Annotated in this window: 105 protein-coding genes and 1 pseudogene (2 of these 106 running past the window's edge); 52 read left to right on the top strand and 54 right to left on the bottom strand. The window is 70.2% G+C overall.

The features are described from left to right. The 4 genes from QE377_RS09045 to QE377_RS09030 form a co-directional block, all read right to left on the bottom strand. A protein-coding gene (locus tag QE377_RS09045) for a molybdopterin-dependent oxidoreductase (protein WP_307322104.1) crosses the window boundary here: on the bottom strand, window positions 1–1,420 show its 5' portion. It extends 245 nt beyond the left edge of the window; the window shows 1,420 of its 1,665 coding nt (coding positions 1–1,420); its start codon is at window positions 1,418–1,420; the stop codon falls past the left edge of the window. A gap of 59 nt (window positions 1,421–1,479) precedes the next feature. Beyond that, a complete protein-coding gene (locus QE377_RS09040; RefSeq protein WP_307322100.1) occupies window positions 1,480–2,136 on the bottom strand; it encodes a fasciclin domain-containing protein in 657 nt (218 codons plus the stop codon). Between the two features lie 135 nt (window positions 2,137–2,271). Beyond that, on the bottom strand, window positions 2,272–3,102 hold the full coding sequence (locus QE377_RS09035) for a PhzF family phenazine biosynthesis protein (RefSeq protein ID WP_307322098.1): 831 nt from the start codon (window positions 3,100–3,102) through the stop codon (window positions 2,272–2,274). Between the two features lie 69 nt (window positions 3,103–3,171). Further along, window positions 3,172–4,872 carry an AMP-binding protein gene (locus tag QE377_RS09030; protein WP_307322096.1) on the bottom strand — a complete coding sequence of 567 codons (1,701 nt, stop codon included), beginning with the start codon at window positions 4,870–4,872 and terminating at the stop codon, window positions 3,172–3,174. A 111-nt stretch (window positions 4,873–4,983) separates the two neighbouring features. Here QE377_RS09030 and QE377_RS09025 point away from each other — a divergent pair, with 111 nt between their 5' ends. Continuing rightward, window positions 4,984–6,201 (top strand): polysaccharide deacetylase family protein, encoded by a 1,218-nt coding sequence (locus QE377_RS09025; RefSeq protein ID WP_307322095.1) that lies wholly within the window; start codon window positions 4,984–4,986, stop codon window positions 6,199–6,201. 18 nt (window positions 6,202–6,219) lie between these two features. Here QE377_RS09025 and QE377_RS09020 read toward each other — a convergent pair whose 3' ends face one another. Further along, a complete protein-coding gene (locus tag QE377_RS09020) occupies window positions 6,220–7,374 on the bottom strand; it encodes a glycosyltransferase family 2 protein (RefSeq protein ID WP_307325924.1) in 1,155 nt (384 codons plus the stop codon). A gap of 162 nt (window positions 7,375–7,536) precedes the next feature. On the opposite strand from QE377_RS09020, the gene QE377_RS09015 reads away from it, so the two are divergent. From QE377_RS09015 to QE377_RS09005, 3 genes are all read left to right on the top strand, one after another. Next, on the top strand, window positions 7,537–7,797 hold the full coding sequence (locus QE377_RS09015) for a glutaredoxin domain-containing protein (RefSeq protein WP_137418288.1): 261 nt from the start codon (window positions 7,537–7,539) through the stop codon (window positions 7,795–7,797). Between the two features lie 90 nt (window positions 7,798–7,887). Further along, window positions 7,888–10,281: an acyltransferase family protein gene (locus QE377_RS09010; protein WP_307322090.1), complete on the top strand. Its 2,394-nt coding sequence runs from the start codon at window positions 7,888–7,890 to the stop codon at window positions 10,279–10,281. A 138-nt stretch (window positions 10,282–10,419) separates the two neighbouring features. Beyond that, window positions 10,420–10,995 carry a DoxX family protein gene (locus QE377_RS09005; protein ID WP_234074297.1) on the top strand — a complete coding sequence of 192 codons (576 nt, stop codon included), beginning with the start codon at window positions 10,420–10,422 and terminating at the stop codon, window positions 10,993–10,995. Window positions 10,996–11,222: 227 nt separating this feature from the next. Here the strand turns inward: QE377_RS09005 and QE377_RS09000 are convergent, their stop codons facing one another. After that, on the bottom strand, window positions 11,223–11,846 hold the full coding sequence (locus QE377_RS09000; protein WP_307322086.1) for a response regulator transcription factor: 624 nt from the start codon (window positions 11,844–11,846) through the stop codon (window positions 11,223–11,225). Further along, a complete protein-coding gene (locus tag QE377_RS08995; RefSeq protein ID WP_307322083.1) occupies window positions 11,843–13,486 on the bottom strand; it encodes a GAF domain-containing sensor histidine kinase in 1,644 nt (547 codons plus the stop codon). The genes QE377_RS09000 and QE377_RS08995 overlap by 4 nt, the downstream gene beginning before the upstream one ends. A gap of 280 nt (window positions 13,487–13,766) precedes the next feature. On the opposite strand from QE377_RS08995, the gene QE377_RS08990 reads away from it, so the two are divergent. After that, entirely contained in the window at window positions 13,767–15,521 is a 1,755-nt protein-coding gene (locus QE377_RS08990) for an aldehyde dehydrogenase family protein (RefSeq protein ID WP_307322080.1), read from the top strand. 3 nt (window positions 15,522–15,524) lie between these two features. Here QE377_RS08990 and pip read toward each other — a convergent pair whose 3' ends face one another. Continuing rightward, a complete protein-coding gene (pip, locus tag QE377_RS08985; RefSeq protein WP_307322077.1) occupies window positions 15,525–16,496 on the bottom strand; it encodes a prolyl aminopeptidase in 972 nt (323 codons plus the stop codon). A gap of 95 nt (window positions 16,497–16,591) precedes the next feature. Between pip and QE377_RS08980 the strand changes: the two genes are divergently transcribed. The 3 genes from QE377_RS08980 to QE377_RS08970 are packed head-to-tail and all read left to right on the top strand — an operon-like array spanning window position 16,592 to window position 19,831. Further along, window positions 16,592–17,605, top strand: coding sequence for a malate dehydrogenase (locus QE377_RS08980; protein WP_307322075.1), 1,014 nt, complete (start codon window positions 16,592–16,594; stop codon window positions 17,603–17,605). Window position 17,606: 1 nt separating this feature from the next. Next, window positions 17,607–19,331 (top strand): sodium:proton antiporter, encoded by a 1,725-nt coding sequence (locus QE377_RS08975; protein WP_307322073.1) that lies wholly within the window; start codon window positions 17,607–17,609, stop codon window positions 19,329–19,331. A gap of 32 nt (window positions 19,332–19,363) precedes the next feature. Continuing rightward, complete coding sequence (locus QE377_RS08970) at window positions 19,364–19,831, top strand: recombinase family protein (protein ID WP_307322071.1); 468 nt, start codon at window positions 19,364–19,366, stop codon at window positions 19,829–19,831. A gap of 7 nt (window positions 19,832–19,838) precedes the next feature. Here QE377_RS08970 and QE377_RS08965 read toward each other — a convergent pair whose 3' ends face one another. Together QE377_RS08965 and QE377_RS08960 are read right to left on the bottom strand one after the other, a co-directional pair. After that, complete coding sequence (locus tag QE377_RS08965) at window positions 19,839–20,408, bottom strand: DNA-3-methyladenine glycosylase I (RefSeq protein ID WP_307322068.1); 570 nt, start codon at window positions 20,406–20,408, stop codon at window positions 19,839–19,841. Between the two features lie 32 nt (window positions 20,409–20,440). Beyond that, entirely contained in the window at window positions 20,441–22,549 is a 2,109-nt protein-coding gene (locus tag QE377_RS08960) for an acyl-CoA dehydrogenase (protein ID WP_307322066.1), read from the bottom strand. 153 nt (window positions 22,550–22,702) lie between these two features. Here QE377_RS08960 and QE377_RS08955 point away from each other — a divergent pair, with 153 nt between their 5' ends. Continuing rightward, window positions 22,703–24,001 carry a GNAT family N-acetyltransferase gene (locus QE377_RS08955; protein WP_307322064.1) on the top strand — a complete coding sequence of 433 codons (1,299 nt, stop codon included), beginning with the start codon at window positions 22,703–22,705 and terminating at the stop codon, window positions 23,999–24,001. Window positions 24,002–24,144: 143 nt separating this feature from the next. On the opposite strand, the gene recQ is transcribed toward QE377_RS08955, so the two are convergent. The 4 genes from recQ to QE377_RS08935 form a co-directional block, all read right to left on the bottom strand. Continuing rightward, window positions 24,145–26,166, bottom strand: a complete 2,022-nt coding sequence (recQ, locus tag QE377_RS08950; protein ID WP_307325922.1) for a DNA helicase RecQ — start codon at window positions 26,164–26,166, stop codon at window positions 24,145–24,147. 452 nt (window positions 26,167–26,618) lie between these two features. Beyond that, window positions 26,619–27,164 (bottom strand): DUF1697 domain-containing protein, encoded by a 546-nt coding sequence (locus QE377_RS08945; protein WP_307325919.1) that lies wholly within the window; start codon window positions 27,162–27,164, stop codon window positions 26,619–26,621. Between the two features lie 31 nt (window positions 27,165–27,195). Then, on the bottom strand, window positions 27,196–28,359 hold the full coding sequence (locus tag QE377_RS08940) for a glycoside hydrolase family 3 N-terminal domain-containing protein (RefSeq protein ID WP_307322062.1): 1,164 nt from the start codon (window positions 28,357–28,359) through the stop codon (window positions 27,196–27,198). A 49-nt stretch (window positions 28,360–28,408) separates the two neighbouring features. Continuing rightward, window positions 28,409–31,024, bottom strand: coding sequence for an RNA helicase (locus QE377_RS08935; RefSeq protein ID WP_307322059.1), 2,616 nt, complete (start codon window positions 31,022–31,024; stop codon window positions 28,409–28,411). 134 nt (window positions 31,025–31,158) lie between these two features. On the opposite strand from QE377_RS08935, the gene QE377_RS08930 reads away from it, so the two are divergent. The 8 genes from QE377_RS08930 (at window position 31,159) to QE377_RS08895 (ending at window position 37,675) form a co-directional block, all read left to right on the top strand. Next, a complete protein-coding gene (locus QE377_RS08930) occupies window positions 31,159–31,452 on the top strand; it encodes a GNAT family N-acetyltransferase (protein WP_137418303.1) in 294 nt (97 codons plus the stop codon). After that, window positions 31,449–32,423: a pirin family protein gene (locus QE377_RS08925; protein ID WP_307322055.1), complete on the top strand. Its 975-nt coding sequence runs from the start codon at window positions 31,449–31,451 to the stop codon at window positions 32,421–32,423. Before QE377_RS08930 ends, QE377_RS08925 begins: the two co-directional genes overlap by 4 nt. Before the next feature lie 62 nt (window positions 32,424–32,485). After that, a complete protein-coding gene (locus QE377_RS08920; RefSeq protein WP_307322053.1) occupies window positions 32,486–33,034 on the top strand; it encodes an ECF transporter S component in 549 nt (182 codons plus the stop codon). 4 nt (window positions 33,035–33,038) lie between these two features. Further along, window positions 33,039–33,620, top strand: a complete 582-nt coding sequence (locus tag QE377_RS08915) for a TetR/AcrR family transcriptional regulator (protein WP_307322050.1) — start codon at window positions 33,039–33,041, stop codon at window positions 33,618–33,620. Between the two features lie 47 nt (window positions 33,621–33,667). Continuing rightward, entirely contained in the window at window positions 33,668–35,425 is a 1,758-nt protein-coding gene (locus QE377_RS08910; protein WP_373459524.1) for an ABC transporter ATP-binding protein, read from the top strand. Beyond that, window positions 35,422–36,237, top strand: a complete 816-nt coding sequence (locus tag QE377_RS08905; protein ID WP_307322047.1) for an energy-coupling factor transporter transmembrane component T — start codon at window positions 35,422–35,424, stop codon at window positions 36,235–36,237. Before QE377_RS08910 ends, QE377_RS08905 begins: the two co-directional genes overlap by 4 nt. A gap of 23 nt (window positions 36,238–36,260) precedes the next feature. Then, complete coding sequence (locus tag QE377_RS08900; RefSeq protein ID WP_307322044.1) at window positions 36,261–37,115, top strand: siderophore-interacting protein; 855 nt, start codon at window positions 36,261–36,263, stop codon at window positions 37,113–37,115. Beyond that, window positions 37,112–37,675 (top strand): ECF transporter S component, encoded by a 564-nt coding sequence (locus tag QE377_RS08895; RefSeq protein WP_307322042.1) that lies wholly within the window; start codon window positions 37,112–37,114, stop codon window positions 37,673–37,675. Before QE377_RS08900 ends, QE377_RS08895 begins: the two co-directional genes overlap by 4 nt. A 104-nt stretch (window positions 37,676–37,779) precedes the next feature. On the opposite strand, the gene QE377_RS08890 is transcribed toward QE377_RS08895, so the two are convergent. The 3 genes from QE377_RS08890 to QE377_RS08880 all read right to left on the bottom strand — a co-directional run bounded on the left by QE377_RS08890 (window position 37,780) and on the right by QE377_RS08880 (window position 41,279). Next, the gene (locus QE377_RS08890; RefSeq protein ID WP_307322039.1) at window positions 37,780–38,943 is read right to left on the bottom strand and encodes an acyl-CoA dehydrogenase family protein; all 1,164 of its coding nucleotides are present in this window, start codon (window positions 38,941–38,943) and stop codon (window positions 37,780–37,782) included. 161 nt (window positions 38,944–39,104) lie between these two features. Continuing rightward, window positions 39,105–40,277 (bottom strand): hypothetical protein, encoded by a 1,173-nt coding sequence (locus QE377_RS08885; protein WP_307322036.1) that lies wholly within the window; start codon window positions 40,275–40,277, stop codon window positions 39,105–39,107. 36 nt (window positions 40,278–40,313) lie between these two features. Then, the gene (locus QE377_RS08880; protein ID WP_307322034.1) at window positions 40,314–41,279 is read right to left on the bottom strand and encodes a M15 family metallopeptidase; all 966 of its coding nucleotides are present in this window, start codon (window positions 41,277–41,279) and stop codon (window positions 40,314–40,316) included. Window positions 41,280–41,387: 108 nt separating this feature from the next. On the opposite strand from QE377_RS08880, the gene QE377_RS08875 reads away from it, so the two are divergent. Further along, window positions 41,388–42,455, top strand: a complete 1,068-nt coding sequence (locus QE377_RS08875) for an Rv2578c family radical SAM protein (protein ID WP_307322031.1) — start codon at window positions 41,388–41,390, stop codon at window positions 42,453–42,455. Window positions 42,456–42,513: 58 nt separating this feature from the next. Here the strand turns inward: QE377_RS08875 and QE377_RS08870 are convergent, their stop codons facing one another. Beyond that, a complete protein-coding gene (locus QE377_RS08870) occupies window positions 42,514–44,697 on the bottom strand; it encodes a DEAD/DEAH box helicase (protein WP_307322028.1) in 2,184 nt (727 codons plus the stop codon). A gap of 234 nt (window positions 44,698–44,931) precedes the next feature. On the opposite strand from QE377_RS08870, the gene QE377_RS08865 reads away from it, so the two are divergent. Both QE377_RS08865 and QE377_RS08860 read left to right on the top strand, forming a co-directional pair. Then, window positions 44,932–45,840 carry an aldose 1-epimerase family protein gene (locus tag QE377_RS08865; protein WP_307322026.1) on the top strand — a complete coding sequence of 303 codons (909 nt, stop codon included), beginning with the start codon at window positions 44,932–44,934 and terminating at the stop codon, window positions 45,838–45,840. Window positions 45,841–46,125: 285 nt separating this feature from the next. Then, a pseudogene (locus QE377_RS08860) lies at window positions 46,126–46,773 on the top strand (DUF998 domain-containing protein); the annotation flags it as partial. Window positions 46,774–46,933: 160 nt separating this feature from the next. On the opposite strand, the gene QE377_RS08855 reads toward QE377_RS08860, so the two are convergent. From QE377_RS08855 to QE377_RS08835, 5 genes are all read right to left on the bottom strand, one after another. Then, complete coding sequence (locus tag QE377_RS08855; protein ID WP_307322023.1) at window positions 46,934–50,098, bottom strand: efflux RND transporter permease subunit; 3,165 nt, start codon at window positions 50,096–50,098, stop codon at window positions 46,934–46,936. A gap of 115 nt (window positions 50,099–50,213) precedes the next feature. After that, complete coding sequence (locus QE377_RS08850) at window positions 50,214–50,585, bottom strand: CrcB family protein (RefSeq protein WP_307322020.1); 372 nt, start codon at window positions 50,583–50,585, stop codon at window positions 50,214–50,216. Then, on the bottom strand, window positions 50,582–50,956 hold the full coding sequence (locus tag QE377_RS08845) for a CrcB family protein (protein WP_307322017.1): 375 nt from the start codon (window positions 50,954–50,956) through the stop codon (window positions 50,582–50,584). Before QE377_RS08845 ends, QE377_RS08850 begins: the two co-directional genes overlap by 4 nt. A 76-nt stretch (window positions 50,957–51,032) precedes the next feature. Further along, window positions 51,033–51,995 (bottom strand): DNA topoisomerase IB, encoded by a 963-nt coding sequence (locus QE377_RS08840; RefSeq protein ID WP_307322014.1) that lies wholly within the window; start codon window positions 51,993–51,995, stop codon window positions 51,033–51,035. Window position 51,996: 1 nt separating this feature from the next. Continuing rightward, entirely contained in the window at window positions 51,997–52,266 is a 270-nt protein-coding gene (locus tag QE377_RS08835; RefSeq protein ID WP_137418321.1) for a Rho termination factor N-terminal domain-containing protein, read from the bottom strand. A 229-nt stretch (window positions 52,267–52,495) separates the two neighbouring features. Between QE377_RS08835 and QE377_RS08830 the strand changes: the two genes are divergently transcribed. The 4 genes from QE377_RS08830 (at window position 52,496) to QE377_RS08815 (ending at window position 55,281) form a co-directional block, all read left to right on the top strand. After that, window positions 52,496–52,660 (top strand): DUF2207 domain-containing protein, encoded by a 165-nt coding sequence (locus QE377_RS08830; protein ID WP_137418322.1) that lies wholly within the window; start codon window positions 52,496–52,498, stop codon window positions 52,658–52,660. Between the two features lie 76 nt (window positions 52,661–52,736). After that, complete coding sequence (locus tag QE377_RS08825) at window positions 52,737–53,600, top strand: bifunctional 2-polyprenyl-6-hydroxyphenol methylase/3-demethylubiquinol 3-O-methyltransferase UbiG (RefSeq protein WP_307322010.1); 864 nt, start codon at window positions 52,737–52,739, stop codon at window positions 53,598–53,600. 242 nt (window positions 53,601–53,842) lie between these two features. Further along, on the top strand, window positions 53,843–54,676 hold the full coding sequence (locus QE377_RS08820) for a DUF4097 family beta strand repeat-containing protein (protein ID WP_307322008.1): 834 nt from the start codon (window positions 53,843–53,845) through the stop codon (window positions 54,674–54,676). Next, window positions 54,676–55,281, top strand: coding sequence for a PadR family transcriptional regulator (locus tag QE377_RS08815; RefSeq protein ID WP_307322006.1), 606 nt, complete (start codon window positions 54,676–54,678; stop codon window positions 55,279–55,281). Before QE377_RS08820 ends, QE377_RS08815 begins: the two co-directional genes overlap by 1 nt. A gap of 3 nt (window positions 55,282–55,284) precedes the next feature. On the opposite strand, the gene QE377_RS08810 is transcribed toward QE377_RS08815, so the two are convergent. After that, window positions 55,285–55,779 carry a universal stress protein gene (locus QE377_RS08810; RefSeq protein WP_307322003.1) on the bottom strand — a complete coding sequence of 165 codons (495 nt, stop codon included), beginning with the start codon at window positions 55,777–55,779 and terminating at the stop codon, window positions 55,285–55,287. A gap of 145 nt (window positions 55,780–55,924) precedes the next feature. Between QE377_RS08810 and QE377_RS08805 the strand changes: the two genes are divergently transcribed. Beyond that, window positions 55,925–56,119, top strand: coding sequence for a DUF3073 domain-containing protein (locus QE377_RS08805; protein WP_137418327.1), 195 nt, complete (start codon window positions 55,925–55,927; stop codon window positions 56,117–56,119). 96 nt (window positions 56,120–56,215) lie between these two features. Here QE377_RS08805 and purF read toward each other — a convergent pair whose 3' ends face one another. Next, window positions 56,216–57,676: an amidophosphoribosyltransferase gene (gene purF / locus QE377_RS08800; protein WP_307321996.1), complete on the bottom strand. Its 1,461-nt coding sequence runs from the start codon at window positions 57,674–57,676 to the stop codon at window positions 56,216–56,218. A 6-nt stretch (window positions 57,677–57,682) separates the two neighbouring features. Beyond that, window positions 57,683–58,801 (bottom strand): phosphoribosylformylglycinamidine cyclo-ligase, encoded by a 1,119-nt coding sequence (purM, locus tag QE377_RS08795; RefSeq protein ID WP_307321993.1) that lies wholly within the window; start codon window positions 58,799–58,801, stop codon window positions 57,683–57,685. A gap of 214 nt (window positions 58,802–59,015) precedes the next feature. Between purM and QE377_RS08790 the strand changes: the two genes are divergently transcribed. Next, the gene (locus QE377_RS08790; protein ID WP_307321990.1) at window positions 59,016–59,606 is read left to right on the top strand and encodes a zinc-binding alcohol dehydrogenase; all 591 of its coding nucleotides are present in this window, start codon (window positions 59,016–59,018) and stop codon (window positions 59,604–59,606) included. A 2-nt stretch (window positions 59,607–59,608) separates the two neighbouring features. On the opposite strand, the gene QE377_RS08785 is transcribed toward QE377_RS08790, so the two are convergent. Then, window positions 59,609–59,959, bottom strand: a complete 351-nt coding sequence (locus QE377_RS08785) for a potassium transporter Trk (protein WP_307321988.1) — start codon at window positions 59,957–59,959, stop codon at window positions 59,609–59,611. A 72-nt stretch (window positions 59,960–60,031) separates the two neighbouring features. On the opposite strand from QE377_RS08785, the gene QE377_RS08780 reads away from it, so the two are divergent. Next, on the top strand, window positions 60,032–60,574 hold the full coding sequence (locus QE377_RS08780; RefSeq protein ID WP_307321985.1) for a GNAT family N-acetyltransferase: 543 nt from the start codon (window positions 60,032–60,034) through the stop codon (window positions 60,572–60,574). A 93-nt stretch (window positions 60,575–60,667) separates the two neighbouring features. On the opposite strand, the gene QE377_RS08775 is transcribed toward QE377_RS08780, so the two are convergent. The 6 genes from QE377_RS08775 to QE377_RS08750 all read right to left on the bottom strand — a co-directional run bounded on the left by QE377_RS08775 (window position 60,668) and on the right by QE377_RS08750 (window position 68,745). Beyond that, window positions 60,668–64,411, bottom strand: a complete 3,744-nt coding sequence (locus QE377_RS08775) for an HtaA domain-containing protein (RefSeq protein WP_307321983.1) — start codon at window positions 64,409–64,411, stop codon at window positions 60,668–60,670. Window positions 64,412–64,541: 130 nt separating this feature from the next. After that, the gene (locus tag QE377_RS08770; RefSeq protein ID WP_307321980.1) at window positions 64,542–65,315 is read right to left on the bottom strand and encodes a heme ABC transporter ATP-binding protein; all 774 of its coding nucleotides are present in this window, start codon (window positions 65,313–65,315) and stop codon (window positions 64,542–64,544) included. Then, the gene (locus tag QE377_RS08765) at window positions 65,312–66,373 is read right to left on the bottom strand and encodes an iron ABC transporter permease (protein WP_307321977.1); all 1,062 of its coding nucleotides are present in this window, start codon (window positions 66,371–66,373) and stop codon (window positions 65,312–65,314) included. The genes QE377_RS08770 and QE377_RS08765 overlap by 4 nt, the downstream gene beginning before the upstream one ends. Then, window positions 66,370–67,461 carry a hemin ABC transporter substrate-binding protein gene (locus QE377_RS08760; RefSeq protein WP_307321974.1) on the bottom strand — a complete coding sequence of 364 codons (1,092 nt, stop codon included), beginning with the start codon at window positions 67,459–67,461 and terminating at the stop codon, window positions 66,370–66,372. Before QE377_RS08760 ends, QE377_RS08765 begins: the two co-directional genes overlap by 4 nt. Continuing rightward, entirely contained in the window at window positions 67,458–68,291 is an 834-nt protein-coding gene (locus QE377_RS08755) for an HtaA domain-containing protein (RefSeq protein WP_307321971.1), read from the bottom strand. Before QE377_RS08755 ends, QE377_RS08760 begins: the two co-directional genes overlap by 4 nt. Before the next feature lie 100 nt (window positions 68,292–68,391). Further along, a complete protein-coding gene (locus tag QE377_RS08750) occupies window positions 68,392–68,745 on the bottom strand; it encodes a sterol carrier family protein (protein ID WP_307321968.1) in 354 nt (117 codons plus the stop codon). Between the two features lie 50 nt (window positions 68,746–68,795). On the opposite strand from QE377_RS08750, the gene purD reads away from it, so the two are divergent. Continuing rightward, the gene (gene purD, locus QE377_RS08745) at window positions 68,796–70,082 is read left to right on the top strand and encodes a phosphoribosylamine--glycine ligase (RefSeq protein ID WP_307321966.1); all 1,287 of its coding nucleotides are present in this window, start codon (window positions 68,796–68,798) and stop codon (window positions 70,080–70,082) included. 21 nt (window positions 70,083–70,103) lie between these two features. On the opposite strand, the gene QE377_RS08740 is transcribed toward purD, so the two are convergent. Together QE377_RS08740 and QE377_RS08735 are read right to left on the bottom strand one after the other, a co-directional pair. Beyond that, a complete protein-coding gene (locus QE377_RS08740) occupies window positions 70,104–70,475 on the bottom strand; it encodes a hypothetical protein (protein WP_307321963.1) in 372 nt (123 codons plus the stop codon). Window positions 70,476–70,550: 75 nt separating this feature from the next. Next, window positions 70,551–70,826 (bottom strand): helix-turn-helix transcriptional regulator, encoded by a 276-nt coding sequence (locus QE377_RS08735; protein WP_307321960.1) that lies wholly within the window; start codon window positions 70,824–70,826, stop codon window positions 70,551–70,553. A gap of 144 nt (window positions 70,827–70,970) precedes the next feature. Between QE377_RS08735 and QE377_RS08730 the strand changes: the two genes are divergently transcribed. After that, on the top strand, window positions 70,971–71,099 hold the full coding sequence (locus QE377_RS08730) for a hypothetical protein (RefSeq protein ID WP_307321957.1): 129 nt from the start codon (window positions 70,971–70,973) through the stop codon (window positions 71,097–71,099). A 6-nt stretch (window positions 71,100–71,105) separates the two neighbouring features. Here the strand turns inward: QE377_RS08730 and QE377_RS08725 are convergent, their stop codons facing one another. The 3 genes from QE377_RS08725 to QE377_RS08715 all read right to left on the bottom strand — a co-directional run bounded on the left by QE377_RS08725 (window position 71,106) and on the right by QE377_RS08715 (window position 73,851). Next, complete coding sequence (locus tag QE377_RS08725; protein WP_307321953.1) at window positions 71,106–71,597, bottom strand: hypothetical protein; 492 nt, start codon at window positions 71,595–71,597, stop codon at window positions 71,106–71,108. A gap of 164 nt (window positions 71,598–71,761) precedes the next feature. After that, a complete protein-coding gene (locus QE377_RS08720) occupies window positions 71,762–73,237 on the bottom strand; it encodes an MDR family MFS transporter (RefSeq protein WP_307321950.1) in 1,476 nt (491 codons plus the stop codon). Then, window positions 73,234–73,851, bottom strand: coding sequence for a PadR family transcriptional regulator (locus QE377_RS08715; protein ID WP_307321948.1), 618 nt, complete (start codon window positions 73,849–73,851; stop codon window positions 73,234–73,236). The genes QE377_RS08720 and QE377_RS08715 overlap by 4 nt, the downstream gene beginning before the upstream one ends. A gap of 59 nt (window positions 73,852–73,910) precedes the next feature. Between QE377_RS08715 and QE377_RS08710 the strand changes: the two genes are divergently transcribed. The 3 genes from QE377_RS08710 to QE377_RS08700 all read left to right on the top strand — a co-directional run bounded on the left by QE377_RS08710 (window position 73,911) and on the right by QE377_RS08700 (window position 76,722). Then, on the top strand, window positions 73,911–74,258 hold the full coding sequence (locus QE377_RS08710) for a hypothetical protein (RefSeq protein ID WP_307321946.1): 348 nt from the start codon (window positions 73,911–73,913) through the stop codon (window positions 74,256–74,258). A 44-nt stretch (window positions 74,259–74,302) separates the two neighbouring features. Next, window positions 74,303–75,235, top strand: coding sequence for a phosphoribosylaminoimidazolesuccinocarboxamide synthase (locus tag QE377_RS08705; protein ID WP_307321944.1), 933 nt, complete (start codon window positions 74,303–74,305; stop codon window positions 75,233–75,235). 167 nt (window positions 75,236–75,402) lie between these two features. Next, window positions 75,403–76,722 (top strand): uracil-xanthine permease family protein, encoded by a 1,320-nt coding sequence (locus QE377_RS08700; RefSeq protein WP_307321941.1) that lies wholly within the window; start codon window positions 75,403–75,405, stop codon window positions 76,720–76,722. Between the two features lie 71 nt (window positions 76,723–76,793). On the opposite strand, the gene QE377_RS08695 is transcribed toward QE377_RS08700, so the two are convergent. The 5 genes from QE377_RS08695 to QE377_RS08675 form a co-directional block, all read right to left on the bottom strand. Then, window positions 76,794–77,807 (bottom strand): LacI family DNA-binding transcriptional regulator, encoded by a 1,014-nt coding sequence (locus QE377_RS08695; protein WP_307321938.1) that lies wholly within the window; start codon window positions 77,805–77,807, stop codon window positions 76,794–76,796. 6 nt (window positions 77,808–77,813) lie between these two features. Beyond that, window positions 77,814–79,286, bottom strand: coding sequence for a glycoside hydrolase family 1 protein (locus tag QE377_RS08690; RefSeq protein WP_307321935.1), 1,473 nt, complete (start codon window positions 79,284–79,286; stop codon window positions 77,814–77,816). Window positions 79,287–79,312: 26 nt separating this feature from the next. Further along, window positions 79,313–80,224 carry a carbohydrate ABC transporter permease gene (locus tag QE377_RS08685; RefSeq protein ID WP_307321932.1) on the bottom strand — a complete coding sequence of 304 codons (912 nt, stop codon included), beginning with the start codon at window positions 80,222–80,224 and terminating at the stop codon, window positions 79,313–79,315. Then, window positions 80,221–81,276: a carbohydrate ABC transporter permease gene (locus QE377_RS08680; protein WP_307321929.1), complete on the bottom strand. Its 1,056-nt coding sequence runs from the start codon at window positions 81,274–81,276 to the stop codon at window positions 80,221–80,223. Before QE377_RS08680 ends, QE377_RS08685 begins: the two co-directional genes overlap by 4 nt. A 72-nt stretch (window positions 81,277–81,348) precedes the next feature. Further along, window positions 81,349–82,620, bottom strand: coding sequence for an ABC transporter substrate-binding protein (locus tag QE377_RS08675; protein ID WP_307321926.1), 1,272 nt, complete (start codon window positions 82,618–82,620; stop codon window positions 81,349–81,351). Window positions 82,621–82,845: 225 nt separating this feature from the next. On the opposite strand from QE377_RS08675, the gene purS reads away from it, so the two are divergent. From purS to QE377_RS08645, 6 genes are all read left to right on the top strand, one after another. Next, window positions 82,846–83,094 (top strand): phosphoribosylformylglycinamidine synthase subunit PurS, encoded by a 249-nt coding sequence (gene purS, locus QE377_RS08670; RefSeq protein WP_307321923.1) that lies wholly within the window; start codon window positions 82,846–82,848, stop codon window positions 83,092–83,094. Beyond that, on the top strand, window positions 83,091–83,798 hold the full coding sequence (gene purQ / locus QE377_RS08665; RefSeq protein WP_307321920.1) for a phosphoribosylformylglycinamidine synthase subunit PurQ: 708 nt from the start codon (window positions 83,091–83,093) through the stop codon (window positions 83,796–83,798). The genes purS and purQ overlap by 4 nt, the downstream gene beginning before the upstream one ends. Before the next feature lie 225 nt (window positions 83,799–84,023). After that, window positions 84,024–84,977 carry an ABC transporter ATP-binding protein gene (locus QE377_RS08660; protein ID WP_307321917.1) on the top strand — a complete coding sequence of 318 codons (954 nt, stop codon included), beginning with the start codon at window positions 84,024–84,026 and terminating at the stop codon, window positions 84,975–84,977. Continuing rightward, window positions 84,974–85,735, top strand: coding sequence for an ABC transporter permease (locus tag QE377_RS08655; RefSeq protein WP_307321914.1), 762 nt, complete (start codon window positions 84,974–84,976; stop codon window positions 85,733–85,735). Before QE377_RS08660 ends, QE377_RS08655 begins: the two co-directional genes overlap by 4 nt. Before the next feature lie 9 nt (window positions 85,736–85,744). Continuing rightward, window positions 85,745–86,836 carry a sensor histidine kinase gene (locus QE377_RS08650; RefSeq protein WP_307321910.1) on the top strand — a complete coding sequence of 364 codons (1,092 nt, stop codon included), beginning with the start codon at window positions 85,745–85,747 and terminating at the stop codon, window positions 86,834–86,836. Next, window positions 86,833–87,447, top strand: coding sequence for a response regulator (locus QE377_RS08645; protein ID WP_373459523.1), 615 nt, complete (start codon window positions 86,833–86,835; stop codon window positions 87,445–87,447). Before QE377_RS08650 ends, QE377_RS08645 begins: the two co-directional genes overlap by 4 nt. Before the next feature lie 197 nt (window positions 87,448–87,644). Here QE377_RS08645 and QE377_RS08640 read toward each other — a convergent pair whose 3' ends face one another. Then, a complete protein-coding gene (locus tag QE377_RS08640; protein WP_307321906.1) occupies window positions 87,645–88,292 on the bottom strand; it encodes a metal ABC transporter ATP-binding protein in 648 nt (215 codons plus the stop codon). A gap of 55 nt (window positions 88,293–88,347) precedes the next feature. Between QE377_RS08640 and aztB the strand changes: the two genes are divergently transcribed. The 5 genes from aztB to QE377_RS08615 all read left to right on the top strand — a co-directional run bounded on the left by aztB (window position 88,348) and on the right by QE377_RS08615 (window position 94,131). Further along, window positions 88,348–89,193 (top strand): zinc ABC transporter permease AztB, encoded by an 846-nt coding sequence (gene aztB, locus QE377_RS08635; RefSeq protein WP_307321903.1) that lies wholly within the window; start codon window positions 88,348–88,350, stop codon window positions 89,191–89,193. 10 nt (window positions 89,194–89,203) lie between these two features. After that, window positions 89,204–90,400 (top strand): ABC transporter, encoded by a 1,197-nt coding sequence (locus tag QE377_RS08630; protein WP_307321900.1) that lies wholly within the window; start codon window positions 89,204–89,206, stop codon window positions 90,398–90,400. Further along, window positions 90,397–91,311, top strand: coding sequence for a zinc ABC transporter substrate-binding protein AztC (gene aztC / locus QE377_RS08625; RefSeq protein WP_307321897.1), 915 nt, complete (start codon window positions 90,397–90,399; stop codon window positions 91,309–91,311). Before QE377_RS08630 ends, aztC begins: the two co-directional genes overlap by 4 nt. 67 nt (window positions 91,312–91,378) lie before the next feature. Next, the gene (gene aztD / locus QE377_RS08620) at window positions 91,379–92,557 is read left to right on the top strand and encodes a zinc metallochaperone AztD (protein ID WP_307321895.1); all 1,179 of its coding nucleotides are present in this window, start codon (window positions 91,379–91,381) and stop codon (window positions 92,555–92,557) included. Between the two features lie 263 nt (window positions 92,558–92,820). Further along, a complete protein-coding gene (locus QE377_RS08615) occupies window positions 92,821–94,131 on the top strand; it encodes a threonine/serine exporter ThrE family protein (protein WP_307321892.1) in 1,311 nt (436 codons plus the stop codon). Window positions 94,132–94,140: 9 nt separating this feature from the next. Here QE377_RS08615 and QE377_RS08610 read toward each other — a convergent pair whose 3' ends face one another. Next, window positions 94,141–94,821 carry a CPBP family intramembrane glutamic endopeptidase gene (locus tag QE377_RS08610; protein WP_307321890.1) on the bottom strand — a complete coding sequence of 227 codons (681 nt, stop codon included), beginning with the start codon at window positions 94,819–94,821 and terminating at the stop codon, window positions 94,141–94,143. 217 nt (window positions 94,822–95,038) lie between these two features. Here QE377_RS08610 and QE377_RS08605 point away from each other — a divergent pair, with 217 nt between their 5' ends. Continuing rightward, window positions 95,039–95,956 carry an NAD(P)-dependent oxidoreductase gene (locus QE377_RS08605; RefSeq protein WP_307321887.1) on the top strand — a complete coding sequence of 306 codons (918 nt, stop codon included), beginning with the start codon at window positions 95,039–95,041 and terminating at the stop codon, window positions 95,954–95,956. 7 nt (window positions 95,957–95,963) lie between these two features. Here QE377_RS08605 and QE377_RS08600 read toward each other — a convergent pair whose 3' ends face one another. From QE377_RS08600 to QE377_RS08590, 3 genes are read right to left on the bottom strand one after another with little or no spacing between them, the layout of a single operon-like run. Beyond that, window positions 95,964–96,734, bottom strand: a complete 771-nt coding sequence (locus QE377_RS08600; RefSeq protein ID WP_307321884.1) for a hypothetical protein — start codon at window positions 96,732–96,734, stop codon at window positions 95,964–95,966. 37 nt (window positions 96,735–96,771) lie between these two features. Further along, complete coding sequence (locus tag QE377_RS08595) at window positions 96,772–97,629, bottom strand: hypothetical protein (protein ID WP_307321881.1); 858 nt, start codon at window positions 97,627–97,629, stop codon at window positions 96,772–96,774. Window positions 97,630–97,664: 35 nt separating this feature from the next. Continuing rightward, window positions 97,665–98,225, bottom strand: a complete 561-nt coding sequence (locus QE377_RS08590; protein WP_307321878.1) for a nucleotidyltransferase family protein — start codon at window positions 98,223–98,225, stop codon at window positions 97,665–97,667. A gap of 50 nt (window positions 98,226–98,275) precedes the next feature. Here QE377_RS08590 and QE377_RS08585 point away from each other — a divergent pair, with 50 nt between their 5' ends. Both QE377_RS08585 and QE377_RS08580 read left to right on the top strand, forming a co-directional pair. Further along, window positions 98,276–99,355, top strand: a complete 1,080-nt coding sequence (locus tag QE377_RS08585) for an XdhC family protein (protein WP_307321875.1) — start codon at window positions 98,276–98,278, stop codon at window positions 99,353–99,355. Window positions 99,356–99,480: 125 nt separating this feature from the next. After that, window positions 99,481–100,248: a nucleoside phosphorylase gene (locus QE377_RS08580; RefSeq protein ID WP_307321872.1), complete on the top strand. Its 768-nt coding sequence runs from the start codon at window positions 99,481–99,483 to the stop codon at window positions 100,246–100,248. A gap of 17 nt (window positions 100,249–100,265) precedes the next feature. Here the strand turns inward: QE377_RS08580 and QE377_RS08575 are convergent, their stop codons facing one another. From QE377_RS08575 to QE377_RS08565, 3 genes are read right to left on the bottom strand one after another with little or no spacing between them, the layout of a single operon-like run. Continuing rightward, a complete protein-coding gene (locus tag QE377_RS08575) occupies window positions 100,266–100,967 on the bottom strand; it encodes a MoaF N-terminal domain-containing protein (protein WP_307321869.1) in 702 nt (233 codons plus the stop codon). 20 nt (window positions 100,968–100,987) lie between these two features. Next, the gene (locus tag QE377_RS08570) at window positions 100,988–101,839 is read right to left on the bottom strand and encodes a MoaF N-terminal domain-containing protein (RefSeq protein ID WP_307321866.1); all 852 of its coding nucleotides are present in this window, start codon (window positions 101,837–101,839) and stop codon (window positions 100,988–100,990) included. 41 nt (window positions 101,840–101,880) lie between these two features. Further along, window positions 101,881–102,942, bottom strand: a complete 1,062-nt coding sequence (locus tag QE377_RS08565) for a phosphotransferase enzyme family protein (protein WP_307321862.1) — start codon at window positions 102,940–102,942, stop codon at window positions 101,881–101,883. 143 nt (window positions 102,943–103,085) lie between these two features. Between QE377_RS08565 and QE377_RS08560 the strand changes: the two genes are divergently transcribed. Both QE377_RS08560 and QE377_RS08555 read left to right on the top strand, forming a co-directional pair. After that, on the top strand, window positions 103,086–104,453 hold the full coding sequence (locus QE377_RS08560; protein ID WP_307321859.1) for an aspartate aminotransferase family protein: 1,368 nt from the start codon (window positions 103,086–103,088) through the stop codon (window positions 104,451–104,453). Window positions 104,454–104,461: 8 nt separating this feature from the next. Next, window positions 104,462–105,220 carry a GntR family transcriptional regulator gene (locus QE377_RS08555; protein ID WP_307321856.1) on the top strand — a complete coding sequence of 253 codons (759 nt, stop codon included), beginning with the start codon at window positions 104,462–104,464 and terminating at the stop codon, window positions 105,218–105,220. 51 nt (window positions 105,221–105,271) lie between these two features. On the opposite strand, the gene QE377_RS08550 is transcribed toward QE377_RS08555, so the two are convergent. The 3 genes from QE377_RS08550 to QE377_RS08540 all read right to left on the bottom strand — a co-directional run bounded on the left by QE377_RS08550 (window position 105,272) and on the right by QE377_RS08540 (window position 108,290). Next, entirely contained in the window at window positions 105,272–106,492 is a 1,221-nt protein-coding gene (locus QE377_RS08550) for an MFS transporter (RefSeq protein ID WP_307321854.1), read from the bottom strand. 349 nt (window positions 106,493–106,841) lie between these two features. Next, window positions 106,842–107,819 carry a zinc-binding dehydrogenase gene (locus QE377_RS08545; RefSeq protein ID WP_307321851.1) on the bottom strand — a complete coding sequence of 326 codons (978 nt, stop codon included), beginning with the start codon at window positions 107,817–107,819 and terminating at the stop codon, window positions 106,842–106,844. A gap of 78 nt (window positions 107,820–107,897) precedes the next feature. After that, entirely contained in the window at window positions 107,898–108,290 is a 393-nt protein-coding gene (locus tag QE377_RS08540) for a DUF1304 domain-containing protein (RefSeq protein WP_307321848.1), read from the bottom strand. A 44-nt stretch (window positions 108,291–108,334) separates the two neighbouring features. On the opposite strand from QE377_RS08540, the gene QE377_RS08535 reads away from it, so the two are divergent. From QE377_RS08535 to QE377_RS08520, 4 genes are all read left to right on the top strand, one after another. Further along, window positions 108,335–108,955 carry a TetR/AcrR family transcriptional regulator gene (locus QE377_RS08535; RefSeq protein ID WP_307321845.1) on the top strand — a complete coding sequence of 207 codons (621 nt, stop codon included), beginning with the start codon at window positions 108,335–108,337 and terminating at the stop codon, window positions 108,953–108,955. Window positions 108,956–109,306: 351 nt separating this feature from the next. Next, window positions 109,307–110,143 (top strand): FAD binding domain-containing protein, encoded by an 837-nt coding sequence (locus tag QE377_RS08530; RefSeq protein ID WP_307321843.1) that lies wholly within the window; start codon window positions 109,307–109,309, stop codon window positions 110,141–110,143. After that, window positions 110,140–112,842, top strand: coding sequence for a molybdopterin cofactor-binding domain-containing protein (locus tag QE377_RS08525; RefSeq protein ID WP_307321841.1), 2,703 nt, complete (start codon window positions 110,140–110,142; stop codon window positions 112,840–112,842). Before QE377_RS08530 ends, QE377_RS08525 begins: the two co-directional genes overlap by 4 nt. A gap of 154 nt (window positions 112,843–112,996) precedes the next feature. Beyond that, on the top strand, window positions 112,997–113,351 hold the 5' portion of the coding sequence (locus QE377_RS08520; RefSeq protein ID WP_307321838.1) for a helix-turn-helix domain-containing protein. The gene runs 260 nt beyond the window's last position; 355 of the gene's 615 nt are visible here — the first part of the coding sequence; it begins with the start codon at window positions 112,997–112,999; its stop codon lies off the right edge, out of view.

The following is a 113,351-nucleotide window of genomic DNA, read 5'->3' as shown; positions in this document are numbered from 1 at the left end:
CCTGCGCCCACGCCATGCCGGCGATCGGCACCTTGCCCGCCGCCACCGGCTTGCCGATCTTCGGGGTGTCGACGCGCGACGAGAACTTGATGGGGGCGCGCTCGCTGTAGCCGCGAGGCGTCCAGTAGGCGGTGTCGGCGGCGAAGGTCGTGACCTTCAGCTCCTCGACCCACTTCGTCGCCGACACGTAGCCGTAGAGGCCGGGAACCACCATCCGCACGGGGAAGCCGTGCTCGAGCGGCAGCGGCTCGCCGTTCATCGCGACCGCGAAGATGGCGTCGACGCCGGGGTCCGTCAGCGATTCGAGGGGCGTGGATGCGGTGAAGCCGTCGACGCTGCGCGAAAGCACCATGTCGGCGCCGGACTGCACACCGGCCGCGGCCAGCACGGTGCGCACCGGCACGCCCAGCCACCGTGCATTGCCGACGAGGTCGCCGCCGACCTCGTTCGAGACGCACGTGAGGGTGATCACGTACTCGTCGAGTCCGAGGGCGATCAGGTCGTCGAAGCTCAGCTCGACGCGCTTGTCGACCATCCCGTCGATGACGAGGCGCCACGTGTTCGGGTCGACGGTGGGAACCGTCAGAGCGGTGTCGACGCGATAGAAGTCCGCGTTGGGAGTGAAGAGCGGGGAGATCCCGTCGACGTCGAGCTCCGCGCCCTGCGGAATGGGAACCGTGGTCTTGGGAGAGGGCAACCGGAGCGCATCACGGATCTGCCGGATGGATGCGGTCGTCGCGTTGAGCGCCCGGGCACCCAGGCCCACCACGACGGCGGATGCCGCGACGATGCCGGTGAGGATGAAGAACCCGCGGCGGTCCAGCTGCACCTCGGACGGCGCGGACTTCGGGCGCCGTTCGGGGGAGGCAGGACGCGGTGCCGAGTCGCCGAAGGCCGCATCAGGGGCCTCGTGAACAGAGCTCGCGGCGGCGGACGAGTTCGTGGCCGCGGGCGCCGCAGCGGCGGCCAGCTTCCAGCGGCGCAGACGGCGGGTCAACAGCAGGAGCATCGCGATGCCGACGACGCCACCCGCGATCGAGGCGACTCCCGCGAGAGCCCCCGCATCCGCACGCGTGATGACGGCAGCGGTCGCGAGGGCGGCAGCGATCGCGAAGAGCACGACCCCCCAGAGCGGCCGGACGGTCTCGACGATGCCGATGACGGCGGCGGCGATCACGACGGCCACACCGAGTGAGGCGAGCAGCACCGGCTTGTCAGCAATCCCGAACGTCGAGATGGCGAATTCCTTGAGAGGTCGCGGCACGATGTCGATGACGAACGACCCGACCGCGATCAGGGGGCTGGTCCCCCGGGAGACGAGGGCGGCGACCGCCTCGCTCACCGCGAGGAAGGCCGCCGCCGCGACGACACCGGCGAGCGAAGCCCAACCCCACGTCGTGCGCATCCGCAGTCGCGTCATGGTCGGTCTCCGCTCGCCGGTCCGGCAGATCACGCCGGAGTGTCGTCAGTGTTCAGGGGTCACATCGGGGGCATCAGCACCGAGTCGATGAGGTACACGGTCGCGTTCTTGGTCTTCACGCCACCGCAGATGACCTTGGCGTCGTTGACCATGATGTTGTCACCGCTGCCGCTCACCGTCACGTCCTGGCCCTCGACAGTGGTGTGCGTGCCGTCGATGTCGCTCGGCGCGATCTGGCCGGGGACCACGTGGTAGGTGAGGATCTTGGTCAGCGTCGCACTGTCGGTCTTCAGCGAGTCGATCGTCGCGGCGTCGATCTTGGCGAAGGCATCGTCGACGGGCGCGAACACCGTGAACTCGCTGCCGTTGAGCGTGTCGACGAGGTTCACGTCGGGGTTCAGCTGGCCGCTGACCGCCGACACGAGGGTCGTCAGCAGCGGGTTGTTGGATGCGGCCGTCGCGACCGGGTCGAGCGACATGCCCTCGACCGAGCCCGCGCCGCTCGGAACCATCGCGGCGTAGTCGGCGCAGCCGGCGCCGACGAGGTCGGATGCGGCATCCATGGTCTTGCTGGGCATCGGAGCTGCCGTCGAGGTCTCGGGCGCCATGGTGCCCTCGGACGTGCCGGCAGATCCGCCCGCACAGCCGGCGAGTGCGAACCCGGCGACGGCGAGAAGGGTGAGGCCGCCGAACAGGTGCTTCTTGTTGGTGCGCATGATGTCCTCCGAATCAGAGAGTCGCTGTGTGCCGACTCGTTCAGAACACGCCCCGGTGCCGGGAGCGAGGCAGCCGCGCTCTTGCGGCGTACATCTTCTGTTCGGCGTGCTCCGTGAAACGGATGGGAAGAATTTCTAGCGGATGCGCACGGCCCTCCCGGAGACCACGATTCCGCCGGTCTCGGCCACGTCCACATCGAGAACGCTCGGCCGCCCGACGTGTTCGCCTTGACGGATCCGGATGCGCCGCGGCGCGAGTCCCCGGCTGCGCAGGTACCCGCCCGTCGCCGCGGCGGCGGCGCCCGTGGCGGGGTCCTCGGTGACCGTGCCGACGGGGAAGATGTTGCGCGCGTGCCAGAGCGAGTCGCTCTCGGGCCAGAGCACGATGATCGTGGCCGGCCATCCGTTCGCGTCGAGCAGGCGACGCGCGGCGGCGGGGTCGAAGGCGAACGCGTCGAACGCCGAGCGCTCGGCGAGCACGAGCAGCGGATGCCAGTTCCCGCCGTACGCGAGAGCGGGCGGATATGACGGGTGCAGCGCATCCCGCTCGATACCCAGCAGCGCGATGAGCTCTTCCCGCGTCTGGTGTGTCAGCTCCGCGGCATCCGGTTCGACGCTCGTGAACGACACGATGCGTCCCTGGTCATCGGATCGCGTCTCGATCTCGATCCCGCCCACAGCGGTCTCGAAGACGAATCGGCCGTCGCCCTCGCGCTCCGCCAAGGCCGCGGCCGTGGCGACCGTCGCGTGACCGCAGAAGGGCACCTCGGCGATCGGAGAGAAGTAGCGGATGCGGCGGGTGCCGTCCTCATCCGTCGTCGCGAACGCGGACTCGGCGTAGCCGAGGTCGGCAGCGGTGCGCTGCATCCGCTCGTCGCTCCACCCCTCGGCGGAGCGCACGACTCCGGCCGGGTTGCCGCCCGTGGGGTCGTCGGAGAAGGCGGTCCAGTGCTCGATCTCGCTCACGGTGCCACGCTACCCACGCCCGGGCGCACCGGCTCCGGTCCACCCGGCGTTGCGTGGACCGGTCGGAGCTCACCCCTTGAGGTCGGGGAAGTCGCTCTCGCGGAACTCGGAGCCGATGCGCTCGGACCCGGCCGCCTCCTCGCGCTCGCGCAGTTCGACGCGACGGATCTTGCCGGAGATCGTCTTGGGCAGCTCGAAGAACTCGACGCGGCGCACCCGCATGTAGGGCGGCATGTGCTCACGCGCGTGGGCGAGGATGCTGCGCGCGGTCGCCGCATCCGGCTCCACGCCCCCGGCGAGCGCGACGTAGGCCTTGACGACGTTCAGCCGCACCGCATCCGGAGCACCGACGACGCCCGCCTCGGCCACGGCGGCGTGCTCGAGCAGGATCGACTCCACCTCGAACGGCGACACCTTGAAGTCGCTGGCCTTGAACACGTCGTCCGTGCGCCCCACGAAGGTCAGGAAGCCGTCGGCGTCGCGGACGGCGACATCGCTCGTGTGGTAGTACCCGTCGTGCTCGACCTTGGCGGTGCGCTCGGGTTCGCCGATGTATCCGGGCGTGAGGTTCAGCGGCCGCACGGGCGCCGTGGGCAGGCAGATCTCGCCCTCGTCGGCCACCTCGCCCGTGACCGGATCGAGCAGCACGATCTCGACGCCGGGGAGCGCGCGCCCCATGGATCCGGGCTTGAGCGCGACCCCCGGCGTGTTGCCGATGACGGCCGTCAGCTCGGTCTGGCCGTAGCCGTCGCGGATCTGGATGCCCCACCAACGCTCGATCGTCGCGATCACCTCGGGGTTGAGCGGTTCGCCGGCCGACAGCAGCTCGCGAAGCGCCCGCGGCTTGTGCTCGAGGTCGGCCTGGATGAGCATGCGCCACACGGTCGGCGGTGCGCAGAACGTGTTGACGCCCGCGCGGTCGAGCTCGCCGGCGAGCGCCACCGCGTCGAAGCGACGGTAGTTGTAGACGAACACGGTCGCCTCGGCGATCCACGGCGAGAAGAACAGACTCCAGGCGTGCTTGCCCCAGCCGGGAGCGCTGATCGTCATGTGCACGTCGCCGGGACGCACGCCGATCCAGTACATCGTGCTGAGGTGACCCACCGGGTAGGAAACGTGGGTGTGCTCGACCATCTTGGGGCGGGAGGTCGTCCCGGAGGTGAAGTAGACGATCGCCGTGTCGGTGGAGTCCACGACGACGCCGGGCCGCTCGTCGGATGCGGCATCCGCATCCGTGAACGAAGCCCAGCCCGCTCGGTCTCCGCCCACGACGATCCGCACGAGGTCGGCATCGAGCGCGTCGAACTTCTCCGCATCCGCCGCATCCGCGATCACGACCCGGACACCCGCGCGCTCGATGCGCTCGGCAAGATCGTCGGGGCCGAGCACGACCGAGGTCGGCAGGATGACGGCGCCCAGCTTCATGATGGCGAGCATCGCCTCCCAGAGCTCGACCCGGTTGTCGAGCATCAGCATCACCGCGTCGCCGCGGCGCACCCCCTGATCGCGCAGCCAGTTCGCGACGCGGTCGGAGCGCACCCGCATCTCGTCGTACGTGCGCGACGCCTCGGTGCCGTCTTCTTCGAGCACCCGCAGGGCGAGACGGTCGTTGCCGAGAGCGATCTCGTCGAACCAGTCGACGGCCCAGTTGAAGTGGTCTCCGACATCGGGCCAGACGAACCCCGCCCGAGCGGCCTCGATGTCGTGGGAGTGGGCGAGCAGGAAGTCCCTGGCCTCGCGGAACGCGCGGCCGGCGGCGGATTGGAGCATCGTGTCTTCGTTCTCGACGGGGAGAGGATGCGGCGCGCGCGAGGGGGCTCTGGCACCGTCCGGTCAGTCTAGGACGGCGTATGTGCGGGCCGCGGCATCCGTTCCCAGACGATGCTCGATAACATCGGTGCGGTCGTCGCCGCCAGGGGGAGCCGACCGCACGGCACCGGGGGATTCATGGAGACGACCAGACGACAGCAACGCGGACGTCGCTCGGTGCTGCGCCGCCGCAGAGCACTCGTCGCGGCCATCGGCGTCCTCGCCGTGGTCCTGGTCGCCGTCGGTGTCGTGGCCGTCGTGCGCGGAACGACCTCGACACCGTCACCGGCGGCCCAGTCGGCAGATCCACCGACGCCGACGCCCACCCCCACCCCCACCCCGCTCACCGCGAGCCGGCAACTGCTCGCCGACAGCGATGACCCTGCCGCGTGCGCCGTGAGCTTCGCCGGCGACGCCATCACCGAACCGCCGCAGCTTCAGTCGCAGGGCGCTCTCTACGATTCCCTGCCGATCCCGCGCCGGGACGGCGCGGTCTTCGCGGGCTGGTACGCCGGTCCCGCCGACGCACAGGCCTTCACGATCGCGGCGCGCGTGAACGGCGCCGACGTCGTGACCTGCACCGACGACGAGATCACGCTGTACGGCGCGTGGAAGAGCCCCGACGAGGTCGCGAGCGAGGACGTCGGCGTCCCGATCCTCATGTATCACCAGTTCACCACCCGGCCCGAGGGCGAAGACGGCTGGCTGAAGGGCAACTACGCGTACATCAACGACTTCGACGCGCACATGGCCTACATCGCCGAGAAGCAGTTCTACCTGCCCACCTGGGACGAGCTGAGCGCCTTCATCGACGGTCAGCTCTACCTGCCCCACCAGTCCGTGATCGTCACCGACGACGACGCGGACCAGACCTGGCTGGATCTGGCCGTTCCCGTGGTCGAGAAGTACGGCGTGCTGACGACCTCGTTCGTGATCACCGGAGCGCGGCAGGCGCCGTCACCGGGCCTCCACGTGCTGCAGCGCTCGCACACCCACGACATGCACACGGCGGGCGACAACGGCAAGGGCCGGATGGTCAACTACTCGGTCGACCAGATCGTCGCCGACATGAACGCCTCAGCCGCGATCCTCGGCGTGAAGCAAGTCATGGCCTACCCCTACGGCCACTACAACGACACGGCCAAAGAGGGCCTGCGCCAGGCCGGCTACGAGATGGCCCGCACCATCGAACCCGGCTACGTGCACGCCGGCACCGACAAACTGGCTCTGCCCACCGTGAGGATCAACTACGGGATGGGCCTGCAGGACCTCATCAACCTGATCGGCTGATCCGGCGGATCCGCCGGCTCAGATCTCCCCGGGCGAGATCGCCTGACGGTCGATCTCCTCGACGAAGTGGCGGGCGCGCGAGGGCGCCGGGCGGGGCGACGTGGCACGGCGGGGTGCGTAGACCACCAGCGAGTGGAACAGGAAGCGCACCACGAAGGCGGCCACGAGGGTCATCGCGGTGGCGATGACCACCGAGATGTGCCACGTCGAGATCATCAGCGTCGTGATCGGGATGCGGATCAGCAGCTCGACGTTGTTGAACGAGAACGACTTCGCGAACCTGCTGCCGATCCCGGACGCCTGCTCTCGCATGTCCTGGAACACGAACCGCTCCTGCAGCAGGAAGTTCGCGATGATCGTCGTCTCCGCGGCGATGATCATCGCGGCGAGGTCGGTGACACCGGCGTGCGAGAGCAGCCACACGATGGCGACGTTGGCCACCGCGCCCAGCGCACCGATGAGCGCGAAGGCGGACATCTTGCCGAAGCGGAGCATGGCGAGCTGCGCGAGGAACGAGATGCCCTGCGAGAACGACGCCTTCGAGGCGCCCGCGAAGCGGTCCGCGAACGCGAACGGGATCTCGGCGACGCGCAGGGAACGACGAGCGAGGATCTCGAGCAGGATCTTGAAGCCGCGCGGGCGCAGCTGGTCGAGATCGATGGCACGACGGTCCACCAGGAAGAACCCGGTCATGGGGTCGGTGACCTCGCGCAGCCGGATCGGGAACATCGCCTTCGTCACGGCGGTGGATCCGCGCGAGACGATCACGCGCGACCGATCGGCGAGACCACCCGCCGTGCCGTCTGCGGTGTAGCGCGACGCCACCACCACATCGACGTCGCCGTGCAGGTAGCGCCCGACCAGACGGGCGATGTCCTCCGGCGGGTGCTGAAGGTCGCCGTCCATGACGATGCAGACGTCGCTGGGGGCGGCATCCAGACCTGCGACGACGGCTCCGCTCAGACCACCCACGGGGTCGTCGCGGTGGATGAGGCGAACGGGGATGCTGGCGGTGGCCGCCACGCGTCGGATGACGTCGGGCGTCTCGTCCGTACTGTCGTCGACGAAGAGGATGTCGACGCTGAAGCCCTTCGCGGTTGCGGCGACCCGACGCACGAGCTCTGCCACATTGGGCGCCTCGTTGAACGTGGGGACGATGACCGTGACCTGCATGTGCACCGCCTGATGGAAGCTGTGAACGCCCGAGTGCGGGCGACATTCCTCATCCTGGCACGCTCCGGTTGTCAATTCCCTGGGGTTGAGCTTGCACATAGGAATCCGCTAGCCAACTCGTAACCACCCGATCACGGGCTGTTTACCCGTACCCTGGAATCCATGAGCGAAACGGGATCCGGCATCACGATGTTCGGCGCCGAGTGGTGCCGCGACTGCCGACGCACGAAGGCTCAGCTCGATGAGCTGGGCGTCGAGTACACCTACGTCGACCTCGAGGCCGACCCCGCCGCGGCGGAAGTCGCCCGCGAGATCTCCGGCCGCACCAACATCCCCGTCGTGGTGTATCCCGACGCGACCCATCACGTCGAACCGTCGAACGCGGACGTCGACGCGAAGCTTCGCGAGCTGTCGATCATCTGAGCGGGGCCCCGCATCCGGACGGGGTGCCGGCGGGACGGAGCGTGGGACCGCTCCCCGTACACTGATTCGGGCTTCCGCCGGAATCATCACGTGAACCGCACTCCTCCCCCCGCATCCCGCCGAGACATCCAGGGCCTTCGCGCCCTCGCTGTGCTCGCTGTCGTCGGCGCCCACGCGACGGGATGGCCCCGCGGCGGGTTCGTGGGCGTCGACGTGTTCTTCGTCATCTCGGGCTTCCTGATCACCGGTCTGCTCCTGCGCGACGTCGAGACGACGGGGCGGGTGAGCCTGGCCCGCTTCTACGGACGACGAGCGCGACGCCTACTGCCGGCGGCCGTCGTCGTCCTCGCCCTCACGGTCGGCGCGGGCTTCCTCGTCTTCAACGCCGTCGTCGCAGAGCGCACGCTTCACGACGCGGTGTGGTCCGCGCTCTTCGCAGCGAACTGGCACTTCGCCGCGGACGGCACCGACTACTTCCACGCGACGGATGCGGCATCCGCGCTGCAGCACTTCTGGTCGCTCTCCGTCGAGGAGCAGTTCTACCTCGTGTGGCCGGGCATCGTGGTGCTGAGCCTCCTCCTCGTACCCGCCGCCGCGCGGAGCGGGCGTGGCGGACGCCTCACCGCGGCGGGGATCGCGGCGGCGATCGTGCTCGCTTCGGCGCTGTGGGCCGCATCCCAGACGACGTCCGAGGCGATCGTCGCCTACTTCTCGACGCTCACCCGTGCGTGGGAGCTGGGCGCCGGGGCGGTGCTGGCCGCCGCGGCACCGTTGCTCGCCCGCATCCCGCGGGTGGTCGGCGGAGCCATGGGATGGCTCGGCCTCGCCGGCATCGTCACCGCTTTCGCGGTGATCGATCCGGGCGCAGGCGGCTTCCCCTGGCCCTGGGCCGTTCTTCCCGTCGCCGCCACGGCCCTCGTGCTGGCGGGTGGTGTCGGCGGCGACCCGCGCCATCGTCATCTGTTCCCGCTGACGAACCGCGTGAGCGTCTTCGTCGGCGATATGTCGTACTCGCTGTATCTGTGGCACTTCCCCGTCATCGTGCTCGGCTCGGTCGTCCTCGCCGGACGCGATGGCGCGCTCTGGCTCACTCTGGGGGCGATCGCCGTCCTGTCGCTGGCGACCTATCTCATCGTCGAGCAGCCCTTGCGGTACGCGCCGCTGCTGCCGCGCGCCTCGGATGCGGCCGAGACCGGCTCGTCCGAGCCCATGACAACCCGGCCCGCCGCGGGGGTGCCAGCCGCCGCGGCTCGGCCGCTAGTCGTGTCACCCCCCGCGTCGCAGCCGCGTGTCGTCGCCACGCATCCCGCGGGGTGGACACCCGGCACCCGGTACTACCCGGGCTCGCCCCGGCCGCGACCTCTCGCCGCCGACCGCGTCATCGAGCCCGTGCTCGCCGACCCTGATCCGGAGCCGGCGGTCGCACCGATCCTCGCGCCGGAGGCCTCGCCCCTCGAGCGCGATCACGAAGAGCGAGCCGCATGGAAGGCGTGGCGGGCCCGCTTCGGAACGCAGATCGCCCTTGCGTCCTCCGGGCTCGGCATCGCGGCCCTGGCCGCCGTGCTGGTGGCGCAGAGCATCTTCGGCGCGCCGGTGATCGGGCCGCTCACCCCGCCCGCCGAAGCGCAGCCGGGCGGGGGCGACGATCCCATCGCCGCCGTGCAGAGCGAGCTCGCGGCCGCCGCATCCGCCACGCAATGGCCGACTCTGTCGCCGGCGCTGGACACCGTGATCACCCGCGGCTCGGCCGACAATCCGGCGCGGGACTGCTTCGCCCCCGACACGAGCCCGGATGCCGGCCGGTGCAGCTGGGGCTCGGAACAGGCCGGCACCCGCATCTACCTCGTCGGCGACTCGACCGCCATGGCCTACGCCCCCGCCTTCAAGAAGATGGCAGAGGACAGCGGCGGCGCCATCCGCGTCACGACGATCGGGCTCTACGGCTGCCGGTTCACCGAAGTGGCGGTGCAGAACGACGGCGCCGGCGTCATGGCGGCCTGTGAACAGCGCAAAGCCGACGTGCGCGCCATGATCCTCGCCGATTCCCCGAGCATCGTCGTGATGAGCGACGCCTACACGCTGGGGCATACGCCGGACGGGCAGGACCTCAGCGCCGAGACGCTCATCGCCTCGCAGCAGGCGGAGGCGGCCGGGTACGGCGCACCCGGACGGATCGTCCATCTCGCGCCTCCCCCGGAGGGCGCCGACCTCGCCCGCTGCTACTCGCCGCTGACCTCGCCCTACGACTGCGCGAGCGCGGTGTCGCCGACGTGGCAGCAGATGGAGTCGCTGGCCGAGCGGGCGGCCGCCGCATCCGGTGATCACGCGATCAGCTCGCTGCCGTTCAGCTGCTGGGAGGGCGTGTGCCCCGCGTTCGCCGGGTCGCTGCCGGTCAAGTACGACCAGACGCACCTCAGCGTGCCGTTCGCCGAACGCATCGCGCCGATCCTGCGGGCAGAGCTGGCGGCCGCCGGACTCCTCTGAGCGGCGGCCGTGGTGGTGGGACCTAGGTCCCTACCCGCCCCCGTGCGAGCGGAGGAGGGTGGAACCAACAAACACACACAGCCCCCAGGTTCCGGCCCCACACCGCCGCTCCGAGGGATCGAAAGGAGCACACCTCTCATGGCCACCATCACCGCAAATGTCCGGACGCAGGTCGCTGCCAAGCCGATCACGGCAGAGGCGAGCGTCGTCACCAGCCTCGCGGCTCGACGCACCGTCGCCATCGCACGTTTCGCGACCGGATTCATCTTCCTGTGGGCCTTCCTCGACAAGACCTTCGGCTTGGGCTTCTCCACCCCGGTCGAGCGGGCCTGGATCAACGGCGGCACACCCGCACAGGGCTTCCTCAACAGCGAGGCCGTGAGCGGCCCCTTCAAGGGGATCTTCCAGGCGATCGCGACGCCGCTGACCGACGTCCTGTTCATGGCCGGCATGCTCGGCGTGGGACTGGCCGTCATGCTCGGCATCGGGATGCGGGTCGCCGCCGTCGCCGGCAGCGCGATCATGCTCTTCATGTGGATGGCGGAGTTCCCGATGATCTGGGGCACCGGATCCACCAACCCGGTCGTCGACTACCACATCATCTACGCCCTCATGCTCATCGTTTTCGTCGCACTTGCGGCCGGCGAAACGTGGGGCCTCGGCGCCCAGTGGCGCAAGCTGCCCATCGTGCAGAAGAACCACTGGCTCATCTAGCCGACCTGCTGGCCGCGTGACGGTGCGGCGCTTCCTCGCCCGGGGAGCGCCGCATCGTCATGTCCGCGTGCCCGACCCCCGCGCCCCTCGCCCGCGGTCCGCTCCCGGACCTCGGGCCGTTGCGTGGTTGAAGGCCCCGCGACGTCGCGTGTCCGACCCGAGACCGCAACATGCGTCCCTCGAACGGGGACGCCAGAGGCGCCGAGGGGACGGGGAGGGCAGGGGTGTCAGGAGCGGCGCTGCTCGGCGCGGTAGACCGCGGCCTGGGTGCGCCGCTCCATGCCGAGCTTGCGAAGCAGCCCGGACACGTAATTCTTCACCGTCTTCTCGACCAGGTTGAGCTTCTCGCCGATCTGGCGATTGGTCAGCCCATCGGCGATCAGGTCCAGGATCTGCCGCTCGCGCAGGGTGAGGTCGACCTCGGGGGCGGCAACCGCATCCGCACGCGAGCGGACCAGCTCTGCGGCGCGGGTGCCGGTGAGGGTCTTGCCCGCGGCGACCTGGCGGATGCTGTCGAGCAGCCCGTTCGCACGGATGTCCTTGAGCACATAGCCCGCAGCACCCGCGAGCACCGCCGCCTCGCTCGCGCGGTCGTCGTCGAACGCGGTGAGGATGAGGCACGCGATCTCCGGATGCGCGGAGCGCACGTCGCGGCAGACGTCGATGCCGTCGCCGTCGGGCAGGCGCATGTCGAGCACGGCGACGTCCGGGCGCACCGCATCCACGCGCGGCAGCGTCTGCGCCGCCGTCGACGCCTCACCGACGACCTCCATGTCGGGGGCGGCGTCGATGAGGTCGACGACCCCGCGGCGAACGAGTTCGTGGTCATCGAGAACGAAGACGCGGATCATGTGTCGGCCTCCTGCCGTGAAGTCTCGTCATCGGATGCGGCCGCCGGAGCCGCCAGCGGCACGCTCCACGCGGCGAGGGTGCCACCGCCGGGACGGGGCGCGAGTGTGAAGGTGCCGCCGCGGGCCTCGGCGCGCGCCTGCAGGTTGCTGAGGCCGCTGCGCCGTTCGCGGGCGGGATCGAGCCCGCGCCCGTCGTCGCCGACCTCGATGACGATGCGCCCGCCGCGCACCTCCACCCGGACCTCGGCGTGCGAGGCGCGGGCGTGCCGGACCACGTTCGAGAGCGCCTCACGCACGACCGCGGCGGCCTCGGGGGCGAGGTCGGCGGGGACATCGTGATCCACCGGACCACGGAACACGAGCCGCGGCGTATCCGCGAGGAGGGCCCGATATTCTCCGACGACGTCGACGATGCGATCGCGCAGCGTCACGCCGCCCACGTCGTCGTGCTGCAGCGCGAAGATCGCGGTACGGATCTCGGCGATCGCCTCGTCGAGGGCGTCGATCTGCGCCGACAGACGCTCCTCCACGCGCGCGTCGTCGACGCCGGCCGACACGACCTGGAGCTGCATCCCCGCGGCGAACAGGCGCTGGATGACGTTGTCGTGCAGATCGCGGGCGATGCGGCCGCGGTCCTCCAGCAGCGCGAGCCGGTGGCGGTCGGCGCGGGCGCGGCTGAGCTCCCCGGCGAGATCCGCGACGGAAGCCAGCGCGGTCGTGCGCCGGATGTCGTCGTCACTGAAGGGCCGTTCGCGCAGGTGCCGGGCCAGCAGCACCCCCACATCCGCACCGTCCTGTCCGCCGAGGCTCACCACGAACGCGTCGCCGAACCGCACGGTCTCGCCCTCGAACGTGGGCAGCGCCACCTCAGGCAGGACGGTGGCCCCCGTCGACAGCAGGGCGCGGGCGACCCGATCGTGGCCGGGCAGCTCCACGCTCTCCAGCTGGCGCGCCATCGCGTCGCCGCGCACGATCTGCAGCCGGACGGTGCCGCGCTCCGTGGAGGTGATGATCGCCACGAGCGCCGCGCCGGTCAGCGTCGGAAGGTGCTCGGCGAGCAGTCGGTAGGGCCGCTCGTCGTCGACCTCGAGGAAGGCCGCGCGCACCTCGGCGGTCGCCGCAGCCCAGCGCTCTCGCATCCTCGCCGCCTCGTACAGGCGCGCCTTCTCGATGGCGATGCCCGCCGTCACGGCGAGCGAACGCAGGAGCTCCGTGTCTTCCTCGGTGAAGTGGCCGTCGGGATGCTCGGCCAGGTAGAGGTTGCCGAACATCTCCTCGCGGACACGGATCGGGACCCCGACGAAGCTGTCCATGTGGGGGTGGTGCGCGGGAAATCCCGTGAATCGCGGATCCGCGGCGACGTGATCGACGCGCACGCTCTCGGACACGATCGCGCCCAGCAGGCCGCGACCCCGCGGCGAATGCCCCATCCGCGCCGCCGTCTTCTCGTCGATGCCGACGTGCACGAAGTCGACGATCGCGCCGTCGGCGCCGAGAACGCCGATCGCGCCGTATCGTGCACCGACGAGGTCGACGGCCGACTCGACGATCTCGCGCAACACGGAGTGCAGATGGATGTGGCCGACGATCGCCTGATTGAGCGAGAGCAGACTGCGCAGTCGCGCCTCGATGTCGGCCACGGTCCCCTCCCCTGGTGTCGGGCCCAGTCTAGGTGCGCCCCCGGTCGCGCCTTCCGGCCGCCGCCGTGACTACTGCCCCGCCCCGGCTCGTCCCCCGCCCACCCCGCCGTTCGCCTCTCCCCCGTCCCCCGCCCCGCCCACCCCCGCTCGCCTGTCACAGATCGAGCCGGACGGCTCGATCTGTGACAGGCGAACAAAGCGGGCGAGCTCGACGACCGGCGCGTTGTGCCCCAGGCCCGGTCCCCCGCGTCCGGAACGCCGGGCGCGGCACACTAACCTGGTGGCCCACCCGAAGGAGAGCGCCGTGCCCGCGTCCGAGCCGTCTGCAACGCCCGTGTCCGCGCCCGAGCTCGATCCCCGGCTGCGCGCCGCGATCGACGACGACCTCGTCGCGCTCCGCCAGGGCGCCGCCCTCTGGTCGCGCTCGAGCATCGACGAGCGCATCGGCGCACTCTCGGCCACGAGGGATGCGGTCGGCACCGCCGCCGCGGACTGGGCCCGCGTCGCCGCGCGCGCGAAGGGGCTCGCCCCCGATCACCCGCTCCGCGGCGAGGAGTGGCTGTCGGGCCCCTACGCCGTGCTCGGCGCCCTCGACGGCTACCTCGCGACGCTTCGCCGGATCGCCGCCGGCGGCAGTCCGCTCGACGGGGTGCGCCTCGACCGTGCCCCGGGCGACCGCATCCGCGCGCACGTCTTCCCCCGCGAGCGAATCGACAAGCTCCTGCTGTCCGGATTCACGGGCGAGATCTGGCTGCGCCCCGGCACCGACGCTTCCACGGCGATCCGCCGGGCGGGTCTCGCGCAGGTCACGCCTGGTTCCGCGGGTGTGGGTCTCGTGCTCGGTGCAGGGAACATCTCCGCGATCCCGGTGCTGGACGTGCTCTACGAGCTGCTCGCGTTCGACCGCGTGAGTCTGCTGAAAGTGAATCCCACCCAGGACGAACTCGTGCCGGTCTTCGAGCGCGCACTCGCGCCTCTCATCGGCCGGGGACTCGTGCGGATCGTGCGCGGCGGCGGCGATGTGGGCGCTTACCTCACGGCGCACGAGGGCATCGAGCACGTGCACATCACGGGATCCGCCGCGACCTTCGATGCGATCGTCTGGGGCGACCGCGACCGCGCGACGGACGAGCCACGCCTGCGGACCCCGATCACGGCGGAGCTGGGTGGCGTGTCTCCGATCATCGTGGTGCCGGGCGAGTGGAGCGACGCGGACCTCCGTTTCCAGGCTGCCCACGTCGCGACGATGCGCCTGCACAACAGCGGTCACAACTGCATCGCGGGCCAGGTCGTGCTGCTGAGCGCGGACTGGCCGCAGCGGGAGCAGTTCCTACGGGCGCTGCACGAGGCGTACCGCGACGCCCCGGCCCGTCCGGTCTGGTACCCCCGCGCCGACGAGCGGCTGCACGCGCTCGCTGCGAGCTACCCGCACGCCGAGTGGTCGGCCGGGCACAGCCGCGCGCTCGTGCAGGTGGCGCAGGGTGAGGATGCCGCCGAGCTGGAGACGACCGAGTACTTCGCCCCCGTGCTGGGCGTCGTGGAGCTGCCCGGAACGGGTCAGGACTTCCTCGACGCCGCCGTCGCGCACGCGAACGAGTCGCTCGCGGGCACCCTGGGCGCCAACGTCATCGTCGATCCCGACGCGGAGGATGCGATGGGGGCGGGGTTCGAGCGGGCGATCGCCGAGCTGCGCTACGGCGGGATCGCGATCAACGCCTGGACCGGTGTCCTGTTCGCGACACCCGTGCTCAGCTGGGGAGCCTTCCCCGGCTCCGATGTGCGGGAGGTCGGGTCGGGGATCGGCGTTGTGCACAACACCGCGCTGCTGGCCGACGTCGAGCGGTCGGTACTGCGAGGGCCCTTCCGCCCGTTCCCGCGCTCGCTGGGTCCGGGGCGCTTCTCCGTGCTGCCCGCCCCGCCGTGGTTCGTCTCCGCACGCACGGCGGCGGCGGTGAGCGAGGGTCTGACCCGCTATCGGGTCGACCGCAACCCGCTCGGGCTCGCCCTCACCCTCGTCAAGGCGATGGGCGCCTGAGCCTCACGCGAATCGATCGGTGACCGCCCGCAGTGCCGCCGCGATGCCGGGCTCGGATGCGGAGTGCGAGGCGTCGTCCACGACGACCAGCTCCGACTCGGGCCACGCACGGTGCAGGTCCCACGCCGTCATGATCGGGGTGCAGACGTCGTAGCGGCCCTGCACGATGACCGCGGGGATGTGGCGGATGCGGTCAACCTCTTCGATCAGCTGCCCCTCACGCAGCCATCCGTGGTTCACGAAGTAGTGGTTCTCGATGCGCGCGAACGCGGTGGCGGCATCCGGATCCGTCATCGACGCCACGAGCTCCGGGTCGGGACGCAGCGTGAGCGTCGACGCCTCCCACCGGGTCCACGCGAGCGCGGCGGGTCGGTGCACGGCCGGGTCCTCGTCGAACAGGCGCCGGTGGTAGGCCTCGATCATGCGGCTGCGCTCGAGCACCGGGATCTCGGCGACGTAGCCCTCCCACAGGTCGGGGAAGATCGCCGAGGCACCGCCCTCGTAGAACCACTCCAGCTCGTGCCGGCGGAGCGTGAAGATCCCGCGCAGCACGAGCTCGGTGACGACCTCGGGATGCGCCTGGGCGTAGGAGAGCGCGAGTGTCGAGCCCCAGGAGCCGCCGAACACCTGCCAGCGCTCGATCCCGAGGTTGCGGCGCAGGAGCTCGAGGTCGGCGACGAGGTGCCAGGTCGTGTTGAAGCGCAGGTCCGCGGCGGGGTCGCTCGCGTGCGGGGTCGACCTGCCGCATCCGCGCTGGTCCAGCAGGACGATGCGGTAGCGCTCCGGATCGAAGAAACGTCGATGCCAGGGCGAGGTCCCGCCGCCGGGCCCGCCGTGCAGGAAGACGACCGGCTTGCCCTCCGGGTTCCCGGACTGCTCCCAGTAGATCCGCTGCCCGTCGCCGACCAGCAGCTCTCCGCTCTCGTAGGGCTCGATCGGCGGGTACAGGATGTCGTCGAGCTCGGAGACCGTCATATCCTCACGGTACCTTGCCACCCCACCCTGTCCACGGATGCGCTATGGGGCGCACCGGGATGTGCCCGTCGCGGGCCTGCTCGTATGCTCATCGCATGAGCACAGCTGCGCCCACCACGATCACCATCACCGGCGCCGGCGGGCAGATCGGCTACGCGCTGCTGTTCCGCATCGCGGCGGGCGACATGCTGGGCCCCGACCGGCCGGTCAGGCTGCGCCTGCTGGAGATCCGCCAGGGGCTGCGCGCCGCTGAGGGTGCCGCCCTGGAGCTGCAGGACGGCGCCTTCGAGCTGCTGCGCGACGTCGAGGTCACGGAAGATCCGGCCGTGGCCTTCGACGGCTGCAACATCGCCCTGCTCGTCGGCGCGCGCCCGCGCGGTCCCGGCATGGAGCGCGCCGACCTGCTCGCGGCGAATGCGGGGATCTTCGGTCCCCAGGGCGCCGCGATCGCGGCGCATGCCGCATCCGATATCCGCGCTGTCGTGGTCGGCAACCCCGCGAACACGAACGCGCTGATCGCATCGGCCGCAGCGCCCGATGTGCCGGCCGAACGCTTCGCCGCGCTCACGCGCCTCGACCACAACCGCGCCGTCGGACAGCTCGCCGAGGCCGTCGGCGCCGGCGTGTCCGCCGTGCGCGACGTGACCATCTGGGGCAACCACTCCGCCACCCAGGTTCCGGACGTGACCCACGCGACGATCGACGGCGCACCCGCCCTCGACGTCCTCGCCGCGCGGTTCGGCGACGAGGATGCGGCGGTCCGCTGGCTCGACGACGAGTTCACTCCACGGGTGGCGAAGCGCGGGGCGGAGATCATCGAGGTGCGCGGCTCCTCTTCCGTCGCCTCCGCCGCCAACGCGACGATCTCGCACATCCGCGACGATGTGGCAGGGACCCAGCAGGGCTGGACCTCCGCGGCCGTCGTCTCCCACGGCGAGTACGGCGTGCCGGAGGGGCTCTTCAGCTCCTTCCCGGTGCGCTCGGACGGCAGCGGTTACCGCATCGTCGAGGGGCTGGAGGTTCCCGCGCGCATCCGCCGCCGCCTGGACGCCTCGGTCGCCGAACTCGCCGACGAGCGCGAGGCCGTGCGAGCGCTGGGGGTGATCTGACGTGGAGCATCTGGCCGTCATCGTCGGCGGCATCATCGTCGTCGCCATCGTGACGGCCCTGGGCCGGCGTCTCAACATCGCCGGCCCTCTGGTTCTCGTCGCCATCGGCCTCGTGCTGGCCGCCCTGCCGTTCGTGCCCGACATCCCCGAGGTCGATCCGGAGTGGATCCTCGTGGGCGTGCTGCCGCCCCTGCTGTACTCCTCCGCCGTGCAGCTTCCCGCGATCGAGTTCCGGCGCGACTTCACCCCGATCGCGGGTCTGTCGGTCGTGCTCGTGGTGGGAAGCGCCGTACTGCTCGGGTTCTTCTTCACCTGGGTGATCCCCGGCCTCGACCTCGCCCTCGGCATCGCTCTGGGCGCGATCCTCTCGCCGACGGACGCGGTCGCCACCTCGATCGTGAAACGGATGGGCATCTCCACACGCGTCACGACGATGCTCGAGGGCGAGAGCCTGCTCAACGACGCGACGGCCCTGGTGCTGCTGCGCACCTCGACCGCCGCGATCGCCGCCGGCTTCTCGTTCGGCGAGACCATCCTGTCGTTCCTGTGGGCGGTGCTGATCGCCCTCGTGATCGGCGGCCTCGTCGGCTGGGTCAACCTGCGCGTGCGCGCGTGGGTCGGCCACTCGGCGGCGAACACCGCCATCAGCTTCGCCATCCCCTTCATCGCCTATCTGCCCACGGAGGAGCTCAACGGCTCCGGGCTCGTCGCGGCCGTGGTCGCGGGGATCGTGACCGGGCAGGGTGCGGCCAGGCGTTTCGCGCCCGAGCAACGGCTGTCGGAGGAGGCCAACTGGCGCACGATCGAGCTCGTCCTCGAGGGCGGCGTCTTCCTCGTCATGGGGCTGGAGCTCACCGACGTCGTCAACAAGAACCTGACCGAGCACGACGGCCTGTGGCACGGAACCTGGCTCGCCCTGTCGGCTCTGGGAATCATCGTCGCCGTCCGCGGTGTGTACGTCGCCTTCCTCATCTGGCAGCAGGGACGAAGAGCGCGGCGGTTCGCCGGCTTCGACATCGAACGCTTCGACAACAGACTGCAGGGGATGGCTGACGGCACGGTGCCGATCGAGAGAGCGAACCCGGAGCGGGCGATGCGCCGCATCCCGTCGATCCGCAAGCGACTCACGCGTCTCGGCGCCGACCTGGACTACTACCGCTCGTCCCCGCTCGGGTGGAAGCACGGCACGATCATCGTCTGGGCCGGGATGCGGGGTGTCGTGACTCTCGCCGCGGCGCAGACCCTGCCGCGCGGCACCGATCACCGCCCGCTGCTCATCTTCGTGGCCTTCATGGTGGCGATCATCAGCCTGCTCCTGCAGGGTTTCACCCTGCCCGCGCTGGTGCGCCTGCTCCGGATCCCCTCGGAGTCCGCGGGGCCGACGCGGGAGGAGCAGCGGCGCCTCGACGACGTGCTGCGCGAGGCCGCATCCGAGCGACTGCAGGACGACGATCTGCGCCGGCGCGACGGAACGGAGTTCAGCGAACGGATCCTCACCCGAGTGGGCGCACGGCTCGTGGACCCGCCCGACGATGAGATGACCGCGGCCGCGCGCGAGGTGCTGGAGCTGCGTCTCGAGATGATCGACGCCATGCGCGAGCGCCTGCTCGAGGCGGGGTCGTCGGGGTCGTTCAGCACCGCGGCACTGCGCCACGCGCTCGCAGAACTCGACGCCGACCAGATCAGCCTCGAGCTGCGCCTGTCCGACGAGACGGGCGCCGAGTGACACCGGCACTCGATCCGGGGGACAATGGACGCATGATCAGCGAGGGGACGGACGCCGACGCCGGTGCGGGAGCCGATCCTGCGACCGCGCCGCTGCACCTGCCCCACCCGGCGGCCGACTGCCCCAAGTGCTTCACGGAACTGCAGTCCGACCGCAACTGGTGGCGTGCCCGACCGACCGGCGCGCGCCTCGTGGGCCTCGTCGTGAACCGCGACGACATGCCCTCGGTCGTCGAGCAGCGCGCCGAGCTGACGCGTTTCGGGGTGCCCATCGACGGCTTCCGCCACCCGGCCCCCGACATCCTCGAGTCGTGGGAGGAGCGCCTGAGCCGCCTGTTCGGGCGCCTCACCCGCGGCGACGTCCTCGTTGTCGCGAGCGTGCATGCGCTGGGCCGCAACATCGACGAGGAGACCCGCACGGTCGCCGAGCTTCGCCGACGCGGCGTGATGGTGAAGGTGCTGGGCCACTCCGGCCGGCATCTTTTCGACACCGGCCGCTGACGTCGGCTCAGGCCGCGCGCCAGCAGCCGGCGACGTGGTCGTCGACGAGGCCCGCGGACTGCATCAGGGCGTACATCGTCGTGGGGCCGACGAAACGGAACCCCCGCCGGCGCAGCTCCTTGCTGAGCGCGGTCGACTCGGCCGTCGTCGCCGGTACCTCCGCAAAGGACGCCGGCGGCACATGACCCTCGGGCGAGAACGACCAGATCAGCGCGTCGAGCTCGCCCGGCGACATGGCCCGCACGAGACGCGCGTTGCCGATGACGGCCTCGATCTTGGCTCGATTGCGCACGATGGCCGTGTCTGCCATCAACCGCTCGATGTCGGCCTCGTCGAAAGCGGCGACCGCATCCGGTTCGAAATCCGCGAACACCTCACGGAAGCGCGGGCGCTTGCGCAGGATGGTGATCCAGCTGAGGCCGGCCTGGAACCCCTCGAGGCTCATCTTCTCGAACAGCGGCCGGTCACCCCGGAGCGGGCTGCCCCATTCCTCGTCGTGATAGCGCAGGTACTCGGGATCGGCACCGGCCCACGAGCAGCGAGCGCGGCCGTCTTCTCCCACGAGGATGTCGGTCATCCGCCCACGCTATCGGCGGTCGCCGACACCGCTCACCGCCTCTTCTGCAGCGACTTCTCCGAGATCGGCGCCTCGCCGGATGCGGCCAGCTCCGCGTAGTACGCGTGCGCCTCGTCCTGGCGCTGCTGCTCCGCCCTCGACGCGATGTGGGCTCGGATGTGCTCGGGCTCGAAGCCCCACGCGTCCACGAGGTCCTGGGCGTGCGGGCGGAGCCGGGCCGACAGCCGCCCGATGTAGCGCGAAACGGAACCGGCCCGCTGGGCGGAGAGGCGCCCGTTGATGAGGTACCACGACAGGTGCTTCTCGATGAGGCTCATCCCGAAGAGGTCGCGCAGCCACGTGAGCACCCGGAGCGTGCCGTCGTCGCCGACGCGGTGCACGGCGTCGGTGAAGGCCTCCCACTGCAGCAGCTCGCCGTGCGCACGCGCGGCCTCGATGAGGTCGTACTGGCACTCGTTGAACAGCGCGGCGGCCTCCGCGGCGGGCAGCTTCGTCGCCGGACGCAGGCGCGCGGCGACGTCGGCGACCATCTGCTGCACCCGTCCCGCCAGCAGCTCGAACTGCTGGTCCTCGCGCAGACCGAGCTCCACCGAGCGAGCGGTCGAGCCGAGATCGGCGAGGGACTGCCCCAGCTGTCGAAGGCCCGCCCCGTGGAACACCTTGCCCGCCGTGCTCCCGACGGCGAAGCGCGCGAGGGCGGCCGCATCCTTGCCTTTGAACTGAGAGGCGTAGTCCGACAGCAGACGCTTGCCGACGAGCTGGAGCAGCACGTTGTTGTCGCCCTCGAAGGTGACGTAGACGTCGAGGTCGCTGCGCAGCCCGACGAGCCGGTTCTCGGCGAGGAAGCCCGCGCCGCCGCTCGCCTCGCGGCACTCCTGCAGGATGTCGAGCGCGTTCCAGGTCGACAGCGGCTTCAGCGCCGCGGCCAGCGTCTCGAGGTCCTCGCGCTCCTCGGAGGTGTCGGTGCGGCCGGAGAACACACCGTCGAACTTCTTCAGGAACTCGTCGTGCGCGAACGCCTGCGCGTAGACCGTGGCCAGGCGCGGCAGGAGGCGGCGCTGGTGCTTGCCGTAGTCGAGCAGAGTCACCTCGGGTGTCCCCGACCCGGAATCGAACTGCCGGCGCTGGTTGGCGTAGGTGACGGCGATCTTGAGCCCGAGTGCGGCAGCCGTGGTGGCGGCGCCGTCGAGCGAGACGCGGCCCTGCACCAGGGCGCCGAGCATCGTGAAGAAGCGACGGCCGGGGCTCGCGATCTCGCTCGAGTAGGTGCCGTCGGCGGCGACGTCGCCGTAACGGTTGAGGAGGTTCTCGCGGGGGACGCGCACCTGGTCGAAGTGCAGGCGCCCGTTGTCGATGCCGTTGAGACCGCCCTTCACGCCGTCGTCCTCGCCGCCGACGCCCGGCAGGAACTCGCCGGCCTCGTCGCGGATGGGAACGAAGAAGCAGTGGACGCCGTAGTTGACGCCCCCCGTGATCAGCTGCGCGAAGACGGTCGCCGCACGTCCGTGCACTGCGGCGTTGCCGAGGTAGTCCTTCCACGCGCCGCGGAACGGGGTGTGGATGACGAACTCCTCCGTGTCTGCGTCGTACGTCGCCGTCGTGCCGATCGCCGCCACATCCGATCCGTGTCCGGTCTCGGTCATCGCGAAGGCACCCGGCAGCTTCAGCGTGACGACGTCGGCGAGCCACTTGTCGTGGTGCTTCTTCGTGCCCAGCTGCTGGATGGCGGCGCCGAAGAGCCCCCACTGCACACCGGCCTTGATCTGCAGGCTGGGATCGGCGAGCACGAGCTCCTCGAACCCGGCGATGTTCGCGCCGTTGTCCCCGAGGCCGCCGTACTCGACGGGGTACGCGCGCGCCGACACGCCCTGCTCGACGATGAGACCCAGCTGGCCGAACACACGGTCACGGTGCTCGGCGACCGTCTGGCCGTCGATCCGCCAGAAGGCCGGATCCTTGATCATCTCGCGCGCCTCGCGGCGCGTCTTGCCCCACGTGCCGAGCAGCATCTCGGTCACGGCGGGCAGGTCGATGCGCGGCTCGGCGGCCTCTGCCGCGGAGTGCGCCACGGTGAGCGCACCCCCGGCGGGAGTGCGACGGTTGGTCGCAGGCTTGGCGGGACGGACGACGGCGTCGGTCATGGCATCACCCTTCGGTGGGACAGAGGAAGACGATCTCGACGGTAGGAGCACGACAACCGGAGCCCAACTCGGTTGCAGATGCTCTACAACCGGATGCGGCCACGTCGCCGCATCCGGTTGTGTGCTGGCGACATCGGCCGCGAGGGAGAGACGGTGTCGGCGGCCTCGGACACACTGGATGCGGGAGGTACGCCCATGACGCTGACCCTGAAGCCCTGGTCCCCCGCGGACCTTCCCGTGCTCGAGCGCGCGAACACACCGGAGATGACGCGGTTCATCGGCGGACCCGAGACCGAGGCGCAGGTCGCCGCCCGCCACGAGCGCTATCTACGCCTGAACGCGAGCGGCGAGGCCGAGATGTACCGCATCGACGTCGACGACGAGCCGGTCGGCGCGATCGGGTTCTGGCAGATCGATCACGACGGCGTCCCGGCGTACGAGACCGGCTGGAGCGTCGAGCCCGCCTGGCAGGGGCGCGGCATCGCATCGGCGGCCTTGCGGCAGCTCCTCACGCACGTGCGACGGCGCGGCGACCGCTCGCTGCTTGTGGCTTACCCGGGTGCCGACAACGCGGCATCCCAGGGGGTCTGCCGTGCGGTCGGCTTCACGCGCGGCGACACCTTCACCGAGCCCTGGCGAGGCGGATCGCTGACCGTGATGACGTGGACCCTCGACATGTCGCCGCTCGAGATCGGCGATCGCGTGCCGGATGTCGACGAGCGGTTCTCCGGCGCCCTCGATCGGGAGCGGTGGTGGCCGTACTACCTCCCGCACTGGGCGTCGCGTGCGACGACGAGCGCCAGGTGGCGCACCGGACCCGAGGGGCTCGAGTTGCGCATCGATGACGACACCGTGCCGTGGGCGCCCGACATCGACGGAGAGGTCCGGGTGTCGCACCTGCAGACGGGGCAGCGCTCGGGGCCCGAGGGGTCATCGGTCGGGCAGCATCGCTTCCGCGAGGGGCTCGTCGTACGCGAGGAGCAGCCGGATGCGGGACTGTGGCTCGTCCGGTACGGCGTAATCGAGGCGCGTATGACGGCGGTGCGCGACGCGCGGGCGATGGTGGCGTTCTGGCCCATCGGCGTCGAAGACACCCCGGAGCACTCGGGTGAGATCTGCGTGTGCGAGATCTTCGGGGGCGAGCTCGACGACGACGGCGGGTGGGTGGGAGTCGGCGTCAAGGCGCAGCACGACCCGGGACTGCGCGACGATTTCGAGAAGATTCGCGTCGAGGGCGATCTCACCCGGCCGCATGACTATGCGGTGGAGTGGTCGCCCGACCGCATCCGATTCTTCATCGACGGTCGATGGGTCAAGACCGTCAACCAGTCGATCGACTACCCCGTGCAGCTCATGCTCGACGTCTACGACCTCCCCCTCGCGCCACGGGAGGAGTCGACGTACCCGTTCCGGATGCGAGTGGAGCGGGTGCGCAGCTTCCCGCCGGCCTGAGGTCTCCCCCGACCGCGCACGGCATCGCACGACGCGCACGTTCTGCAGGAGATCTCCGCTGTTCAGGACGATTCCCGGCGGATCGTCCTGACGGGGGATTTCTCCTGCGCAAGGAACGCGGACCCGTCCGGCGAGCCGACAGGTCAGGAGGCGGCGATGACCTCGAGCACCGCCTCGCCGTACGCATCGCGCTTCTTGGCGCCGATGCCGGTGATGCCGTCGAGGTCGGTGAGAGAGCCCGGACGGTGCTCGGCCAGCGCACGCAAGGTCGCGTCGCCGAAGACGATGTAGGCGGGCACACCCTGCTCGCGTGCGGTCTGCGCGCGCCATTCCCGCAGGGACTCGAACAGTGCGCGATCCCCCTCGGCCACGGCGTCGGATGCGGCGGCCCGTCGCGCTCGGGGCGCGGCGGCGGGGCGCCCGATCACGTCGCGCCGGAGGCGTACGGGGGTCTCGCCGCGCAGGACGCCACCGGCCTCCTCCCCGAGCGCGAGGGTGCCGTACTCGCCGCGCGCGACGAGCACGCCGCGCGCCAGGAGCTGCCGGATGATGCTGCGCCAATCCTGGTCGCTGAGGTCGGCACCGATGCCGTAGGTCGCCAGCTCGTTGTGCCGCTGCTGGCGGATGCGGTCGGTGTCGGCGCCACGGAGGATGTCGATTATCTGCCCGGCCCCGAAGGACTGGTTCCGCTCGCGCTGCAGGCGCACGACTGTCGACAGGAGCTTCTGCGCCGGCACGAGGCCGTCGAAGATCTCGGGCGGCGTGAGACACGTGTCGCAGTTGCCGCAGGGATCGGCCTGCTCGCCGAAGTAGTTGAGCAGGTTCTGTCGGCGGCACTCGACGGTCTCGCAGAGCGCGAGCATCGCGTCGAGGTGCTGCCCCATCCGGATCTTGAACGCGCGGTCGCCGGGGCTCTGGTCGATGAGCCGACGCTGCTGCACGACATCGCCGAGCCCGTACGCCATCCAGACGACGGAGGGATCGCCGTCGCGGCCCGCGCGACCCGTCTCCTGGTAGTAGCCCTCCACGGACTTCGGCAGATCGATGTGCGCGACGAAGCGCACATCCGGCTTGTCGATGCCCATGCCGAAGGCGATCGTCGCGACCATCACGACGCCGTCGTCGCGCAGGAACCGCGACTGGTTCGCGGCACGCGTCTCAGCCGGAAGGCCCGCGTGGTACGGCAGCGCATCGATCCCCTGCGCACGCAGGTAGTCGGCCGTCTGCTCGACGCTCTTGCGGCTCAGCGCGTACACGATGCCGGCGGAGCCCTCCGGCTGCGATCGGATGAAGGCGACGAGCTGGCGCCGCGGATCGACCTTCGGCTCGATGCGGTACTGGATGTTGGGTCGGTCGAAGCTCGCGACGAAGTGACGGGCGTCGCCGAGCGCCAGCCGTTCCGTGATCTCGCGGTGGGTGGCGCGGGTCGCCGTGGCGGTCAACGCCATGCGCGGAACGCCGGGGAAGAGGGCGCCCAACTCGCCGAGGGCGAGGTAGTCGGGGCGGAAGTCGTGACCCCACTGCGACACACAGTGGGCCTCGTCAATGGCGATCACGCTCAGTCGGCCGCGCTTCAGCAGAGCGGTGGTCGCGGCCAGGTTCAGCCGTTCGGGTGCGACGTAGAGCAGGTCGATCTCGCCCGCGACGTATGCGCGTTCCACGCTCTGCCGCTCACCGGGCAGCTGGGTGGAGTTGAGGTAGGCGGCGCGCACGCCGTTGGCGAGCAGCGCCTCAACCTGATCGTGCATGAGGGCGATGAGCGGGCTGACGACGAGCCCCGTCCCCGGTCGCACGAGCGCGGGCACCTGGTAGGTGACGCTCTTTCCGCCGCCGGTCGGCATGAGGACGATCGCGTCGCCCCCGCCGACGACGTGATCGACGATGTCGGCCTGGTCGCCGCGGAAGGCGTCGTACCCGTACACCTCGTGCAGCACCGCACGCGGATCCTGCCCCGTGAAGTCGCGGCGCGGCGCGGCCGCGGGGGCGTCCTCCGGCGGCACCCAGCCGTCGTCGGGGGGCACCCACCCGCCCTCGCCGTAGGGATCGTACGGCGGTTCGTCCTCCGGCGGCGCCCAGTCGTCCGGTGGGGCCTCCCACGAGGACGGATGCGGCGAGCTCACCCTTCCAGCGTAACCAGCCCCGCCGACAGACTCGCCGTGCCGCATCCGCCCGCGCCGCATCCGCCCGCGCCGGCTCCCGTCGCCCGCCTGCTCCCGCACCCTGCCGGCTCCCGCGCCGCGCCTGCTCGCACCACACGCACCCCTGCGTGTCTCAACGGTTCACGCCCCGGGCCCCCGCAACGTGCACAAGTGAGACACGCAACCGCCGCGCCCCAAGCTCATCCCGCAGGCACCCTTGCGTGTCCCACACGTTCACGCCCAGAGGCCCTGAAACGCGCACAAGTGAGACACGCAACATTCCCGCACCACACGCACACCTGCGTGTCTCAACGGTTCACGCCCCGGGCACCCGCAACGTGCACAAGTGAGACACGCAACCGCCGCGCCGCAAGCTCATCCCGCAGGCACCCTTGCGTGTCCCACACGTTCACGCCCAGAGGCCCTGAAACGTGCACAAGTGAGACACGCAGCTCCCCGCACGCGGCGAGGAGCCGTGCTCAGCACCAGCGATCGGCGAGCGCTCCGACGACGTTGAGGTTGCGGTTCGTCGCGATGCCGAGCAGCTTCGCGGCGGAGAGCGGGTCGACCGTGCCGTCGCTGTATCCCGGGCCCAGCAGCGCGTGCGCGGCGCGTCCGGACACGACCATCTCGCCCTTGTCGCCGCTGGTCGCCTCGACGAGGGCCGCCTGCTCGGGGGTGAGTTCGTCCTTGAGCAGGTACACGTAGTGCCGCGCGAGGTTCGGCCGGGCACCGTTCAACGCCCGCGCGTCGTGGGCGATCCGCGCGAACTCCTCGGTCGTGAAGACGATCGTGGGCACGTCGAAGCCACGGTCGGCGTGGAACGCGCGCTCCAGCGCCTCCTCGATCCGGGCGCGCGAACGCATCCGCGTGGAGAACCTCACGTTGCCGGTGTTGAGGTGCGTGGTGACATCCTCGAAGCCGAGTTCGGACACCACCCGGCAGATGTCGCCCTTGGGGAAGACCCGCTTCGCTCCGAGGTTGATGGCGCGGAGAAACCCGAGATACGTCGGCACCCGGCCCATTGTGGCCCGCTGCGCACGATCCCGCATCCCGTCACTCGCCGGGGAACGTCTCCTTGAGCTCCAGGATGCGGGCGGCCGCCGCATCCACCTTCTCGGCGAAGGCGGGGTCGGTCTTGGCCCGCTGCAGCACGGCCTGGTACATCTCCGGGAACACCGACGTGTCGGCGGAGAGCAGCAGCAGGTCGACGCCGGCGTCGACGGCGAGCACCGCCCGGTCCGCGGGCGCCCATCGCGCCACCTGCGCTGTCGCCGAGATGTCGTCGGTCATCACGACACCGTCGAAACCGAGCTCGTCGCGCAACAATCCCGTCACGACGGGTTCGGAGAACGCGGCGGGCATCGAGGGGTCGATGCGCTGATAGACGGCGGTCGCCATCATCACCGCGGCCGGTCCCTCACCGAGAAGGGTGCGGTAGACGTTCACGTCGGGCGAATCGGTACCGACGACCGTGTCGACGACGTCGGCCGCGTAATCGGTGTTGCCGGTCACCCGGCCGAGCCCCGGGAAGTGCTTGATCGTCGGCAGGACGCCGGCTTCCCGCATCCCCTGGGCGAAGACGCCCGCCTTGTCGGCGACGGTCGCCTCGTCGTAGCCGTAGTGGCGGTTGTAGATGCCGATGGGCTGGTTCAGCCGTGCCGTGTCGGCACTCGTGACGATGTCGGCCACCGGCGCGAGATTCATGTCCACACCCGCTGCGCGCAGCTGGGCGCCCCACCGCTCGGCGTCCGCGCGCAGGGTCGCATCGTCGCGTTGCGCACTCGTGAGCGCCGTCGGCATCGGTTCGAACCCGTCGCCCGAGAGCACCTGGACGTCACCGCCCTCCTGGTCCGTCGCGACCCAGGTGCGGGGTCCGGTCGCCGGCTCGACCGCCGTGAACTGCGCGACGAGCGATGCCGTGGCCGCCGCCCCCGCGGACGAACGCCCGCGCAGGAAGATCCCTCCCACACCCGGGTCGGCCATCGCGGCGAGAGCCGTGGGGTCGGGGGCGTCGGCGGGGGTCCCGACCATGAACAGCTGCCCGACGCGCTGCTCCAGCGTGAGAGCGTCGACGGGGTCGGGTGTCGGTGTCGGCGTGGGCGTAGGCCTGGGCGTCGAGGGGGCGGCCGTCGGCGCGGCCTGCGTGGCGGAGCATCCCGCGAGCACCGCCACCGCGGCGAGAACGGCGAGCGCGCGAACCGTGATCGTCTTGCGCATCACCCCAGTGTGGCGCACCGCAGCTGGACGAGCACGGGGTCCTGGCCGGCTACAGGCGGACGACCTCCGTCACGCTGACGTGCGCGGCGCCCTCCTCGGCGGATGCGGCGAGGTCGACGACCGCGCGGATGCGCCAGTCGTGGTCACCTTCCGGATCATGGATGACCTGCTCGACGCGCCAGACCCCGCCGGCCGCATCCGACTCGTCGATCGTGCAGAGGGCGGGCGAGCGCGCGCCGGCGTCAGTGAGCACGGCATCGTGCTCGTCGTAGTAGGCGTCCAGGGCGTCGGGCCAGCCCGCATCCGGGTCCAACGCGACGAGGTCGTCGTCGCGTTGGAGCGCTGCGAGCTGCACGCGACGGAACATCTCGTTGCGCACGAGCACGATGAAGGCGCGACGGTTCGCCACGACGGAGGGAGGCGCGGGAGGAACGACGGGCTCGCCCGCCTCATCCGCGGGATTCACGAGCCGCTCCCACTCGTCGACGAGGCTCGAGTCCACCTGCCGCACGAGTTCGCCGAGCCAGGCGATCACGTCCAGCAGCTCCTCGGTGCGCGCTTCGGCCGGCACGGTCTGACGGATCGCACGGTATGCATCGCTCAGGTAGCGCAGCACGAGCCCTTCGCTGCGACCGAGCTGGTACCAGGAGACGAACTCCGCGAACGAGAACGCCTGCTCGAACATGTCGCGGACGACGGATTTGGGGCGCAGCTCGAAATCGCGCACCCAGGGCTGACTGGAGGCGAACACCTCGAACGCCTCGCCGAGCAGCGTGGCGAGAGGCTTCGGATAGGTGACCTCCTCGAGCGCCGCCATCCGCTCGTCGTAGTCGAGACCGTCGCGCTTCATGGCAGCGACCGCCTCGCCGCGGGCCTTGAACTCCTGCTGCGCGAGCACGGGACGCGGGTCGTCGAGGGTCGCCTCGATCACACTGACCACGTCCAGGGCGTAGTGACCCGATCCCGCGGTGCGCGCCGGTCGGAGATCCGGCCCGATGTCGGAGGTTTCGCCCTCGATCCCCCGACCTTCGTCGCTTTCTCCGACCGAAGCGAGCTCGGCGGCGGATGCGGGCTGGGCGGATGCGGGCGGCGCCGGATCGAGCAGCTCGATGGCCGCGAGCGCGAAGGGCGAGAGCGGCTGGTTGAGCGCGAAGTTCGGCTGCAGATCGACCGTCAGCCGGATGCGGCCCTCCGCCACCTCGACGACGTCGGCGGCGACGAGCGTGCGGAAGATCGCGAGCGCCCGGCGCGCGAGCTCGTAGCGGCGCGCACGGGGCTCGTGGTTGTCGAAGACGAGCGAGCGCACATGCGCGAAGACGTCGCCCCCACGGGCGATGACGTTGATGAGCATCGCGGCCGTCAGCTGCATCTGCGGCACGAGGGGTTCGGGTGCCGCCTGCACGAGCCGCTCGAACGACCCTTCGCCCCAGTTCACCGCCCCGGCCGGCGCCTTCTTGCGCACGATCTTCTTGCGCTTGGCGGCGTCGCCCGCCGCCTTGCGCAGCGCCTGCTCGTTCTCGATCTCCCAGTCGGGGGCCATGACGACGACCGTTCCCGCGGTGTCATAGCCCGCACGGCCGGCGCGCCCCGCGATCTGGTGGAACTCGCGCGCGGTGATCTGCCGCATCCGGATGCCGTCGAACTTGGTGAGCGCCGTCAGCAACACGGTGCGGATCGGCACGTTGATGCCCACGCCGAGGGTGTCGGTGCCGCAGATCACGCGCAGGAGGCCCCGCTGCGCGAGCGTTTCGACGAGACGCCGGTAACGCGGCAGCATGCCGGCGTGGTGCACGCCGATGCCGGCGCGCACCAGACGCGAGAGGGTCTTGCCGAACGCCGTCGTGAAGCGGAAGCCGCCGATGGCCTCCGCGATCTCGTCGCGCTGCGCGCGGGTGGCCACCTTCACGCTCGCGAGCGCCTGCGCACGCTCCATGGTCTGCGCCTGCGAGAAGTGCACGATGTACACCGGCGCCTCGTTCTCCTCCAGCAACTTCTCGACCTGCTCCTGGATCGGGATGCGGGCGTAGGAGAAGTGCAGCGGCACGGGGCGCTCCACGCCGGTCACCTCGACGGTCGGGCGCTGTGTGCGACGGGTGAGGTCGGCGGCGATCCCGGTCACGTCGCCGAGGGTCGCCGACATGAGCAGGAACTGCGCCCGCGGCAGGAGCAGGAGCGGCACCTGCCACGCCCAGCCCCGGTCGGGCTCGCCGTAGAAGTGGAACTCGTCCATCACGACCTGGTCGACCGACGCCTCCGCTCCGTGCCGCAGAGCGAGGTTGGCCAGGATCTCGGCCGTGCAGCACACGATCGGCGCATCCGGATTGACCGAGGAGTCGCCCGTGACCATCCCGACGTTCTCGGCCCCGAAGATGTCCACGAGGGCGAAGAACTTCTCGCTCACGAGTGCCTTGATGGGCGCGGTGTAGTAGCTCCGGCCGCCCCGCGCGATGCTCACGGCGTGCGCGGCGACGGCGACGAGCGACTTGCCCGTGCCGGTCGGCGTCGACAGGATCACGTTCTGACCGGAGACGAGCTCGATGACCGCCTCGTCCTGCGCGGGGTAAAGCTCGACGCCCCGCCCGGTGGTCCAGTCCAGGAATGCGTCGTACAGCGCATCCGCATCGTCCCCGGCGGCGCGGGCGAGCTCGGTGAGGGATGCGCTCATCCCTCGAGTCTGCCCGAAGCCGGCGGTGTCGGGCGGGTCGTGCTCGTCAACCGACGCACGCGTTCTCTGCGGATGACGCAGCCCGAGACGACCCGCGCGCGGCTAGCGTGGGAGCACGCGAGCAGAGGAGAGCCATGTCGGATGAGCTGAACGTGCGCGTCGAACGCGGCGAGGACAGGTACGAGGTGTTCCTCGATGACGTGCCTGCGGGCTTCACCGCCTTCTACACGGACGAGGAGGGTCGGACGGTGTTCCCCCACACCCAGGTGGATCCCGCGTTCAAGGGCCACGGCGTCGCCAGCATCCTGGTCGAGCGCGCTCTCGAGGACGAGGCGAAGCGCGGCGAGACGATCGTCCCGCTCTGCCCGTTCGTGGCGAAGTATCTACGCGAGCACGAGGTCCCCGGACTCAAGGTCGCCTGGCCGTGACCCGACTCGACGCCCACCCCGAGGAGAGCCTCGAGCAGTCGGTCGAGTGCGACGGCCCCCGCGCCGTCGTGCTCGACGCGCGCGAGGTGCCGCTGGGCGGGGTGCGCGCGATGCAGGTGCACCGCGCCCTCCCGCAGCGCGAGCTGCCGATGGTCGGAGCGTGGTGCTTCCTCGATCGCTTCGGTCCCCAGGAGGTGCGGATGCGGGTGGAGCCGCACCCGCACATCGGCCTGCAGACGGTCACGTGGCCACTGGTCGGCGAGGTGCGCCACCGCGACGGCATCGCCAGCGACGTGCTGATCTCCCGCGGCCAGCTCAATCTCATGACGAGTGGCCGCGGTATCGCGCACTCCGAGTACTCGGTCACCGACGATCCGATCCCGCTCGACGCCCTGCAGCTGTGGATCGCGCTGCCCGACTCGCGTCGCCACGGCGAGCCCGCCTTCGAGCAGCACACCGATCTCCCCGAGCTGGCGCTGGAGGGCGGCGGCAGCGCGACCGTCGTGATGGGTGAGCTGGCGGCGGTGCACTCGCCCGCATCCGCCTACACGCCGATCGTGGGTGCCGAGATCCGCGTGCCCGCAGGATCCCGCATCACGCTGCCGCTGCGCGAGGACTGGGAGCACGCGCTCGTCGGCGTGGCCGGGACACCGCGTGTGCACACGGCGGATTCCGAGCACACCGAGCTGGTCGGGCTGCAGCTGCTGTATCTCGGTCGCGGACGCCGCGAGGTGGAGATCTCCAGCGCCGAGGACGCCACCCTCTTCCTCCTGGGCGGCGAACCCTTCGAGGACGAGATCGTCATGTGGTGGAACTTCGTCGGACGCGATCACGACGAGATCGTGGCGGCGCGCGAGGAGTGGGAGGCGGGCTCGGCACGCTTCGCGCACGTCGTCGGCCACGGCGACGAACGCGTCCCCGCGCCTCCGCTCCCGGCCGTGCGCCTGACACGTCGTCGGCGCCGGCTCTGAGCGGCGGAGTTCTCCCGGTCGCCCCGAGCCGCAGGGCGGCCTGGCGCCGATAGTCTGGGGAGGTGGCCCTCACCTCCGTTCTGTCGACGCGCGTGCTGCTCGTCTGCGCCGCGATCGGTGTGGCCACGGGCATCCTCGGCGGCATCGCGGGCTGGGCCACGGTGCCGCTCCTCGGGTTCGTCCCGCCCCTGTACGGACTTCTGCTGGGTGTGCACGTGCTGCCCGGCATCATCGCGCAGGAGGTGCTGCGCCGGCCCGGCGTCGCCCTCCTGGCGCACCTGCTGGCCGCCCTCGTCTCCAGCGCCACCGCGCCGCAGTACGCCCTGCAGTTCCTGGGCACCGCCGTGCTCTTCGGCGGCATCCAGGAGGTGGTCGCCGCCGCGACCCGGTACCGCTCCTGGCGCGCATGGCGCTTCTTCGTGTCGGCCCTCGTGATCGGTGTGATCATCGCCGCCGCGGTGTTCTTCGCCGCGCACCTGAAGACGCTGCCGCTCTGGGCGCAGATCGCGTATCTCGCCATCTCGGTCCTCGCTCCCGTCGCCTGGACCGCCGTGGGGCTCTGGGTCGGCGTCGGATTGCGTCGCGCGGGCGTCGTGCGCGGCGGGCGCTGAGCCGATGACCGACGGTGCCGACAGCCCCGAGCGCCGCCGGCTCGCGCAGCTCGTGGCCGACCTCATCCTCGAGAACGGCCTCATCGACCTGAGCCTGTCCGGCATCGCGCGCGCGGTGGGCTCCAACAACCGGATGCTGCTGTACTACTTCGGTTCGAAGGAGCGGCTGTTGGAGGCCGCATCCGAGATCGCGATCGAGCGCTTCCCGCACCTCGCCGCCGTCTTCGAGCGCCTCGCCGACGACGACGCACCCCTGCGGGAGCGCCTGCTGCGGGCATGGCAGGACATCGGCGCCCCCGACAACCGGCCGTACCTGGTGATGTTCTTCCATCGCTTCGCGGTCGCGCTCGGTGATCCCGAGCGCTGGAACGAGTTCCTCTCGCACCTCGGCACAGGATGGGTGGACCGCGTGCGCGCGGTGTTCGCCGCCGAGGGGTGGACGCCGGGTGCGGCCGAGCTCGCCGCGACACGCGTGGTCGCCGAGTGGCGCGGTCTGCAGTTCGCGCTCCTGTGCGGAATGGCACCGGAGCAGCTGACGGCGGCCTACGGACGCAGTATCGACGAGCTCCTGGAGAAGGCGAGTTAGGTTAGGCTAAGTTGGGAGGACCCGCCCGTCCGAACTCTGGAACCTCCGTGCCCGCTGCCTCCGCCGATCGCGACGCTGCGTCCGCCGCATCCGCCGCATCCGGCGTCGACGTGCCACTCCTGCAGGTCGAGGATCTTTCGATCACTCACGAGGGCGCGACGCGCCCATCTCCCGCCTCCGTCTCCTTCCGGATCGACCCCGATGAGGTCGTGCTGCTGCTGGGCCCGAGCGGCTCGGGCAAGTCGACGCTGGCCCTGGCGCTGAACGGGCTCATCCCCCACGACATCCCCGCCGAGGTCACCGGGCGCGTGAGGGCCGGGCACCTGGACACCCGCGACGCCTCCGTCGCTCAGTTGAGCACGCAGGCGGCGATGGTGTTCCAGGATCCCGATGCCCAGCTCGTCACCGGCACGCTCCTCGACGAAGTCGCCTTCGGCCCCGAGAACCTGCGCCTTCCCGTCGAGGAGGTGCTCCGCCGCGCCGAAGATGCCCTGCGCCGGGTCGGGCTCTGGGACCGCCGGCATGAGAACCCCGACCGTCTGTCCGGGGGCGGACGCCAGCGCCTCGCGATCGCGGCCGCTCTCGCCATGGGCTCTCCTCTCCTGGTGCTCGACGAACCCACCGCCAATCTCGATCCGCGGGGCATCGAAGAGGTGTACGCGACGCTCGCCGAACTGGTCGCGGCGGGCGATCGCGCCATCCTGCTGATCGAGCACAACCTGGATGCGGCCGTGCCGCTGATCGATCGCGTCGTCGTGCTGGATGCGGCGGGAGCGGTCATCGCGGACGGATCCGCCGACGACGTGCTGCGCACGCGCGCGGAAGAGCTGCACGATCTCGGCGTGTGGCTGCCGACCTGCACCCTCGCCGCGCTGCGCCTGCGGGCCGCGGGGTACAGCATGGAGCCGCTGCCGCTGAGTCCTGCCGAACTGTACGCGGCGCTCGAGGCGCAGCAGGCACCCGCATCCTCCACCCCTGCCGTCCGGCCGGGCGCCCGGCCGACCGGACTCCGCGAGCCGATCGTGCAGGTGCGCTCACTCACCCTGCGGCGCGGGCGCTCCGAGGTCCTCCACGATGTGTCGCTCAGCATCGCCGCAGGCTCCTTCGTCGCGATCATCGGTGCCAACGGTGCCGGAAAGACGAGCCTGCTGCAGGCGATCGCGGGAGTGGTCGTCCCCCCGCGCGGCACCGTGACGGTCGCCGGGGCCGACGTCGGCCGCGCCGACGCCCGCACGCTTCCCGCCCGCATCGGCTTCGTCTTCCAGAACCCCGAGCACCAGTTCATCGCGCACACCGTGGCCGACGAGATCGCGCACGGACTTCGCCGGCAGCGGCTCGCCGACGACGAAGTCCGCCGTCGCACCGACGAGCTGCTCGGCCGGTTCGGGCTGGCAGAGCGCGCGCAGGCACATCCCTTCCTGCTCTCGGGAGGCCAGAAGCGCCGCCTCTCCGTCGGCACGGCACTCGTGGCCGGCGCCCCGGTGCTCGCGCTCGACGAACCGACCTTCGGGCAGGACCGGGCACGTGCGGACGAACTGCTCGCCCTCCTCGCCGAGCTCAACGCCGCCGGCACCACGGTGCTCGTGGTCACACACGACATGCAGCTCGTGACCGAGTACGCCGATCACGTCGTCGTCGTGCACGAGGGGCGCGTCGCCGCATCCGGCCGCACGGCCGATGTGTTCGCCGACGCGGCGCTCATCGAGCGAGCCGGGTTGCGTCCGCCGCCGCTGCAGCGCGCGCTCGCGCATCTGGAGGGGCATCCCACCCTCGACGGGGTCGTGCGCTTGGCGGATCTGCCATGACGGCGACGATCGATCCGTTCGCGGCTCCCGCGGCGGCATCCGGGGTCCGCTTCCTCTACGCGCTCAATCCGCTCGCCAAGTTCGCGGCCATCATCCCGCCGAGCCTCGCACTGGTCTTCGTCCGCGATACGACCACCCCGCTCGTGTTCCTCGCCCTCGCGTACGCGCTGCTGCTCGTCGGGGCCCGCGCAACACGGCAGGTGCTGGCCACCCTGCTGCTCGCGCTGCCCGCTGCGACCCTCGTGCTCGGGTGCGGCTTCGCCGCGTGGACGGATGCGGGCCAGGTCGACACCACACCGCTCGTGCTGCAGATCGGAGAATGGCGGCTGTTCTCCGGCGCTCTCGTGATCGGCTTCGCGACGGCGCTGCGCCTGATGGCGATCCTGGCGCTCGCCCTGGCCGCGGGATTCACGACCTCCGGAGCCGACCTCGCCCGGTCGCTCGTGCAGCAGCTGCGTGTGCCCTACCGCATCGGTTACACGGCTCTCGCCGCGTTCCGATTCGTCCCGCGGTTCGCGCACGAGCTGGACGTCATCCGGCAGGCGCATCGGGTGCGCGGATCGCACGGCGGACGAGGGCCCTTCGCCGCGATCGCCCGTTGGGGCGGGTACATCGTTCCCCTCCTCGCGGGTGCGATCCGTCACGCAGAGCGCGTCGCCCTCGCGATGGACGCGCGCGCATTCGGCGCCCACCCCGACCGCACCGAGCGTCACCTGGTGCCCTTCCGCATCCGCGACGTCGTCTTCGTGCTCGCGTTCTGGACCGTCTCGGCGGCCGTCCTGATCGTCGTGCGCCCGTGGACCGGCGTCTGACCCATCCGACAGAAAGGCTCCGCATGGCTCGGTTCTCCCGCCTCGTGAAACCCGCCTCCCCCGACCTCCTGCACCTGCGGGTGCTCGGCACCGAACGCCTCAGCGAGCACTGGATGCGCGTGACGCTCGGCGAGGGAGAGATCGACCGGTTCGTGCCGCTCGGCTACGACCAGTGGTTCCGCATCTTCCTCCCCGTCGGCGGCGACGAGGGCCTGGAGCGGATCCCGGCGAAGGCGAACAAGCTGCTCGGATACCTCAAGTACCTGCGCATCCCGGACGGTGTGCGTCCGGTCATGCGCAACTACACCGTGCGCGCGTATCGGGCAGCGACCGCGGACGCCGGCGCGGAGATCGACGTCGACTTCGTGGTCCACGGCACAGGGCCCGATGCGGGCCCCGCATCGCGGTGGGCCGCATCCGCGCGCCCCGGCGACAGCGTCGTGATCATCGACGAGGGTCTCGGGTTCGATCCGGAACGCGGCGTCGACCGCGTCATCCTCGCCGCGGACGAGACGGGACTGCCCGCGGTGTCCGGGGTGTGCGCGTCGCTGCCCGCGCACGCGACGGGCGTCGCCCTGATCGAGGTGCCGTCCGAGGCCGACGCGCTGGCCTTCGACGCCCCCGCCGGGGTGGAGGTGCGGTGGCTCGTTCGCGATGCGCAGACCCGCCCCGGCACCCTCGCACTCGCCGCCCTCGAGGACATCCCGCTGCCGGCCGAGGGGACGCACGCGTTCATCGTCGGCGAGCAGGCGCTGCCGACATCCGCCCGCCGCGCTCTCGTGGCGCGCGGCCTCGACAAGGCCTCGATCAGCTTCATCGGCTACTGGCGGATGGGGGCGGCACGGTCCGCATCGCAGTCCGGGAAGGTCGACGCGTGAGCGCCCCGTCCGCCGAGACCCCGCGAACGGCGCGCGGCCGCATCCCGACCCTGGTGCTGCTGACCTGCGCCGCGATCGGCGTGGCCGGCGGTGTGGTGCTCTGGGGGGTGACCGCCCTGTCGACGCTGCTCTTCGCGGTCGTGCCGTTCGCGTCGGTGGCACTGGCGGGGATGTGGCTGCTGCCGGCGACGATCGCGCTGAGACTGCTGCAGCGCCCGGCTGTCGGACTTCTCGTGGGCCTGATCTCGGGCATCGTCGTGCTGCCCTACATCGGCACCAACCTGTGGTGGGCGTTCTTCGCCGAGCTGCCGTTCCTGCTCGTGCTGTACCGCTACTGGGGAACCTGGCTGCACTTCGCCGGTGCGCTCATCATCGGCGTGGTCTATCCGCTCTTCGCGGCCGAGTACTTCGACCTGTGGACGATGCCACTGCTCGTGATGATCGGCTTCTTCGCACTCACGATCGCCAGCTGCCTGGCGGGCACAGCGATCGGCGTCGTGATCGCCGATGCCCTCCGGCGCGCGGGTGTCGCCCGCCTCGCCCGTCGCCAGCCCCGCTGAACCCGGCCGACGGCGTCGCCGCCCCGTTCGCCTGTCACAGATCGACGCCCGCGTGTCGATCTGTGACAGGCGAACACCCGGTGGCGCGCTCGCGCGGCGACGGACTACTTCCGGCCGGTCACCTGACGCGCGACGATCTCGCGCATGATCTCGTTCGTCCCGCCGTAGATGCGGTGCACACGGGCGTCGACGAAAGCGCGAGCGACCGGGTACTCGAGGATGTAGCCGTATCCGCCGTGCAGCTGGACGGCGGCATCGAGCACCTCCCACTCGCGCTCCGTCGTCCAGAACTTGAGCTTGGCGGCCTCCTCCGGCGTGAGCTTGCCCTCGCCGTACAGCGCGATGGCGCGGTCGACGTAGGCCCACAGCACGTCGACCGTGGTCGCCATGTCGGCCAGGCGGAACCGCGTGTTCTGGAAGTCGGCGATCGCGTGTCCGAACGCCTCACGGCTGCTCGTGTACTCGAGGGTCCAGCGCAGGCCCGCCTCGGCCGCAGCCGCCGCGGCCACACCGATCGACAGTCGCTCGAGCGGAAGGTTGCGCATGAGCTGCACGAAGCCGTGGCCGGGCTCGCCGCCGATGAGGTTCTCGTCGGGGATGAACACGTCGGTGAACGACAGCTCCGCCGTGTCGTGCCCGGCGAAGCCCATCTTGTGCAGCTTCTTTCCGTGATCGAAGCCCTCCATGCCGTTCTCGACGAGCACGAGGCTGAACGCATCGGGGCGGTTGCCCTCGCCCGTCTTGACGAAGGTGACGACGATGTCGGCCGTCGCACCGGAGGAGATGAACGTCTTGGCGCCGTTGAGGATCCACCCGCCGTCCACCTTCTTCGCCACGGTAGAGATACCGCGCAGATCGCTGCCCGCACCGGGCTCGGTCATGGCGAGCGCGCCGATCACCTCACCGGTGGCCATGCCGGGCAGCCACTTCTGCTTCTGCTCCGGCGTGCCGAAGTGAGCGAGGTACGGCACGGCGAGGTCGTCCTGGATGCCGAAGGCACCGGCCAGCGACCCGAGCCCGGCCTTGATGACCTCCTCGTTGACCACGGCGCGGAAGCGGTAGTCCTGCAGCATCCCCGCGCCGCCGAACTCCTCGGGGACCGACAGTCCGATGATCCCGGTGTCGCCGGCGGCCCTCATGGTCTCGCGGTCGATCTCACCGGCCGCATCCCACGCTTCGCGCCGGGCGTTCGTGCCGTAGCGCTTGATGAACTCGACCACGACCTCCCGGAAGGCCTCGTGATCCTCGTCGTAGATGTCGCGTTCCACGGACGTCTCCTCCATCTCGGGGCGCCTGCGTCGACACGCTGCGGCGCCATCGCCTGCCGCGATCCTAAACCGACGGACGGGTCCCGAGCACACGTCGCTGTGGAATCGCATCCCACGCATAGCGAAACCGAGTGTCGCGATTGTGGAGGCCCTCCAGCGGGTCAGCGACCCTCGGTACGCACCGGATCCGTACCGTCCGGGGCGACGTCGTAGAAGACCGCGCGGTAGTCGCCGTCGAACCAGAAACGCGCGCGCAGCGGCCCCGTGTGCTGCCCGAACGTCGGCGAGTCGATGCCGCTGTCGGCCGCCCGCTCCAGCCGCAGTGCGACGCCGCTCAGGCTGTCGATGCCCTCTGCGTCGGCGGCCGTCTGCATCGCGGTCCACAGCCCGGGCCAGGAAACCTCGTCGAGCGAGAACTGCTCGGCGGCCGAATCCGGCTGCGACGGCGTCGGACCGTCGCGGGTCACCTCACCGCGGCGGTACTCCCAGCGGTCGGTGTCGGTGGAGCCGGGCGTCACGGGGGCATCGACGAGGATGACGTCCTCGTCGACGGAGATACTGACCACCCGGTCGTGCCCGATCTTGGCGGTGAGGGCCGCGACCGCATCGGCGGTGACCTCCGACTGGCGGAGATCCGCCGTGAGCCGCCCCTCCCCGAGCGCGGTGACGGTCTGCGCGACCGCCGTCGGGTAGGGCAAGGCCACCGATGCGCCCGCGACGAGGAACGCGACGGCGAACAGGACGAACCGCGCTCCTCTTCCCTTCGGGCCGACGCCTATCAGCGGTCCGCGCCGCCGCCCCTTGATCGTGGCCGTCCCGGGCTCGGGCAGGCGGGGCTCGCCGAGTTCGGCCTGCGGGGGGATCCGGATTCCCGCGTACGGCGCTTGGGTGACGTCATCGTCGGCGATCGCCACGTCTGCACCGTCCGCGCGCAGCAGTGCGACCGCGCGCAGGCTCCCCGGCTGGACCCTGGGGATGTCCACGAGCCGCACGGTCTGGCGGACGCGCGCGCGATATGCGGGACCCTCCAGCGGCTGGATGCTGAGGTCGAGATCGCACACCGGCTGATCGTTGATCAATGTGCCGGTCTGGGTCACCGCGTCGATGCGCGCGAGGGCCGTCCTGCCCTCGGATCGCGCCGTGTCGAGGTCTGCGGTCGACGCGGCCGGCATTCCTCGCGTGGCCCTTGCGATCAGTATCAGGATGCCGCTGAAGATCGCCAGGGCCATCCCGAGAGGAAACGTGATCTCGCCGGCCCCGGGTGGGCCGATCTCCGAGACCACGAGAGCGCCGAGGGCCATCCCCGCCCCCACGAAGAACAGAAGGCGGATCATGTCTCCATGCTAGGTCTCCGGATGCGGTGAGCCGGGTCAGCCGGCGTAGGAGGGCGCGGCGGGGAGGCCGAAGAACTCCTCCAGCGTGTGCCAGCCGCCCTCGTGGTAGGCGCGCGCCAGCTCGGGTCCGATGTAGCGCAGGTGCCAGGGCTCCGCCTCGTACCCGGTCACGGGCGTGTGCCCCTGCTCGTACCGCACGATGAAACCGAACTGCCAGGCGTTCGCCGCCACCCACTGGCCCTCGGGGGAGGTTCCGAAGTCGTCCAGCGTGCCGCATCCGCCGGCGCAGGGCATGAGGTCCATGGCGAGCCCGAGCTGGTGCTCGCTGAAGCCGGGCCTGGCGCTCGAGACTTCCGCTTCGGCCTGCCCGCCGCGCGCGACGTTCTCCTGATAGGTCGCCACCTGGGTGTCGTAGGAGCGGTAGCCGCTGAGCTGTCCGAGCGAGCCGACCCCGGCCGTCTCGACGGCCTCCGCCATCTGTTGCAGCGCGGCGGCGGCATCCTGGCGGAGCACTCCGGCGTTGAAGGTCTGCAGGCCCTGCACCTGCACGACGCCCTGGGGCTCGTAGTCGAGCGGGTTCAGGGGACGCTGCTTGTTGACGACGACCCACCGGCGGGCCGGATCCGACAGCGAGATGCACGGGGCGGTTCCCGAGACGACGGCCTCGCGGAACGACATCCCCCCGCCGGCGGCCACGATCACGGCCTCGTCGTCGCCTGCCGCCACCGCTGCGGCGACGGCAGGGTCGTCGCAGATGGATGCGGCCGCGGGCGCCCGGGTGAAGACCGGCGCGGGGATGCTCTGCGCGGCAGGCGGAGCCTCCGGCGCGCCGACGACGGTCGCCGGCCCTCCTGCCAGCAGTGCACTCATCCACAGTGCCGCCACGACGACACCGGCCGCTACGGCGCACGCGACCGCGATGCGGCGGCGGCGGAGGCGGCCGGACGCGACACGCGCAGCGCGGCGCGACGTGAGCGTCTCGGGTGACGCGGTGGAGATCACGCTCTATTGTGCCTCCCGCGTGCACACCCGACGACTCCGATCACACTCCTGTACGAATAATTCTTCGACCGGGTTGACATGGAATCGAATCTTTGTTCCACTATCCGCATGCGGTGGAACGGTCAAAAGGTCGGCGAGGAGGATGCGGCGGCACTCCCCGGCATGGAGCGACTCGACGGCCTCGTGCGCTCGGTGACGACACCGGAGTTCGCCGGAATGACCTTCCACGAGGTCGCGGCGCGTTCGGCGTTGAACCACGTCCCCGGCTCGTCCGCGATGCCCTTCGACTGGACGATCAACCCGTACCGGGGATGCAGCCACGCCTGCACATACTGCTTCGCACGCGGAACGCACACGTACCTCGACCTCGACGCGGGTCGCGACTTCGACACCCAGGTCGTGGTGAAGGTGAACATCGCGGAGGTGCTCGAACGCGAGCTCGCCCGCAGCTCGTGGGGCCGTGAGCACGTCGCCCTCGGCACGAACACCGATCCCTACCAACGCGCGGAAGGGCGCTACCGGCTCATGCCCGGCATCATCGACGCCCTGGCTGCATCCGGAACACCCTTCTCCCTCCTCACGAAGGGCACGCTGCTGCGTCGCGACCTGCCGGTGCTGCAGCGGGCGCACGAGCGGGTCGCCGTGTCGATCGCGATGTCGATCGCCCTCTTCGACGACGACCTGCAACGCTCTGTCGAGCCGGGCACGCCGACGGCGCAAGCCCGGCTCGACACGGTGCGGGCGGCAACGGATGCGGGCTTTCGCGTCACGGTCTTCCTCATGCCCGTGATGCCGCACTTGACGGACTCGATCGCGGCACTCGACGATGCGTTGCGACGGATCAAGGCGGCGGGGGCGGTCCGCGTCGTCTACGGCGCACTGCATCTGCGCCCCGGCGTGAAGCCCTGGTTCATGACGTGGCTGCGACGCGAGCATCCCGAGCTCGTCTCGAGCTACCTGGGGCTGTATCCGGGGGCGTCGGTGAGCGCCCCGAAGGCGTACCGGCAGTGGCTCGGGCGGCGCGTGCGACCTCTGCTGCGGGTGCACGGTCTCGACGGCCGCGACGAGGAGGAGCCGGTGCGTGCGCGTCCGGTCACCCCGGGCGCACGTGCGGCGGCGGCCGCCGCATCCGTGCGCGCCACCGGACCGGCGCCGCAGCCCGCGCGGCTGTTCTGACCCCCAGACGCGGCAACGCCCCCTCGCACGGGGCGAGGGGGCGTTGCGTGACTCGGCGTCAGGCGGAGGCGACGTCGGCGAGCTGGCGCCCGGCGACCTCCTCGACGACGTCGTCGCCGGGGCGCACCTCTTCGAACGGCGCGTCGATCTCGGCGCGCGAGAGCAGCTCCGTCATACGACGGCGACGCTGACGCGGCACCAGGGTGACGACGGTGCCGCTGCGGCCGGCGCGGCCGGTGCGGCCCGAGCGGTGCAGGTACGTCTTGTACTCATCAGGAGCGTCGGCCTGGATGACCAGGTCGATGTCGTCGACGTGGATGCCGCGCGCCGCCACGTCGGTGGCGACCAGCACGTTGACCTTGCCGTCGGTCAAGCGCTGCAGGTTGCGCGTGCGCTTGGCCTGGTTGAGGTCTCCGTGCAGGGCGACGGCGGAGATGCCGGCATCCTCGAAGTTCTCGACGAGCATCTCGGCGAACGCGCGGGTGCGCGAGAAGACGAGCGTCTTGCCGTCGCGGTCCACGAGGGATGCGAGCAGCTCGGCCTTGTCGCGGTGGTCGACGACGAAGACACGGTGGTCGATCGTTCCGGTCTCCTGCGTCTCACCCGCGACCTCGTAGACGGCCGGGTCGACGAGGAACTCGTCGACGAGGGCCGCGACCTCGCGGTCGAGCGTGGCGGAGAACAGCAGCTTCTGGCTGCCCTCGCCCGTCAGACGCAGGATGCGCTGCACGGGCTCGGCGAATCCGAGCTCTGCCATGTGGTCGGCCTCGTCCAGCACCGAGACCTGCACCTCGGACAGGTCGAGCTTGCCCTGGTTGATGAGGTCCTCGATGCGGCCAGGAGTACCGATGATGATGTCGATGCCCTTCTTGAGCGCACCGACCTGACGCGCCTGGGGCACGCCGCCGTAGATCTGCGTGGTGAACAGGCCGACGCTGCGCGCGATCGGCTGCACCGTGCGGTCGATCTGGAGCGCGAGCTCACGCGTCGGCGCGAGGATGAGCGCCTTGGGGCGGCGACCGAACTCGCGACGGGTGCCCGCCTGCGAGCGCAGGATGCGCTCGACCAGCGGCGCGCCGAAGGCAATGGTCTTGCCGGAGCCGGTACGGCCACGGGCGAGCACGTCGCGCCCCTCGAGGATCGGGGGGATCGTCGCGGACTGGATCGGGAACGGGCTGGGGGCGCCGAGCTCGGCGAGCACCTTCACGATGTTCTGACCGAGACCGAGCTCACCGAAGCCCTGCCCCTCGATGGTCTCAGCCTGGACGGCTTCGGCCTCGAGACGCTCATGCACGACGTCGACGTGCTGGTCATGCGCCTTGGCGGCCGTCGCGTTCCAATCCGAACGGTTTCCGCCCTCGCGGCGCGCGGGGCGGTCGTCGAACGAACGGCGCGGACGGTCGTCGAACGAACGCGCCGGGCGGTCATCGAACGAACGCGCCGGGCGGTCATCGAAGGAGCGACGGGGACGGTCATCGAACGAACGCGCGGGACGATCGCCGAACGCACGCGCCGGACGATCACCGTCACGGCGAGCCGGACGCTCGTCGAACGAACGACGCGGACGGTCATCGAACGAACGCGCCGGACGATCACCGTCACGACGAGCCGGACGCTCGTCGAACGAACGACGCGGACGGTCATCGAACGAACGCGCCGGACGATCACCGTCACGACGAGCCGGACGCTCGTCGAACGAACGACGCGGACGGTCATCGAAAGAACGCGCCGGACGATCGCCCTCGCGACGTGCGGGACGCTCGTCGAAGGAGCGAGCGGGACGGTCGTCGAAGGACCGACGGGGACGGTCGTCGAACGAACGCGCGGGACGATCTCCGTCACGACGGGCAGGGCGGTCGTCGAAGGAACGACGCGGACGGTCATCGAACGAACGTGCCGGACGCTCGTCGTACGAGCGACGGGGACGGTCGTCGAACGAACGGGCCGGGCGGTCACCGTCACGACGGGCGGGACGCTCGTCGAACGAACGCGCAGGACGGCCCTCGCGGATGCCGCGGGCCTCGTCGCGGCCGGCGCGCTCGGCGGCGGTCCAGCGGCGCTTGGGCGCCGACTCCGCGACCTCCTCGCGGTAGCCGCGGTGGTTGGGGCTCTTGGAGCCGGTCGAGCCGGCCGAGGACTCGCCCGGACGACGCTTGCGGTCCTGGAAGGAGGTCTTCGCGCCGTAGCGGGGCTCGAAGTTCTTGGCCGGACGTCCGCCGGCGGGCTTCTTGTTCTTGGGCATGGGTGATTCTTCCTGGGTTCTCTTCGCACGAGAACAGCACCCGCTCAGAACGCGGGCATACCCGGACTACCGTCGGCCGGGGCCATTTTCGATGATGGTCATGTGCGCCGAGCGGCGCTCACCATCGGCCCCATGGACTCACAAACCCATCCGCGCACCACGCGGTGTCCAGAGCCGACATTCCAGAGTAACCCACGCGACTGGGAAAGTGCCTCACGTGAGTACGCTGAGAGGATGAGCGCCGATCCGACCGGAGTCCGTCACCGCCTGTCATCGTCGAATGGATCGGCCGAGATCACCGAGGTAGGTGCCTCCCTGCGCGCGTTGCGGATCGACGGCGTGGACCTCGTGCCGCACTATCCCGACACCGCCGCGACGCCCGCCGCATCCGGGGTCGTCCTGGTGCCCTGGCCCAACAGAGTGCGCGACGGACGCTGGTCGCAGCGCGGCACCGACTACCAGCTCGCGCTCACCGAGCCCAAGCTCGGCAACGCCTCGCACGGACTGCTGCGCTTCGCGGCTTATCGGGTGGTGGGCTCCCAGGCGGACGCCGTGACGCTCGAGGCCCAGGTCTTCCCCCAGACCGGCTACCCCTTCCACCTCGCGACCCGCGTCACCTACGCCCTGACCGACGACGGCCTCGAGGTGCTGCATCGGATCACGAACGTCGGCTCGGATGCGGCGCCTGTCGCGCTCGGAACGCATCCGTACCTTTGCATCTCCGACGTCCCCACCGCCGAGCTCCAGCTCGAAGTGGATGCGGCGACGTGGTTCCGCCTCGACGAGCGCAACCTGCCGGTCTCCGAGGAGCCCGTCGATGCGGCGCACGACCTGCGCACACCGCGCCGGGTCGGAGACCTCACGCTCGACACCGCCTATTCGACCCTCCGCCGTGGGGCGGACGGGCGCGTTCGCGGTGTGCTCCACGCCCCCGATGGCCGACGCCTCGAACTCTGGGCCGGCGCCGGGTTCGAGTACCTCCAGGTCTTCACGACCGACCGCTACCCGGGGCAGGAGGTCGCGGTTGCGATCGAGCCGATGACGGCCCCCGCCGATGCTCTGAACTCGGGCCGCGACCTGCGCTGGCTCGAATCCGGCCAGACGTGGGAACTCGAGTGGGGCATCTCCCTCACGCGCGCTTAAGACGCCTGCCCGAGACCCGCGAGTGAGCATTCTTCTGTCCAGCGCGCTCCGATGAAGTGCTCGCTCGACGAACGGATGCTCGGTGGGCGCGGACGGACGCCCTGTTCCGCGTCCGCCGGTAACACGTCCCGGGCTTGCCGGTAACCTCCGACGGATATCGTTGACCCATGCGGTTTCGGCCGCTGCGGCGACGCCGACCGGCTGAGCTGCTCACCAGCCGGTGCGTGCAAGGGGCTCCACGTTCCACCGGCCGGATCGGTGTCCGTCTGGGTGGAGGGTACCCGCATGTTGCGTACCGTGTTCGCGTCGTTTCCTGCTTCGAGCCTCAGCGGGGCAGGCCCCACGCCGCCGCGCGTGCGCCTGCACCGGGCGATGACCGGGCTCCTGCAGGCGGATGCCCTGCGTCTCGCCGTGCTGGCACTGACGATCCTGCTCACCGGGCTCGGGATCTCGATCGCGACGACGACCAATCCGCAGTGGTGGCGGCTGCACTTCAGCCAGCTCGGCACGTACGGCGACGCATCGGCGATGTTCTTCAACGGCACGCTCATCCTGGGCGGCTCCACCGTGCTGCTGTTCGCTCGCGCGGCCGCGCGTCAGCTTCGCCCGCTGGAGGGAACGCGCGTGCGTCGCGGTACGGCGAAGACCGCCCGCATCCTCTTCTCCGTCGTCGGCGCGAACCTCGCCCTGGTGGGATGCGTGCCGCTGACGACCAACGGATTCGTCCACGATCGGGTCGCCGCCGCGATGGTCCTCGGCTTCGCAGGACTCCTGCTGACGAGTCCGTTCATGATGCACCGCTTCCCGAAGCGGCTGGTGCTCACGACGGGATTCGTGTTCGTCGGCCTGTTCGCCGGAGCATGGGTCTTCGTCGCGGGCACCATCAACCTCGCCCTCTTCGAGGTCATCGCCTTCAGCGCGATGTTCGGGTGGTCGGGCGTGTTCCTCAGCGCCCTGGCCGCGTGCGGTGCGCCCACGGCTCAGACCGAGCCGGCGGTGTCCGCATCCGCATCGACGGAGCCGGTGCCCGTCGCCTGTGCCCCGGCGTCGGATGCCGAAGCGCGGGTCGCGACCGGCGCGGAGGTCATCGAGATCACGCCCCCCGCAGCGCCCGCCGTGTCGTCGGCGCATCGGGCTCCCCGGCGGTCTCGGGCGAGCCGGATGCCGGTTCGTCGCCGGCGCGGCGCGCACGTCGGCGCTCTTTCGCACCCTCGACGAGGTTGTAGAGCGTCGGCAGCACGAGCAGTGTCAGCACCGTCGAGGAGACCAATCCGCCGATGACCACGATGGCCAACGGCTGCGAGATGAAGCCGCCGTGGCCCGTGATCCCCAACGCCATCGGTGTGAGCGCGAAGATCGTCGCCGCCGCCGTCATCAGGATCGGACGGAGTCTGCGCGAGCCGCCCGCGACCGTGGCGTCGTGGGCGTTCAGCCCCTTCTCGCGATACTGGTTGACCAGGTCGACGAGCACGATCGCATTCGTCACCACGATGCCGATGAGCATCAGCACACCGATGAGCGAGGCCACTCCCAGCGGCACCCCGGTCGTGATCTGCAACAGGATGGCGCCGGTCGCCGCGAACGGCACGGAGACCAGCAGCAGCAGCGGCTGACGCAGCGACTTGAAGGTCGCGACCATGACGATGTAGACGATCAGGATGGCCGCGAGCATCGCGAGGCCCAGCTGGGTGAACGCGTCGCTCTGCTGGGTGACGACGCCGCCGAGCGAGGCGTCGGCCCCCGTCGGCAGCGACACGTCGGCGAGCGCCTTGTTGACGGTCGCGTTCGCCGAGGTCAGGTCGTCGCCCGACGGGGTGACGGTGACCGTGGCGGTGCGCTGACCACGCTCGGTCGTGATCGAGGTGGGCCCCTGGCTCTGCTCGACCGTCGCGATCTCGTCGAGTCGCACCACGCCACCGACGCTCGGGACGGTGAGTGCCCGCAGATCGTCGATCGTCACCGGGACCTGGGACGCGGCGAGGTACACCGTCAGCGAGGTGCCGTCGATCTCCACCGAGCCGACCTGGCGCGGCTGCATGGTGCCGGAGACGAGCCCGCCGACTGCGACCTCGGACAGGCCGCGGGCTGCGGCGGCATCCCGATCCACCGTCACGGCGATGTAGGGCAGCGACGCGGAGAGGTTGCTCGTGACCTGCGAGATGCCGTCCTTGCCCTCGAGGCCCGATTGCACCGCATCCGTCGCCTCCTGCAGAGTCTGCTGGTCGGGCGCGGTCACGTCGATCTCGATGTCGCTCGAGCCGAACCCGCCGCCGGAGGAGGCGAGCGCGATGGTGCCCACGTCGTCGAGATCGGCGAGAGCGGACTGCACGCGGTCCCGGAGGGCGAGCTGATCGGCTCCCGCATCCGTCGTGATGGAGTAGGTGATGCCACCGCTGCCGCCGGAGAACGCGTCGCGCACGGCGGAGCCGCTCGAGCCGATCGAGACCTGCACGGTCTCGATGCCGTCGACGCCCTTGAGGGTCTCCTCCACGCGGGATGCGGCGGCATCCTCCGCGTCGAGACTCGCGGCCGGACCCAGGGTCTGCGTGATGGTCAGCGTGTTCTGACCGGAGTCGCCGAGGAAGTTGGTCTTCATCAGCGGGGCGAGCGCGCCGGTGCCGACCAGGACGAGCAGGGCGAGCCCGAGCGTCACCCACGAGTGCTTGAGCGTCCACGAGAGCACCGGGAGGTAGGCCTTCTGCAGGCGCGAGGGCGGCGCGGCCGGGTCCTCCGGGTCGATGCTCTCGCCGTCGGGGCCCTGCACCGGCTTGCCGGGCTTCAGGAACCAGTACGCGAGCACGGGCACGATCGTCAGCGACACGAACAGCGATGCGACCATCGCGAGGGTGACCGTCAACGCGAAGGGACGGAACAGCTCACCCGTGAGGTCTCCCACGAAGGCGATCGGCAGGAAGACCGCGACGGTCGTGATCGTGGATGCGGTCACCGCCGCAGCCACCTCGCGCACGGCGAGCAGGATCGAGGCGCGTTTGTCGGCCTCGCCGACGTAGTGGCGGCGGATGTTCTCGATGACGACGATCGAGTCGTCGACGACGCGGCCGATCGCGATGGTCAGGGCGCCGAGGGTCAGGATGTTGAGCGAGTAGCCGAACGCCTGGATGCCGATAAAGGTGATCAGCACGCTCGTCGGGATCGAGATCGCGGTGACGATCGTCGCGCGCACCGACAGCAGGAAGATCAGGATGACGAGGACGGCGAAGACGAGCCCGAGCAGACCCTCCTGCGCCAGCGCCTCGATCGACTGCTCGATGTAGGGCGCCTGATCGAAGACCACGGAGAACTGGGCGTCGCCGCCGAGCGCATCGCTGAGCTGAGGCAGCGCGTCGGTGACCGCGCGGGAGACGTCGACCGTGTTCGCCGCCGGAAGCTTGGTGACGGCGATCGTCAGAGCCGGCTCCCCGTTGACCCGGGAGAGCGAGGTGACGGGGTCGGCCGCCTCGGCGACCGTCGTGACCTGGCCGATCGTCACGGTGCCCGCGCCGAACTGCGCCGCATCCGTCGGGACGAGCGGGAGCGCCGCGAGCTCGTCGACCGAGGTGAGCTTGGCGCCGGTCTGCACCGTCAGGGTCTGATCGCCCTCGGTGATGGCGCCGCCCGGGAAGAGCACGCCGTTCTTGTCGAGGGCGTCGGTGATCGCCTGCTGCGTGAAGCCGGATGCCGCCAGCTTCGCCGCATCCGGGGTGATGACCACACGCTTGCCGACGCCGCCGACGATCTGCGCGGCATTGACGCCGGCGACATCCTGGATCTCGGGGATCACGGCGGATTCGAGCTTGTCCTGGATCGCCTGCTCGTCGCTGTAGCCCGTGACGGCCAGCTGGATGACGGGCAGGTCGTCGATCGACACGGAGATGACGTTGGGCTCGACACCGGTCGGCAGCTGGTCCTTGATACGCCCGATAGCGAGGCTGATCTTCTGCTCGGCGGTGGCGAGGTTGGTCCCGTAGGTGAACGAGGCGCGCACGATCGAGGCGTTGGTCGTGCTCGTCGCGGTCGTGGACTCGAGGCCCGGCACGCCCTGGATCGCCGTCTCGATCGGAGTCGAGACGTCGTTGGAGACGACCTCGGGCGAAGCGCCGGGGTAGGTCGACAGGATCGACAGCTGCGGAAACTCCACCGAGGGGATGAGCTCCTGCTTGAGGCTCGTGAGGGCGAGCGAGCCGAAGATCGCCGCGACGATCGTGATGAGCGCGATGAGGGCGCGGTTCTTCAGGCTGAGGACTGCCAGATGGGACACGGGAGCGCTTTCAGGACGGCCGACTCGAGAAGGTGCAGCGGCGAGGAGGCACGATACACGGTTGTATCGGGCTCAGTATCTCACGCGCTCTCGGACCGTCGCCGGGCATATCCCGCTACCGGGTGACCAGCCCGCCGACCACAAGGCCGAGGGCTGCGGCGCCGAGCGCGAGGACAAGCGTTCCGACCGTGTTGGTCGCGGCCGCCCATCCGCGCCGGTCGGTCGCCATGACGGCGCTGACCGCGGCCACCGAGCTGAAGGTCGTGAAACCGCCGAGGAGTCCCGTACCGATCACCGCGAGCAGCGCCGCATCCGAGACCGCACCCGTCAGCAGACCCAGCGCGAACGATCCGGTCACGTTGATGACGAGCGTGCCCCACGGGAAGCGGGCGCCCACGAGCGCGGTGACGGCGAGGTCGACGACGTAGCGCGCACCCGCGCCGACGCCGCCTGCGAGGGCGACGACGAGGAAGAGGAGCGGCGTCACGCGTCCCCCCTCCGCCCGAGGGCGAGGCCGGCCCAGGCAGCGGCGAGCCCCACGGCCGCGGTGGCGAGGGTGAGGACCACGGCCGTCCCCTCGACCGCCTGCACCGCGAACGTGCTGTAGGTCGTGTACCCGCCGAGCACGCCGGTGCCGAGCAGCTGACGCAGATCTCGGGAGCGCGCGGTCTCGGCGCGGCGGGTGAGCACCGCCGTCAGCAGTCCCAGCGCGAACGCCCCCGTGACGTTGATGACGGGCACCGCGACCGGGTGCCACGCCGGGGCGTCGACGAGCAGAAGCCCGGCTCGTGCGGCGGTGCCGATCGCGCCGCCGAGGACGATCAGCCCCAGATGCCGCCACGAGAAGCCTGCTGCCACGGGGCAACGCTACCCCCGCCGCGGACGTCTCCTTCCGACATCCGTCTGCGCGTGGTTCGTCACTCGTCTCCGGCGTTCAGCCTTCGACGAGACGGCGGATCGCGGTCTCCGGCGAAACACCCGACTCCAGCAGCCGGCCCTTGGCGTAGGCCCGCCAGACGCGCGGATCGATGTAGCTGCTGCGCGCGACGGACGGCGTGTTGCACAGCACCGCGGCCGTGGCCTTCACGGCGTCGCGCTCCGCCAGCTTGCGCGCCTTCTTCGTCTCCACGTGCCCGAGGCGCGCGAGGCTCTCCGCCGCCATGACGGTGCCGCGCAGCGTCCGGAAGTCCTTCGCGGTGAAGTCGCCGCCTGTGAGCACGCGGATGTAGGCGTTCACCTCGCCCGGCGTCAGAGCCACGCGCCGTCGGCCCCGGCGGTAGGCGAGCAGCGGCGAGCGCGGGCGACCCGCCGTCAGCTGCTCGAGAACGACGGCCAGGTCCTCGTCTTCGATGCGGATGCGGGCGCGTACCCCGCTCTTCGCGGGGAAGTCGAGTTCGATCACCCCGGCCTCGACGCGGACGTCGCGGCGCTGCAGGGTCGTCAGGCCCCGCCCTCCGCCGCGACGCAGGTACTTCGTGGAGCCGATCCGGATGGCGCCCGCATCCAGCATCCGGAACGCGGCGGCGAGCACGGCCTCGCGCGAGTCGTCCGCTCGCCGCAGCGCCGCCGTCACCCGGCCGCGGGCGCGCGGCAACGACTCCGCGAGGGCGAGAGCACGGGCGTACTTGCCCTTGTCCCGCTTGGCTGACCAGTCGGGGTGATAGAGGTACTGCCTCCGACCGGCGTCGTCGGTGCCGACCGCCTGGATGTGACCGTTGTCCTTCGCGCAGATCCAGACGTCCTGCCATGCCGGCGGGATCACGAGGGCCTCGATGCGGGCACGCTCCGCGGTCGTGACCTTCGTGCCGTCGGGCCGCGTGTAGCTGAACCCTGTGCCGCTGCGCGTGCGGGAGATCCCCGCATCCGATCCGGGATCGACCCGGGTCAGTCGCGCCACGTCAGTGGTTGCGCAGAGCCGAGATCAGCTCCGCCTTGCGCTTACCGGAGTAGCCGGTGAGACCGAGTTCTTTCGCCCGCTTCCGCAGTTCCGGGACCGTCCAGTCCTCGTAGTCGCCGGAGCGCCCCCCGCGCCGGCCGACGGCCGAACGGCCGTCGCGCGCCGCCGCGTTGGAGATGCGCGCGGCCTTCTCCTTCGAGGCGCCCTCGTCGCGCAACTCCTCGTACAGCTTCGGATCCTTCAGGCTGTTCGCCCCGCGTCCACCCGGCATGTCGCCCTCTCCCGCCCCGCGTCCGCGAAGCGTTCCCCCGACGCTAGAGCGCTCCGCCTCCGTGCATCTGCGGGCTTGACATGTGAGAGGACGCGCGCTTACGCGACTAGCACCGGGCGCTTCGGAGCGTCAACCCCTCTGACGCTGTGAGTGCGCAGTGGGAATGTTGGCATGTGCCCACGAGGCATCCGGGTCGCGCGGCGTCCCGGCGAGAACGAGGAGAGTCCAGATGAACATCGCACTGCTCATCATCATCGTCGTCGCCATCGTGCTGGCGATCGTCGGAGGCCTCAACACAGCGCTGAACTGGCTGCTGTGGGTGGCCCTCATCGTCGGCGTCATCGCGCTGATCGCATTCCTGCTCCGAGTCATTCGAGGCGGCAGCAAGGTCTGACACCTCGAAAAAGGGGCATCCGTCGCCGACGGGTGCCCCTTTTTCGTGTCCGCCCGTCCGCGAGTAGCGTGAGCGCATGGTCTCCGCGCGCGAGCACATCGATCCCACCCCGTTCGTCGAGGCGAACCGCGCCAACTGGAACGAGCGCGCCGAGCTCCACGCCGCCCGCGACGGATCGGGATACGGGATCGAACGCTTCATCGACGATCATGAGGCCCTCTCCGACGTCGTCCGCTTCGATCTGAGGCTGCTCGGCGACATCCGGGGTAGTCGTGCGGTGCACCTGCAGTGCCATATCGGCACCGACACGCTCTCCCTCGCGCGCCTCGGTGCGCGCGTCACCGGGCTGGATTTCTCCGAGACCGCGATCGCCGAGGCCCGAAGGCTCGTCGCCGAGTCCGGCGACGACGTCGACTTCGTGCACTCCGACGTGAGGGATGCGGCATCGGTGCTGCAGCCCGCATCCTTCGACCTCGTCTACACCGGCATCGGCGCGCTGTGCTGGCTCCCGCGGGTCGATGAGTGGGCGCGGGTCGTCGCGACGTTGCTCGCCCCGGGCGGGTCGTTGTTCATCCGCGAGGGGCACCCCATCCTGTGGTCGGTCAACGAGACGCTCGAGGACGACATCCACCTCCGCTTCTCCTACTTCGAGCCCACCGAGCCGCTCGAGTGGGACGACGACTCCACCTACGTGCCGACGACGCGTCCGCTGACGGCGACCAAGACGTACGAGTGGAACCACGCCCTGGGCGAGATCGTGACCGCGCTGCTGGATGCGGGCCTGCGCATCGACGCGCTCGTCGAGCACGACAGCGTGCCGTGGGAGGCGCTGCCCGGCCGGATGACGCACCGCGTCACCGACGGCGAGTGGGTGCTGACCGGCCGGTTCGCCCGTGTCATGCCGCTCACCTACACGATCCGCGCCACCAAGCCCGCCTGATCCTCGACGGCCTCCCCGAGGCGCGGCCCGCCCGCGGCCTGAACTCCTGCAGACTTCCTGCGGAAGCGACGGCGAGAGGCCGGATCCCCTTCCGGCCGCGGGTCCGAACTCCTGCAAACTCCCCCCGGCAGCGCGGCCGAGAGGCCGGTTCGGCCGATGTGCAGGAGTTCGGGTCTTCCGAATCGAGATATATCGTGTTATCTTCGCAACGCGATATATCTCGATAGACGAGGAGAACCGACATGGCACCGGAAAAGTGGCTCATCCACCCCGGCGAGACGCGCGTGATCGACGTGGACGACATCACGCACCTGAAGGTGGGCCTGGTGGGCGGTGAGATCGACATCGTCGCGCACGACGAGCCCGGCGTGCGCATCGAGGTGCACGCCGTGACCACCAAGGATCTGCGCATCTCCGCCGAAGACGGCCGCATCGAGATCGATCACCCGCAGCTGCGCTGGGACAACTTCCTCGAGGTGTTCCGCAACTTCGGCTCCGGGGGGCCCAAGGCCGAGATCAGCGTCGCGGTCCCCGCGGACATCGCACTCACCCTCGGCGTCGTGAACGCGAGCGCCCTGGTCTCCGGCCTCGCCGCCGATGCGCGCGTCAACACGGTCTCAGGCGACGTGATCGTAGACGGGCTGAGCGGCGACCTCACCGTCAACGCGGTCTCGGGCGACGTCCAGAGCCGCGGACTCGACGGCGCACTGAACGCGAACAGCGTGTCCGGCGACGTGACCGCGACGGGCCGCATCACGAAGGCAACGGTCGACACGGTGTCCGGCAGCATGATGATCGACGCGATCGGCCCGGTGCACCAGATCGGGCTGAACACCGTCGCCGGCAACACCACCATCCGCCTGGATGCGGGACTGCCCGCCAACTACGTGGTGCGCAGCGTCAGCGGCCGCGTGCAGATCGACGGGGTGCCGCACTCCGGACGCGGCAACGGACCGACCACGAACTACTCCGGCTCGATCGGCGAGCTCAGCGGCAGCTTCGTCGACGTGCGAGCGAACTCGGTCTCGGGCGACATCACGGTCCTGCGCCGCCCGGTCGCGGAGGACGAGCAGTGATGGCCCCGGTCTTCTCGCACGGCGACCTGCGTCTGTACCTGCTGAGCCTCCTCGACGAGTCACCGCGTCACGGCTACGACCTCATGCAGGCGCTCGCCGACCGCACGGGCGGCACCTACACGCCGAGCGCCGGCACGATCTATCCCCGCCTCGCGAAGCTGGAGGAGGAGGGCCTGGTCACCAAGACGGTCGACGGCCGCAAGACGGTCTACGCCCTCACGGATGCGGGGCGCGCCGAGGTCGCAGCCCGCCGGGGCGAGCTCGAGGGCATCCAATCCGACCTCGCCGACTCCGTGCGGCTCATCGCCCAGGAGGTGCGCGGCAGCGTGCGTGAGGCGATGCGGAGCCTGCGCGCCGACCTCGCCGCCGCATCCAAGGCGGAGCGGGATGCTCCCGCCCGGCCCCGTGAAGACGACGAGCGCAGCGCGGCACGCGAGCAGCTGCGGCGCGCAGAGGCGGCGGTCACCGACTTCCGCACGCAGGTGCGGGCCGACATGCGCACGCACGTCGCACGCGGCGGCCAGCTCTCCGCATCCACAGTCGACGCCTTCATCGAGGCGATGGATGCGGCGGCGCGCGAGCTCACCCGCGGGTTGCGCGGTTAGGCGCTACTCGACCCAGGGATCGTCCGCATCGGCCAGGGGCTCCTCGAGGGGGACGACGAGCACCGGCCGGTGCTGGCGATGCGCCAGGCGCGCGGCGACGGAGCCGGTGAAGAACTCCCGCAGTGTCTCACCGAATCCGCGTCGGCGCGTGCCCACCACGATCATCACGGCGTCCACCTGATCAGCCAGATCCTTCAGCGCCATCGCGGGGTCGCCGACGAGCGAGCGCAGCGTCCACGAATCCGGTGCGAGGAGCTTCTCGGCCCGGTCACGCACCGCGTCCACCTGCGCCTGCCCCGCCGCGAGGTTCATGTCGATGGGCGCGCTGTGTTGGACTCCGTCGGGATCGGCGTAGGTGACGAACCGGGTCACATCCACATACGCGACGATGAGATCGCGCCCGAAGAGCCGCGCGTAGCGGGCGGCCTCGTTCCACACCCGATCGGGAAGGTCCGCGGTCGCTCCCAGCACGACCGGCCCGACAGCTTCTTCGCTCATGACCCCTCCGCGGGCGGCCGCGGGAGAGACCCCGCGAACCGCCGTGTTATTGTTGATGCTACTCTTCCCGGTTCAGAAACCGGACTACGCGGATGCGACGGGCGCCAGCTGCAGCCCTCGCCGTCAGAATATGAGGGGGTCTCGCATGGGGCGTGGCCGTCAGAAGGCGAAGCACACGAAGATCGCCCGTGAGCTGAAGTCATTCAGCCCGTCGGTGAACTACGCGGCGCTCGAGCGCGAACTCGGTCACCCGAGTGACGAGAACGAGTACGTCGACAAGTGGGCCGACCAGTACGAGGACGAAGACGAGGACGAGGACTCGCTCGAGGGCGCCCGGTAATCCACCGGCGCCTACGCAGCGGCGCCTCGCCCGCTCGTCGTCACAGCCAGGCCGCACGGCGCACCGAACCGGTGCCCGTGCGGCTGCTCTGTGATGTCAGGACGTCTGCGTGCCTTCGACCCAGGCGAGGTACTCGTCGCTGACGGTCCCGGTGACATAGCGACCGTCGAAGCAGCTCATGTCGAGATCGGTGATGTCCGAGCCTTCGAGGATCGCCGCCTTCAGATCGTCGATCTCCTGGTAGACCATGTAGTCGGCGCCGAGCTCCTCGGCGATCTCGGGGATCGTGCGGCCGTGCGCGACCAGCTCATGCCGCGAGGGCATGTTGATGCCGTACACGTGCGGGAACCGTACCGGCGGCGCGGCTGAGGCGAAGGTCACCGAAAGGGCGCCGGCGTCCCGCGCCATCTGGATGATCTCCTTGCTCGTCGTGCCGCGCACGATCGAGTCGTCGACCAGCAGCACGTTCTTGCCCTTGAACTCGCTCGGCATGGCGTTGAGCTTCTGACGGACGCTCTTCTTGCGCACGGCCTGACCGGGCATGATGAACGTCCGGCCCACATAGCGGTTCTTGTAGAAGCCCTCGCGGTACTCGATGCCGAGCTTGCGGGCGACCTGCATCGCCGCGGGACGCGACGAGTCCGGGATCGGCATGACCACGTCGATCTTGCCCTGCGGGGTGTACTTCGCGATCGTGTCGGCGAGGCGGTCGCCCATGCGCAGCCGCGTCTCGTAGACGGAGATGCCGTTCATGACCGAGTCGGGACGCGCCAGGTACACGTACTCGAATGAACACGGCGCGAGTGTCGTGTCGCTCGCGCACTGACGCGCGTGCAGCGTGCCGTCGAGCGCGACGAACACGGCCTCGCCGGGAGCGATGTCGCGCACGACCTCGAAGCCGGCGTTGTCGAGCACGAGAGACTCGGAGGCCACGACCCATTCGTCGTGACCGTCCGGGTTGGACCGGCGACCGAGGATCAGCGGGCGGATGCCGAACGGATCCCGGAACGCCAGCAGGCCGTGACCGGCGATCAGGGCGATCGCGGCGTACGAACCCTCGACGCGCTCGTGCACCCGCGCGACGGCGCGGAAGACCTGCTCGGCATCCAGCTCGAGACCCGGGATCTCGGCCTGCAGCTCGCCGGCGAGCACGTTCACGAGCAGCTCGGTGTCGGAGCTGGTGTTGAGGTGGCGGCGGTCCTTGCGGAACAGCTCCTCGGTGAGCTCTCGCGTGTTGGTGAGGTTGCCGTTGTGCACGAGGACGATGCCATAGGGCGCGTTGACGTAGAAGGGCTGCGCCTCTTCTTCGTTGGACGCCGTGCCCTTCGTGGCGTACCGAACGTGGCCGAGCCCGATCTCACCGAGGAGGGCACGCATGTCACGGGTACGGAACGCCTCGCGCACCTGGCCCTTCGCCTTGGCGATGTGGAAGACGCCCGTGCGCTCGGCGGTCGCGATACCGGTGGAGTCCTGTCCGCGGTGCTGCAGCAGCAGGAGGGAGTCGTAGATGTCCTGATTGATCGGGCCCTGCCCGACCATTCCGACGATGCCGCACATGAGGTGTTACTTCGCTCCGTCTTGCGTGCTGTCGCCGTAGGCGCCCACCAGGCGCACGGCACCGCCGTCGACGCCCTTGGCGCCCTCGATCCATTCGCCGTCGGCCCGGGCTCCCTCGCCCACGACGCCGACCTGCCAGGCGTCGATGCCGTACCGGGCGAGGACGGATGCGGCCGCATCCACGCGCTCAGCGGAGACGACTGCGAAGAATCCGACACCCAGGTTCCACGTGCCCTCGGTGGCCTCGAGCTCGAGATCCCCGAGCTCGGCGAGAACCCGGAACACCGGAGCGGGCGACCACGTGGAGCGGTCGACCTCGACCCAGCTTCCGGGCGCGAGGACACGGGCGAGGTTCGCGCCGATGCCGCCGCCGGTCACGTGGCTGAGGCTGTGCACGTCACCGCCGAGCTCGTCGATGAGCGCGAGAATCGGTGTCGTATAGAGCCGGGTGGGCTCGAGGAGTGCCTCACCCCACGTGCGGCCGAAGTCCGCGGCGTGGTCGCCGTACTGCACACCGGCGCGCGCGACGATATGGCGCACGAGCGAGTAGCCGTTGGCGTGGAGCCCGCTCGAGGCCAGCGCGATCACCGCGTCGCCGGGGCGGACGCGGTCGGCACCCAGCACGCGGTCGGCCTCGACCACGCCCGTCGCGGCCCCCGCGACGTCGTAGTCGGCGACTCCGAGGAGCCCCGGATGCTCGGCCGTCTCGCCGCCCACGAGCGCGGTTCCGGTGGCCTCGCAACCCTCGGCGATGCCGCGCACGATGGCCGCGATGCGCTCGGGGACGACCTTTCCGCACGCGATGTAGTCGGTCATGAACAGCGGCTTGGCGCCGACCACGACGATGTCGTCGACGACCATGCCGACCAGGTCCTGACCGATCGTGTCATGCTTGTCGATCGCCTGCGCGATGGCGACCTTGGTGCCCACGCCGTCGGTGCTGGAGGCCAGCAGCGGCCGGCGGTAGCCGAGAAGAGCGGAGGCGTCGAACAGTCCTGCGAATCCGCCGACGCCGCCCAGGACCTCGGGGCCCTGAGTGCGACGCACGGCCGACTTCATGAGTTCGACGGCCAGATCACCCGCGGCGGTGTCTACACCCGCGGCGGCATAGGGATCGGGAGCCACCCCTTCAGCCTACCCGGCCGAACGCGCCGTCGCTCCGCCGCGGGAGGGCGGCGCGACATCTGCACGGTCGGTGGGGCGCACGTGTGCGGACGAGGCGTATGAGCCGGCCGAGATGCGATCGGTCGTGCACACGTCGTCGGACGGATGCGGAGGGCACGCACGCCGGGGCGCAACGCACCCCCGGCGAGGGTCGGGCGGCCCCTACAATGACGGCATGCCGAGCGCCGAGAGGCCGCAGTGGGTGGTCCGCGAAGACGCCGGACCGAGCGTGCTCGCCGCGCTCTATCTGCGGCAGATGCTCGGCATCCGCAGTCCCGAGGAGCTGCCAGGGCTCCGCGGCGTCCCGACCGACGCGCCAGAGGCGGATGCGGTGCTGGAGCGCCAGTGGCGCGCGCTGTGGGCGATGACCGTCGAGCCGCTGGCGCACCCCTCCGAGGTGCCGCTGGAGCTCGTGGCGGGCATGGACACCCTGCTCGCGCTGCCCGCCGACGGCGCCGACGAACTGCGTGCCGCGATCGTCCCCCACGCCGGCGCGGCACTCGCCTTCGCCCGGTCCGCCAGCGCCGTCCACACCGATCGCGCGCGCAGTTCGTCGTACCGCGCGTACGCGAGCGCGATCGCCGTGCACGAGCGCGAGGTGGGGCGGCGGGCGCACTCGTTCGAGCTGAACGTGCAGGTGCTGCCGCTCGCCCAACGGGGGCTCTGGTGGATCGGTTCCCTCACGATCGCCGTGACCGACGGACTGCGTGGGGATGTGGCGGCCTTCGACGCGGCCATCCACCCGATCATCGCGGAACTGGCCTGAGCTCAGTCCTCGTCGCGGCGGACGTGGGCCACCTCGACCGAGACGTCGCGGGCGCGCCGCGCCATCGCCCGGTCGAAGAGCAGAGCGATGACTCCGCCGACCGTGAGGCCGACGACCGCACAGACGAGGGCGAGGAAGCCGAACACCTGCATCTGGGTGTACTGCACGCCCGCAGCGCTCGGCTCGTCGGTGCCGTGGAACACGAAGGTCAGGATCATCGCGACGAGCACACCCACGGCCGCGCCCAGAACGAGGAAGACACCGTACTTGGGTGCGCGACGCACCCGCAGGGTCTCGACGTGTCCATCGGTGACCGTGCGGGGAGTCTCGGGGTCCTGCGGCTCGGGGGCCATGCACCCATTGTCTCATCCGCTGGGGATGGGCCCGGGCCGCTGGCGCGGCACATCGCTCCTATCGTGGATCGGGTGATTGCAGCTGTCGATCTGATGGAGGGCTTCACCCTTCGCCCCCTGGCATTGAGCGATGCGCGCGAGCTCGCCGCAGCCTACCGGCGCAACAGCACGCACCTCGCCCCATGGGAGCCGCTGCGACCGGATCGCTACTTCACCCAGGCGGGCCAGGAAGAGGACCTCGAGGCCCGGCTCGCGGCGAGCACCGCCGGCACCGGGTACTCCCTGGGCGTGTTTCAGGACGCGCGCATCGTCGGGAGGTTCAATCTCGCGGGGATCGCTCGGGGCCCGTTCCAGAGCGGAGGACTCGGATACTGGGTCGATCGCGACGTCACCGGACAGGGACTGGCGACGGCTGCCGTGACGGCGATCCTGTCCGCGGCGCGCGGTGAGCTCGGACTGCACCGCGTCGAGGCCAGCACCCTCACGCACAATCACGCGTCGCAGAGCGTGCTGCGCAAGGCCGGCTTCGAGCAGATCGGCATGGCTCCGCGCTACCTCGAGATCGCGGGCCGCTGGCAGGATCACCACCTGTACCAGGTCATCCTCCACGAGTGACAGTGCCCCACAGCACGCCGAAGCGCCGGCCCCCAGGACCGGCGCTTCGGGTTTCGGCGCCCCGCGGAAGCCGTTCGCGGGGTGCCGAGTCTGTCAGGCCCGCTGACGGCGACGCATGGCCACCAGCAGCATGCCGCCGAACGCGATCACACCGATGCCGAACCAGAGCGCATCCGTCGGGACGCCGGCGCCCGTCGAGGCCAGAGCGCGGTCGGTCGTCGCGTCACACGCGACCTGCGCGCCCAACGGGAACGAGAACGACACGGCGTCGAGCGCGGTCCCGGCGGTGTAGAAGCCCGCGAAGGCCTCCGCGCCGGCGGCGGTGAGGGTGGCGCTCGCGCCATTCCACGCGATGCGACCGGACGACTCGCTCGCGCTCGGAAGGGACAGCGTGGCGAACACGACGCCGGAGGCGTTGATGTCCGGCGATCCGTTGAACCCCTTCGACTGCACATTCAGGATCAGCGATGCCGACGTGGCGCTGTTGACCTGGATGCGCGGGTTCGACAGCGTCAGATCCAGCAAACCGCTGTGACCGGTGTAGTGGATCGATCCGCCGTAGCTCACCCGGCCTCGGTCGGTGTCGGCGCTGTACGCACCCGAGCCCGAGCCCCAGCCGCCGGAGATGGAGCCCTTGGCGATCGGACCGGTGATGTAGCTGCGGAAGGACTCCTTGACACCCCACTGGATCGAGGCGCCGGAGACGGACTGCGCGACGCAGGCCTGCGCGGCGGGCTGCTCGTCTACGGGCTGCGACACGACAGGATCAGTCCCGCCGCCGGGCGTCTCCGCGCGAGCGGTGACGGTGAAGGTCGTCGACAGGGCCGACTGCAGAGTGTCGCCCGCACGCAACAGGTACACGGTATGCACACCCGTCGCGAAATCGGCCGGCACGGTCCACGCAAAGCTCACCACGCCGCCCACGGCCGCCTGGGCGGGCAGGGTCACGACATCGGAGTGGATCTCAGCCGAGACCAGCTCGTTCTCGTCGAAGCCGGAGCCGGTGATGGTGAGCGTGCCGCCCTGGGCGACCGAGCTGCTGCTCACGCCCACGACCGGCGTCACCTCGCCACCCACCGGGAAGGTGAACGTGACCGGGTCCAGCACTGTGCCCGCGGCGTAGAAGCCCGCGAAGCTCGCGGCACCTTGCTCGGTGAGCGTGGCCGCGGAGTTCACCCACGTCGCCGCTTCCTCGGTCGTGACCGGGGCGGACAGCACCAGCGAGGCGAACGGCACGGCCGTCTCGCTCGTGACGGTGCCGTCCAGCGCACGCGAGGTGACATCGAGGTAGAGCACGCCCGATTCGGCGTCCTTCACCTCGACCCGGGGATTGGCGAGCAGCATGTCCAGCTGCCCGTCGTGGCCGGTGAAGTGCACCGAGCCGGGGTAGTCGACCGAACCGGCGGCGTCTGCCACGTCATACTCACCCACACCGTTCGACCAGATGAACAGACCCTCGGAGTTCTGCGCCACGCGATCGAGCGAGATGGATCCCTTCGCAATCGGACCGGTGATGTAGGAGCGGAACGACTGCTTCACCCCCCACGTCAGCGTCGCACCGGCGATGTCGCCGCCCTGCCGAGCGACGCTCACGGGCGTGAACGTGTCGAGCGAACGGTCGGTGACCGAGAGCATGTGCGCCGCAGAGGTGGCCACGTTGTAGCTCTTCGAGCCGTCGAGGGTGCCCGCCGGGACGGTCACCTGAAGACTGAATGCCCCGTCCACGATCTGTCCGGGCATCACCCACGCCTGCGTGATCCAGCCCGCCGAGGGCGGCGGACCTTCGCCCTGCCAGACGGCGGTCTCACCGAACAGCACGTAGGCGCCGTTGACGGCGGAAGCACCCCGGAATCCGGTTCCCGACACCGTCAGTACGTTCTCGACCGCGGGGTCGAGGTTCTCGTTCGGAGTGACGGTCACCTTGGGGTCGGCCGTCGGCTCCGGCTGGGGCTCCGCCTCAGCCCACGCGACCGGGACGAACAGTTCGTTGTCGGGCTGCGTCCCCTGACTTGCGGTGTTCCCGAAGGTGAAGACACCGAGCTTCGGGTTGCCACCCTCGGGCTTCTTCTCGTTGGCAGCCGCCTCCGACACGTCGATCGTCCACTCGAAGTCGACGGTTCCGTCGCCGTTGTCGGTCCACGCGATACCGGAGTCGCTCGCCACGTCGGACACGCGCGTGATGACCGCTCCCGGACGGTCGGCGTTCTTTCCGCCTTCTGACGGCTTCCAGGTGTCCTTCACCCATCCGAACCGCGCCGTGAAGCCCCTGTCGGATGCGGGCTTCACATAGTTCGTGCCCGTGACCGTGAGGGTGTCACCGCTCGGGTCGACGTCCGTGTTCGGCGTGACCGTCAGGGACGGAGCCGGGATGTCGAAGCTGACCGAGACCTTCGCATCCTGTGAACGGTCGGCCTGAGCGGTGTGGTCGGCGATCGTGTAGACCGCCGTCGTGGCCCCCTTCGGAGCGACCGTCAAGGTGGTCTCGAACGTGCCGTCTGCGTTCAGCTTCACCATCGTGGGGCGCGTCGGGTTGGGCGAGATGAGCTTCGCGCCGCCCGTGCAGCCCGCCGAGATGAAGGCGAACGTGACGTCCTCGAGCGGGATGTCGGTGCACGTTGTCAGGTACATCGGCTTGGTCGGGTCATACCCCGAGCCGGTGACCGTGATCGTCTCACCGGTGCGGGCGAGGTCGGTGCTCTTCGAGACAGCCAGCACGGGGGCCGCCGGCGGGAACAGGGCGTTCCAGTCGATCTCGACGGCAGCGCGCGCGTAGAGGTTGCTGTCGCTCGGGAACGATCGCGAAGGCCAGGCGATGATCTCGTAGGACTTGGTGCGATCGAGACCGGCCGCAGCCTGCTCGAGGGTTCCCGCGATGTCACCCTGAGCGCTCGGTGAGACCGAGATGCTCGGCAGTGACCCGCCCTGGCTCACCTCGGACAGCGGCGTACCCTGCGGGATCAGCGCGACATAGAGCGAAGGGGTCTGCTGCCCAGGCAGCGGCTGGATGTTGGCGTAGCCCGAGCCGCTCACCGCGACAGAGATCTTCTCCTCCTCGGTGACGGTGACCGCGCCGGCCAGCGTGTACGACGGCGCAGCGGTGATCGAATACGAGGTCGCTGCGGAGGACGAGTCGGCGAAGACGGCGGCGTCGGCGGGGACGAACGTCGCGGTCAGCTGGTGCGAGCCCACGGCCAGCGTGGACACCTGCACGCTCGCGCTGCCGTCGGCCACGGCGGCCGAGCCCAGCGAGGTGGAACCGTCAGCGAACGCGACCGATCCGGTGGCGCCGGAGGGGGCGACCGTCGCCGTCAGCGTGACCTGCGCACCGGCGACGGCGGTGCCCGAGGGCGAGACCGTCAGGCTCGTGGTCGTGCTGGTCGCGGGAGCCGGCTGGTAGACGATCGCGGTCGACGTGACCTGCGACGGGTCCTGCACACCGTGCGCTTTGCGCGTGACGATCGAGAAGGAGACGCCGTCAGCCTGAGCGGCGACGGGAACCTCGATCGAGAACGACCCGTCGGCGTTCATGGGCGCGGTCGCGCCGAGACCGGGGAGCTCGCCCACCGTGTTGGTCGTGGAGAGCCAGACCGTGTACGCGTCGGTAGACACGCCATCCTGGCGGACACCGAGGTAGATCCCGGGCTGCGCGGCACTGAAGCCCGAACCGGTGACGGTGACGTTGCCGCCGGCTCGCGGCGCTTCGGTCACCGAGATCGTGGGACCGTCAGCGGCCTGCGCGGGCGCCGCGACGCCCAGCGCGGCTCCGGACGCGACGAGCGCGGCCGTCAGCACGCTCGCGAGCACTCGCCACAGCGGTGCTCTCTTCAATTTCTGCACGGGTCTACTCCTTGCTGGAAGAGCGGATGATTCGACGCGCTCGGCGCGACGCAAGTAAGGCTTCCCTAAGCCAGACGCATTTAGCTTAGCCTTACCAACCCTGAAACTGGGAGTTGCCGATGCGAATCCGTTACTCGGCGCGACGCGGCAGCACGATGGGGCGCCCGGTGTCCGCATCCGCGATGACCCGCACCGGTGTGCCGTAGACCTCCGCGATCCGCGCCTCGGTCAGCACATCGGCGGGAGGCCCCGAGGCCACGAGTCTGCCGCCCGCGATCATCGCGATCTCGTCGGCGTACGCCGCGGCGAGGGACAGGTCGTGCAGCACCACGACGACGGCGCGGCCGGTGCGCGCGAGGTCGCGGGCGATGCGCAGCACGTCTTCCTGGTGGCGCAGGTCGAGGGCGGCGGTGGGCTCGTCGAGCATCACGATCGGAGTGTCCTGCGCAAGCACCCGCGCCAGAGAGGTGCGGGCCTTCTCGCCGCCCGAGAGCGAGGCGTAGACGCGTTCGCAGAGGTGTGTCACATCGGCCTGCGCCATCGCGGCAGCGATGGCGGTCTCGTCGTCGCCGTGCTCGGCGCCGATCCACGGCGCACGCCCCATCTCGACCACGTCGTAGGCCGTGAACGAGAACGCGACCTGATTGGACTGCAGCAGAACCGAGCGACGACGGGCGAGCTCGCGGGGTCGGATGCGGGCGAGCGGGTCCCCCTCGAGCAGCACGGTGCCCGAGCTCGGCGGCACATCCCCAGAGAGCAGTGACAGGAGGCTCGACTTGCCCGCCCCGTTCGGTCCTACGAGGGCGACGAGGCGCCCGTAGGCGATCTCCATCGTGATGCCGTCGAGGATCGTCACGGATCCGATCCGGAACCCGACGCCTTCGGTGCGAAGTGCCACGGTCATCCCCATCCTCCGCTCCGACGACGACTGCGTCGGATGAGCCAGTAGAAGAAGGGGCCGCCGATGAGGGAGGTCAGGATGCCGATGGGCAGGTCCGCCGATGCGACGAGCGTGCGCGCCAGCAGATCGGCGTACACGAGGAGCGTGGCGCCACCGAGGAGCGACGAGATGATGAGCGAGCGGTTGGCGGGGCCGAGAGTCATGCGCACGAGGTGCGGAACGACCAGGCCCACGAACGAGATGATTCCGACGAAAGCGACCGCGACTCCGGTCAGCAGCGCGACCAGCACGATCGAGACGATGCGCAGTCGCTCGACGCGCACACCCAGGTGCGAGGCGGTGCGTTCTCCGAGCGAGAGGAGGTCGTACTGCCGCGAGAACGCGATGGCGCCCGCGCAGGCGAGCGCGCCGACGACGGCGACGATACCGACCTCCTGCCAGCGCGACCCGTTCATCGACCCGAGCTGCCAGAACACGATCTGCTCGCGCGAGGCGGTGTCGCCCACGAACATGAAGATCGCGAGGGCCGCCCCCGCGAACGCGTTCACCGCGATGCCGGTGAGGATCAGCGTCACCGACTCGGTGCGGCCCTGGGCCCGCGCGGTCGAGTAGACGATGAGGGTCGCGGCGAGTCCGCCGAGGAAGGCGAAGACCGCCGTGGTCCATCCCCCGAACACGGCGATGCCGAAGGTGATGGATGCGGCGGCTCCCACCGCGGCGCCGGACGAGACTCCGACCACCCCTGGCTCGGCGAGCGGGTTGCCGAAGATCGACTGCATGACCGCGCCGGCGACGGCCAGCAGCGCTCCAACGAGCAGCGACACGAGAACGCGCGGGAAACGGATCTGCCACAGCGTCTGCTCGATGAGCGGGTCGGTGGGAGCCCACGGGTTGGCGATACCGATGCCGCGCAGCAGCGAGCCGACGACCTCGCCCGGGCCGATGAGAAGTTGACCCGAGCCCGCCGACAGCAGCACGCCCAGGATGAGCAGAGTCGCGCCCGCGACGTAGACGAGGGTGCGGCGGCGGGTCGCGCTTCGGCCCGGCGCGGCGACGCTCACGAGGCCGGCGCGTAGATCGCCCGCGCCAGCGCATCAAGGACCTCGGCGGAGCGAGGCCCGAACGACAGGATCTGGCCGTCCTCCATGTCGACGAACCGGCGATGCTGGCCGGCCGAGGTGATCGCGATGGCGGGCTTGGTCTCGAGCAGGCCGTCGACGCCGCCGACGGATTCGATGCCGCCCGTCATCACGAGGATGAGGTCGGGATCTGCCGCGACCATCGCCTCGTCGGTGAGAGGCCGCATCCCGTCCCAGCCGAGCTCCTCGGCGACGTCGATGCCACCGAGCGCGTCGATGAGCTTGTCGGCGCCGGACTCCTCGCCGAACAGGTAGTAGACGCCGGCGGATCCGCGCAGATAGAGGAACACCATCCGAAGGCGTTCGTCGCCGTCGGGGGCGATGCCGGCGATCTCCGCGGTCTTGGCGGCGACCTCGTCAAGGATGCGGGCGGCGAGCGCCTCACCGGCCTCCAGCGCACCGTAGATCGCACTCACCTGTCGCGCGAGCGCCGCTGCGCCGTCGAAGGAGGACTCGCCGGCCACGAAGACCACCTGGATCCCGACGTCGCGCAGCTGCTCGACGACGTCGCGCGGGCCGATCGAGCCGTCCGTGATGACGAGGGTGGGCCTCTGCGCGATGATCGCCTCGGAGCTGACCGTATGGCCACCCGTGGTGATCACCGGGAGATCCTCGGTGCCGGGGAAGGTCGTGGAGACGTCGCGGCCGACCAGGGTGTCGCCGAATCCCAGGCCCCATACGGTGGCGGCGAGCGATCCGGACAGATCCATGGCGATGACGCGGGAGGTGTCCTCGATCGTCACCTCGCGCTCACCGTCGAGGTCGTGCGAGACGGCCGTCGCGGGCAGCGACTGCGCCGGGTTCTGCTGCACCGGGACGATCTCCGTGTCGGGCACCACCGCGGTCGAGGGCCCCTCGTACGCCTCGGGGTCGGCGAGGACATCGAGCTCGGCGAGCGGCGTCGTGTCGACGGCCGCGGCGGTCGAGGTCGGCTGCGCACCGGCCGTGGCGCACCCTGTGAGCAGAAGAAGCGCGAGCCCGACGGCGGCGACGGCGCCCCGGCGGCTCACCGGGCGCCTCCGCCTGATCGGCGGCGCACGACGATCACGGTTGTAGTGACACCGGCGGCGACGACGAGACCGCCGCCCACCGCCCACAGCCAAGTCAGGTCGACCGCATCCGTTTCGTCCTGGGTCTCGGCGGCCGTCGTGGTCATCTCGGGCTCGGGCTCGGCCGTGGCCTCGGGCTCGGCGGCTGAGCAGTCGAGCTGCACATCGAAGGTGAGCGGATCGAACGCCGTGCCCGTCTCGTAGCTGCCGAACTGTGCGTAGCCGTCGGCGGTGATCGCCGTCGGCACCGCGGTGCCTGTGAGCGAGGTCTCCCCGACGGCGACGGGGACGGACGCGACATCGAGGTCGACGAATGCCACCTGCGTAGCCGTCTGCACGTTCTCGGTCGCGCCGGCGAGCGCGTCGTCCATCGAGAGGCCGGTCACGTCCAGACGCAGCTGCGCCGCTGCACCCGTCAGCTCGAGCGTGGGGTTGGCGATCGTGGTGTCAAGCAGCCCGCTGTGCCCCGTGAAGCGCACGCCGCCGCCGAACGCGACCGAGCCGGTGCCGGCCTCGGGGTCGATCTCACCGCCGACGGCCGGCCAGCTGAAGTTCGGCGTCGCGTAGGACGCACCGTCGATCGGCTCCCAGGCCCCGTTGGCGATCGTGCCGGAGATGTAGGAGCGGAACGACTCTTTGAACCCCCAGGTGAGCTGCCCACCGGTCACCGTGCACGCGCCGGGCGCGGCCGCCGCGGTCGTGGCCGTCTCCGCTGCGACGGCCGGTGCCGCGACTCCCAAAAGGGAGGTTGCGAGAACCGAGACGGCGAAGGAGGCAAGACGAACGCGCATAGAAAACCGCCAAAACTCTCGAGTGCGGGAAAGGGGCCCATGTTAGGGAATCCTTACCTATCCTAGCCAACCCATCCGGTTGCGCCAGAGGCGAGTGGCTTCAGGGTCGCAGCGGCAGCAGGTCGGACAGATCCGACCTGGTGCCCGAGGCGCGGATGCGGCCGGCGGCCGCCGCATCCGGCCACGACTCACGCCCCGTCGCGAGGGCGATCCAGGTGCGCGCGTCGGTCTCGACGACGTTCGGCGGCGTGCCGCGGGTGTGACGCGGCCCCTCGATGACCTGCACCGCACCGAAGGGAGGCACACGCACCTCGACCGTGTGGCCGGGCGCCTTCTCCGCGAGCAGCTGCAGGAGGTACCGCACGGCGGTGGCGAGATCGGGGCGAGCAGGTGATTCGACTGCCGCCACCGCGGCGAGCGCGGCACGGCCGGCGTCGGTGGTGATGCGCGGCATGACGCCACGCTACCCCGGCGTCCGCGGGCCGCTCTCGGTAGGGTGGGCGGGTGAAGATCCTCGTCCTCGGCTCCGGCGCGCGCGAGCACGCCATCATCCTCGCGCTCGCCTCCGAACCGGCGCACCACGAGATCCTCGCCGCGCCGGGCAATGCCGGAATCGCTCGCGACGCCGTGATCGCACGCGTCCCCGACGGCAGCGTGCTGAACCCTGAGGACCCCGCCGCCGTCACGGAGTACGCCAACGCCCACGCGATCGATCTCGTGGTCATCGGCCCCGAGGCCCCCCTCGTCGCAGGCGTCGCCGACGCCCTCCGCGAGCACGGCATCCCGGTGTTCGGACCCGGCCGTGCCGCCGCACAGCTCGAGGGCTCCAAGGCCTTCGCGAAGAGGATCATGGATGCGGCGGGCGTTCCCACCGGCCGCGCGGTCCGCGCTCGGACGATCGATGAGGTGGGCACGGCGCTCGACGAGCTCGGCGCCCCGCACGTCGTCAAGGCCGACGGACTCGCCGCCGGCAAGGGCGTCATCGTCACCGAAGACCGAGACGCGGCGCTCGCGCACGCGGCGGAGTTCCTCCCGACCGGTGCCGTGCTCGTCGAGGAGTTCCTCGCAGGCCCCGAGGTCTCCCTCTTCTTCCTCAGCGACGGCGACGCCGTGCTCCCGCTCAGCCCGGCGCAGGACTTCAAGCGCCTGGGTGACGGCGACAGCGGTCCGAACACCGGCGGCATGGGTGCGTACTCCCCGCTCCCCTGGCTCGCCGAGAGCTTCGGCGACGAACGGTCGTTCGTCGATCTCGTCACCGAGACAGTCGCCCTTCCCGTCATCCGCGAACTCGACCGCGAGGGCACACCCTTCATCGGCCTGCTGTACGCCGGTCTCATCCTCACCGACACCGGCGTCAAGGTCATCGAGTTCAACGCCCGGTTCGGCGACCCGGAGACGCAGGTCGTGCTTCCACGCCTGGTCACCCCCCTCTCGCAACTGCTTCTGTCGGCCGCGTCCGGCACGCTCGAGGACGAGCCGCGTCCGGAGTTCTCGGATGCTGCTGCGGTGACCGTCGTGCTCGCGAGCGAGGGCTACCCGGCGGCGCCCGTCACCGGCCGGGCCCTCGCGGGGCTGGACGCGGCCGCATCCGTCGACGGCGTGCACATCGCCCACGCCGCCACCCGAGACCAGGACGGTGAGCTCGTCGCGACGGGCGGACGCGTGCTGAACGTGGTGGCCGTGGCCGACGACTTCGCCACCGCCCGCGACCGCGCCTACCGCGCACTCGCGCGAATCGAACTCGCGGGCGGGCAGTACCGCACGGACATCGCGGCACGCGTCGCCGACTGAGCCGGGCAGCCGCACCCGCGGCTACCGGGCCACCGCCTCGGGAGGCTCAGCGTAGCGAGCGAGGGCGGTCAGCAGCCGTTCCTCGATGTCGGCATCCTCGACCCCCGCCAAGCGCAGGGCGCTTCGCAACACGCGAGCCGCATCGGGAAGGGCGATGTGCAGCTCTCGACCGGGACCCGACCCGGCATAGAGCCAGGTGTCGGCCCGGCCATCGCGGCGCCACACCGCGAACTCGAGCTGGACGGTCGTCGTCGCATCCGGATCGAGAAGGATGTCGACCCCCTCACCGACCGCACGGTGCACACGATCGTCGACGTGATCGTCTTCCCGGTGCCCACCCTCGCACCAGGTCGGACACTCGTGCGTCTGCCAGGATGGCCGGCTCGCAGGCATGCTTCACTCCAGAGTCATCGAGCGGGCACGACGCTATTCACGCACGAGGCTGCGACATCCGACGCGCGCACGCGATCAGCGACCTTCTGCAACGCCCTCCGGCATCGGGGGCAGCAGCAGCTCGACGGGAGTCTCGAGCACTTCCGCGAGCGCGACGAGCGTGCGAAGGCGTGGATTGGCCGGTGTGCCCGGGTTCGACTCGCCGCGCTCCAGCTTGCGGTAGGTGAAGGCGGAGATACCCGCCGCGTGGGCGGCGCGCTCCTGGCTGATGCCGCGCCTCGCCCGAGCCTCGCGCAGATTGAGCCCCAGTCGGCGAGCGAAGTCGTCCCACGGCGACAGGGGATCTGACATAGCTCCAGCTTCGGACACAGTGCACACAGGCATGCACATGTATACATACGAAAAGTGCTTGCCCCCATGTCCGCATTATGACATGCTCATGTATACATGCTCCATCGGTCTGGGAAACCAATGCGCAGAAGTCGTCTCGGGCGCGTGCGACGGGCCGCGCTCGTCGCGCTCATCGCGGTCGTGGAGCGAGCACCGGCGTTGCTCGCCGCCACCCTCGCTGTGGCGATGTGGGCCCTCGCCATCGGCATCGCCCTCAGGACGTCATTCGGATGATCAGGATCACTCGACGCGCGCCTGCACCCAGCCGGCACTGGTTCCGCCGGTGGTGACGAGAACCTGCACGGGCCCTTCCGCGTCGATCCGTTGATGATCCTGCGTGTGCAGAGTGTCGTCGCAGGCGAACGAGCCGGATGCGATCGCGCGGCGCTCCTGGTCGACGGCGGAGGTCATCACTTCATAGCTGATGGCGCCGCCCGTGCACCACGTGTCGATGCGGAGGATCTGGCCGGACGAGACGACCGCCGGGCCGGTGATCGAGGCGTTGGCGGCGGCGTCGCCGTCCGGGTCGAATCTCGTGAGCGCCACCTGCGCGGGGTCATCGGCTTCTGGCTCCAGCGGCGCCGGGGGCGGGGCGGTCTGCGCGCCGGACGACGCGGGTGGCGTGACGGGAGTGGTCGGATCGCTGTCATCGGGTCCCGCCGTGCACCCGGCGACACCGAGGGCGGCGAGGACCACACCACCGAGGAGGAGGGGACGGATGCGGCTACTCATGCCTCCACGGTAGAAATCGCCCAGCGCCGCCGCACACCCTGTTGATTCTGGGCGGCGCGCCGTCTACGGTGGGCGCCCTCATCCGGCCCGAACTCCTGCAGAATCGCCGCGCCGTGGCCCGGAAGCCCGTGGCGGTCTGCTTCTGCAGGAGTTCGGACGTGCACTCAGCGGCGCACGAGCTCCTTCGGGCGCCGCATGAACAGCACGGCGACGAGCCCCACGAGGACGATGCCCGCGGGAAGCAGCGTGGCCTGCGCCATCGCGGTGGAGAACCCCGCGATCACGGGCTCGGGGAGGGTGCCGGTGCCGAACCCGGAGGTGGCATCCGCCGCACCCGGGAGGTTCGCCTCGAGGCGGGCCTGCATGACCGCGGCGATCGCGGCCGATCCGATGACGGAGCCGACGACGCGCGTCGTGTTGTAGATGCCCGCTCCGGCGCCGGCCTGACGCGGCGGGAGTCCGCGGGTCGCGGTGGTGGCCAGCGGCCCCCACATCCCGGCGTTGCCGATGCCCTGCAGAGCGGAGGGGAGCAGGAAGAGCCAGATCGGCGTCGTGGGATCGCCGATGAGGACCGAGTTGAAGACGAGCGAGCCGCCCACCAGCACGAGCCCCGGCACGAGGATGACGCGCGGATCCACACGGTCGAGCAGGCGACCGGCCAGCGGTGCGAGCACGCCCGAGAGCACGGCCATGGGGATCATCAGCAGCGCGGCCTCGGTCGGCGTGAGCCCCCGAGCCAGCTGCAGCGCGAACATGAACGGAACCGACATGGCCGTCACCGCGAAGCCGACCGCCGCGATGCCCGCGTTCGCTGCCGAGAAGTTGCGGTCGCGGAACAGGTCCAACGGCACGAGCGGTTCGCTGCGGGTGCGCCCCTGCGTCCAGATGAAGACCGCGAGCACCACGACGCCGACGGCGATCATGAGCCACACCCACGGCGCCCAGTCGAAGTGCTCGCCCTCCTGCAGACCGAAGACGATGAGGAACAGCGCCAGGGCGGAGAGGAAGACGCCGACCATGTCGAAGCGGTGGCGGTGCGTCTCGAGCTGCGGCACCAGAATCCAGGCGAGGACCAGTCCGATGATGCCGACGGGCACGTTGATGAAGAAGATCCACTCCCATCCGAGACCGTCCACGAGCAATCCGCCGGCGAGAGGGCCGACGAGCATCGCGACACCGGCGGTCGCGCCCCACAGACCCATGGCCGCACCGCGCTGCGAGGGCGGGAAGGTACGCGTGATCACGGCCATCGTCTGCGGCGTGACGAGCGCGGCCCCGATCCCCTGCACGGCGCGCATGGCGACGAGCATGCCGAGACTGGACGAGAGTCCGCATCCCAGCGAGGCGAGGGTGAACAGCGCGAGGCCGATGAGGTAGATGTTCTTGGGCCCGAACCGGTCACCGAGGCGGCCGGTGATCAGCAGCGGCACCGCGTAGGCGAGCAGGTAGGCGCTGGTCACCCACACGACGTTGTCGAGGTTGTTCGTGCTCGGATCCAGCGCCGACTTGATCGCCGGGTTGGCGACCGAGACGATCGTGGTGTCGACGAGGATCATGAAGAACCCGATGACGAGCGCCCACAGGGCGGGCCAGGGGCTGCGGGTGGGTGTGGCGGTGTTGGCGGTGGTGGGAGCGCTCATTCGCGAGCAGCCTTTCTCTGAGTGAGGTACCGGTCGCTGGTGCGGTCGTGCGCATCCGGCCCCCAGGCGAAGCTCGGGTCGCCGAGGCGCCCGAGGAAGACGTCGAGCCAGGCCAGGTCGGCCTCGGCGAGTGCACGGGAGCGGTCGACCTCGATGAGGTACTGCTCGGAGACGCCTCCCGGGCGGGCCTTGTTCAACCCCGCGCTGAGGTCGGCGATCTGCGCCGTCAGCGCGGCGCGGCGCGCAGCGAGCAGGGCGCCGACGTCGTCGCGGTCGAGGTTGTGCGCCTCCGCGAGCGCGACGCGGAACTCGACGGGACGGTCGATGCGCACGAGCTCGGCGCGGATCCACTCGTCCAGCGACGTCAGCCCGGCATCCGTCAGCGCGTAGGTCGTGCGCTCGGGACGATTCCCCTCGCGCGCGGTACCCGCCTCGGCGATGAGTCCCGCCTTCTCCAGCCGGGCGACCGTGTGATAGACGGTGCCACCGGTGACGTTCAGGATGCGGTCGTCGTGCCGCAGCCGCATGAGCCGCAGCATCTCGTAGGGATGCATGGGGTCCTCACGCAGCAGCGCGAGCACCATGATCCCCAACGGGGTGATCCGAGCCGTCATCCGATACTCCATGTCGATTAGTCCACATGGACTATACACCTGCGGCGTACTCTGCCGGCATGCCGGATCCGCAGCGCGAGGCCGCCCGCCGACGCGGCCACGAGATCTTCGATCCGATCGTCGAGCCGCTGCTCGCCGAGCCCGACGTGGATGTGGGCAGGATGTTCGGATCAGAGGGCGTCCGCATCCGGGGCAAGGTCTTCGCCTTCCTCGGCTTCGACGGCACGCTCATGGCCAAGCTGCCCTCCGCGCGCATCGACGCGCTCGTCGGGGCGGGCGTCGCCCGACGCATGGTCATGAAGGGTCGGCCGCTGCGCGAGTGGGTCGAGGTCGACACCGATCGGGGCGACGCGTGGCCCGAGATCGTGCGCGACGCATATGCCTTCCTCGACGAGATCACGCCCTGACGGAGGCGATCGGCCGAGCGGCGTCCGCACGGGATAATGGGCGGGTGAACGACCCTGCGCTCCTCGACGGCTGGCGGCACGTGTACTCCGGGAAGGTCCGTGACCTCTATGTGCCCGACGACACCCCGGAAGACGCATCCGGCGAGCGCATGCTGGTGGTCGCAAGCGACCGTGTGAGCTCCTTCGACCACGTGCTGCAACCCGGTATCCCCGACAAGGGCGTGCTGCTGACGACCCTGAGCCTCTGGTGGTTCGACCGCCTCGCGGGCGGTGACGGCGGCCGCCGCATCCCGAACCACCTCGTCGCGGACCACATCCTCGGCGCCGATGACGACGCGCACGAGCTGATCCCGGATGCGGTCGCCGGCCGCGCCATGGTCGTGCGCGCGCTCGAGATGCAGCCCATCGAGTGCGTCGTGCGCGGCTATCTCACCGGCTCCGGCTGGCTCGAGTACCAGAGCACGGGAACGGTCTGCGGCATCCCGATCGCCCCGGGCCTGAACGACGGCGACCGCCTGCCGGAACCGATCTTCACCCCCGCGTACAAGGCGCCGATGGGCGAGCACGACGAGAACATCTCGTTCGAGCGCACCGCCGAGATCGTGGGGAGCGAGATGGCCGAGCGCCTGCGCGAGCTCTCGCTCGAGATCTACGCGCGCGCCGCGGCCACCGCCGAGGAGCGCGGACTCATCCTCGCCGACACGAAGTTCGAGTTCGGTGTCGACGACCAGGGCGTGCTCACCCTCGCCGACGAGGTGCTGACCCCCGACTCGTCCCGGTACTGGGACGCGCAGGCCTGGCGCACCGGCACGACGCCCGCCGAGCGGATGGCGAGCTTCGACAAGCAGATCGTGCGCAACTGGCTCGCCGCCGCCTGGGTCCCCCGCGAGGGCGAGCCGCCGCGGCTGCCCGACGAGATCGCGGCGCAGACCTCCGCCCGCTACGCCGAGCTGCTGCGCCGGCTGACCACCGTCTGACCTCACCGCATCCTCGCCGTCGCACGGCCCGGAGGACACTACCGCCGCGCCCCTCGGCACGCCAGACTCTCCGCGAGACCGCACTTTCGCCACGAGATCACGGGCATTACCCGTGATCTCGTGCGGGAGATGCAGTCTCGCGGGATGAACACCGGAAAGGACCACCCATGCCCCTGTGGAAGATCCACGGAAACGGCCGCACCGTCGCCCCGGGCGACGTCGTCGCCCCCGACGAGCGCCTGAACTGGCCCGCGACGATCGCGATCGGCGCCCAGCACGTGATCGCGATGTTCGGCGCCACCTTCCTCGTGCCGATCCTGACCGGCTTCCCCGTCGCCACGACGCTGCTGTTCTCGGGCGTCGGCACGCTGCTGTTCCTCGTGGTGACGAAGAACAAGCTCCCGAGCTACCTGGGCTCGTCGTTCGCCTTCATCGCGCCCGTGACGGCGGCGACCGCATCCGCAGGCATGGGCTCAGCCCTCGCCGGGATCGTCGCGGTGGGCGTGCTGCTCGCGATCATCGGTGTCGTCGTGCAGCTCGCCGGCCTCGGCTGGGTCGACAAGCTGATGCCCCCGGTCGTCGCCGGCGCCATCGTCGCGCTGATCGGCTTCAACCTGGCCCCTGCGGCCTGGAACAACTTCCAGCAGGCGCCCATGATCGCCTCGATCACCCTCGCCGCCGTCATCCTCTTCAGCGTGCTCTTCCGCGGCTTCCTCGGCCGGATCTCGATCTTCCTCGGTGTCGTCGTCGGCTACGTCGCCGCCGCGATCTCCGGCGAGCTCGACTTCAGCAACGTGGCGGATGCGGCGTGGATCGGACTGCCCACCTTCCACATCGCCGACTTCGCGAGCAGCGGGACCTGGAGCGCGATCGCGATGTTCCTGCCGGTCGTGCTCGTGCTGGTGGCCGAGAACGTCGGCCACGTGCGCGGTGTCGCCACGATGACGGATGCGTCCGTCAACCGCTCCACCGGGCGCGCCCTGATCGCGGACGGTGCCGCCACCACCGTCGCCGGCTTCTTCGGCGGCTCGGGCACCACGACCTACGGCGAGAACATCGGCGTGATGGCCGCGACCCGCGTGTACTCCACGGCCGCGTACTGGGTCGCGGGCGTCGTCGCGATCCTGCTGAGCCTGTCGCCCAAGATCGGCGCCGTCATCAACTCCGTGCCCGCGGGTGTGCTGGGCGGGGTGACGACCGCGCTGTACGGTCTGATCGGCATCATCGGCATCAAGATCTGGGTCGACAACCGCGTGGACTTCTCACGTCCGGTCAACCAGTACACCGCCGCCGTGGCCCTCGTCATGGCGATCGCCGGGTTCTCGATGTCGTGGGGCGACTTCCAGCTCGGCGCGATCGTGGTGGCCACCGCGGCGGCCCTGGTGATCTACCACCTCGGCAACGCCATCGCGCGCTGGCGCAAGACGGGCGCCGACGACGGCGGCCCGATCCCGGCCGTCGGCCCGCTGGGCGGCGACCCCGAGTGACGTGCAGGCGTCGCGGGCAGGGTCATCCCGCTCGCGGCGCCCCGCATCCGATCGAACCGGATGCGGCCCGCTCAGGCCGACTCGCGCCGGATCAGCTCGGACGACAGGATCGTGGCGTGCGGCGGATTCTGGCCCGCGAGCAGCGCCAGCAGCACGTCGACCATCTGCTCGCCCTGCTGCTGTGAGGGCTGGCGGACGGTCGTCAGCGCGGGGGTGACCGCGGTCGCGACCGGCGAGTCGTCGAAGCCGACGATGGCGATGTCGTCCGGCACGCTCAGGCCCGTACGCTCGAGCGCCGCCAGAGCGCCGCGCGCCATGAGGTCGCTCGCGATGAACAGGGCGTCGATCCCGGCGCCGGAGGCGAGAATGCGTTCCATCGCCGTATAGCCGCCGGCCGAGGTGAAGCCGCCGTCCTCGATCGGGCCGACCTCCAGTCCCGCATCCTGGAGAACCTCGCGATATCCGGTGAGACGGTCGATGCCCGCGGGCATGTCGATCGGCCCCGAGATCGTGCCGATGCGGGTGCGCCCCGCCTCGACGAGGTGCCGGGTCGCCGTGCGTCCGCCTTCGACGTTGTCGATGTCGACGAAGTACGCGCCGTCGCGGCCGTGAGCGGGCCGACCGCCGTAGACCACGGGGACCGCGGCGGCGATCCGGTCGACGAACGTGTCGCTCGTGTGATGCGAGACGACGATCGCGCCGTCGACGGCGCCGCTGCGCAGATAGGCTGCCGTCTTGTCGCGCGGATCGTTGCTCGCGATGATCAGGTTCAGCACGTAGTCGGACCTGCTGAGCCGAGCGTTGATGCCCGACACGATCGACGCGAAGAACGGATCGCCGAAGAACCTGTTGGTGTCTTCCGGCACGATCAGCGCGATCGCCATCGTCGCGCGACTCGCCAGCGAACGGGCGGCCCGGTTGGGCACGTAGTTCAGCTGGCTGATGGCGAGTTCAACGGCGGCCACCGCAGCGGGACTCACTGCGGTGGCGCCGTTGACGACTCGGGAGACCGTGGACCGGGAGACCCCGGCCATCGCCGCGACGTCCTCGATGGTGGCGGTGGCACGACGAGGGTCGCTGGTCACGGTTCTCTACCTCTGCAGGACGGCGCCCTCGGGCGCGTTATCGATCGCACGGGCGGCGATGACCCGACGATACTCCAGAGCGCTGTCCTTCAACGTACGCACCTGGGTGTCGTAGTCGACGTGGACGATTCCGAACCGCTTCTCGTAGCCCCAGGCCCACTCGAAGTTGTCCAACAGCGACCAGTAGAAGTACCCGCGCACATCGACGCCGGCCTCAGCCGCATCCAGCACGGCCGACAGGTGCGCGCGCAGGAACTCGGTGCGCTCCGCATCCTTCACCCGAGCGACGCCGTCCTCGACGACGAGTTCGTCGTCGTAGGCCGCGCCGTTCTCGGTGACGTACAGGACGGTGCCGGCGGCCGCCGCGTACTCGTCCGAGACGCGCTGCAGCAGACGAGTCAGACCCTCCGGCTGCACCTCCCAGTTCATCGAGGTGCGCGGCAGGCCGCGGTCGTGCCAGTAGATCCCCTCCGCCGCCGGGAACGGCGAGCGGCCGGGACGATCGGTCGGAGCCTCGCCGGGCAGCGGCGGGTTCGGGTCGGGCTGGGCTCCCACGAACTCGCCGTGGTAGTAGTTCACGCCGAGGCTGTCGATGGGCTGCGAGATGAGCTCGAGGTCTCCGGGACGGATGGCTGCCTGCCACGTCTCGACCGCCGCGGGGTCGACGACCCGGATGTCGTCGACCACGTCCTCCGGGTACGAGCCGCGGAAGATCGGGTCGAGGAACCAGCGGTTGAACTGGCCGTCGATGCGACGCGCCGCATCCCGGTCGCCCTCGTTCTGGGGGTCCACCGGGTCGGGAACGGTGAGGTTCAAGGTGATCCCGAGGTTCTTCCCCGCGTCGCGTCCACGGAGCTCCTGCACCACCTGGCCGTGACCGAGCAGCAGGTGATGCGAGGCCAGCATCCCCTCGGCGATGGAGTAGTGACCGGGAGCGTGGATGCCGGCGGTGTAGCTGAGGAACGACGAGCACCACGGCTCGTTCAGCGTGGTCCAGATGTCGACCCGGTCGCCCAGCGCGTCGTACACGTCCAGCGCGTACTCCGTGAACAGGTCGCTCGACTCGCGCACCGTCCAGCCGCCGCGCTCCTGCAGCGCCTGCGGCATGTCCCAGTGGTAGAGCGTGAGCCACGGCAGGATGTCGGCGTCGCGCAGCTCGTCGACCAGGCGCTTGTAGAAGTCCAGGCCCTTCTGGTTGAGCGGACCGGCGTCCGGGCGTACCCGCGACCACGACACCGAGAAGCGGTAGGTGTCCAGCCCCAGCCCCTTCATCAGCGCCACATCCTCGCCGTAGCGGTGGTAGTGGTCGCACGCGACATCACCGTTGTCGCCGTTGATGACGGCACCGGGCTCGCGGCAGAACGCGTCCCAGATGGATGCGGTCCGCCCGTCCTCGAAGGCTGCGCCTTCGATCTGGAAGGCCGCGGTGGCCGCTCCGAACAGGAAGTTCCGCGGGAACGCGCGCAGAGCGTCGCTCATCGATGTACCTTTCTCGCGCCGGGGCCTCAGCCCTTGACGGCGCCTTGCATGATTCCGCTCACCAGCTGCTTGCCGGCGAAGACGAAGAGGATCAGAAGCGGGATCGTCGACAGCAGCACGCCCGCGAGGACGATCGAGTAGTCGACGAAGTAGTTGGACTGCAGCAGCGACAGCGCCACCGGGAGGGTCGGGTTCTGCCGGTCGAGCACGATGAACGGCCAGAAGAAGTTGTTCCAGGCGGTCACGAACGTGAACAGGGCGAGCATGGCGGCCGCGGGGCGCGCGGCGGGCACACCCACCGTGAGGAAGGTGCGGAACGAGCTCGCACCGTCCACGCGGGCGGCCTCGATCAGCTCGTCCGGCACGGCCTGGCGGATGTACTGGGTCATCCAGAACACGCCGAAGGCGCTCACCAGGGCCGGGATGATGATCGCACCGATCTGGCCCGTCCATCCGATCTCGCTGAACAGGAGATACAGCGGCACGACGCCGAGCTGGGTCGGCACCGCCATCGTGGCGATCACGAACACGAGCAGCCAGCTCGAACCGCGGAACTTCAGCTTCGCGAAGGCCCATCCGGCCAGCGTCGAGAAGAACACGACGGATGCGGCGATGAGCGCCGAGCTGAAGATCGAGTTCCACAGCGCCGGCCAGAAGTTCACGGCGGGGTCGTTGATGACCTTGGCCGCGTTCGCGAAGAAGTTGCCGCCGGGGATCCACGACATGTTGGGGTCACGGATCGTGTAGGCATCGCCGGAGCCGATCAGCAGCGACCAGTAGAAGGGGAATGCGGCGCTGAGCAGCACGACGCCGAGAGCGGCGTATACGAACCAGCCCGGACGGGACCCGCGCACCGGACGCCGCCTGCGCGCCGGCTTGCGGCCGGGCTCCAGCAGCGCTTCCTCCGCCGCGACCGGCGGGTTCTGCAGAGTGGTCATCGGAGGACCTCCGTCTTCTGGGACGCGGTGGTGCGGGAAGCCTCAACCGCTTCCTTGGCCGCGCGTCGGGCGGCGCGCATCTGGGCTCGACTCATGTCGGACTTCTTGCCTTCGTCACGCACGAGCCCGCGGGTGACGAAGAGGTTGATCGCGCCGATGGCGAGGATGATGAGGAACAGGATCCAGGCGAGGGCCGCAGCGCGGCCGAAGTTCCACTGTCCCCATCCGAGGTCGTAGAGCCACAGGGTGATCGTCAGCCACTGGTTGTCGGCGCCGCCGGTTCCGGTCTGGTCGTACATGCGCGGCTCGTCGAAGATCTGCAGGCCGCCGATCGTCGAGGTGATGATGACGAAGATCAGGGTGGGCTTCAGGCTCGGCAGCGTGATGGAGAAGAACTGGCGGACCTTGCCGGCGCCGTCGACCGTCGCGGCCTCGTAGAAGTCGCGCGGGATGGCCTGCATGGCCGCGAGCAGGATGAGGGTGTTGTACCCGGTCCAGCGGAAGTTGACCATCGTGGCGATGGCGATGTGGCTGGCGAACGCATCCGAATGCCATTTGATGGCGGGGATGCCGAGGCTCTGCAACGTGGTGTTCACGAGGCCGTACTGGTCGCCGAACATGTTGGAGAAGATGAGCGCCACGGCGACGGGGGCCATGACGTAGGGCAGCAGCACTCCCATGCGCCAGAAGGTCTTGGCGCGGATGTTCTGATCCAGCAGCACCGCGATGAACACGGCGAGGATCAGCTGCGGGACGGTGGAGAGCAGGAAGATCGAGAACGAGTTGCGCAGCGCCGTCCAGAACTTCGGGTCGTTGATGACCGTCGCGTACTGGTCGAATCCGACGAACGTGCCCGTGCCGCGCACGAGATCCCAGTCCTGGAAAGAGATGTAGGCCGTGTAGGCGATCGGGAAGAGCCCGACGATCAGGAAGAGGATGAAGAAGGGGGAGATGTAGAGATAGGGGGACAGCTTCAGATCCCAGGAGCTGAAGCTCTTGCCACCGAATCCGATGCGCTTGGGGGATCTGACCGTCGTGGACGAGGCGCTCACGTCGTTCCTTCGTTTCTGTGGAGTGGAGACGGGCCCGCGGGGTCGGCCCCGCGGGCCCGTCTCACTGCGGGATTACTTGATGGCCTCGACCTCGGAGACCCACTGGTCCCACGACGTCTTCGCGTCCTGCGTACCGTCCTCGACGCGCGTGAGCGCCTTCTGCATCGCGTCGTTGACCTGGAAGTAGAACTGGCCCTTGAACGGCGTCACGGTGACGGCCTTCGCACGCTCGGAGAAGATCTGGCCGACCGGAGCGTTGTTGAAGTACTCATTGGTCGAATCCAGCAGGGTGGAGTCGCTGAGCGCCTCGTTCTGGCTCGGGAACGTGCCGGCGTTCTCGAAGGCCTTGACCTGGGTGGCCGGGTCGGTCAGCCAGTCGGCCAGCTTCTGCGCGGCCTCCACGTTCTTGCCGTTGGCAGGGACGGTCAGGTACGAGCCGCCCCAGTTGCCGCCGCCGTTGGGGAACATCGGTGCGATGTCCCAGCCGGTGACGTCCTTGGCGCTGCCGGAGATCACACCGAGCATCCAGCCGGGGCAGAGCATCGTGGCGAAGTCGCCGTTGCTGAGACCGGCGTACCAGTCGTCCGACCACTGGCTGTAGTGCGCCGACTGCGTCGCGCTGGCCTTGGTGACCTGGTCGTAGATGTCCTTGACCTCGGGGTTGGTCGTGGCCGTGATCTTGCCGTCGGAGGGGTTCTCGTAGGCGGCCTCGACCTGGTTGATCATGCCCTGGTACGTGCCGCCGGCCGAGTCGTAGAACGCCTTGCCGGTCGCGGCGACGTACTGGTCGCCGACCTTGAAGTAGTTCGCCCAGTCGCCGTCGAACAGCTTGCCGACTTCGGCGCGGTCGGTGGGAAGACCGGCGGCCTGGAACAGGTCGGAGCGGTAGCAGACCGCTTCGGGGCCGATGTCGGTTCCGTAGCCGATGAGGTTGCCGTCGGCGTCGGTCGCGGCCTTGACCTTCCAGTCCAGCCAGCGGTCGGTCAGGTCGGTCGGGACCGGGGCGAGCATGTCGGAGTACTGCATGACCTCGGGGAGCCAGTCGACCTCGATCGCCTCGATGTCGGCGAGGCCGGTCTTGCCGAGCTTCTGGAAGTAGTTCGCGCGGGCGTCGTTGGACGTGGACGCCTTGTTGTGAACGATCTTCACGTTCGGGTTCTCGTCCATGTACTCCTGCAGGAGTGCATCGGTGTAGCCGAAGTCGTTGAAGGTGGCGATGGTGAGCGTGACCGGCGCGTTCGGGTCGGACTGCTCTCCGCCACCGGTCGAACAACCGGCGAGGACGATGGCTGCGGTTGCGACGCCGGCGGCGAGGCCGAGCGGTCGCAGGGCGCGTGATTTCACGGGACACTCCTTTGTGGATGCGGTTCGGTGCCAGAGAGCTCTCCGGTGTCCCCAGGACTGGGAGCGCTCTCATCGGACGCGACTCACAGTATGGGAGCGCTCCCGAGAGGTCAAGAGAGCGCTCCCAGCGTTCGGGTAACAGTTCGATAACGCGGCGGCACCGCGGTCCTCTCGCCCGCCTCTAGACTGGGAGCAGACCATCTCCCGCGCACCCTCGGAGCCGTTATGCCCACGATCGTCGTCGATGTCATGCCCAAGGCCGAACTGCTCGACCCGCAGGGCAAGGCGGTCCAGAACGCCCTCCACCGCCTCGGCGTCGAGGACTTCGGCTCCGTCCGTATCGGAAAGCGGTTCGAGCTCACCGTCGACGGCACCGTCGATGAGGCGCTGCTCGAGAAGGTGCGCGAGATCGCCGACGACGTGCTCTCCAACGCGGTCATCGAGGACGTCGTGGGCATCGAGGTCGTCGAATGAGCGTACGCATCGGGGTCATCACCTTCCCCGGTTCGCTCGACGACCGCGACGCACAGCGCGCCATCCGCGTCGCCGGGGCCGAGCCCGTCGCGCTCTGGCACGGCGACCATGACCTGCAGGGCGTTGACGCCCTGGTGCTTCCCGGCGGCTTCAGCTACGGCGACTACCTCCGTGCGGGCGCGATCGCGGCGCTCGCGCCGATCATGTCCGAGGTGAAGGATGCGGCCGCCGCCGGCATGCCGATCCTCGGCATCTGCAACGGCTTCCAGATGCTCGTCGAGGCGCACCTGCTCCCGGGCGGTCTGATCCGCAACGCGCACCAGCAGTTCGTGCGCCGCGACCAGCGTCTGCGCGTCGAGAACGCCGACACCGCCTGGACGAGCGACTTCAGTGCAGGCCAGGAGATCGTCATCCCCTTGAAGAACGCCGACGGCGGCTACATCGCCGATGCCGAGACGCTCGCGCGCGTCGAGGGCGAGGGTCTCGTGGCGTTCCGCTACGTCGGCGTGAACCCCAACGGCTCGCTCGACGACATCGCCGGGCTCACCAATGAGCGCGGCAACGTCGTGGGGCTCATGCCGCATCCCGAGCATGCGGTCGAGCCGGGCTTCGGCCCCGACACCTCCGCCGCCATGCGCTCCGGCGTCGACGGTCTCGGCTTCTTCAGCTCGGCGATCGCGGCCGTGGTCTCCGCCGCGGCCTGATACGGGAGCCCGCTTCCTCCCGCTTCCCTGCTCGCCTGTCACAGATCGAGCCCCGCGCGTCGATCTGTGACAGGCGAACGTGGGGGCGAGCGCCGTGGCGCACGGGCGAGCACCGGCGCGCACGGGCGAGCAGCGGCCCGCATCCCATCGGGCATGACACGTGTCATGCCGCGGACGTGACAGAAGCCTCCGGCGCGGAGGGAGCACGCGCGGTTGGCTGAAGGCATGAGCGAACCGCGCGTGCAGATACCCGACACTCCCCTCGCCTCGGATGCGGCCGCCGTCGAGCTGCGCGGGGTCGTGCGCCGCTTCGGCCGCGCCGGTCAGCGTTTCACCGCCGTCGACGGCATCGACCTTCGCATCGAGCGCGGCGAGATCGTGGCGCTGCTCGGCCCGAACGGGGCGGGCAAGACGACGACGATCGACGTGCTGCTCGGACTCGCAGAGCCGGATGAGGGCAGTGCGCTCGTCTTCGGGGCGTACCCGCACCGCGCGGTGGCGGCAGGACGGCTCGCCGCGGTGCTGCAGACCGGCGGCCTGCTGTCGGATCTCACGGTGCGGGAGACCGTCAGGGTCATCGCGGACCTGTACGGCGCAGGGACCCGCGTCGCCGACGTGATGGAGCGCGCCGATCTCACCGAGATCGCCCGCCGGCGGGTGGGCAAGTGCTCCGGCGGCGAGAAGCAGCGCGTCAAGTTCGCGCTCGCACTCCTGCCCGACCCCGACGTCCTGGTGCTCGACGAGCCCACCGCGGGCATGGACGTCACGGCCCGTCGCCGGTTCTGGCAGTCCATGCGCGCCGACGCGGATGCGGGACGCACGATCGTCTTCGCCACCCACTACCTCGAGGAGGCCGAGCAGTTCGCCCGGCGCACCGTCGTGATGACCCGCGGCCGCATCGTCGCGGACGCCGCCACCGCGCACCTGCGCGCCTCCCTCGGAGGCCGGCTCGTCTCGGCGACGCTCCCCGACGAGGCGCTCGCCACGGCGTTCGCCGCCGAGCTGGTGGGCGACGAGTCCGCCGCCGAGGTGTCGGTCGACGCGTCGCGGCTCACGGTGCGCACCGCCGCATCCGACGCTCTCGCCTCGCGCCTGCTCGCCGCGGGCGCGAGCGACCTCGAGATCACCGCCCCGACCCTGGAATCCGCCTTCACCCGACTCACCGAGGAGCCCTCATGAGCACGCTCGTCTCGCCCGCGATGTACCGCATCGAGGGTCTGCGTCAGCTGCGGAACCCCTACACGCTGGCCTTCACGCTGGCCATGCCGTTCGCGATGTACCTGCTCTTCGGGGCCAGCATGGATTACGCCTCGCAGAGCGTCGGTCACGCGAACGCCTCGTTCTACGTCATGGTCTCGATGGGTGCGTACGGCACGGCGACCGCGATGAGCTCGCTGTGCTCGCTCGCCGCATCCGAGGTCGGTCAGGGGTGGGGACGCCAGCTCGCGCTCACGCCACTCTCGACCGCCGGGTACGCGCTGACCAAGGTGCTGTCGGCGATGTCCTTCGCCGCGTTGTCGGTGCTCATCGTCTACATCGCCGGATACGTCACGGGCGCCGCTGCCGACGACGTGTGGCGGTGGTTCGCATCGGCGGCCATCACGCTGGCGCTCGGCCTGGTCTACGGCCTGTTCGGTCTGGGCGTCGGCCTCGCGTTCAACTCGGACTCGGCCGCGGCCCTCGCGTCGATCTCGATCACCTTCTTCGGCTTCTTCGGCAACGTGTTCGTTCCCCTCAGCGGCGTCATGCTCGACATCGCAAAGTGGACGCCGATGTACGGCTACGCAGCCCTCGTCCGCTGGCCGGCGACGGGCGGGGCGCTCGTCGCCGGCGGCTCCGACCCGCTCTGGGCCGTCGTTCTCAACGTGCTCGTCTGGGGCGCGCTGTTCGCCCTGCTGGTGCGCTTCGGCGTCGTGCGTTCGCGCCGCCGTCGTTAGGCTCGAGCGGTGACGACCCCCTCCGCACCCGCGCGCGTGCCACAGGATCCGTGGCAGCGCTGGGGCTGGGTCATGGCCATCGTGTGGATGGTCTTCCTGGTCTTCCCGATCCTCTCGCTGCTGTCGTCGACGGCGCCTCCGGGCCTGCTCGTACTCGGGTGGGCTGCGCTGGCGGGGTTCGCCGTGGCCTACGTGATCGGTTTCGTCTCGGGGATGCGGTCGGCCTGGGGCGCGCCCAGCACACTCGTGAAGACACTGTTCTGGGTGCAGATCTCCTGCGCCGCGGCCACGGTGCCGGCGATCGGCGACGGCGCTCTGAGCTTCGTGCCGTTCGTGATGTCGTACGCGAGCTATGGCCTCCGGCGCATGTGGCACTGGGCGACGACGGTCGCAGGCATCGGGCTCGTCGTCATCGTGATCGTCGCCACAGGTTCGATCGCCGACAACATCCAGATCCTTTCTGTGGTCGTCATGATCGCCGTCGTCAACACCGTGACGAGCTGGCTCATCGGCCGCTCCGTCGACACGGATCGGATCCGGCTGGAGCTCGCCGCCAGCGACGAACGCACCGCGATCGCCCGCGACGTGCACGACCTGCTGGGGCACACGCTGACGGCGGTGAAGCTCAAGGCCGAACTGGCCCAGAGGCTCGTCGATCGCGACCCCGATCGCGCGAAAGCCGAACTCGCCGACATCGTTCGGCTCACGGGCGAGGCCATCACGGGCGTGCGCAGCACCGTGACCGGCATCCGCGGCCAGGCTTTCGCGGAGCAGCTCGTCGCCAGCCGTGCAGCGCTCGAGTCGGCGGGGATGGCCGTCGAGGTCAGCGGCGACGCCGCATCCCTCTCGCCCGCGCAGTCACTGCCGGCGGGGTGGATCGTGCGGGAGGCGACGACCAACATCCTGCGCCACGCGCACGCCCGCACGGTGCGCATCTCGGTGGCACCGGGTGTCGTGACGGTCGACGACGACGGCGAGGGGATGCGCCGGCGCCCGGGCAACGGCATCCGGGGCATGCAGGAGCGGGCCGCCGCGGCCGGCGCCGTCCTCGAGGTGGCTTCCGCGCCCAGCGGCGGAACGAGAGTGAGTATGACGTGGTGACCGCACCGATCCGACTGATGCTCGTCGACGACCAGGCGCTCGTCCGCGGCGCGATGGGGGCGCTGCTCGAGCTGGAGGGCGATCTCGTCGTGGTGGCCGAGGCCGCGGACGGCGCGCAGGCCGCATCCCTCGCCGTCGACACGACGCCCGACGTCTGCCTCATGGACATCCAGATGCCCGGGGTGGACGGGATCACCGCCACACGCCAGGTGCGCGAGGCGAGTCCGGCGACCCGCGTGCTCGTCGTCACGACGTTCGCCCGACCCGGCTACCTCCGCCAGGCTCTGGATGCGGGAGCCAGCGGCTTCATCGTGAAGGATGCGCCGGCGGATCGCCTGGCCGACGCGGTGCGGCGTGTGCACGCGGGGCTGCGTGTGGTCGATCCGGAGCTCGCCGAGGCGTCGCTGTTCGAGGGGCAGAGCCCGCTGACCGAGCGCGAGCAGCAGGCGCTGCGCCTGTCGGCCGACGGTCGGGCCGTCGCGCAGATCGCCGCGGAGATGTTCCTCTCCGCGGGCACCGTGCGCAATCACCTCTCGTCGGCGATCGGCAAGACGGGGACCGAGAATCGCTCGCAGGCCGCGCAGGTCGCCCGCGAGAAGGGCTGGATCTAGCTCTCCGCCGCCCGCGGACGTTCGTCCCCGGCTGTTCGCCTGTCACAGATCGCGCGGAACGCGGCGATCTGTGACAGGCGAGCAAAGGGTGGCGCAGGGCGGACCGGCGGAGCACGCAGGACGGACCGGCAGAGCGGGGTGCGGGCGCAAGGGCGGGGGCGGACCGGCGGAGCACGCAGGGCGGACCGGGCGCGGGCTCACACGAGGCGACCGCCCTCCAGGCGTAGGACGCGCCCGGCCGCGGCGATGAGCACCGGGTCGTGGCTCACGCACACGACGACGGCGCCGCGCCGCCGCTCCCGCTCGACAGCGGCCAGGATGCGGGAGCTGCTGGCCGCATCCAGCCCCGTCGTCGGTTCATCGAGCAGCAGCACGTCGGCGCGACGGGCGAGCGCCTGGGCGAGCAGCGCACGCTGGCGCTGGCCGCCGGAGAGCATCGCCACAGGTCGCGAGGCGAGGTCGGTGATCTCCAGCGCGGCCATCGCCTCGGCCGCATCCGCCCGCTCCGCGCGTGAGGGCAGCGGGAGTCGGCGCCGCCAGGCCCCGATCCGCACGAGCTGCGCCACCGTGAGCGGCAGCCCGTCGGCGATCGCCGACTGCTGCGGGACGAAGGCGATCCGACCGGCGCCGTCCACGACGCCGGTCCGGCCTGGCCGCACTCCGGCGAGCGCCTCGAGGAGCGTGGTCTTGCCCGCGCCGTTCGGCCCCGCGATCACGGTCACCACACCGGGATCCAGTCGCAGATCGAGCGGATGCAGCAGCGTGCGACCCCCCGCCTCGACGCGCAGGCCCGTCGCGCGCAGCAGGCTCGGTGCGGTCGCCGACGGGGGATCGGAGAGGAACATCCGACCAGCCTAGCCAATTTGAGAACGGTTCTCATTATCGCTACGGTCGGGTGTCGTGACCCTTCTTCTCCCCCTCGAGCACGCGTTCCTGCTGCGCGCGCTCGTCGGCGGTTCGCTCGTGGCCGTGCTGTGCGCGGTCGTGGGCACCTGGGTCGTCATCCGGGGCATGGCGTTCCTCGGCGAGGCGCTGGCGCACGGGATGCTTCCCGGCGTCGCCCTCGCCACCGTGCTCGGGGTCCCCGTTCTTCTCGGCGGCGCCGCGAGCGCCGTGGCCATGACGATCGGGATCGGGGCGCTGCGGCGCCGCGGACGTCTCGCGTACGACACGAGCATCGGGCTCTTGTTCGTCGCGATGCTCGCCATCGGCGTCATCGTCATCTCGCACTCCGGCAGCTTCGCGACGGATGCGACCGCGATCCTCTTCGGCGACGTGCTCGCGATCTCGGCCGAGGATCTCGCGGTCCTGGCCATCGCCACCGCGATCGGGCTGACGATCGCGGTCGCCGCGCACCGAGCGCTGGTCGCGGTGGCCGTGGACACGCGCGTCGCTCGGGTGCTGGGCGTGCGGCCGGCCTGGGCCGAAGCCGCACTCACCGGTCTCGTGACGCTCGCCGTCGTGGCGTCGTATCAGGCCGTCGGCTCGCTCCTCGTGGTGGGGATGCTGCTCGCTCCCGCTGTGGCCGCCCGGCCGTGGGTGCGCGGGATCGCCGCCGCCATGACCCTCGCCGCCGCCATCGGGGTCGCCGCCGTCACCGCCGGCCTCTCGCTCTCGTGGCACCTCGGCACCGCCGCCGGCGCATCGATCGCCGCATCCGCCATCGCCGCGGCCGCACTGTCCGCGCTGCTGCGCTCCCTGTTCGTCTCCCGCCGCTCCGCAACCACGGTGCCGGCTCCGCTCTAGAAAGCTCCGTGTGCGTCATCCCCTCGCCCTCACCGTCGTCACCGCATCCGCTCTCCTGCTCGCCGCGTGCGCGAGCGCTCCCGAACCGCCGCCCGCCCAGACCGGCGGCACCGGCCACGGCCAGGTCGCCGGCGCCGCCGAGGTGAGCGAGCCGCCCCTGCACCTGCTGACAGCGACGACCGACGGCCGGCTCACGCTGCTCGACCTGCTCTCCGAGGAGACCTCGAGCCTCGGTCGCATCGACGCTCCCCTCGCGGCCGCCACCGACGGTCGCTACCTCTTCGCCGACACCGGCGACGGCGTCGAGATCGTCGACAGCGGGATGTGGACCTGGGATCACGTGGATCACTTCCACTACTACCGCGCCGAACCACGCGTGCTGGACAAAGTCCCCGGCCACGGCACGGCTCGTATCGCGACGACCAACTCGTCGACCACCGGCGGCACCGGGATCTTCTTCGCCGACGGAGAGGCCGTGCTGCTGGACACCGAGGCCCTCTCCAAGGGCGAGGTCGTCGAGCGGTTCCGCCTGCGGATGCCCGAGCACGACGGCTACATCGTGCCCGTCGGCGACCACGCCCTCGTCACGACCGGCGACGGAGCCGTCGAGGTGCGCGACGGCGACGGCGCCGTCCACGGCGACCCCATCCCCTGCGCCGATCCTGCCGGCACTCTCACCACGCGTGTGGGCGCGGTCCTCGGATGCCGGGACGGCGTGCTGCTGGCCGTCGCCGCCGACGCGGGGACCGCGGTCGAACGCATCGCGCTTCCCGAGGGGATTCCCGCGCCCCGCGCCTGGGCCAACAGGGAGGGTCGCCCGACTGCCGCGGGCCTCAGTCCGGACGGGTCGATCGTCCTGCTCGACACCCGCGAGCGCACGGCGACGGCGGTCCCCGCCCCGCGACCGCTGATCGCCGTCACAGCTGTCGATGACGCATCCGAGCACGTGCTGGGGCTCACGGTCGACGGCAGGATGAGCGTGATCGACGGCTCGACCGGCGTCGAACTCGCCCTCACGGAGCCGCTCGTCGCGGCCTCCCTCGCGGCGGGTCGGACGCCCGCCCTCATCGCGGACGACCGGCGCGCATACCTCAACGGGATCACCGAACGACTGCTCTTCGAGATCGACTTCGCGGATGCGGGGCGCATCGCCCGCACGTTCGCCACGACCGACGAGCCCGCCTTCGTCGCGGAGACCGGCCGATGACCGCCGGCCGGCGCATCGCCGCGTTCGCGGCCGCCCTCCTGGTCGCGGGCGCGCTGTCGGCCTGCGCCCCGACGATCGAGGATCGACCCCTCGTCGTGGTGTCCACCAACATCCTCGGCGATGTCGTCACCGAGCTCGTCGGCGATCAGGCCGAGGTCGTGACCCTCATGAAACCGGACTCGGATCCGCATTCCTTCGAGATCTCCGCCCAGGAGGCGGCGCGGCTGCGCTCCGCCGACCTCGTGGTCTCGAACGGCCTGGGACTCGAAGAAGGCCTCGCTCAGCACCTCGAGGCGGCGGCGGATGAGGGCGTCGCGCAGTTCGTCGCGGGCGACGTCGTCGATGTCCTGCCGTACACGAGCGAGGAGGCCGACGGAGCGGACGACCCGCACTTCTGGACCGATCCCGCGCGGATGCTGCAGGTCGTCGACGCGCTGGAACCGACACTCGCGGGCATCGACGGGGTGGACGCGGCCACCGTCCGCGACCATGCCGCCGCATATCGCACCGAGCTCGCGGCTCTGGATGCCGAGATGAGCGAGGCTCTCGCCGCCATCCCCGCCGAGAGGCGCGCGCTCGTGACCAATCACCATGTCTTCGGGTACCTGGCCGACCGCTTCGACGTGCGCCTCGTGGGCGCCGCGATCCCCGGCGGCACGACGCTCGCAGCGCCGAGCGCCGCCGACCTCGCGGAGCTCGTCTCCGCCATCCGGCAGGCCGGCGTGCGCACGATCTTCGCCGAGTCCTCATCGCCCGATCGGCTCATGCGCGCACTGGCCGAGGAGGCCGGGCTCGAGGTGCAGGTCGTCGAGCTGTACACCGAGTCGCTGACCGCCGCCGACGGCGCGGCCGGCGATTACCTGACCATGATGCGCATCAACACGCAGCGCATCGTCGCCGGGCTCTCCTGAGCCCACTCATACGGCCGCACCGGCCGGCGGGCCTCGCCCGCGAACCCCCACAGAAATGAGGCACCACATGCACCTGAGACGTCCCGCGCTGCTCGCGCTCGGACTCGTCGCCGCCGCGACGCTGACCGCCTGCGCCGGTACCGCGGCTGCACCCGCATCCTCGACCTCCGCCCCCGCCGGCGAACGCGTCGCGATCAGCTACGAGGGCGGCATCCTCGTGCTCGACGGCACGACGCTGGAGACGGTCGGAGACCTCGCATCCGAGGAGTTCACCCGACTGAACCGGGCCGGCGACGGCTCGCACGTGCTGGTCACGATGAGCGAGGGCTTCCAGATCCTCGACACCGGGGCCGCATCCGGATCCGAGCCGGCGCTGACCGATCTCGTGTTCCCCGCGGAGGCCCCCGGGCACGTCGTGCGGCACGCCGGCAAGACGGTTCTCTACGCCGACGGCACGAGCGACACGACGATCATCGACACGGACGCGTTCGCTTCACTCGGCGACGCCCTGCCCGCCTCGACGACGATCCCCGGCACCGAGGCGCACCACGGAGTGTCGATCGTGCTCGAGGACGGCACCTTCGTGACCACCGTCGGCTCCGCGAACGGCCGCACCGGCATCACGGTGCGCGACGAGGACGGCACCGAGATCACCTCGAACGCGGAGTGCCCCGGCGTGCACGGCGAGGGCACGGCCGCCGACGAGGTCGTCGTCTTCGGATGCGAGAACGGCGCGCTGATCTACCGCGACGGCGAGATCGCGAAGGTCACGGCGCCCGACGCATACGGCCGCACCGGCAACATCTTCGTCACCGACACGAGCCCGTTCGTCGTCGGTGACTACAAGAACGACCCGGATGCCGAGGGCTACCTGCTCTCGAGCGTGGCGTTGATCGACACCCAGAAGGCGAGCATGAAGGTCGTGCCGCTCCCGGAGGGCGTCTCGTACACGTTCCGGGACCTCGCCCGGGGCCCGAAGAACCTCGGTTACATCCTCGCCACCGACGGCTCGATCCACGTGATCGATCCCGCGAGCGGCGAGCTGGTGGACGAGTTCCCGGTCATCGCGGCGTGGGAGGGCCCGCTCGAGTGGCAGGACCCGCATCCCGCCATCGTCGTGTCGGGCGACATCGCGTACGTCACCGAGCCCGCGGCGAAGAAGGTGCACGCGGTCGACCTGACGTCCGGCGAGGTGCTCGCGAGCACGACGCTCGCCGTGACCCCGAACGAGGTCGCCGTCTCCTGACACCGGGACGCCCGGACGCCCGGACGCCCGGGGCGACCATGTCGTCACGTTCGCCTGTCACAGATCGCGCGGAACGCGTCGATCTGTGACAGGCGAACAGAGGGGGTGGCGCAGAAGGACGGTGGCAGCGCGGGTGCGGTGGGGCGCGGCGGCGCGGGGGACGGGCGCGAAGCGGGGCCGGTGCCGGGGGCGAAGGACGGTGGCGCGGGGGCGGTGGGGCCTTGGTCCCGCATCCGGCGGCGGGAAGATGGGAAGATGGCCGCATGGCCGGCGCCCGTATGATCCCGGCGGACGACGGCGACGCCACCCCCCTCGACGAGGCACGACTGGAGCCCGTGCGGTTCGTCGCCCTCACCGACGCGGTGCTGCGTCTGGGAATCCTCATGCTGGGCGCGGGCGCATCCTCGGCGCGCGTACGAACGACGATGGAGCGCGTCGGCCGCGCCTGGGGCATCGAGAGCATGAACGCCCGCGTCGGCATGCTCGACATCGTGCTCACCGTCAGCCGCGGGCAGCTCGTGCGCACCCGCGTGGCCGAGGTCGCGCGCCCCGTCGTGAACGCCGACCGCATCGCCGCGCTCCAGCGACTCTCCCACGAGGTCGAAGCCGAGGCCGGCGGCAGCGTCGAGGACTTCGCCGCGCGCCTGGATGCCATCGCCGCACGTCCGGCGCGATACGGGATGCTGCTGAGGGTCATCGCCGCGGGTGCCGCCTGCGCCGCGTTCGCCCTTCTGAACAACGGCGGATGGGCGGCGGCTGTGGCGGTCGGGGTCGGCGCCGCCGCAGGGCAGGCGATCCGGATGCTGCTCGGCCGCGCACGGCTGAACGAGTTCCTCACCGTGTTCCTCGCCGCCGCGACGGCGTTGCTGATCTACCTCGGCGCCGCACAGTTCCTGGGGCTCTTGGGCCAGCCTTTCGCGCACGACGCCGCCCTCACCAGCGCCGTGCTCTTCCTCGTGCCCGGCTTCCCCCTGGTCACCGGCGCCATGGACCTCGCCCGCCTCGACCTCAACGCGGGGATCGCGCGCGTGGTCTACGCCTGCCTCATCCTGCTCACCGCGGGGTCCGCCGTCTGGGCCGTGGCGGCACTGTTCGCCACGTCCCCCGGTGCGGCCGCGACACCCCTGCTGGACGAACCCGTGCTCGCCGCGATGCGCCTCGTGGCGGGGTTCGTCGGCGTGCTCGGTTTCGCGCTGCTGTTCGCCACGCCCTGGCGCATCGCGATCGCCTCCGCCGCAGTCGGCGCGATCGCGAACACCGCGCGTCTGACGGCGGTGGATGCGGGACTCATGCCCGCCGTCGCGGCGATGGCCGCGGGGGTGCTCGTGGGCCTCGGCGCCTTCGTCTGCTACCGGCGCCTGGACGCGCCGCGGGTGGCGCTGACGGTGCCGGCGGTCGTCATCATGGTCCCCGGCGCTGCCGCGTATCGGGCCATCGTCGCGACGATCGACGGCGACACCCTCGCGGCGGTGCAGAACAGCGTGCAGGCGCTCTTCGTCGTGGCGGCACTCGCCATCGGACTCACGGTCGCCCGGGTTGTGTCGGAGAAGGAGTGGGGCGACCGCTCCCGCTGAACGGAGCGGTCAGCCGGCGACCGCCGTGCCGATGAGAGCGAGACCCGCGTCGTAGAGGACGTGGGCGACGAGGACCGAGGCGAGCGAGCAGCTGGGCCAGATCACTCGGGCTGTCGCCAGCAACGCTCCGATGCAGGCCGTGACCACCACCTGCACGATGTCGCCGTTGACGAGGTGCAGAAGCCCGAACAGCGCTGACGAGACGATGATCGCGCCGGCGCGCGAGCCCAACGCGATGCGCAACCGCCCCAGCAGATAGCCGCGGAACATCAGCTCCTCGGCGACGCCGACCGTCACCGCGGAGACGAGGGCGAACCACAGGGCGTTCCGCCCCGCACCGACGATGCCGCCCACATCCGCACCTGCCAACGCCGGGACCCCGACGACGAGCGACAGCAGCAACACGGCGAGCAGGATGCCGATCACCAGCTGACCGAGCGGTCGGTCTCGACGGAATCCGAGAGGGATCTTCTTCCGCAGCCCGTCGAACCGATGAGCGAGGAGGACGAGCGCCACCATCGCGAGGTAGATCCCGAAGAACACGGCGAGACGCCCGGCTGCACCTGACACCGCAGAGTACAGGAGCGCGGCCGCGGTCCCGATGGCGGCGACGAGGACCACGACCACCGCGATCGAGACGGCCGCGCGAGCGCGCGGTCGCGCCGGACGCACGACCCGTATGGCGGACATGGCGCCAGGCGTAGGGCGGGCACCGGCCGCATCCGCGTCCCTCCAGCAGGAGAAATCCCTTCTGCAGGAGGATCCGCGCGGAATCTTCCTGCAGAAGGAAGATCTCCTGCCGAGCGGATGCAGGTCATGCGACACGCTGCGGACCGGATGCGGTCGGCGCCGGATGCGGCAGCGCAACGCCCTGGGGACTCATCGGCGGGGTGGCTACGCTCGCAGCATGACGCCCTCCCGCCTCATCGTGTCCGTGCCGGATCCCGCCTTCGCCGCCGAACTGGCGGATCTCGGTGAGCGAGTGGAGGTGATCGTCTGGCCCATGGATGCGGCCGCCGAGACGGATCGGATCGATCTTGTCGTGCCGCCGTACATGAGCGCGCGCGACATCGTCGCGCGGCTCGAGGGCGTCGAGACCCGCCTCGTACAGAGCCAGTCGATCGGCTACGAGGGCACGGAGGAGCTGCTGCCCCCGGGGATCGTGTTCGCCAACGCCGCAACCGTGCACGAGACCTCGACGGCCGAGCTGGCTCTCGCGCTGACTCTCGCCGTGCAGCGCGAACTCGATGTCTTCGCCCGTCAGCGCGACTGGACGCGCGCCTTCACGCAGAGCCTCGCCGACCGGCGCACCACCGTGCTCGGCTTCGGCGGCGTCGGCAAGGCGATCGCCGCGCGCCTGCGCCCCTTCGAGGTGAAGCTGCGCGCCGTCGCGACGCACGCGCGTACCGAGGACGGCGTCGATGTGGCGGCCCTTGAGGATCTGCACGCCGTGCTCGCCGACACGGAGGTGCTGATCCTCGCGCTCCCCGCGTCCGAGCGCACGCGCGGCATCATCGGCGACGCGGAGCTGTCGGCCCTGCCGGACGGCGCGCTCGTCGTCAACGTCGGACGCGGCACGCTCATCGACACGGATGCCTTGGTCGATCACGTGCGCCGTGGTCGCATCCGGGCCGGACTCGACGTCACAGACCCCGAGCCGCTCCCGGCGGATCACCCGTTCTGGGAGCTGCCGGGCGTGCTCATCTCGCCGCACGTCGGAGGCGCCTCGACCGCGATGCAACCGCGGATGGTGGCCCTCGTGCGACGCCAGATCGCCCACCTGCTCGCGGGAGAGGAACCGGAGAACGTCGTCATCCGCACGTGAGCGCGGCTCAGAATCCGGCCGGCAGCTCTCCTTCGTCGACGAGGATGACGTCGCCTTGACGCGCGAAGCGCAAGGTGACGCCGTCCGGGAAGCGGTCGCGCAGTTCCTCGGGGTAGTCGAAGTCCCCGGCGCTCGCGCGCGAGCGCCGGGGGATGAGGTACTCGACGACAGGTTCGAGCCCGGCACCCGCGCACGTGCCGGCGCCCGGGCTCATCTCGGCGAGGGGAGCCGTCGCGACGATGATGCACGCATCCGTCGCGTACACCTCGAGGCCGGCGTACGAGCCGAACGAACGGAGCTCGTCGACCTCCAGTCCGGACATGTTCCACTGAGTCGCACCCTCGGGCACACCCGGCTGCTCGGTGAGCCGCGCGGCATGCTGCTGATCGTCGCGCACCCCCCACGGGAGCGTCCACGCCGTGAGTCCTGCGGCGACGACCGCCGCCACGAGGATGCTGAGGACCCAGGCGACGCGCAGACGGCGATCGAGCGTCCGCGGCGCCGGCTCCGCGGTCAACGAGACCGGAGCGATCAGCGGGACCGGCTCCGGCTCCTCGGCGGGAGGCGGCTCCTCCGCGGCGGCCGATTGCGGCGCGAGGTCCGGTTCCGGGTCCGGGTCCGGCCTCGGCTCCGGGGCGGGCCGGGTGCTCGGGCGACGGGGCGAGAGCGCGGCCTCGAGTTCCGTGAGCCGCGCGAGCCCCGCCTCGTCGAGATCGGCGTCAGGCCCGTAGGCGCGGGCACGCAGGCGAGCGAGCTCTTCCTCGGTCGGGTCGGGCATGCTCCTCCTTGTTCGGCCGGATCTCGGGGGTCGTCGCTCAGCCACGGCTGGGCAGCGCACCCTCGTCGACGAGCACGGTGTCACCGCGAAGTGTGAAGCGGATGACGGCGCCCTCCGGGAAACGCTCCGCCACCGCATCCGGTACCGGTAGTCCGCCTTCGTCGTTCGCACCGGAGAAGTAGACGTCCATGATCGGGGCGAGTCCCTCGCCGGCGCAGGTACGCCACACGGGCCGCCGGGCGTCGCCCACGGATGCCTCGAGGCAGGAGTCGATCGAGTAGATGTGAAGCCCGAGGTACTCGCCGAAGTAACGCGCACCGTCTTCCATCGACAGGGACCCGCGCACACGGTCGCCCGTCGCGGTGTCGGTCCGCAGCGTCAACGACGCAGCGCGTCCCGCGCCGTCCACCGGGCGCATCCACGTCGTGACGAGCGCCGTCACGACGACCGCGACCACGAGGCTCGCGAGCCACACCCACCGCATCCGTCCGCTCGGCAGTGACGAGGCGATCCGCGCGGCGGTGCTCGATCGTGCGGGCGCCGCGGGTTCCTCCTCAGGAGTCTCCGGCGCAGCATCGGGCAGGGGTTCGAACACGGCGTCAGGTTCGGGCGCGGGAGCGAGGCCGTCCTCACGCAGTCCGGCGCGCAGCCCGCGCCTCGTCGGTGCAGCGGCGACGGATGCGGCATCGGATGCGGCCACGGCAGGTCCCGAAGGCGGCCCGAAGAGCGCGGCCAACGCATCGGCAGAGGAGGCGTTGTCCGCCGTCGACGCAGCGGCAGTCCTGCCCTCCTGGAGCTCGGCGAGCCGGGCGAGGCCTTCCGCATCGATGTCGGCGGCGGGACCGTACGCTCGCGCCTGCAGACGCGCCAGCTCGTCGTCGGTGTCGTCCGGCATAGGCCCATTCTGGGCTGCCCCGGCACCAGGGCGCATCAGCGCGTGTCGCGATCCTCGCCCGACCAGAGATCGGCGCAGTCGATCCGCTCCGCACCGTGGGCACGCAGATAGTCACGCGCCCCCCGATCGCCCACGATGGATGCGGCGAGCGCCGACCAGTGATCGCGGCCGATCACCACAGGGTGTCCGGGCCGGTCGCCGTACACCGCCTGCACGAGGGACGCGGCATCCACCGCGCCCATCAGACGCCGCACTGCGGAAGCCGGCAGCTCGGGGGTGTCCACCGTGACGATCGCGAGGGCGACCGCATCCGAGGTCGTCGCAGCGATCAGCCCGGCGCGCAGCGAGACGCTCATCCCCTCCGACGGATCGGGGATGAGAACGGGCTCCGCGTCGGCGGGCACGAGCGGCAGCACCTCGTCGAGGCTGGCACTCACGGCGACGTAGAGCGGCGAGCACCCCGCGTCACGGAGCGCTCCGACGGCGAGCGCGAGCCACGAACGTCCGTCGGGGGTGCGGGCGAGAGCCTTGGGAGAACCGAACCGGCGCCCCGCACCCGCGGCGAGCACGAGGCCGGCGACAGCTGGCTGGGGCATGATCAGGTCAGCGTAGCGCGCACGAAACACACGCTGGTTAGCGTGGGTGCATGCTCGAACTCGCCGCCGACCTGCTGCCGCTGCTGCGTGCGGGGCAGACCGTGGCGACCATCACCGTCGCCGGAGTCGCCCGCTCCGCACCTCGCGGCGTGGGCTCGGCCATGGCCGTCACGCGCGACGCTCGTGTGATCGGCTCGATTTCGGGCGGATGCGTGGAGGGAGACGCGGTCGCGCTGGCCCTCGCGGCGCTCGCCCGTGGCACCGGCGATGCGGCGCGGTTCGGCTTCACCGACGATCAGGCGTTCGCCGCGGGGCTCGCCTGCGGCGGCACGATCGACGCCGTCATCAGCATCGTCTCCCCCACGGACGCGGTCGCCCGCGACGCCCTCGAGGGCGCGGCGGCCGATCGCCCGGCCGCCATCGGCATCGTCGCCTCGGGACCTGCCGCCGGCACGCTCCTACCGCACGAACCGGTTCCCGAGAGCGCGCTGCACGACGATCTGCTCGTGGTGGCGGCCCCGCGCCGTCCGCGCCTCGTGATCCTCGGGGCGGGCGAGCACGCCGCATCCCTCAGCCGGGTGGCCGCCGCATCCGGCTTCGCCGTCTCGGTCTGCGACGTGTGGGACACCCTCGTCACCGAAGAGCGCTTCCCCGAGGCCGACGAGCGGGTGTGTGCCCTCCCGCACGAGTACCTGCAACAGCTCGACGAGCGGAGCCAGCTCGACGAGCGCACCGCCGTCTGTGTGCTCACCCACGACCTGCGCCTCGACATTCCGGCTCTGCAGACCGCGCTCGCCCTGCCCGTGGGCTTCGTGGGCGCGATGGGTGCGCGGCGCACGGTGGCCCGGCGGGCGGACCTGCTGCGCGAGGCCGGTGTGTCCGAGATCGATCTCGCCCGCCTGCACTCGCCGCTGGGGCTGGATCTGGCCGGCGTCACGCCGTCGGAGACGGCGATCGCCGTGCTGGCCGAGATCGTCGCCGCACGGCGGGGCGGCTCGGGCCTGCCGCTGCGTGCGGGCACCGGCGCCCTGCACCCGCGCGCCTCCGCATCCGCCTCGGCGTCCGCGTCCGCGTCGCAAGCGAGCATCCTTTCGTCGAGCGCGCAGTCGATCGGGTGCTCGCTCGACTGACGAGTGCTCGCTCGGCGAGGCAGACGCGCTCGCGGTGCTAGCCTGACCGCGCGTCCTAACAACCATGGCCACAGCCAGGGCGGGGACTGCGACGAACCGTTCGTCTCAGCACCCGAGGAGCAAGCATGTCTCAGCCCGTCGACAAGTCCCAGGCCGGTCTCACCGCCCGGCAGTACCACATCGGCATCGCACCGGGAGAGGTGTCGTCCGTCGCGCTCCTCCCGGGCGACCCGTTCCGGGTACCGCTGGTCGCCGAGTTCCTGACCGACGTGCGCGAGGTCGCGCACAACCGCGAGCACCGCACGATGACCGGCTGGTACAAGGGGCGCCACATCACGGCCACCTCCACCGGGATGGGCTGCCCTTCGACCGCGATCGCGGTGGAGGAGCTGGCCCGCGTCGGGGTGACCTCGTTCATCCGCGTCGGCAGCTCCGCCGGACTCCAGCCGGGCATCGAACCCGGCGACCTGCTCGTCAGCGAAGGAAGCTTCCGCAACGACGGCACCACCGACGCGTACCTTCCCAAGGGGTTCCCGGCGGTGCCGGATCTGTCGCTCACGCTCGCGTTGCAGCGCCACTCCGAGCGGCTGGCCGCCGCATCCGGTACGCGGTGGCACAGCGGGATCAGCGTGAGCGACGATGCGTTCTACGCCGAGACGCCGGAGTGGATCGGCCAGCTCAATCGCATGGGCATCCTCAACGTCGAGATGGAGGCGTCGGCGCTCTACATCGTCGCGCGGATGCGGGGACTACGTGCCGGCATGGTGTGCGCCTGCTCGAGCAACCTCGTCGACGGCGCGTCGCTGTACGACGAGAAGAACACCGCGCTCAAAGACGGCTGGATGCGCTCTATCGAGGCCGCTCTGGAGACCGCGGTCGAGCTGGAGCTGTAGGCCTCGCCGCGCAGGGATCAGCTCGCGTCCCGGAAGGCCCCGTATCCGGAGAACAGCACGCGCTCGTTGAACACCGCGGACAGGGCGACGCCGCCGACGACGACCTTGCGGAAGTCCTGCACCATCACGAGTCGGTTCAGTCCCTGGGGCAGATCGATGCCCGGAGGGGCCGCAGTCTTGGCGACCACGACGTACACGCCATCGGCGAAGGTGTAGTAGCGCGTCGGGAGGGTGTGCACCCGGTCATGGCGAGGGCTCCAGCTCTGACGGCTCTCGCTCTCGCTGAGGTACTCGAAACGCAGCTCGCGTCCGTCACCCAGCACCCAGCTGACCGAGGTCCCCGTCATCTCGTCGGTCGCAGCGATCGGGGCGCCGTCACCGTCGATCGCACCCTCGATCGTGAAGGCGATCTCGGTGTCGGCAGCCACGTCGACCACGAGCGCACGGCCGCGCGCGAGATCCACGATCGCGAACAATGCAGCGATCTCGAAGCTGACGAGGTAGATGTCCTCCGCGACCGGGAGGCATTCGTAGACGGATACCTCGGAGTGAGCGCCGCGAGTGAGCGTGACGCGATCCACTCCAGTGAAGTGACACCGGATCGAATCGCCCTCGGGTGAACGGAGGTCGAGGGTCATCCCGGCCAGGACGTAGCTGAGAGGGTATCGGTACTGAGCGATGCCGTGGCGGCGGCCGTGGCGCGCGCGATCGAGAGCCATGTCGTGGGGTCCTTTCCCGATCACGCGGTGTAGCGGTTCGGCTGGGTCAGGAGAGAGTCGGGCAGCTCGAGCGTGTTGCCAAAAGCCCCGTAGATCATCCAGATCGGCTCGGCGACGCCGTCGACCATCATGTGTCCGAAAGCACGGCCCACGTGGAAGCAGCGGTCGAAGTTCTCGATGAACAACATGCTGTCGCTGCGGAAGGGCTGATCGTCGCCGAGGAGACGTTCCACCTTCTCCTCCACGACGACGAAGACGTACATGTTCTCTTTGATGCGGATGAAGGTGGCCAGCTCGTCGGTGGCGGGGATCTTGTCGAACTCCTCCTCGAAGGAATCCTCCATCGCGGAGCCCTCCTCCCAGGTCACTCGGTAGAAGTTCGTGTCGACGTAGGCATGGCGCGAGACGAGATCGGTCGACCAATGCCACTCGGCGCGGGTCCCCAACAGATCGTCGGTGTAGTAGTGGCGCTTGTAGGGCAGCGCGTAACCCTCGGTCCGGATGGCGCCGAAGTCGAAGTGGTTCGTCTGCAGCAGCGGATGCCGGCGGTTCTCCCCGACGGTGGACAAGTGGCGCGTGACCAGGCGCTGCTCGAGATCGATGACGTAGCTGTGGGAGGCGAGCATCGGCTCCTCGACGCGGAACGTCACGAGATACGTCTGCTCGTCCGCCTTCATCGCGTCGTACTCGACCGTGTGGGCGTCCTCGCCATCAGCGTTCCACTCCAGCGTGCGACGGCCCGTGAAGCGCAGTTCGTAGTCGATCCCGCCATCCATCACGAAGAAGAACGAGCGGCCGACGAGTTCGTAGCACGGCGGCTTCGCGAACTGCGTGAGGGGATTGGGGTCGCGTGCAAGGTCTTTGAGATTCATGGGGGTCCTCGGTGTGCTGACGGGTCTGCGCGTACGTGCGCTCAGCCTCGACTGAGCCAGGCGGGGTCCACGAGGTACCTGTCGGCGACGTCGACGGTGCCCGGCAGGTTCTCCTCCCACAGGTCCGGCGGGAGCGCATCGGAGCGGTGCGTGGTCGCCCAGCCGAGCATCGTGAGTCGACGCAGCATCGAGAACGCCCCAGCCGCGCGCAGATCGGCCGTCGTCAGCGGCACGAGCTGCCGATAACCCTCGATCCAGCTCGCCGCCATGCCTGACGCCTCCGGCCGATGCTCGTAGAACGTGAGCGCCGCCGCGAAGTCGTACAGGTAATAGCCGTAGCCGCAGTCATCGAAGTCGATGATGGTGAGCGGCTCGGCCGTGCTGTCGGCGACCATGACGTTCGACGGGCGGAGATCGCCGTGGATGAGCCCGAAGTGGGCCGGCGATCGGTCGATCCGGAGTTCGTCGAGAGTGGCGCGTGCCGCCTCTTCGGCGCGCTCGAGGGTGCGCCGCTGCGGCGTCGACAACGTGGCCACACGCCAGTCTCCCCACCGAGCGCCCGCGCCGACCATGTCGGGAACGTCCCAGTGGAAGCGGGCGAAGCTCGAGCGCGGCCGCCAGCTGCGCGCGTGTCGGTGCAGCAGCGCAGTGAGCCGGCCGATCTCGCCGTAGTGCGCGGCGACGGCGGCGACCGGTTCGTCCTCGAGCATGTGCCCCGTGACGTAGTCGAAGGCGACGGCGGACCAGAGCGCACCCGACTCGTCCGGGAGGAACTGGAGGAAATCCCCGTCGGCACCGCGTCGCGGCCCGGGCGTGGGGATGGCGGCATCCTCCCTCAGGGCGGCGACCCAGACGAGCTCACTGCGGATGTGGTCGGGACCCGCTGCATACCCCGGTCGTCCCAGCCGGACCACCATCTCAGGGACGCCGCGCCGTTCGACCTTGAAGGTCACGTTCTCCGAAAGCACGATGAGCGTCACGGAGGCCGGTTCCTCGATCGCCCAGGCATGCACGATGCCCGAACGCACCCACTCCGGGGCGCCATCGCCGCGCGAAACGCCGTCGAAGAGGTCGAGGGCGGGGTGCGGTTCTACAGCTGCCATGGCAATGAAATTACGGCGCAGCCTCGGCCGGATCAGAAGGTCCAGCCCATCCGTTACGCGCCATTTATGCGGGACCGCCATCATGTAACTCGCCCGAAACAGGACCCGTCCCTTCGCGCCCGCGCGCGGCGGACGATAGAGAGGTGATACACGACAACGCCCCCATCGTCACCGGCAATGCCAGCATCCTCGAAGGCAACAGCTTCAAAGCCGAGGACGCGGCAGCTCTGCCCGATCGGGAGCGGTCGCTCATCGAGCGCCGCGAAGCGCGGCTGGGATCGGCGTACCGACTCTTCTACAAGAAGCCGGTCGAACTGGTGCGGGGCCACGGCGCCCACGTCTGGGATGCGGCGGGCGACGAGTACCTCGATCTCTACAACAACGTGCCCACCCTCGGGCACGCCCATCCTGCCGTCGTCGACGCGGTCACCCGGCAGATGTCGACGTTGAACACCCACACCCGCTACCTCCACGCCGCGATCCTCGACTACTCGGAGGACCTCTGCGCGACGCTTCCGGGCGACGATTATCAGACGATGTTCGTCTGCACCGGCTCCGAGGCGAACGATCTGGCGCTGCGTGTGGGGCGCACCTTCACGGGCGGTCAGGCCTGGATCGCGACGAGCGAGGCCTACCACGGCAACACCGCGTTGGTGACGGCGCACTCCCCGTCGCTGGCCGGCGCCGAGCAGATGGACCCGACACTGCGGGTGATCGACCCGCCCGACACCTATCGTCACGGTTCCTCGGATCGAGCAGGTGCGGCGTTTCTCGCGCAGGTGCGTCGCGCGATCGAGGACATCGAGAAGTCGAACGAGGGGTTCGCCGGGCTGATCGCCGACTCGTCGTTCTCCTCCGACGGCGTCTTCACCGGTGAGAGCGGAATGATCACGGCCGCCATCGATCTGGTGCACGAGCACGGAGGCATCTTCATCGCAGACGAGGTGCAGCCTGGCTTCGCCCGCACGGGAGAAGCTTTCTGGGGATTCGCCCGCCACGGATTGGTCCCCGACATCGTCACCACCGGCAAACCCATGGGCAACGGCTTTCCCGTGGCCGGCATGATCGCCCGCCACCACGTGCTCGAACCGTTCAGTTCGACGCGTCCGTACTTCAACACCTTCGGCGGCAATCCGGTGGCGATCGCTGCGGCGCAGGCGGTACTCGACACGATCCACGCCGAGGGCCTGCAGCAGCACGCTCTCGAGGTCGGCCGGGCGTTCCGAGCCGCGCTGAGCGAACTCGCCGCCAACCACCCCGCCATCGGCGACGTGCGTGGTGCCGGACTGTACACGGCCCTGGAGCTCGTCACCGACCGCGACACCAAGACCCCTGCGACATCGCTCGGGCTGGCGGTGATCGAGGGGCTCCGCCGACGTGGCGTGCTGACGAGCGTGTGCGGCCCGGGGAACAATATCCTCAAACTGCGCCCGCCGCTCGCCTTCGCCGCTGACGACATCCCGAGGGCGATCGACGCGTTGGACGCCGTTCTCTCCGAGGCCGCACACTGAAGGACCCCATGGACAGTCCCGGCGATTCTCTCGTCGACCGGATCTCGCGCTTCATCGAGGCCGAGCAGTTCAGCGCGGGCGAGCGCATCGGGTCGGAGCGAGCGCTCGCCGAGCAGTTCGCGGTGTCGCGCTCCGAGCTGCGTACCGCCCTGGAGCTCCTCGAACGACACCACCGCATCCGCCGCACGATCGGCAGAAGCGGTGGTGTGTTCTGTTGGGACGGCAAGATCGAGCGGCATCTGAACACCATCGAAGGCGTGCCCGACATGCTGCGCCAACAGGGGTTCCGCGCCACGACGACCGTTCTGCACTCCGGCATCGCGATCGCCACCCCCGTGGAGTGTCGTGCCCTCCGGATCGCGAGGGGCGAACCGGTGTTCCGCCTTTTGCGGCGTCGCGACGCTGACGACATCCCGCTGTCGCTGGATTCGATGACCCTTCCCATCCGGATGCTGCCCGGGTTCCAGAACGTCACCCACACGCAGAGCGTGTACCGGACACTGCTTGAGGAGTACGAAATCGAGGCGGCGCAGGCCAACGAGACGATCGACGTCAGCGCGGCGAACACCGAGCAGGCTGAGGTCCTCCGGATCAGCGTTGGCGATCCGCTGCTGGACATCAGGCGCGTCACGTACTCGCAGCACGGTGTCCCGTTCGAGTTCGCGCACGACTACTTCGTCGCCGCACGCACCCGGATCACGCTGAGTCGTCACGGCGCCCGATGGAAGAGGGCCGCGGAACCGGCCCGACGGCGTCCACACGCCTGACACGCCTCACGGCGGTCCGCTCACTGCGGGCCGCCGTGAGGCGTGACCGGCTCAGACCACGGGGGCGGTGGCTGCCGGGGCGGAGGACCTGGACAGCTTGGCGAAGGCCAGGAACCCGAGCGAGAGCAGCGTGCCAAGCGCCGTGATCACCAGCAGGATGGGGAAGATCTCGACGATCTGGCTGGCCGGGTCGAGACCGAGCGCACCTTGCAGGAAGCTCACCGCGTACGTCGTCGCAAAGCCTCCGAGGTTGATCGCTGCCCACGAGATCGAAAGTCCCACGGCGACCTTGGACGGCGCGACGATCGTGGTGGCACGAACCGTGTAGTAGACGAATCCGAGTCCGTAGGCGACACCGATCATCACGCATCCGGCGGCCACGAGCACGACGTCCGCCGTTCCCAGGAGCAGGAGGGAGACGGTCATCAGCGCGAAGGAGATCGTCGGGGTGACGCGGCCGATGAGCCGGAAGAGCACTCCGAAGATCGCACAGCCGATGGCGGAGCCGATCGTCGTCGCCGACGAGAGCAGACCGGAGGCCGACTCGTCGCCCAGACTGTTCTGCAGCACGATCACCGAGATGAAGTACACCGGAACCATGTAGACCAGGCTGAGCGCGAAGCCCGCGATGCTCAGACTGGCCATGGGAAGCAGCGGGATGCGGTCAGCGGTGGTGGTGCTGTTGGCGGCCTCCGCCTTCTCGGTGTCGGTCGGCGTGTTCGGAACGAAGAAGAACGCGAGCGCGAAGATCACGACGGAGAACGCGTACAGCCAGTAGACGGAAGTCCACGAGCTCACGTTCGCGGCGACAAAGCCCGCCACCGCGCTGAGCAAGGCACCCACGACCGAACCGAGCGAGTTGTACCAGCCCAGCATGGTGCCGCGCTTCTTCTCATCGGGGTAGGCCTCCGAGAGGAGCGCGGGGGCCGCGACCACGACCAGTCCGCATCCGACGCCGGCCAGAGTCGCCATGACCGCGACATACGTCACATCCAGGATCGCGACCTGGAACGTCGAGGCCAGCGTGAACACGGCGATTCCGACCAGCATCAGCGTGCGCTTTCGCACTCGTCGCATGAGCCGGGCACCCACGAGGTTCGCGAGGATCGCGATCAGCAGCCCACCGGAGACGATGTAGTTGACCACTCCCAGGTTGTCCGCGAAGACGACGTAGAAGTTGTAGATGACCGGAATGACGATCATCGCCGAGAAGAGAACGTAGGTCGTCGCGAAGATGGTGACGAGGAAGCCGACCCACCTCGTTCGGCTCATCGAGTGAAATAGTCCGGTCGTTTCGCTCAGCTCTTGTGAGCTCACGCCTGCTTCGGCCATGTGATTCTCCTTCGGGAAGACGCCTCTCGGGCGACCAGGACGGAACGGGGAGACCGATCGAGCGCTCAGAGACACGGTCCCGGTCGGTATGCCTCGGAATCTATGCCGGGCCTCGCATCGCTGTGACGCAAACGTCGTTGCCGTAACTCGCCATTTATCGCCGCCGCGACTCTTGTAACGCCGGAGAAACACCCACGCCTCCCACACGAAAGAGCACCCGTTCACCGAGTGAGCACCCCATCGGATGCTCGCCCGGCGAACGGGTGCCGTTCGGCGAGAAGAGGTGCGATCAGGGCTTGAGGAGCACCTTGCCGATGCGGCCGGGCTCGAAGTTGGCGCGGGCCGCATCCGAGATCTCGTCGAAGCCGAAGGTGTGCGATGCCGGGAGCGTGAGAACGCCCTCGCCGATGCGGGTCACGAGCTCGCGCAGCAGTTCGCCGCGGCGCGCGGGCGCCATCGACGAGCTGACCTTGCTGCCCCAGAAGCCCTTGACCGTGGCCTGCTTGAAGATCACGTCGCCCGAGGCGATCTCCATGATCGGCGAGGCCATCGCACCGAAGGCGACCAGCGTGCCGTCCTCGGCGAGCAGCGAGAGCACCTCGCCGGATGCGGCACCGCCGACCGAGTCCACCCCGGCGACGATCGGAGCGCCACCGGTGATCTCGGCGGCGCGCTCGCGCCAGTTCTCGCCCTCGGTCGAGACGACGTTGCCGATGACGAGACCCTCGAGCTCCGCCACGCCCGCGTCGCGGCGCACGAGTCCGAGCACGTTCAGGCCGCGGGCCACCGCGAGCTGCGCGACGAGGCGACCGACGGCGCCGTTGGCCGCGTTCTGCACGAGCCAGTCGCCGCGCTCGAGCTCGAGGAACTCGATGAGGCTCAGGGCGCTGAAGGGCATGGAGACGAGCTGGGAGGCGGTGACGTCGTCCATCGCGTCAGGCACCGGGATCATCGCGGCCGCGTGGCCGATGAAGTACTCGGCCCACACGCCGAGGGTGCCACCGGTGGCGACGCGCTGACCGACGCTGAGGTTCTCGACGCCCTCACCGACCGCATCCACGACGCCGACGGCCTCGGTCCCGGCGCGCGCCGGAAGCTCCGGCTTGAAGCCGTACGTGCCGCGCACGGTCCACAGGTCGTGGTTGTGGATGGGCGAGAGCAGCGTCCGTACGCGGACCTGTCCCGCGCCGGGCTCGGGGAGCGGGGCATCCTCGACGTGAAGGACCTCGGCCGGATCGCCGAAGGCGGAGTGCACGATGGCGCGCATGTTGTTCCTCTTTCTCGTGGGGTGAGGGAAGTCGGGGGCATCGGATGGACGCCCCCGAGGGTCGTTGCCGTCGGGGGCTTATTGCAGCAACAGGCCGATCGTCGTCGCGATGACGGCGAGCAGAGGCAGCGTGCCCTGCGTGATCGCGGCGCGGGCCTTCGTGCGATCCGAGAGCAGCAGCACCAGGGCCGCCGCCAGCATCGAGCCGGTGCCGGTCAGCACCAGGGCCGCGCCCACCGCGGTCGCTCCCGCCGCGACGCCGACGATGCCGACGAAGGTCGTGATCGCGAGGAACAGGTTGTAGAAGCCCTGGTTGTACGCCATCGGCTTCGTCATCTGCACCTGCACGTCGCTGCCCAGGCCGAAGGTCTGGCGGGTGCGGGGACGATCCCACGCGAACGATTCCATCCAGAAGATGTAGACGTGCAGCACGGCCGCGAGGCCCGCGAACACGAGTCCGACGATGAGCATGGAATCCTCCTGTTATTGCAACGGTCGTTTCAATATATACTGCAATGGACGTTCTAGTAAAGGCGGTGGTCGAGATGGGTCGCACTCGGACCTTCGACGAGGATGCGGTCGTGCGCGCGGCGCGCGACGTGTTCTGGCAGCACGGTTACGCCGAGGCATCCGTTCCGGACCTCGAGGCGGCCACCGGGCTCGGTCGTTCGAGCCTGTACCACTCGTTCGGCAGCAAGCGAGAGCTGTTCGACGCGGCGATCGAGAGCTATCTCGACGAGGTGATCCGGCCACGACTCGCCCCTCTCCTGGGAGCCTCCGTGAACGCCGATGCGCTCGAGACCTACCTCACCGGTCTTGCCGCCGCTCTGCAAGCCCCCCGCACACATCTCGCCGAACACGGCTGCCTCCTCATGAACACCGTGCGCGGCACCCTCGCCGACGACGAGCACGTCAAGCGGGCGGTCGGTCAGTACCGCGCCGAGCTGACGACGGCCTTCGCCGCCGGCGTCGCCGCCCGCCGCCCCGATCTGGACGCGGAGGATCACGCCGTGCTCACCCGCTCCTGCACCGCGCACGTACTCTCGGCGATGGCCATCGTGCGCGCCCAGCCCGCCGCGGCGGCGGACCTGGTGGACAACGCCCGCATCCTGGTCATCGGATGGGGTCCGCGCTGACCCGGCGCTCCGCGCATGCACGGACCCTTCCGCGCCCGAACTCCTGCAGAACCGGCCGATTGAGGCCTGTGCCCGCTCGACGCCACGGTTCTGCAGGAGTTGCGTCGCCGCGGGCGGCCGGATGCGGATCGCAGCCGAACGCGGCTTCTCCCGCGCCCTGGCTCCCGAACTCCTGCAGAACCGGCGACTGACGGCGCGGCAGAGTACGGCACGACGGATGTGCAGGAGTTGGGCGCCCGTCCGGGCGTAGCCTGCTCGCCGGGGACCGCCGGCTCACGCCCGCGAAACACCCACGAAACGCCGCCCTGGTTCACTGAGAGCTGTTCATGTGACCAACATCCCGAGGCAGCCGTGGACATCACGACCATCACGAGTTTCCGCCCGGCGCGAAGCCGGTCCGACCTGCGCCTGGACGAGGGCGAGGTCTTCATCGCGGGCGGCACCTGGCTCATGAGCGAGCCACTGCCGGGCACGACCGGCTTCGTCGATCTCACGACCCTCGACTGGCCCGAGATCGAGCTCACAGGCGACGGCCTGCGAGTGGGGGCGACCTGCACGATCGCCCGTTTCCTCGCCTGGTCCGAGGGGCGCGCGGCCGATCTGCCGCCCGTTCCCTCCGGGTGGAGCGCCGCACACCTCGTCGCGGATGCGGCGCACGCCCTCCTCGCCTCGTTCAAGATCTGGAACACCGCCACCGTCGGCGGCAACGTGTGCCGCTCCTTCGCGGCGGGCGCCATGATCTCGCTCGCCGCGGCACTGGACGCGACGGCCGTCATCTGGACGCCGGACGGCGCCGAGCGCCGCATGCCCGTGGCCGAGGTGCCCACCGGCAACGGCACCAACGTGCTGGCCCGCGGCGAGGTGCTGCGCGCGCTCGAGTTCCCCGCATCCGCCCTCCGCTCCACCGCGCGCCTGCGCAAGATCGCCCTCGCAGAGCTGGGCCGCTCCGGGGCCGTCGTCACCGGCCGCGTCGACGAGGACGGCACGAGCGTGTTCACCCTGACCGCCGCCACCGCGGCTCCCACCGTGCTGCGCTTCGCCGGACTTCCGGATGCGGCGACACTCGCCGCGGCCGTCGGTTCCGTGTCCGGTTACTACACCGATCCCCTGGGGTCTGCGGACTGGCGGCGCGGCGTGAGCATGGAGTTCGCGGAGCGGATCCGGGCCGAACTGGAGGAGGCCGCATGAGGTTCGAGGTCAACGGCGAGTCCGTGGATGCGGAGCCCGCCGCCGGTCAGTGCCTGCGCACTCTCCTGCGTGAGCATGGGCACACCGAGGTCAAGAAGGGATGCGACGCCGGCGACTGCGGCGCCTGCTCGGTGCTCCTGGACGGCGAGCCCGTGCACTCCTGCATCATCCCGGCCGTGCGGATGGAGGGCCGGTCGGTCACGACCGCCGCGGGTCTCGCCCCGGGCGACGAGCTGCACCCCGTGCAGGAGGCGATCGCCGAGAACTTCGGGTTCCAGTGCGGATTCTGCACGCCCGGAATGAGCGTGACCGCATCCACCGTCTGCGAGCACGATCTCGACGACCTCGACCGCAAGATGAAGGGCAACCTGTGCCGCTGCACGGGGTACCGCCCCATCCGCGAGGCCATCCGGTCCTCGGTGCTCGGCCCCGTACGCGAGACCGGACCCGCGCCCACCGGCGCCGTCGGCACGTCGCTCGTCCCGCCCGCCGCTCGCCGCATCGTGCAGGGGCTCGAGCCCTACACCTTCGACGAGCCCGTCGTCGGCGCACTCGTGCTGCGTGTGCTGTCGTCGCCACACGCTCACGCCCGCATCCGCTCGATCGACACGACCGCCGCGCGCGCGATCGCGGGTGTCGTGGCGATCTATACGCACGAGGACGTCCCCGACGTCCGGTACTCGACCGGCCGCCACGAGCACCGCACGGACGACCCCGACGACACGCGCATGCTCGACTCGGTGGTGCGCCACGTGGGTCAGCGGGTCGCTGCCGTCGTGGCCGAGACGGCGGCGGCGGCGGATGCGGCCTGCCGCGCCATCCGGGTGGACTACGAGGTGCTGCCCGCCGTCTTCGATCCGGAAGCCGCCCGCACTCCGGGTGCGCCGCTGCTGCACCCCGACCGCACGCCGCAGGATCGCGTCGACCACGCCGATCGCAACACGGTGCTCTCGCTGCAGGAGAACCACGGCGGCGACGTCGAGGAGGCGCTGGCGGCGAGCGAGGTCACCGTCACGGGAACCTGGCAGACCGGTCGTGTCACACACGCACAGCTCGAGACGCACGGCTCGGTCGGGTGGATCGACGACGACGGGCGGCTCGTCATCCGCTCCAGCACCCAGGTGCCGTTCCTCGTGCGCGATGAGATCGCGCGGATCTTCGGCCGAGACCCCGCCGAGGTGCGGGTCTTCGCGGCCCGCGTCGGCGGGGGCTTCGGCGGCAAGCAGGAGATCTTCACGGAGGACCTCGTGGCCCTCGCCGTGCTCGCCACCGGCCGTCCGGTCTCGTACGAGTTCTCGCGCACCGACGAGTTCCAGCGTGCCGCGCTGCGTCATCCGATGCGCGTCTCGGTGACGCTCGGCGCGACCCGCGACGGCGTGCTGACCGCGATGAAGCTCGACCTGCTGAGCGACACCGGCGCCTACGGCAACCACTCGCGGGGCGTGCTGTTCCACGCGTGCGCCGACGCGATGACGGTGTACCGCTCACCCGTGCGCGGCATCCACGCAGAGGTCGTGTACACGAACAACGTCCCCTCCGGCGCCTTCCGCGGCTACGGGCTCGGCCAGGTGATCCTGGGGGTCGAATCGGCGATGGACGAACTGGCCCTGGCCCTCGACATGGACCCGTTCGAGCTCCGGCGGCGCAACGTCATCCGGCCGGGCGACGACCTGCACGAGCCCGACCTGCGCTGGGGCTCGTATGGTCTCGACCAGTGCCTCGATCTGGCCGAGACCGCGCTGCGGCGCGGCAACGGGGTGGGCGCGCCCGAGGGCTGGGCGGTCGGCGAGGGCATGGCGGTCGCGATGATCGCCACGATGGCGCCGTTCGGCCACGTCTCCCACACCACCGCCACGCTGCGCCGCGACGGCACCTATGCGCTGCGCGCCGGCACGAGCGAGTTCGGCAACGGCACCACGGTCGTGCTGCGCCAGATCGCCGCATCCGTCTTCGGTGTCGACGTCGACCGGCTCGACCTGCGCACCGCCGACACCGACCTGGTCAGCCACGACACGGGCGCCTTCGCCTCGGCGGGGGTGACGGTGGCAGGCAAAGCGCTCTACGCCGCCTGCCTCGCCCTCGAGCAGCGGATGCTGCACATCGCCCGCGAGCTCGTCCCGGATGCGGAGCCCGAACTCACCGCCGACGGCGTGCGCGCCGGTGACCGGCTGCTCTCCTTCGCGGAGATCGTGGCGGCCGCATCCGACGCGACGGAAGACGGTCTCACGACGACGGGCGCGGAGCTCGGCGAGGTGCGCTCGCTCGCGTTCAACGTGCACGCCGTGCGGGTTGCCGTCGATCCCTCGACCGGCACCGTGCGCATCCTCCAGTCCATCCAATCGGCGGATGCAGGCACGGTCCTCAACCCCGCGCAGTGCCGGGGCCAGGTCGAGGGCGGTGCAGCGCAGGGCATCGGCAGCGCGCTCTACGAAGAGGTGCTGATCGACGAGGACGGCCGCGTGGAGAACCCGGTGTTCCGCACGTACCGGGTGCCGCAGTTCGCCGACATCGTCGACACCGAGGTGTACTTCGCCGAGACCCGTGACGATCTCGGTCCCTTCGGCGCGAAGTCGATGAGCGAGTCGCCCTACAATCCGGTAGCCCCGGCGATCGGCAACGCGATCACGCGCGCACTGGGCGTGCGCCCGTACCAGCAGCCGTTTACCCGCGCGCGCGTCTGGCGCCTCACGCACGGGTGAGCCCCGGGGCTCGGGCGCCTGGCGCGCGGCACCCTCTGCTCGAGGGACCTGAAACGCGGCTCCGCGGCCCGATCCACGACGATTCGGGTCCCTCGCGCATCGTTCGGATGCCGGTTGGTTTGTGGCGCGGCGGGGCCGGTGCGATCCTGGGTCCGTGACGACCGACGCCCTGACCGAGCCGGATGCGGCCGGCCCCGCCGACGCGGAGGCGTACATCGGCGTCTCGCTCGGACGCCGCATCCGCGCCGCCCGCACGGCGAAGAAGCTCTCGATGCGTGCACTGGCGGGCGCGGCGGAGATCAGTCAACCGTTCCTGAGCCAGATCGAGGGCGGCCGGACGATGCCGTCGATCCTCACCCTCTTCAAGCTGGCCAAGGTGCTCGACATCTCCCCGTCGGAGCTGCTGCCGGCCAATGAGGAGCCGGAGCCGATCCACGTCGTCCGTCGCGGCGAGGGGGAGCTCGTTCCCGTCTCGGAGAGCGACGACGGCGCCGTGAGCCGGATCATCT

Origin of the sequence: Microbacterium sp. SORGH_AS_0862 (assembly GCF_030818795.1) — a bacterium.
Lineage (GTDB): Bacteria > Actinomycetota > Actinomycetes > Actinomycetales > Microbacteriaceae > Microbacterium.
Note: the sequence above shows the minus strand (reverse complement) of the source record. Positions and strands in the feature narration are given on the sequence as shown.

What these genes read in the sequence shown, in the direction of transcription:
- QE377_RS08605 (WP_307321887.1), top strand. Translation starts at nt 95,039, where the DNA reads ATGACGCCCTCCCGCCTCATCGTGTCCGTGCCGGATCCCGCCTTCGCC.
- QE377_RS09015 (WP_137418288.1), top strand. Translation starts at nt 7,537, where the DNA reads ATGAGCGAAACGGGATCCGGCATCACGATGTTCGGCGCCGAGTGGTGC.
- QE377_RS08655 (WP_307321914.1), top strand. Translation starts at nt 84,974, where the DNA reads ATGAGCACGCTCGTCTCGCCCGCGATGTACCGCATCGAGGGTCTGCGT.
- QE377_RS08535 (WP_307321845.1), top strand. Translation starts at nt 108,335, where the DNA reads ATGGACGTTCTAGTAAAGGCGGTGGTCGAGATGGGTCGCACTCGGACC.
- QE377_RS08785 (WP_307321988.1), bottom strand. Translation starts at nt 59,959, where the DNA reads ATGGCCCCCGAGCCGCAGGACCCCGAGACTCCCCGCACGGTCACCGAT.
- QE377_RS08660 (WP_307321917.1), top strand. Translation starts at nt 84,024, where the DNA reads ATGAGCGAACCGCGCGTGCAGATACCCGACACTCCCCTCGCCTCGGAT.
- QE377_RS08690 (WP_307321935.1), bottom strand. Translation starts at nt 79,286, where the DNA reads ATGAGCGACGCTCTGCGCGCGTTCCCGCGGAACTTCCTGTTCGGAGCG.
- QE377_RS08615 (WP_307321892.1), top strand. Translation starts at nt 92,821, where the DNA reads ATGGCCGGCGCCCGTATGATCCCGGCGGACGACGGCGACGCCACCCCC.
- QE377_RS08905 (WP_307322047.1), top strand. Translation starts at nt 35,422, where the DNA reads ATGACGGCGACGATCGATCCGTTCGCGGCTCCCGCGGCGGCATCCGGG.
- QE377_RS08770 (WP_307321980.1), bottom strand. Translation starts at nt 65,315, where the DNA reads ATGACCGTGGCACTTCGCACCGAAGGCGTCGGGTTCCGGATCGGATCC.
- QE377_RS08790 (WP_307321990.1), top strand. Translation starts at nt 59,016, where the DNA reads ATGCCGAGCGCCGAGAGGCCGCAGTGGGTGGTCCGCGAAGACGCCGGA.
- QE377_RS08940 (WP_307322062.1), bottom strand. Translation starts at nt 28,359, where the DNA reads ATGCGCAAGACGATCACGGTTCGCGCGCTCGCCGTTCTCGCCGCGGTG.
- QE377_RS09000 (WP_307322086.1), bottom strand. Translation starts at nt 11,846, where the DNA reads ATGATCCGCGTCTTCGTTCTCGATGACCACGAACTCGTTCGCCGCGGG.
- QE377_RS08550 (WP_307321854.1), bottom strand. Translation starts at nt 106,492, where the DNA reads ATGAGCCGAACGAGGTGGGTCGGCTTCCTCGTCACCATCTTCGCGACG.
- QE377_RS08685 (WP_307321932.1), bottom strand. Translation starts at nt 80,224, where the DNA reads ATGACCACTCTGCAGAACCCGCCGGTCGCGGCGGAGGAAGCGCTGCTG.
- purS (WP_307321923.1), top strand. Translation starts at nt 82,846, where the DNA reads ATGCCCACGATCGTCGTCGATGTCATGCCCAAGGCCGAACTGCTCGAC.
- purQ (WP_307321920.1), top strand. Translation starts at nt 83,091, where the DNA reads ATGAGCGTACGCATCGGGGTCATCACCTTCCCCGGTTCGCTCGACGAC.
- QE377_RS08980 (WP_307322075.1), top strand. Translation starts at nt 16,592, where the DNA reads ATGAGCACAGCTGCGCCCACCACGATCACCATCACCGGCGCCGGCGGG.
- QE377_RS08585 (WP_307321875.1), top strand. Translation starts at nt 98,276, where the DNA reads ATGCTCGAACTCGCCGCCGACCTGCTGCCGCTGCTGCGTGCGGGGCAG.
- QE377_RS08710 (WP_307321946.1), top strand. Translation starts at nt 73,911, where the DNA reads ATGCCGGATCCGCAGCGCGAGGCCGCCCGCCGACGCGGCCACGAGATC.
- QE377_RS08805 (WP_137418327.1), top strand. Translation starts at nt 55,925, where the DNA reads ATGGGGCGTGGCCGTCAGAAGGCGAAGCACACGAAGATCGCCCGTGAG.
- QE377_RS08825 (WP_307322010.1), top strand. Translation starts at nt 52,737, where the DNA reads ATGGTCTCCGCGCGCGAGCACATCGATCCCACCCCGTTCGTCGAGGCG.
- QE377_RS08815 (WP_307322006.1), top strand. Translation starts at nt 54,676, where the DNA reads ATGGCCCCGGTCTTCTCGCACGGCGACCTGCGTCTGTACCTGCTGAGC.
- aztD (WP_307321895.1), top strand. Translation starts at nt 91,379, where the DNA reads ATGCACCTGAGACGTCCCGCGCTGCTCGCGCTCGGACTCGTCGCCGCC.
- QE377_RS08900 (WP_307322044.1), top strand. Translation starts at nt 36,261, where the DNA reads ATGGCTCGGTTCTCCCGCCTCGTGAAACCCGCCTCCCCCGACCTCCTG.
- QE377_RS08735 (WP_307321960.1), bottom strand. Translation starts at nt 70,826, where the DNA reads ATGTCAGATCCCCTGTCGCCGTGGGACGACTTCGCTCGCCGACTGGGG.
- QE377_RS08580 (WP_307321872.1), top strand. Translation starts at nt 99,481, where the DNA reads ATGTCTCAGCCCGTCGACAAGTCCCAGGCCGGTCTCACCGCCCGGCAG.
- QE377_RS08970 (WP_307322071.1), top strand. Translation starts at nt 19,364, where the DNA reads ATGATCAGCGAGGGGACGGACGCCGACGCCGGTGCGGGAGCCGATCCT.
- QE377_RS08830 (WP_137418322.1), top strand. Translation starts at nt 52,496, where the DNA reads ATGAACATCGCACTGCTCATCATCATCGTCGTCGCCATCGTGCTGGCG.
- QE377_RS08875 (WP_307322031.1), top strand. Translation starts at nt 41,388, where the DNA reads ATGCGGTGGAACGGTCAAAAGGTCGGCGAGGAGGATGCGGCGGCACTC.
- QE377_RS08755 (WP_307321971.1), bottom strand. Translation starts at nt 68,291, where the DNA reads ATGCGCGTTCGTCTTGCCTCCTTCGCCGTCTCGGTTCTCGCAACCTCC.
- QE377_RS08885 (WP_307322036.1), bottom strand. Translation starts at nt 40,277, where the DNA reads ATGATCCGCCTTCTGTTCTTCGTGGGGGCGGGGATGGCCCTCGGCGCT.
- QE377_RS08640 (WP_307321906.1), bottom strand. Translation starts at nt 88,292, where the DNA reads ATGTTCCTCTCCGATCCCCCGTCGGCGACCGCACCGAGCCTGCTGCGC.
- QE377_RS08870 (WP_307322028.1), bottom strand. Translation starts at nt 44,697, where the DNA reads ATGCCCAAGAACAAGAAGCCCGCCGGCGGACGTCCGGCCAAGAACTTC.
- QE377_RS08540 (WP_307321848.1), bottom strand. Translation starts at nt 108,290, where the DNA reads ATGCTCATCGTCGGACTCGTGTTCGCGGGCCTCGCGGCCGTGCTGCAC.
- QE377_RS09030 (WP_307322096.1), bottom strand. Translation starts at nt 4,872, where the DNA reads ATGCTCCAATCCGCCGCCGGCCGCGCGTTCCGCGAGGCCAGGGACTTC.
- QE377_RS08750 (WP_307321968.1), bottom strand. Translation starts at nt 68,745, where the DNA reads ATGCCGCGCATCACCACCGACGCCGGCCGTGCCGCGCTCGCCGCGGTG.
- QE377_RS09025 (WP_307322095.1), top strand. Translation starts at nt 4,984, where the DNA reads ATGCTCGATAACATCGGTGCGGTCGTCGCCGCCAGGGGGAGCCGACCG.
- QE377_RS08545 (WP_307321851.1), bottom strand. Translation starts at nt 107,819, where the DNA reads ATGCGCGCCATCGTGCACTCCGCCTTCGGCGATCCGGCCGAGGTCCTT.
- QE377_RS08865 (WP_307322026.1), top strand. Translation starts at nt 44,932, where the DNA reads ATGAGCGCCGATCCGACCGGAGTCCGTCACCGCCTGTCATCGTCGAAT.
- QE377_RS08965 (WP_307322068.1), bottom strand. Translation starts at nt 20,408, where the DNA reads ATGACCGACATCCTCGTGGGAGAAGACGGCCGCGCTCGCTGCTCGTGG.
- QE377_RS08740 (WP_307321963.1), bottom strand. Translation starts at nt 70,475, where the DNA reads ATGCCTGCGAGCCGGCCATCCTGGCAGACGCACGAGTGTCCGACCTGG.
- QE377_RS08555 (WP_307321856.1), top strand. Translation starts at nt 104,462, where the DNA reads ATGGACAGTCCCGGCGATTCTCTCGTCGACCGGATCTCGCGCTTCATC.
- recQ (WP_307325922.1), bottom strand. Translation starts at nt 26,166, where the DNA reads ATGCGGCACGGCGAGTCTGTCGGCGGGGCTGGTTACGCTGGAAGGGTG.
- QE377_RS09005 (WP_234074297.1), top strand. Translation starts at nt 10,420, where the DNA reads ATGGCCACCATCACCGCAAATGTCCGGACGCAGGTCGCTGCCAAGCCG.
- QE377_RS08575 (WP_307321869.1), bottom strand. Translation starts at nt 100,967, where the DNA reads ATGGCTCTCGATCGCGCGCGCCACGGCCGCCGCCACGGCATCGCTCAG.
- purF (WP_307321996.1), bottom strand. Translation starts at nt 57,676, where the DNA reads ATGTGCGGCATCGTCGGAATGGTCGGGCAGGGCCCGATCAATCAGGAC.
- QE377_RS08935 (WP_307322059.1), bottom strand. Translation starts at nt 31,024, where the DNA reads ATGAGCGCATCCCTCACCGAGCTCGCCCGCGCCGCCGGGGACGATGCG.
- QE377_RS09020 (WP_307325924.1), bottom strand. Translation starts at nt 7,374, where the DNA reads ATGCAGGTCACGGTCATCGTCCCCACGTTCAACGAGGCGCCCAATGTG.
- QE377_RS08715 (WP_307321948.1), bottom strand. Translation starts at nt 73,851, where the DNA reads ATGACGGCTCGGATCACCCCGTTGGGGATCATGGTGCTCGCGCTGCTG.
- QE377_RS08820 (WP_307322008.1), top strand. Translation starts at nt 53,843, where the DNA reads ATGGCACCGGAAAAGTGGCTCATCCACCCCGGCGAGACGCGCGTGATC.
- pip (WP_307322077.1), bottom strand. Translation starts at nt 16,496, where the DNA reads ATGACGGTCTCCGAGCTCGACGACATCCTGTACCCGCCGATCGAGCCC.
- QE377_RS08810 (WP_307322003.1), bottom strand. Translation starts at nt 55,779, where the DNA reads ATGAGCGAAGAAGCTGTCGGGCCGGTCGTGCTGGGAGCGACCGCGGAC.
- QE377_RS08720 (WP_307321950.1), bottom strand. Translation starts at nt 73,237, where the DNA reads ATGAGCGCTCCCACCACCGCCAACACCGCCACACCCACCCGCAGCCCC.
- QE377_RS08525 (WP_307321841.1), top strand. Translation starts at nt 110,140, where the DNA reads ATGAGGTTCGAGGTCAACGGCGAGTCCGTGGATGCGGAGCCCGCCGCC.
- QE377_RS08610 (WP_307321890.1), bottom strand. Translation starts at nt 94,821, where the DNA reads ATGTCCGCCATACGGGTCGTGCGTCCGGCGCGACCGCGCGCTCGCGCG.
- QE377_RS08700 (WP_307321941.1), top strand. Translation starts at nt 75,403, where the DNA reads ATGCCCCTGTGGAAGATCCACGGAAACGGCCGCACCGTCGCCCCGGGC.
- QE377_RS08565 (WP_307321862.1), bottom strand. Translation starts at nt 102,942, where the DNA reads ATGGCAGCTGTAGAACCGCACCCCGCCCTCGACCTCTTCGACGGCGTT.
- QE377_RS08835 (WP_137418321.1), bottom strand. Translation starts at nt 52,266, where the DNA reads ATGCCGGGTGGACGCGGGGCGAACAGCCTGAAGGATCCGAAGCTGTAC.
- aztC (WP_307321897.1), top strand. Translation starts at nt 90,397, where the DNA reads ATGACCGCCGGCCGGCGCATCGCCGCGTTCGCGGCCGCCCTCCTGGTC.
- QE377_RS08590 (WP_307321878.1), bottom strand. Translation starts at nt 98,225, where the DNA reads ATGCCCCAGCCAGCTGTCGCCGGCCTCGTGCTCGCCGCGGGTGCGGGG.
- QE377_RS08725 (WP_307321953.1), bottom strand. Translation starts at nt 71,597, where the DNA reads ATGAGTAGCCGCATCCGTCCCCTCCTCCTCGGTGGTGTGGTCCTCGCC.
- QE377_RS08600 (WP_307321884.1), bottom strand. Translation starts at nt 96,734, where the DNA reads ATGCCCGACCCGACCGAGGAAGAGCTCGCTCGCCTGCGTGCCCGCGCC.
- QE377_RS08960 (WP_307322066.1), bottom strand. Translation starts at nt 22,549, where the DNA reads ATGACCGACGCCGTCGTCCGTCCCGCCAAGCCTGCGACCAACCGTCGC.
- QE377_RS08570 (WP_307321866.1), bottom strand. Translation starts at nt 101,839, where the DNA reads ATGAATCTCAAAGACCTTGCACGCGACCCCAATCCCCTCACGCAGTTC.
- QE377_RS08930 (WP_137418303.1), top strand. Translation starts at nt 31,159, where the DNA reads ATGTCGGATGAGCTGAACGTGCGCGTCGAACGCGGCGAGGACAGGTAC.
- QE377_RS08915 (WP_307322050.1), top strand. Translation starts at nt 33,039, where the DNA reads ATGACCGACGGTGCCGACAGCCCCGAGCGCCGCCGGCTCGCGCAGCTC.
- QE377_RS09040 (WP_307322100.1), bottom strand. Translation starts at nt 2,136, where the DNA reads ATGCGCACCAACAAGAAGCACCTGTTCGGCGGCCTCACCCTTCTCGCC.
- QE377_RS08945 (WP_307325919.1), bottom strand. Translation starts at nt 27,164, where the DNA reads ATGGGCCGGGTGCCGACGTATCTCGGGTTTCTCCGCGCCATCAACCTC.
- QE377_RS08595 (WP_307321881.1), bottom strand. Translation starts at nt 97,629, where the DNA reads ATGCCGGACGACACCGACGACGAGCTGGCGCGTCTGCAGGCGCGAGCG.